The sequence below is a fragment of the Aliterella sp. E5.1 genome (assembly GCF_057473825.1).
On the sequence record NZ_JBYCCV010000007.1, the window covers coordinates 1 to 104,664 of the forward strand.

Below are 104,664 nucleotides of genomic sequence, written 5' to 3' on the forward strand. Positions count from 1 at the left end.
CAGCAAGGGGAACAATGATTTTTTTGGTTAGGCTGGTGGGAAACATGACTATAAATAGTATTGCCAACTTCATTAGCTGGGACATAGTTTCCATTCCCGAACAGCCTGGGTATACTTCAATTGCTCCGGTGGGTAGAATAATATTTACTCCTTGGCGCAGAACGGGAAAGCCCAAATATGATAAAAAAGCAAAAGAAAATTTTGCTGTAATTATTGATATGTCTAAGCGGCTGGCAATATACCCCACAGGTATATTAAAAGCAAAAATAATTAGTAATTCTAACCAATACTGACGCAGTCCTTTAATACCTGAAGCCAGGAGGGCTACACCTAGAAAGGCTACAAAGGGTGTAAGTTCCACAAAAGAATCAATAGCGTCAACATAATTACTTCTGACTAGGACAAAAGCAATTAACAAAATACCTAGCAAACTTGAAAAAAGATCGCTTTCGAGTATCAATTTTTCACGCTTCTCGGCTAGTAAAGAAAACACTGCCCCCAAGCCTAGCAAACTGATCGTTACTTGGCTTAAGTCACCATCAAGCTTTGTATACAAACTGACGTAGACAGCAGTTAAGCTTGCAGAAATCGCTAATAACCAAAACAGAGTATTTTCTAGAGGTTTTATTGCCGCAAGGGAATTGTTTTTCATAGTTTTAATGGCTTAGACTAATTTTCTTTTGGCAAAAAGCTACCTAGTTATTAAAAACGTTAGTTTTTATACTTAGCCCCACAGGCGACGGCGGGGGGAGCCGTTGAGCTTTTGGTGAGCATCAGCTAACAGGGCAGGAATATCTAGTTGTTCTGGACACCGAGGCAGGCAGTCACTGCAAGTTGTGCAACGACTCCCATTGGTTCCGGGAAACCAATGACCAGCATTTTCTAACATTGTGTAACGATAATTTCCATAGTCAATCATATCGTAGGCAACCGCAAGATTACGTAGACGTAAAATTTCGGGAATGTTAATATTTTCTGGGCAAGGCAAGCAGGCGTAGCATTGACTGCATTTTTGCGGTTCTATTTGATTTAATTGCTCCTCTAAGCGTTGGCAAGCAGCAATTTCAATAGGTGTCAAAGGCTCGTCGCGATCGCTTTGTTGGAGCGGTGCGATCAATTCTTCCGCCGTAGCTGCTCCTACACTGAGGGTAGAAATCTTGGGATCGCTAAGCAAAAAACGGTAATTTAATTCTAAGGGTGTGAGGGGATAACACAAATCAATCAGCTTTTGAGGCGGGGTATAAAGCTTGCCGCCTTTATCTGCAGGAGAGATAATAAATATCCCCAAATCTTTTGTTTTGGCTAATTCTAGGGCGGCGGCATTGCGTTGAAAAAAGTAGTAGTAATGCAAGCTGACAAATTCAAATAAGTTGGAATTAATCGCCGCGCTGATTAAGTCTAAAGAGCCGTGACTTGAAAACCCAACGTGCTTGACTCGTCCATCGTCTACGGCGGCTTGTACCGCTTGCATACAGCCCTCATTGTGCTGTACCAACTGGAGATGTTCCCAAGTGTTGATCCCGTGAATTGCCAGACAATCTATGTAATCTAGCTGCAAGCGCTGCAAAGATTCGTCAATATGCCGACGCATAGAATCAGCATCTATCGTTGGGGTGATTTTAGTAGTGATATAGATTTGACTCCGTTCTGCGGGCAAGCTTTGAGCTAACGTCGCTCCCAAATACTCCTCACTTTTGCCGTAACCTCTAGCAGTTTCAAAATGATTGATGCCTAAAGCCAGCGCTTTTTCTACTGTCTTTTGCGCATTTTCTGGGGATGCCAAGTAGCGCATCGTTCCTAAAGAGAAGACGGACAAATAAAGATTGGTTTTACCAAAACGTCGATAACGCATAAAAGATCGCTCAAGATTCTCCCAAACCAAAGCCTTTGCCTTGAATCAAATCTTCTGGGCGGAGATTGGATAGAAATTCTTTAAAAGCTTGCTGTTCAGCTTCATCTGCATCTCGATCGACAGGAATAGAGGCATCGGCAATTACTTCTTCCATCACCCAGATAGGGCTATTGGTACGCAGAGCGATCGCAATAGCGTCGCTTGGACGCGCATCAATGTCTTTTTTGACTTCGCCAAAGCGGAGGCTCAAGACAGCGTAAAATGTACCATCTTGGATGGAGTGAATCACCACGCGATCTAAAGTCATACCCCAGACTTCTAGCATATTTGCCATCAAATCATGAGTTAGCGGGCGGGGCGGTTTTTGGTTTTCTAAGGCGCTGATAATTGCCTTAGCTTGGTCTTGATTTATATAAATTGGTAGCGCTCGGCGCTCGGTTCCATCTTTTAGCAATACAATCGGGCTGCGGTTTACAGCATCTATAGCAATGCCAGCAACTCTCATTTCAATCATTGACGTAGCCTCTAAAATCCTTTGTATTTATAGCGATTGTGGCAAGGGGGTACACTAGAGCTAGATGTAAGGTGGTAGGGAAGTTATACATATTTATAGTGATAATTGAATCAATTTAACTCCAATCTAGGAGGAATATTTAATTTTTTGCGGTGTTGAACAAACCTTCATTACCCAAGTATGACCCGTCTTGATCGGATTTATGTAAAGCAGATTAGAAGAAATTAAGATGATTTTTATTTAGACAGATTTTTTGCCAGAGTCGAGGTTTCATGTTTACAGGATTAGTTCAAGCATTAGGACAAGTTCGCTCTCTAGGAAGCGATCGCCTAAGTGTCAATTGCAATGATGATAATGCTAGTTTAATTTTGACCGATCTTGCCCTTGGTGATAGCGTGGCGGTAGATGGTATTTGTCTTACTGTTGTGGAAGTTTTGCCCCAAGGATTTATCGCTGCGGTTTCTCCAGAAACGCTTGGGCGTACTACTCTTGCTCAAAGGCAACAAGATGATAATTTTGTCAACTTAGAAACTTCTTTGCGCGTGGGGAGTAAGTTGGGGGGGCATTTTGTGATGGGACACATAGACGGAGTTGGTTACTTGGATGCTAAGGAGCAAACGGCGACTTCTTGGGAGATGAGTTTTACAACGACTAAGGCGATCGCGCGTTACATTGTCCCCAAGGGTAGCATTGCTATCAATGGGATAAGTTTAACTATTGCCGATTATGATGATGCTCGTTGTTGGTTCAAAGTAGCGGTTATTCCCCTAACTTACGCCGAAACAAACCTAGCTCATTTGCAACTAGGAGATGCGGTAAATTTGGAAGCAGATATTTTGGGTAAGTATATGGAGAAATTAATCCCTAATTCTCGGCAAGATGTCGATAGTGATTTAACTCCAGCCTTTTTAGCAGAAAATGGCTACTTGTAAGTAATCTAATTCAACCCTGATTAGTTTCGCTATTGCGATCGCAATTTGAGTAGCTTTTTCGTCATCAGAAATCGCTACTTTAAGCTGGCGTAAATTTTAGCTTGATAACACTACCTTGCCGTAAAGATTTTATCTGTTGCCTAATTCTCCTGTATCATCTACTTTGATATAATAGTCCGGTATCCCGACCGATTAACCGGGGATTAATAGGAGAAATTAAGTATGAGTTGGTGGCGTATAACCAAAAACAAGTTAAAAAACTTTGTAGCGTTATTTTTGGTAGGAGTAGTATTATCAAGTGCGATCGCTGCTTGTTCGGCGGGAGGAAACAGCACTAATAATCCTACGGGCGACAAAGAATTAACTCTTGTCTCCTACGCTGTTACCCGCGCTGCCTACGAAAAAATCATTCCTCAATTTACCGCTAAGTGGAAGCAAGAAAAAAATCAAAACGTCACCTTTAACCAAAGCTACGGCGGTAGTGGCTCTCAAACCCGTGCGGTGATTGATGGATTAGACGCTGATATAGTAGCTTTAGCTTTGGCATTAGATATAAAAAAAATTGAGCAAGCCGGACTAATTGCGCCGGGATGGGAAAAAGAAGCACCTAATAATGCGATCGCGCATAAGTCTGTAGCGGTTTTAGTTACTCGCGAAGGCAATCCCAAAGGCATTAAAACTTGGGCAGACTTAGCTAAACCGGGAGTAGGCGTAATTACTGCCAATCCCAAAACTTCCGGTGGTGCTAGATGGAACTTCTTAGGTTTGTGGGGTTCGGTAACAAGAACCGGAGGCGATGAAGCGCAAGCGCTGGAATATACAACTAAAGTGATTAAAAATGCCCCGGTTTTGCCCAGAGATGCCCGCGAGTCAAGCGATGTGTTTTTTAAGCAAGGACAGGGAGATGTACTAATTAACTACGAAAATGAAGTAATTTTAGCGGGTTTAAATGACGAAAAATTGCCTTACGTAGTTCCTGACGTGAATATCTCCATTGACAATCCTGTCGCCGTAGTAGATACCAACGTTGACAAACACGGGACAAGAGAAATCGCCCAAGCCTTTGTGGAATATCTTTATACCCCAGAAGCACAACGGGAATTTGCTAAAGTAGGCTTTCGACCTGTCGATCCTACGGTAGCTGCCGAAGTCACAAAGCAGTACGTGCCGATCAAAACTTTATTTACTGCCCAAGATATGGGGGGATGGGATGAAGTTCAGAAAAAGTTTTTTGAAGACGGAGCAATTTTTGACAAGATCCAAGCTAATTAGGCATAGCTGACAAATTACCAACCTCTTGAGTACAAAACTATAAATGGTATCTTCTTACTCCAAGCAAAAAAAACCGGGATGGGAACCCCTAAACAAACTATTAGGGCTGTCTTTGCCTTGGCGAATTACTTTAGGTTATCTGACAATTATCTTGTTGTTGCCAGTATCCGCGTTGATATTAAAAGCAGCTACAGAAAAACCGATTGACTTTTGGAAAATTGCCACAAGTCCAGTAGCTTTGGCAACTTATGATGTTACCTTCGTTACCGCCTTTGTTGCTGCTCTGATTAACGGAGTTTTGGGACTGTTGATTGCTTGGGTGTTGGTTCGGTACGATTTCCCCCTCAAACGGCTAGTAGATGCGGCTATCGATTTACCTTTTGCGTTGCCTACTTCCGTTGCCGGTTTGACTTTAGCAACAGTTTATAGCGATAACGGTTGGCTTGGTTCCTTGGTAGCACCCTACGGAATTAAAATCGCCTTTACGCGCTTGGGTGTGGGGGTGGCGATGTTATTTATTTCCTTGCCCTTTGTCGTACGGGCTTTGCAGCCTGTACTGCAAGAAATGGAAAAAGAGATCGAAGAAGCAGCATGGTCTTTGGGGGCTTCTAGATGGCAGACTTTTTGGCGGGTAATATTACCGCCTTTGATGCCAGCGATGCTGACGGGTATAGCTTTAGCTTTTTCTCGTGCGGTGGGAGAATACGGTTCAGTGGTTATTGTCGCCTCTAATATTCCCTTTCAAGACCTAATTGCCTCGGTGCTAATTATTCAACGGTTGGAACAGTACGACTATTCGGGCGCAACGGTGATTGGTACGGTTTTGCTGTTTATTTCTCTATTGGTTCTTTTAGCAATCAACCTATTACAAGCTTGGGGACGACGCTATGAACTCTAATATTGCTGGTAAGTCTTTTAATCCAGGTTTAGCAAAGAAAAAATCAGCGTCAAGCGATCGCTCTTGGGTAAAATTTGTTTTAATTGGAATTGCGATTTCTTATCTTTGCTTAATTCTATTTATTCCGGCAGCAAATGTCTTTGCTCAAGCCTTTAAGTCAGGTTTTGGGCCTTTTTTCCAAAACTTAACAACCCCTGTTTTTCTCCATGCAGTCAAACTCACAGTCATAATTGCCTTAATTGTTGTCCCGATTAATACAGTTTTTGGACTATGTGCGGCGTGGGTACTTGCCCGCAACCAGTTTCGCGGTCGCGCGTTGCTAATTAGTATTTTAGACATACCTTTTGCTGTTTCTCCGGTGGTAGCGGGACTAATGCTCGTGCTGCTTTACGGTCGTAATGGCTGGTTTAGTCCAATTTTAGAGGCGACAAATATTAAAATTATTTTTGCTCTGCCAGCAATGGTAATTGCTAGTGCTTTTATTACCATGCCTTTTGTGGCGCGTGAGGTGATTCCAGTTTTGGAAGAATCTGGTTTTGACCAAGAAGAAGCAGGAAAAACTTTAGGTGCAAGCGATTGGCAAATATTTTGGCGCGTTACTCTCCCAAATATTCGCTGGGGCTTGCTCTATGGCGTGATTTTGACCAATGCTAGAGTTATGGGAGAATTTGGCGCAGTGTCGGTTGTATCGGGAAATATTGGTGGTAAAACTCAAACTTTGCCCCTATTTGTTGAGGAAGCTTACAAACAATATCAAACCGAGTCTGCCTTTGCGGCGGCGGTATTGCTGGCAGGTTTAGCTTTAGTAACATTGGTATTGAAAGAAATTCTCGAACGTAAAACTCAAATCAAAGATATTGAATAGGAGAGTGCGTTATAACTGCTCAAAATAATCGCAATTTTTCATCTCATTTACCTTTGCAGACATCAAGACAAACTCAAACGCGGATCAAAATTCACATTCCCAAAGACTTGCACGAAGAACCAATAATTTCGCGTTTAGTTTCCCACTACGGCATCGCTGTAAATATTGTCGCCGCTTTACTCGGTGCAAATACGCGAGATGATGGCTGGTTTGAATTGGAATTACGAGGTAAACCAGAACAAATTCAAAGTGCCTTGACTTACCTCAATGAGTTGGATTTAGAAATCTGGGGTCAATCAACAGCCGAGGAAGATGGCTGGTAATAAGGGAGCGGGAGAAATATGTAATATATAATACTTCTCCTAAACCTCGAATCAATCTTGCCGCTTATTATTTATTGCTTAACTAGCGTCCACTCCAATAATTTAATCGGCGCATTTTGCAGTGCTGTAGTAAGTTCGGCGCTATCAGTAAACTGTACTTGCTCTAAATAACTTGCTTCAACAGCAACGGTAAACTTTTCTTGCTCAAAAGGCCAAGGTTCGATGCAGACATTCCCGTCGCTTGTTTCCATCACATCATAGCGCTTGCCGTCGGGTCCTTTACTAATTTCTAAAGCTCGTTCTCCGGCGGGTAACTCGCGATTGCAAAGAATTAACGAAAAGCGATCGCACCATTGAAAAAAAGCATAAGCTTTTTCAGCTTCTTCTTTACTAACTTTTAATTCTTTGCGCCATTTTGCTTGATTTGCCAGTTGTTCGGCCAAAAAGCTATCAAGTTCCGGCGATTCTCCTCGTTTCCCTTCATTGAGAAAGCTGGTGTGCATAGAAATTAACATTGCCACCCATCGCCCCCGGTAGCGAGAATTAAGCGTATGTTCTTTGAGCTTTTTTAAGTCAGTTTCTTTATCTAGGGTGAAATCTAAGGGAGTACCTGCGGGGGTCAGGTTTTTTTCTGACCATTCGCGCTCCAAATCGTCGTGATGAGAAATAGCTGCTACAGTCTCAATTATTCGTTTTGGTCTATCTTTAGCGTGCCAGTGTCCTGCTATTTCCGCCGCTAGTAAGGCATGGGCGCGATGGTATATGATTTCCCATCCTTTTTCGTGTTGGTTTGCAATCATCTACTTTTGCTGTTATTTTTATTTTGCCATCATCCCCTGAATTTGCTGAATTCTGCCTCTCTCAGAATACGGATTGACAACCGCAGCTTGAGAAAAATTCATCGTTACTTTTTGGACTCAGTACAAATAAAGCCTCAGAGGATATTCTGAGGCTTTACGAAAATTTGAATATTTACGAGCAGTAGAAAATTTGCTATTTACTTTGTGTTTTCTACTTGCAAGACGAGATAACTCAATTTTTGCCATTATGACAAAGCACGTTAGGCTTTACTCTCTGTAGCCTGGGGTTGTGTTGATGGGGTCAGGATCGCGGTAACGTGTAGGTTCTTCATGCTTGCGAGACAAACCTGCTAAACCAGCAAGACCAATTAATCCCAACCAGCCCCAATCAAAATCGCGATCGCCAGTGTTAACATTATTAATACCTTGCACTGGCTCAGTAGTTGTAGTGTTAGGAGCCGTTGTTGTTCCGGGAGCCGTATCTGTTTGAGCGGAAACTGGTAAAGACAAAGGTAGAATTGCTAGGCTTAGACCAATAGCACTAGCACCAAATAGAACTGATAAATTAGAACGTTTCATAGTATGGTTTTCCTGAATTTATTTGCGAGTCCCTATTAAGTTATCGGTTTTGTCCGCAATTAAAATCAATCTTCCGCTATAAATTTGCAGCGTTTTGTAGTCTTACTAAAGAGATACAACGCTGTAACTAATCTCTTGGATTAATAATTTTTCATTGCTCTTTCAATATCGCGCCGATCTTGACGGCGTTTCAAATCTTCCCGTTTGTCGTGCAATTTTTTACCTTTACAAAGCCCAATAGTAACTTTGACTAAGCCTTTTTTTAGGTACATCTTCAATGCTACTAATGTTAAGCCCTGCTGTTCAACCTTGCCAATCAACTTGCGAATTTCTTGACGATGGAGGAGTAATTTGCGGTTGCGGCGGGGTTCGTGATTGAAATATCTACCACTCCCTGTATAAGGAGAAATATGGACGTTGATTAGCCATGCTTCGCCTTCACGAATTAAGGCATAGCCATCAGTGAGGTTTGCTTTACCTTCACGAATAGATTTTACTTCTGTTCCTACTAGCTGAAGTCCGGCTTCGTAAGTTTCGAGAATTTCATATTGGTAACGGGCTTGACGATTATCGCTAACTACTTTGTAACTTTCGCTCTTTTCGCTCATGTAGACTTATTACAGCTTCAATTTTTGATCTGGAGATAGGAAGCGTTTATCCATATTAATCAAAAAAATTAACTAATTGTCTATTTAAAGGTATAAGTACAGATTTGAGCGATCGCTTATTTTTATATTAAGTAGCCTAATAATGAGGTAAAAGTATTTATACTTAGTCCGCGTTAATTTCTTAATTTGTTTGCTTATAACCGTTTATTTGTTAGAGGTTGCAATAATTTAGTCAACTATATAGACATTGCGTTTGTTGATTGTTTTAGCTCCAGTTGTATTATGTTAGTTTTTGATCATGCCTTTGACGATCCTAATTGCTGATGATGATTCAGGGACTCGTCTAGCAATCGGCGATTACCTAGAAATGTATGGTTATACCGTTGTCATGGCTGTTGACGGTCAATCTGCGTTGGAGATGGTAGAAGCTTATCATCCCCATTTGATGGTGACAGATATTGTGATGCCCCGGCTAAATGGTTACGAACTGGTAAAACAAGTGCGCCAGCATCCAGTATTTCGCTTGTTACCAGTGATATTTCTGAGTGGTAGAAATAAAACGGAAGAACGAATCCAAGGGTATAAGTCAGGTTGCGATATCTATTTACCCAAACCTTTTGACTTAAAGGAACTAGGTGCAGCAATCCATAACCTTTTAGAGCGGAGTCAAATGTTGCACTCTGAATATCTCGCGTCGTTTATAGGGGAAGTTAGCGCTCAATTACAGCCTTCTAAGGCGACTCCTACCCAAAGCAATGGGTTACTCCTACATCTAACTTTGCGCGAACAGCAGGTAGTGTTATTACTCACTCACGGGCTTTCTAATGCAGAGATCGGCACCCGCTTACATTTGAGTCCCCGCACCGTTGAAAAATACGTTAGTAGTTTATTGAGAAAAACCACTACTAGCAACCGGGCAGAGTTAGTTGGTTTCGCGATGAAAAATCGGTTAGTAGAGTAGATTAGAGATTATTTTTTTACCGCTTGCAACAACCCCGTACAGGCATCCAAGAGTAAATCAATAACGCGATCAAAGCCTTCTGTACCGCCGTAATAAGGATCGGGGACTTCTTGAGTGGAATATTTGGAGCAATAATCGCACATCAAATGAATTTTATCGCTGTACTCTCCTGTGGAGTCAAGCGCCAAAATATCTTGGTAATTGGCTTTATCCATCGCTAAGATTAAGTCAAAATCTTTCAAATCCGATGCTTGCAACTGCCTTGCTTGACCCACTAGCTCAATACCTAGCTTATTTGCGGCAGCGAAACTCATACGGCGATCGGGAGGATTGCCCACATGGTAGCCTGCCGTACCTGCCGAATCGCAGACAATACTACTTCCCAAATTTGCCTGCTCGATCAAATGATTCATAATATTTTCTGCCGTAGGCGACCTACAGATATTGCCCAAACAGACAAATAAAAGTTTGCACGTCATAAGTTTGCTCGGAGTGCTGGCACTACTATTAAACTAGCGCCGCACTCGCGCGTATTTACATCCCTGGTAACTCTAAACCACTGGTTAGTTCTTCCATCCGTTCGCGCATTACCGCCGTAGACTTGTTGTAAGCATCTTTCATTGCCGCAGTTACGAGGTCAGAAAGTACCTCCGCTCCCTCGGATACAGCGTCGGGGGAAATTTCTACCCGCCTCGGTTCTTGATTGCCGCTCAAGACTACTTTAACTAACCCACCACCAGCTTCGCCGGGTATTTCCATTTGCTCCAATTCTAATTGGAGGGTTTTAGCATTTTCTTGAACTTGCTGGGCTTTTTTAAAAGCATCAGCTAATTCTTTCATCTTGCCTAACCCAAACCCAAACCCTTGTCCTTTTGTCATGATATTAATCGCTTAATAATGCTATTAAAGTTCCATTAAATTATAGATGCGCTGCGGAAGTTCCTAGAGTTATTTGCCAGCGCGATTAACCAATTGGTTGAAATTCTCCCAACATTCTTACTTCTGGATGCAGCCAAATCGACCAATTTTGCTGTACTTGTTGCTGGACGTGGTTAATGAGGCTAAAAATATCGTTTGCTTTAGCACCGCCGCAATTGAGAATAAAATTGGCATGGCGTTGCGCTACTTGGGCAGCACCCACTTGGTAGCCTTTGAGTCCGCTTTGCTCAATTAGCCAACCTGCCGTGTAAGGTAGAGGATTGCGAAATACGCTGCCACAACTGGGTAAATGGTAAGGTTGACTTGTTTTTCGTTGCTCTAGATGTTGGCTAGTCGTTGCCATCACTTGGCTTGGATCGAAGCCTGGTTGGAGTTGCAAAGTAGCTTGAGTAACTAAGCGATCGCTTCCTTGCAATGAAGAAGTACGGTAGGTATAACCTAATTCCTCTAAAGTTAGATTTTCTATTTCTCCAGACGGTAAAAGCACTTGGGCATTAATCAACATATCTGCCATGCAGCTTTTATGAGCGCCAGCATTCATCACTACCGCACCCCCAATACTCCCTGGTATTCCTACCGCCCATTCCAAGCCTTGCCAGCCTCTTTCGGCGGCTTGCCATGCAAGTCTCGGCAATGGCTCCCCGGCGGCGACGGTAAGTTGACCTGTTTGGGGATCAAATTGGCTGTGGCGCAGGTGACGAGTGCTAATTACCAATCCAGGAATACCGCGATCGCTAATTAGTAAATTAGACCCCGCTCCCAGCATGGTAATTTTTAATTCCCGCCTTTGAGCGTATTCAAAACTAGCTCTTAATTCCTCTAAGTTACGCGGTGCGGCGTACCATTGGGCAGGGCCTCCTACTCGAAACGAGGTTAAGGTGGCAAGAGAGACTTGGGCTTTAATTTGACCTTCGGCGGCAGGGAGGTTCATAGGGCTAGTAGGAGTTAGGCAGATAGTTGAGCAATGGCAGAAATCGCGCTGGGGATAATTTGATTGAGGTTTCCCGCTCCTAAAAATAAAGCAATGTCTCCAGGGCGGAGGTTTTCGAGCAGAAACTGAGAAACATCGTTTAGGCTAGGTTGGTATGTTACTTCTGTTTGTTGTTTGGCAATTAACTCTACCAATTTTTGGCTGCTAACTAAGCCCACATCTTGCTCTCCGGCGCTGTAAATATCTGTAACTACTACTAAATCGGCATCTGGGAAAGATCCGGCAAACTCTGTTAAAAATGTCAACGTCCGGCTGTAGCGGTGGGGTTGAAAAATTGCTACTACTCTCGCTCCCGGTTTTGCTTGCAAACGCGCTGATTCTAGGGTGGCGCGGATTTCGCTGGGATGGTGGGCGTAATCGTCAATAAAAGTAATTCCACCCGCTTCGCCCCGTACTTCAAAACGACGACTTGCGCCGACAAAGGTAGCAAGGCTTTGGGCAATAGTAGCAAAATCTAGCTTGAGCAACCTACCTACAGCTACTGATGCGATCGCATTACTAAGATTGTGCTTGCCCAATAAGCGTAAATTCAATGTCCCTAGAGCTTGTCCCTGCTCCCACACAGTGGCGGTTGTGCCATCGGCGCGGTACTCAATATCGCTGACAGTATAATCTGCGCCCGTAGGCTCCAAACTATAGCTAACTTGGGGTTTGAGGCGATTTTTTACTGTTTGGCAATCAACGCAGCCTATCAAAGTATCGCAGCGATTAGCAAAAGTAAGAAAGGTTGTTACTACTTGTTCCAAGTCTACATAATGGTCGGGGTGATCTAGTTCAATATTTGTGACTACACCAATCGCCGCAGATAACTTAACCAACGAGCCATCAGATTCATCGGCTTCGGCGACCAAATACTTACTTTGCCCAAGTCTGGCGTTACCTTCCCAAGCCAATACTTCCCCGCCTACAACGATTGTGGGGTCTAGACCTGCTTGCAGTAGCATATAAGCAATTGCACTACTTGTGGTAGTTTTGCCGTGAGTTCCGGCAACAGCAATCGTAGAATATTCCTCAATTAAAGCGGCGAGTAAGTCGGAGCGGTGAATCAATAGGCAACCTAAATCTAGCGCTGCTTTATATTCTAAATTTGCTGCATTTATAGCTGTAGAGTAGATTACTTGGGGTAAGTGGGAGTTGCCAATTGCTGACTTATCAATGGTAGTTGTGATCGCGCGATCGCAACTTACTTCTGTTTCAACGGCAGCTTGACGGGTACTTTTTGCTAAGAAAAATTCTAAATTGCTGGCAGCTTGGCGATTAAAAATCTGCGCTCCAATTGCTTGTAGCTTTTGCGTAATATTGCTAGAACGAGTGTCTGAGCCAGATACAGGCAGTTGGCGTTTAGCCAAAATATAAGCCAAGGCAGACATTCCAATTCCACCAATACCGATAAAATGAAATGGTTTGCCGCTAAAGTCAACAGAATTTGGCATTTTTGCTCCTTACACCCCACCGCACCACCCGATTGGGGATGAATGTCACGCGCTATCATATCAAGAATTAGATCTTGTAGGTAGTACAATCAATGTTTTTTTCTATGTACATTTTGATAGATTTTTTACGCCAATGCGGTCAAACTGAGCAATTGCAGTGCAAACAGCCATTTTTAATGGTTAAAAATATTTAGATTATCTTAGTTTTGACCGCTCTCAAATGTTTAATGAATAAAATTATTTAATTTACTTGCAAACTACTCACCCAAGGCTGGGATTGTATTACTTGGGCTAGATCTAAAGGAAACTTGGATATTTTCAGCAAGCTCCCCAACAGCAAGTTATAATGAACCACCCTTTGCGATATGATGTGGTTCAATACCAAAAGTTTATTCAACACACCAGAGGGCAAGACGCTGTGATTAGAGTCGCGATCAACGGGTTTGGACGCATCGGGCGCAACTTTACAAGGTGCTGGCTTGGTCGAGAAAATAGTAATATCGATCTTGTCGCCATCAATGACACTTCCGATCCAAAAACCAACGCTCACCTGCTGAAGTATGACACGATGCTAGGAACGTTGAACGGTGCAGATATTAGCGCCGATGACAACTCAATAATAGTTAACGGCAAGACTATTAAGTGTACAAGCGATCGCAACCCGGAAAACTTGCCTTGGAAAGATTGGGAAATTGACCTAATCATTGAATCTACAGGGGTTTTTGTCAGCAAAGAAGGGGCATCTAAGCACATAAAAGCTGGTGCTAAAAAAGTATTAATTACGGCTCCCGGAAAAAATGATGATGGTACGTTTGTAATGGGGGTCAACGACCACGATTACAACCACGAACAGCACGTTGTCATTAGTAATGCTAGTTGTACGACTAATTGTCTAGCGCCCATTGCTAAAGTTTTGCACGAAAAGTTCGGCATTATCAAAGGCACAATGACGACTACCCACAGTTATACGGGAGATCAACGTTTATTAGATGCTAGTCACCGCGATGTCAGACGGGCAAGAGCGGCAGCCATGAATATTGTTCCAACTTCAACGGGTGCAGCTAAAGCTGTGGCTTTGGTATTGCCAGCCCTAAAAGGTAAGCTCAACGGTGTAGCTTTGCGCGTACCTACTCCCAACGTTTCGATGGTAGACTTGGTAATCCAAGTTGAGAAACATACCTTCGCAGAAGAAGTAAATCAAGTTTTGCAAGAAGCGGCAGAAAGTTCTCTCAAAGGCATTTTGGCATACAGCGATTTACCCCTAGTTTCGTCAGACTATAAAGGTCATGACGCATCTTCAATTGTGGATGCTAGTCTAACGATGGTTATGGGTAATGACATGGTTAAAGTTATGGCTTGGTACGATAACGAGTGGGGTTATAGTCAACGAGTAGTTGATTTGGCTGAATTAATGGCTCAAAAGTGGGTTTAAAGTATTACTTCTTAAGTCAATTTGCTGCCCTTTGTGAATAATCCGCAAAGTCAAAAGTGTTGAAAGCCCCGGTTGAGGTAAAGAACTTCGTCGGGGTTTTCGTTTAGGCAAATTTTTGATGAATTGTCCGTTAAAACGGAATAAAGAGAAGTATTTGTTAGGAGGAAACAATGACGGCTATTGAGTATGACTTGAAAGAGATCCTAACTAGGCTAGAAAACAAAGTTGACAAAATTGGGGAAGATGTTTCGGAGTTAAAGGTAAAAGTTGAGGTATTGGCAAAAAAAGTTGATGGCATCACTAAACGATTGGATACCCAGGAGTTTATCCTGCGAGGGGTAATTATTGGTCTGATTCTAGCGGTTTTGGGAGGATTTGCTAAGGTTTTTGGATTAACAAATTAAAGTATCAAAAATGTTGAAAGCCTTGTTCAAAAGTAAGTAGTTGGTCAGGATTTTGATTGGACTCGTCCCATAACCTTACTTGTTTATTCGCTGTTATTGTGCCAATAATCGCCGCACTGTTGAGTTTTTGGACTATTTTTTGAGCTTCAACTACGGGCATACATAACACTAATTCAAAATCTTCACCGCCGTATAAAGCGTAATCTAAAGCTTGCTGTGAGGTAAGCCAGTTACCAAAAGTTCTAGGCATTGGGATATTTCGATGCTCAATAATTGCACCTACAGAACTTGCTTGACAAAGCTGCAATACCGCATCTGCCAATCCATCACTGCTATCCATCCCGGCAATTGGTAGTGCAATTTGCTTCAGTAAAGGCAATACATCTAGTCTAGGTTGGGGGCGTTGATGGGCTGTAATTAATGAAAAGCGATCACTATTACTCAAATTTTGCCCTAATTCTGGATGCAGCAATAACTCTAAACCAGCGCGGGATGCACCATGAACGCCTGTTACAACGATCGCATCTCCGACTTTAGCCCCGTCGCGACGGATAATATCGCGGGGTTCCACTTGTCCAAAAGCTGTAATTGCGATCGTAATTACCGATGACTTGCACAGATCGCCGCCAATAATCGCTGTATTGTAAGTTTGCAAGCATTGATTCATCCCCTGATATAGCCGCTCTACCCAATCAACAGCCACATCCCCCGGAAGCGCCAAACCGACGGTAATACCTAATGGAGTTGCGCCCATTGCTGCCAAATCGGACAAATTTGCAGCCACCGCGCGCCATCCAGCATCTTCCGGGGAAGTAGTGCGATCGCTAAAATGCACTTTATCTACCAGTACATCGGTTGTCACAACTAGAGAATGTCCTGGCTTTGTTGGCATTACTGCCCCATCATCGCCAATAACTTCGGCAAGGCAAAACTTCTGCAACCGCTCTAAAAGACCTTTTTCGCCAATATCTCGAATTAGTTGCAATGTGGTTTGCTCATTCGTCGCGTTTTTCGTCGCGTTTCCTGTCGTCTCTCAAGTCGCCTGGTTCGTCGTACATCTGCGGTACAACCGCCGGGTTGCTGAGTCGTTCTTCGGGGCTTAAGTCCATCATCGCATCAGCCATTGACGGAGGGTGCTTGATGCGATCGAGAACTTCTGCTTTTACTTCAACTTCCTCGTTTTCGGTACTTTTTTCTGCTTGGCTGGGAGTTGTTTCGCTATTCATAAGTAATTTTTGCAACTGGACGCTTTAGCTTAATTTTTTTTCCTTACAGCTACCCACTATCTGAAGACAGAAAACCTTACAACTTAAAGCCTTGCCAATACCAACTACTACCCCCAAAATGTGCTAGAATTGTAACAGAAATTGACGTAAATATAGCAGCTATTTAGAAGAAATTGGCGCTTTATTGAGTTTATCTACTAAAATCTCAGATTTTTGGAGCTTTTTGAGCTATGACGACCTCTCAGGAGAGGATTATCCCCACCGATTTGCGTAATGAAATGTCCCGGTCTTACCTAGAATACGCGATGAGCGTAATTGTAGGTCGGGCGCTTCCAGATGCCAGGGATGGTCTGAAACCTGTGCATCGCCGCATTCTTTACGCAATGCACGAACTAGGACTAACAGCAGATCGTCCATTTCGTAAGTGCGCCCGTGTCGTCGGGGAAGTATTGGGTAAGTATCACCCCCACGGAGATACGGCGGTATACGATGCCTTAGTGCGGATGGCGCAAGACTTTTCCATGCGATCGCCTCTGATCAACGGGCATGGTAATTTTGGCTCGATAGACAACGATCCACCCGCCGCCATGCGATACACCGAATGTCGCTTGCAGTCATTGACGGGAGACTCGCTATTACGGGATATAGAAGCAGAAACGGTAGATTTTACCGATAACTTTGATGGTTCGCAGCAAGAACCCACCGTACTACCTGCTCGAATTCCTCAGTTGTTGCTTAATGGTTCTTCGGGAATTGCTGTTGGGATGGCAACAAATATTCCTCCCCACAACTTGAGCGAATTGATTGAAGGGTTAGTTGCGCTAATTCGCAATCCAGAAATTACCGATTTGGAGTTGATGCAGTACATTCCTGGTCCTGACTTCCCCACGGGAGGGCAGATCCTAGGTACGGCAGCAATTAAAGAAGCTTATACTACTGGGCGCGGCTCAATTTGTATGCGCGGGGTTGCAGCAATTGAAACCGTCGAACAAAGAGGTCGTCCAGACCGAGAAGCGATTATTATCACCGAATTGCCCTACCAGACAAATAAGGCAGCGCTGATCGAAAAAATCGCCGAAATGGTGAACGAAAAGCGCCTCGAAGGAATTGCCGATATTCGGGATGAAAGCGATCGCGATGGGATGCGAATAGTTATAGAACTAAAGCGCGATGCCTATCCCCGCGTAGTGCTAAACAACCTGTACAAGCAAACACCTTTGCAGGCAAACTTTGGCGCAAATATGTTGGCGCTGGTCAATAACGATCCTCAATTGCTAACAATTAAGAAGTTTTTAGAGGTATTTTTAGACTTTCGGATTGAGGCAATTACCCGCCGCACTCGTTACGAATTGCGCAAAGCGGAAGAACGAGATCATCTGCTGCAAGGCTTGCTAATTGCTCTAGCTAATTTAGATGCAATTATTGTTACAATTCGTCAAGCCGCCGATTCACCGACAGCTAAAGTACAGCTAATTGACTCTTACTCGCTTAGCGAGCAACAAGCCGACGCAATTTTGCAGATGCAACTGCGCCGTTTGACAGCATTGGAAGCTGATAAAATCCGCCACGAACACGATGATTTGCAAACGCAAATTACCGACTTGCAAGATATATTGGCAAGACGCGAACGGATTTTAGAAATCGTTGAAACCGAAGTCGAGCAAATCAAAGCTACCCACTCTACCCCCAGACGGACAGTAATTGAGCCAGACTTGGGGGAACTCGGAGACATTGACTTAATCGCCAATGAAAAAGCTTTAATTTTGCTCACGGAGCAAGGTTACATCAAACGGATGCCTGTAAGCACTTTTGAGGCGCAAAGTAGAGCAACGCGCGGTAAAGCTGGAGCAAAAATTAAAGAAGATGACGGGATCGAGCATTTTCTGACTTGCTGCGATCATGACAGCGTACTATTTTTTAGCGATCGCGGTGTAGTGTATTCCCTCAAGGCTTATCAAATTCCTGCTGCATCGCGCACTAGCCGAGGTGCGCCAATTGTCCAGATGTTGCCCATCCCCAGAAATGAAAAAATTACCTCCATCGTTCCAGTCAGCGAATTTACTAGCGATGAATACTTGGTAATGTTGACTCGCAACGGTTACATCAAAAAAACTGAACTAGCAGCTTTTAGTAACATTCGGGCGAATGGATTAATTGCTATTTCTCTAGAAGATGGCGATCAATTGCGGTGGGTAAGGCGAGCAAGAAATGAAGACAGTATCATTATCGGCTCTCGCTCTGGGATGGCAATTCACTTTAGAACTAATAAAGAACAACTGCGCCCTCTAGGGAGAGCAACTCGCGGCGTAAGAGCGATGAAGCTCAAAGCTGGAGACGAGCTAATTGGGATGGATATATTGCCCAGTGCAGTTCTTGCTACTTTGCCCGTATTAGATACCGAGGCGGAAGAAGTAGAAATTGAAGAAGTAGACATTACGGAAACTGAAGTAGACGTTATAGAAACTGAATTAGAAATTGCTGAAGGTGAAGAAGTAACGGTTACTGAGGGTACGGGACCTTGGGTGTTAATTATTACTATGGGCGGCTATGGAAAGCGCGTACCTGTAGCGCAGTTCAAACTGTACAACCGGGCAACTAAGGGGAAAATTGCCACCAAATTTAAACCCCGCAAAATACAAGACAAACTTGCCGCCCTCCGGGTTGTCAACGCTGATGATGAACTCATGATGGTAACAAGTCGCGGGATTATTATCCGTCAAACCGTCAACGCCATTCCTACGCAGTCGAGAACAGCAACTGGGGTAAGAGTGCAACGATTGGATGAAGATGATGCGATCGCAGATGTTGCTTTAGTACCGCCTAATGTCATTGATGATGAAGTTGAGGCAGAGTAAGCAAATAAAATTGGGGGGTTTTCTCCCCCTATTTATTGCTCTAGGCGCTGGGGTGTTAATGGGTTTAACTGTTGCACCTGTTGGTGCATGGTTTCTAGCGTGGATTGCTTTAGCACCGTTATGGGTAATTATTGTCGAAGCGACAGCTAATACTTTCCTTTGTGGCTTGCTGTGGGGAATTGGCTATCACAGTGTAGCAATTTGGTGGATTACAGGTATTCATCCTATGACATGGATGGGAGTACCCTGGCTTGCTAGTTTAGCGATCGCAGCTTTTTGTTGGATATTCCTCACACTATGGGGAGCAGCTTTAGTTGCGATTTGGGCAACTTGCATGACTTTTTTGGGGAAAAGTTTAACTTTTCCCCTCCGCATTTTAATTGGTACAACCCTATGGTGCGGTTTAGAAAGCCTTTGGAGCAAGGGCGCGTTGTGGTGGACTACATTAGCCTATACCCAAAGCCCCCACAACTTAGCAATTTTACATTTAGGTCAAATATCGGGAACTACAGCGATAACCGCCGCCTTAGCCACGGTTAACTTATTGATTGCCGAAGCTTGGCTTCACCGTCATAGAGGCTATTTAAGTTATGCCATTGCTTTATTAATCGGATTGCATTTAATTGGGTGGGGATTAGCCAGTCAGCCACTAATTCAACCGCCAGAAACTGCATTAAAAGTTGGGATTATTCAAGGTAATATTCCTAACGAAATTAAGCTTTATGCAGGTGGTTTACGTCGCGCGCTTGAAGGTTATACTACGGGCTATAAAACTCTTGCTGACCAAGGAGTTGAGGCAGTTTTAACCCCTGAAGGAGCCTTACCTTTGTTTTGGCGAGATATACTGGGTAGTTCTTTCTACCAGGCGGTGCAAGAAAAAGGCGTTGTTGCTTGGCTGGGAGGCTTTGGAGAACAAGGGAGCAGCTATACAAATAGTTTGTTTACGCTTACAGGTACAGGGGAAGTTTACAGCCGCTACAACAAAGTAAAGTTAGTACCTTTGGGCGAGTATATTCCGTTTGCTGAAGTTTTAGGAACATTAATCGATCGCCTTTCTCCTTTAGAAGCTCATCAAGTTGCAGGCGCAGACAACCAAGTATTTGATACACCCTTTGGACGCGCGATCGCAAGTATTTGTTATGAATCAGCCTTTTCTGAGCATTTACGCCGCCAAACAGCACTGGGTGGTCAATTGATCCTCAGTGCTGCCAATAACGCCCACTACAGCCCCGCAATGCCCGCTCAGCACCACGCTCAAGACGTAATGCGGGCAATTGAAAGCGATCGCTGGGCAGTACGAGCAACAAATACTGGTTATTCTGGAATTGTCGATCCTCACGGCAAAACGGAGTGGATATCTAAGCTCAATACTTACCAATTACACGCTGCAACTATTTATCGCCGAGAAACAAAAACATTGTACGTGCGTGCTGGAGATTGGTTAATGTTGTTACTATTAACGCTGAGCTTGATAGGTTTGGCGATCGCCTTTAATAGTAGTAGAGATTCAACAAGTAAAAAGTAGAGACAGTATAAGCTATGGTTGTTCAAGCCTTATCTACGCTAATAACGCTTACAGAGTTCCTAGAGTGGAAGCCAGAAGGTGGACGTTACGAACTGCACAAGGGAGCAATTGTTGAGATGCAGCCTACGGGAAAGCACGAGCAAATTACTGGCTTTTTAGCTACAGAACTAACTTTAGAATTTAGACGCTTGCAGCTTCCCTACTTTATCCCTAAGCAAGTAATGATCAAAGCACCAGAAAATGACACCAGTTACTCACCAGATGTAATTTTAGTAGATAGTTCTTCTCTAGCAGAAGAACCGCTATGGGAAAAATTCTCTACTATTACTAAAGGCGCATCGCTCCCTCTAGTTACTGAAGTTGTCAGCACTAATTGGCGCACTGACTACGCACACAAGCTTGTAGATTACGAAACTTTGGGTATTCCTGAATACTGGATTGTAGACTACTTAGGTTTGGGCGGTAAACGGTATATAGGCAACCCCAAACAGCCAACAATTTCAGTTTATAGTTTAGTTGAGGACGAGTATCAAGTTAGTCAATTTCGAGGTAGCGAAGTTATTGAGTCACCGACTTTAAAAGACTTAAATTTGACCGCCGCGCAAGTTTTTAATGCCGGAATGCTTACTTAAAATTGAGCAACTGATTTGCTACAACTTGCGATCGCTCTAAATGGGGAACATGACCGCAATCAAGCCATTTTAACTGAGAATGTGGAATCGCTTTATTAAACTTCTCTGCGTCTATTTTAGGCAATGTCTCATCCAATTCGCCCCATAAGATTAATGTCTGCGTGTTAATTTGGGCAATTTTTTCTACTAAGTCACTATAACCGCCACTTTTAGTAAAACTCATCATTGCTGTTTGCCAATTAGACATTTCTAAGTGCAATACCGCGCATCTAATCGCTTCAATTTCCCCAGGCTTTAGATTACCAAAGTTACTACCTAAAAATAATGCTTGGAGTTTGCGCTGTCGCCAATACTCAATTGCTAAGTAATCTAGCGGCGGAAATAACAATTTGCCTAAAGAAAAATCTCCACTAAAACCGACACTATTTATCAATACCAGTTTTTCAACAGCATGGGGATAAGTAACAGTAAAATCTATAGCCGTTGCACCGCCCATAGAAGTACCAACTAGCATTACTGGGCGGTTAATTAGCGTTTTCCAAAAGGAATATAGATGAGTTTTGATGGTACTGGGATTGTAATCAATTTCTAGTAACCTTTCGGTAAACCCAAAACCTAATAAATCGACCGCCCACGTTTGGTTGTAGGCAGCAAGTAGAGGGAAAAGGGCGCGAAACTCTAATACAGAACTATCAAAACCATGTAGTAGGAGTATTGGCGTTCCTGTACCTTGGCAAACGTAAGCAGTTGAGATCGCATTTTGGCTTAGGGGAGTCCTAATTTGCTCTCGCTTGATACTTTTTGCTAAAGCTATGGAGGTGTTTTCTTGCAGTAGATTAACTGCGTAAGGCAAAAAACGAGGAAACATATTTTATTAATAATCGTAATGTTGTTTCTCTAGTTTCTTGGAATACTACGCGCCGCCGCCAATTGTATTTGCGGACTGGTTGAATAATAACTGCCGTGACTTTTCAATATCGAGGGGTTGATCCTTAAACGCTTCTGCTTTTTCATAAGCGCGAATAGTTGCTGGACGCGCCTTAATTGCTTCAAACCACCGCTTGAGGTGAGGGAAATTATCTAAATTTTGACCTTGCATCTCGTAGCCTGCAATCCAAGGATAAGACGCAATATCTGCAATAGAGTAAGTGCCAGCAACAAATTCTTTTGCCTCTAACTGCTTATTTAGCACGGCATACAAGCGTCCGGTTTCATTAACGTAGCGATCGATCGCATAAGGGATTTTTTCTGGTGCGTAACGGTTGAAATGGTGATTTTGCCCAGCCATAGGTCCTAAGCCGCCCATTTGCCAGAATAACCATTCTAAAGCTGCTACGCGATCGCGCAAATCCGTAGGAATGAGTTTGCCAATTTTTTCTGCTAAATACAGTAAGATTGCTCCCGATTCAAATACAGATATAGGTTCGCCGCCATCTGCGGGTTTGCGGTCAACGATCGCCGGAATCCGATTATTAGGAGCGATTTTTAGAAATTCTGGCTTAAATTGGTCGCCAGCGCCGATATTGATGGGAATGATGTTGTAAGGTAATTCCACTTCCTCTAGAAACATCGTAATTTTGTGACCGTTTGGTGTTGTCCAGTAGTAAAGATCGATCATGAGTTATTTTCCTTAAATTGTCTTACTTCCAATACATCGCGCATCTGCTTAAAAACGTTCTACCCAAGGACGTAGTTCAACTTCCCACGTCCAAGCGCTCCGGGGTTGGCGGAGAATATGGAGATAGGTTTGAGCGATCGCATCGGGGTCGAGCATACTATCAGCAGAATTATCTGTTGCTGGAGGTGCGATCGCGCCATCGATGACAAAATGAGCAACATGGATATTTTGCGGCGCTAGTTCGCGGGCGATACTTTGCGCCAAACCGCGCAGGGCAAATTTTCCCATCGCAAAAGGAGCAGACTTAGCATAGCCCTTGACGCTGGCTGAAGCGCCAGTAAATAAAATTGCTCCATTTCCTTGCTGCAACATCCGTTTTGCAGCTTCCTGCGCAACCAAAAATCAACCAAAAGCAGTGATTTCTATAGCTTTGGCAACATCCTTTGGATTTAGGTTTATAAAAGGGGCATTTATCCGCCAACTGGGGTTATAAACTACAACGTTTGGCGACTCTAATTGACTTTCGACATCAATAAATAACTGCTGTACATCCTCTATTTTCGAGGCATCGCAGGCAAAACTGACAGCACCAATTTCCTTACACAACTGACTGAGTTTATCAGTCTGACGAGCAGCTAAAGCAATGCTCATGCCTTCAGATGCAAACAAATGGGCTAAAGAAGCGCTCAATCCATTACCTGCACCGACAATTAAAGCTGTGGTCATAATTCCTCCAGATTTAGGCAAATGGTGAGGGAGCGGGTACTGTAACGCCTTTGGCAACGGCGGGCCTAGCAGCAATGCGATCGTACCAAGCAGTAAGATGAGGAAAATGCTCTAAGTTATCAAGCCTTTAATTTGCCATGTACAACCAGCCAAAATGAGCAATATCAGCAATCGAGTATTGATCGCAAATAAATTCCTTCTCTGTTAGCCGTTGCTCTAAGATGTTGTAATTTTCTGAGCGCTTAATTTTTCTTAAAATAAAAGATAGTTACATATCTAAACATTATGCTCTCGTCGAAAACACAGTCTCAAGAATCAATAGCTACACAACCCTGGCGAATTAAGCTCCTCTACGATGGGGAGTGTCCTTTGTGCTTGCGAGAAGTCAACTTTTTGCAAAAACGGGATGCTGGGAGAGGATTGGTAGCTTTTGTAGATATTGCAGACGACTTCTATAACCCTGAAGATAATGGCGGTGTTGACTTTGAAACCGCAATGGGCAGAATCCATGCTGTACTACCAGACGGTACGATTGTTAAAAATGTAGAGGTGTTTCGCCGCGTCTACGAGGCTTTGGGGATGGGGTGGATTTACGCTATAACCAAGCTACCAATAATTGGCTTTGTGGCTGATAGTTTATATGGTATTTGGGCTGATTGGCGGCTCAAACTCACCGGAAGATCGGACTTAGAAACAATTATTGCCAATCGCCAAAAACGCATTGAATGTAACCTAGAAGGGCGCTGTAAAACTGGTGAATAATTCTGACGCTAGACAATACGCGCCTGCCACTGAGCGCAACCGGGAGGCAATTTTAGAAATACTTTTGGAAGTATTGCCCCCTACTGGCACAGTTTTGGAAGTTTCTAGCGGTACGGGAGAACACGCGGTATTTTTTGCCCCCCGTTTGCAACCCCGCAAATGGCTACCTTCCGATCCCAATCCTTTAGCCCTAGCTAGTATTAACGCCTGGAGAAGCTACACTAATGTCGAAAACTTGTACCCGCCAATTGCTTTAGATGCTTGTCAGCCAAATTGGAAATTGGGTAACGTAGAACCCATTAGAGCGATCGCCAATATCAATATGATTCATATTGCCCCTTGGGAAGCTTGCTTAGGCTTGATGGCAGGCGCGGGGCAGATTTTGCCTCCGGGCGGTATTTTGTATCTTTACGGTCCTTTTACTCGCGGCGGAAAGCATACAGCGCCCAGTAATGCAGCCTTTGACGAAAGCCTGCGTGTCCAAAACCCTCATTGGGGGGTAAGAGATTTAGATGAAGTAGTAGCTGTGGCGAAATCCAAGCAACTTACTTTAGTTAAAACCGTTGCTATGCCTGCAAACAACCTTTCTGTTATCTTTCAACTAGAGACATTGATAGAGTAAGAATTGTTTATCTTAAAATTAAGAGGATGTTTTGAAAATCTTTTGATTGGTATCCAATAGTTGCACTCTTGCTTAAAAAGGGCGGATACGAGATATTTTCCTCCCTTTTTAAGGGGGGTTAGGGGGGATCTCAAGTGCTTGGGCAACGTTACCACCTCCTCCAAGATCGGCGATTTCTCAATCTGGCTCATAGGCAAGGGAGGCTCTTAATGAAGCGCAAACTTACACATTATTCAATACCGCGTAACAGTATTACTTTCCTGTTGTCTTTGGGCGTACTTTCTATGGGGGTTTCCCCAGTTTTGGCGCAACAAAACCCGCCTCAAGCGGAAAACTCGCTAGTGCAAGCCCAAGATAGTAGAGAATTTAATCGCACCGTTACTCTCTTTAATATTTTGCTGGGCGTTTTAGTATTGCTATTGGTAATTGCGATCGCTACTTTATTTGTAATCCGGCGCAAGGTAGTCAGACAATTAGCTGAAGTTGTTAAAACTAATCTGTACGAACTTAAAGAATTAGAAAAAAAACTTGCTGAAGCTAGTATCGCGGTTGAAAATACAATAGTTTCTGCCCAAGATACCGCCGACGAGCTAAATAGTGATGCTGACGACTTATATCAAGAAATAGCTGCCCAAAAAGAGCAGCTATCTAAGCATCAAGTAGAGTTTTCACGCTCTAAACAGCAACTATTAGCAAACTTAGAAACTCAAATTAATAGAGCAAAATATACTTTAGAGCAATCAGAATCAGGCTTTGTAGAACGCTTGCAAGAATTGCAGAATGAAGCGCAAAAGCAACACTTTTTAATCCTCAAAGATTTAACTCAGTTAAAAGCAGAACTTCCCCAAGAATTGACTAAGCTTCAGCAGCAAAAAGATGAAGTAGTAGCAAGTCTTCAACAATCAGAATCAAAATTCATTAAAGCTTTGAATCAATTGCAAGTTAAAACCGAGGAAAGGCAACAATCAATAATTCAAAACTTAGAAAAACTAGGGGAAGATTTCCCCAATCGCCTGCAAGCAGATTTGCAATGGCAAAAAGAGCAAATTAGTCAAAATCTCCAACAATTAGAAGCAGAATTTGCAGATAAGCTCAAGAAGTTGCAAATAGAAATAGATACTAGACATAATTTGTTAACGCAAAACCTCAGACAGTTAAATACAGAGTTTGCTCCGCAAATTAGAACGGCTTTGCAAGAGCAAAAAGATCTAGCCGTGCACAATATAGAACAGTCGGAAGCAGACTTTATTGAGCAATTAAGTAATCTCCAAATAGAAGCAGAAACTAGACAAAAGTTGCTAATTCAAAACTTAGAACAGTCAAGAGCCAAGCTTGCTCCTCAGCTACAGACAGAGTTGCAAAAACAAAAAGATATTGTTCTGCAAAGTTTTCAACGCGCAGAATCAGAGTTTACAGAGCGTCTTAGCCAATTGCAAATAGCAACTGCAAGTAGTCAAAGTTCTTTAGTCCAAAATATAGAGAATTTAGGACGAGAGCTTGCTCCACAATTTAAATCAGAATTAGAGCAAGAAAAAAATAAAATATTACAAAGCTTTCAACAAACTCAAACAGATTTAAACAAGCAGTTAGCTAATATTCAAGGAGAAACCCAAGAACGAAAAAATGTAGCTTTAGCCAACCTAAAAAAAATCGAAAACGAAGTTGCTCAAGAAATATCGCAGCTAAAACTAGAAGCGCAAAAGCAGCAGGATGTAATTAAGCAAAATTTAAGCAATCTAGATTCAGAACTAGCACCACAGTTAGCAGAAATTCAAGCTCAAGCAAAGCAGCAAGTTCAAAACCAACAAGACGTAAGCTTAAAACAGTTAGAGCAATTGCACTTTGACATTATTGCTCAAGTTGCTCAGTACCAAATAAAAATGCAAGCGCAGTTGGAAGCAGACTTGCAAAACTTAAAAGCTCTAGAAACCAATTTTGCAAGTCAAGTAGAAAAGTCGCAAACAACAATCCACTTGCAGGAAAATCAAGCAGCAGAAAGTGTAAAAAAATTAGAAACAGATCTTGCTACCCAACTTACGGCTTTACAGATAGAAATTCAAAACCGCAAGGATATAACTGTAAATAAATTAAATACCCTAGAAGATAAACTAGCAGCAGAATTAGAGCAGGTCCAGCTAGATGCTCAAGCTCAAAAAGAGCAGATATTGCAGCAATTAGCAAGTAATATTCCTGAATCGATGGTAGAAGTAGCCTTTGAGAAAGTAACTCAAACAATTCAACCGCTAACAGAGCAAATAGAAAAGCTTAAATCTAATCATCCGCAATTATTTCTCGATCCAGAAGACTATATAAATGAAGGGAAGGCGCAGCTACAAGCAGAAAATTACTCAGACGCGATCGCATTATTCGATCTGGCTTTAGCAATCAACCGCGATCGCCCAGAAGTATGGCATGATCGCAGTATGGCATTTTGGCACCTAAAACAGTACGAAGATGCGATCGCATCCTTTGACAATGAACTCGAACTTGACCCTATTAATCCTGATAGCTGGTACTATCGGGGGCTAAGTTGCAAAGAATTAAAAAGGTACGAGGATGCGGTTTCTTCTTTTGACAATGTAGTAAAAACTCAAACTGATAATCATTTGGCTTGGTTTCATCGCGGAATCGTGTTAGCAAGAATGAAAAAGTACGATCAGGCGATCGCATCTTACGACAACGCCATCAAATACTTGCCTAATTATCATCAAGCTTGGGTAGATAAAGGCGTAGCTTTGGGCAAACTCCAACGCCACCAAGAAGCTTATGAAGCTTTCGATCGCGCCGTCCAAATTCAGCCAAAGGATGCGGTAGCTTGGTTAAATCGGGGTATGGCTTTAGAAGTGCTAGAAAGATACGAAGATGCGATCGCATCCTTTGATAAAACTATCGAACTCAACCCCAATTCCTACAAAGCTTGGAACTCTAAGGGTTATTTACTCGTGCAATTAGAGCGTGATGAAGAAGCCTTAACAAGCTTTGACAAAGCTTTGGCGATTAACGCCACCTACGCCCCTGCCTACTACAACAAGGCGCTCTCTTACGCTCTCCAAGGACAATTGAAGTTAACTGTTGAGAATTTGCAAAAGGCAATTGAACTAAATCCTCAATACAAAGAAGACGCAAAAACCGAACCAGACTTTGCAGAAATTGCCAATTCTCCCCGCTTTCAAAAATTGGTTGCTTAGCGGTGTTCGCGGTAAAGACGCAGTGCATACTTCCCGGCTTTTGTTTGACGCAATTCTAAAACTACTTCTGCCATTTGCGGATCTATTTCCTTCCGTAGAAATTGTGTAGTGTAATGATTTTTTGGTCGTAAAATCGGAGCCGCCAAAGCTGCAAAAGTCAAGTCAGCCGCACTAAAACTATTGCCAACTAAGTACCCGCGCTTATCATCGGCTAAACGCTCCCCCACTAGCGCAAAAATTTGCTTAATTTCTTGCAAAGAACTAGCAGCATTAGCGGCGGAAACATCATAAACACGGCGAACTACACGACTCATTAGCGGAAAAGCAATCTCAAATCCAATTTGTTCGAGCTTAGGCGTACCTCCAAACCACATTTCCCGCATGGCTTCGCGGCTATCTACTCCTCGATAATGATATCCCCAACGACGAATATGTACGCCTAACTTATTGTCAAATAATTCCTCAAGTTGTTCTACTTCTTGACGTAGCTGGGGATCGGTAGGATATAAATGCTGCGGCGGTTGAGAAGTCGCATCAAGATGATGCAAAATATCCGTTGAGTCTTTAAAAACACCTGTTGGGGTGATTAAAACCGGAACGCTTTTACCCCCATACCTCCGGGTAGTCAAACGATGAAAAATTGGTACGTGGCTTTCTTCTACATAAGGAATCTTCAACCAATCCAGCGCCCATCGTGCTTTTTCACAATAATGGCTAACAGCAATAGTTATTAGGCGATTGGTTGCTAACTGATTCATTATTTAAAACTTCCTTGCTTACTGATTGCGGATTTTTTTGTCTCAGCCTTTCTCCGCTTGATTCCTAGCGCATATATAGCCAAAGATGCGATCGCGCCTACCACTAAAAATACTATCCCATCGTTGGGTTTAGTAAAGGTTTCCTTGGCAAGGAGAAAACCAATTGCAGCCATTCCCGCTAAAATCACAAGTCTTAGGAAGTCTGAAAACAAGAGATGATTATTAGTTTTACCTATTAATCTGGCAAAAGAAGTCGCATCTACAATCAAAAACGAACCAATACTTGAAAATATTACCAATCCTACAAAATATTTGATCGCGTCCATAAATACACTGCTTCTATTTCGTGGCAACAATGCGCCATATTATAAAAACTGTAAACCCCACATAACCAAATACGGTTAACCAATCAAGCCAACGATCAAAGGTATTTTCCATAAAAATTAAAATCTAATCCTTCCTTGAGTTATCAACTGAAACCCGCTAGCTAAAGCAGAAAAGGCAATAACAAAGTTCCACAAGCTAGTTGGTTTTAAAATTACCCCTCCACTCAAAAATACCAAAATCGCCCCCGATCCTAATAAAATCCAGCCTAAGTTCCCCGTTTGTCTAGGAAAAAATAGCAAGCTGATAATTCCGCTCATAATTGCTAAAACTGAAGCATCCGCCGGAATATCTCGCCAAAAATAAGGAGAATACTGATACTAAGTTGCGCTCCGACATAGCAGCAGGGTTCCTGGGGTATAGCCACTTTTCCTGAATTAAGGATGATTTTTTAGAACGCAACTTGGTATGAGTAGCAAAGATGATATTCTGTCCTAGAAAGTAGAGTCCTAATAGAAGTAAGGCTATGCCTAGAGGTCTGCTCATGATTTTTTAGCTATAAAGTGTTCTCAATAGCTATCATTCCCAAATACTTCCTTGCTATATCGCCACCGCAAATTTTTCTAGAGCTAACACTACAACTTATTTTCCCTTGAATAACTCTATTTTTTCTCATATTTCTTTAACAGCTACAAAATCTCACTATGGTTTCGCTGCAAAGATTTTAACTGATGTTACCTCTAGTAGCTTTCTGAGAAGCTTGTATCTAAGCGTTACAATTTACAATTTTCGTTAATAAATATTGCGGTTGCTTGCTTTTATTGTTAGCTTATGCGTAGTAAGACAACTTACTGCACATCTTTACAAACAGGAGGCTTTATGCTTCTATCTTTCATAGCCTTTGCTACCATGATGTTGTTTGGTAGTTGGATGCTTGGGGCGATCGCACCCAAAGTCAGGGATAGAAAAACTTTATCCCCCCATCCCACCTTATCAAACAAAAAGATTTCTCTCTACTCGCTGATCTTCTTACTATTTTTCTACCAACTACCATCAACAGAACCATCGTCAGAGTCCTTCATTAAGTTCTAGTTGCTAGATATTGTTATTTTTTGACACTCTCATCCTTATGCAAATCTTCAAGGAGTGGGGGTGTCAATGGTAATATATATTTTAATTTTGGTAAATTAGTTCAGATGCAATAGCCTTACTATTGCGCGCAGCATAGATAGACACAATGACGTTAACAACTCCGCCGCTAGTTTCTGTAATTATTCCAGCTTTTAATAGTGAAAAAACTATTCAAGAAACCATTGAATCAGTTTTAAATCAAACTTGGAAAAACTTAGAAATAATTGTAGTTAATGATGGTTCCCAAGACTCAACTTTGGATATTGTTACCAGTATCAAAGATCCGCGTTTAGAAGTATTTTCTTATCCCAATGCTGGGGTAGCAGATAGTCGCAATCGCGGAATTTCTCAAGCTAGGGGCGAGTTTATCAGCTTTTTAGATGCAGACGATCTTTGGACTACTGACAAGTTAGAAACTCAATTAAAAGCCTTGCAAGAGAATCCTCAAGCAGGAGTGGCGTATAGTTGGACTGACCATATTGATGAAAATAGTCAATTTTTAAGAGGAGGATTTCATAGCACTGCAAACGGAGATGTGTATGCAGAACTATTGAAAAGTAATTTTTTAGCTAATGGTTCTAGTGTATTGATTCGCGCCCAAGCTTTAAGCGAAGTAGGTGGCTTCGATAAGTCATTTACCCCTGCGGAGGATTGGGATATGTACTTAAGGTTAGCAGCCCTTTATCATTTCGTCGTTGTCCCATCTCCTCAAATTTTATACCGCATAACTTCTACTTCCGCATCAAGCAACGTTTTTAAGATGGAAGCTGTAAGTCTGCGAATTATCAACCAATATTACAGCCAAGCCCCTCAAGACATACAGTATCAAAAAAAGGAAAGCTTAGCTTCTCTTTACCAGTATCTAATCAATAAAGTATTTGAAGAACCTGCTAGACGACAAAAAGGTATAAAAGCGGGCAAGTTACTTTGGAGATACATCAAAAATGACACTTCTAAGCACCGACGAGTTCGTCTCAAGTTTTCTTTGTTGTCTAAAGTTATAGCCGTGATTGTAACACCGACCTATCAGCCAGAACTAAATTAACAAAATATTCCGATATTTGCGATCGCATACGCTACAAATAAATTGCAAAAATCCCAGTCAATTATTAAATATCGCACCGCAACTTAATAATTCTTGGCGCTGGTTATTTGTAATACCAATACCTGTCCCAAAGTTGCAGTTTTTTACTAATGCGTTATGCCACATAGTTTCATTTAGAGTTGCGCCTTGCAAATTAGCATTACTCAAATTTGCTTTAGTAAAATTGGCAAATATTAAATCTGCATCAACTAAGCTACTACCACTCAAGTTTGCGCCAGATAAATCACCGCGAATAAAGTTCGCGCCATCCAAAACCAAACCAGATAAATCCGCACCTTGCAAATTGGGAAACTTAGCTTTACTAGGATTGCTAAAAAGCGCAATATACAGACTATATTAGCTTCTGTAAGCGGCATGATAGTTAAAAAATCTGCATAACGAGCTAATCCAATTTCCTTGAGAATTAGCAGGCGTTTTTGTGGCGGTTGTTCTAAAAAATCTCTACTTATTTGAGCGAGATTTTGAGTTAGGATTTATCTAATATTCAACTGGCTGCTAATAAACTAAATTCCGCTTCTGCCGTTGCTAGATGCTCGATTAGCTTAGATTTTGGTAGAGCTATTTGCAAGTGTTCCCAAGGTAATATTTGCTCTTTCGACCAAGTTTTGTAAACATAAAACTCCATGTCTGGAATTTGCCCCCGCAACTGCTTAAAAGCACGGCGATAACTACCCAAAGAATCGCCATAATGCCGCGTTAATTCTAGCAAATAAGACAAACGGCGATCGCCTCTAGATAATAGTGCCTGAATAACCGACCAATTGTAGCTTTCTGGGCGAAAATCTATACCTTGGGGTTTCAACTGTTTTTGTAATAACTGCAAGCGTTTCTCAGCTTGAGGATTGACACCAAACCACTGAAAAGGCGTATGGGCTTTCGGTACAAATGTGCTGCATCCTAGCGTTAAGCGCAAACCGGGAGCAGCCTTTTTAATCGACCTCATCATCGCTACAGTTTGCTCGACATCTGCTAATTCTTCCCCAGGTACGCCTACCATTCCGTATAGCTTCAAAGCCTTTAATCCGCCTGCTTTAGCATTGATTGCAGCAGTGATAATTTCATCGTTATTTAGTTTTTTATTGATAATTTGGCGAATACGAGGAGATCCACTTTCTACGGCAATTGTAAGCGATCGCGTATCTCGTTTTGCTAGAGTTTCTGCTAGTTTTTGGGTAACTGTATTTGTACGCACCGAGGCAATGCTTAAACGCACATGATCGTACTGAGGTTTACTTAAATAATCAAGCAAAGTTGCAAATTCTGGATGCTGAGTAACCGACGCACCAAGCAACCCTAATCGATTAGTTACAGCCAATCCGCGTTCAATTGCCGGAATTAAAGAAGACTCCAAACTTGCGGTGCGAAACGGTAATGTTAAATAACTTGCCAGACAAAAACGGCACATTTCAGGACAACTACGCACCACTTCCACCATGTAGATATTTTCCCAGGCGGCTTTTTCGGTGACTACAGTTGAAGCTGATAAAACATTACCTCGATAAGTTTGCTTATCTACATAGTTAGGGATTTTATTTGTCACAGGTTGAATTGACTCTATAGCGCCTGTTCCATCTTGATAACTTACTTCATACAAGCTCGGAATATACACTCCTGGTATTTGTGCGAGATGAATTAATTGCGTCTTTTTATCGGCATTTCTAACTTGCTTGTATGCGTCTAAAAAGTTATCTAACAAATTTTCGCCATCACCTAACAAAATAATGTCAAAAAAATCGGCAAAAGGTTCGGGATTAGCACTAAATACCGTACCCCCACCAAAAACTAAAGGATGATTTTCGTCTCGATGGGCGGCTCGAATCGGGATTTGGAGAGATTCAAGCAAATTGAGAATATTAACGTAATCTAGCTCCCAAGAACAAGAAAACCCAACTAATTCAGGCGAACGAGGTAACTGTTCGTGGATATCAGTAAATAAGCGACTAACAGCTACATCCGAGCGCATTGCCAAAGTAGCCCACACTACTTGATAGCCTAAGCTAGTAATGCCTACCGTGTATTCGTTGGGGAAGGCAAAAATAGTATCGATAGCGTCGGTGTCGGGAGTAGCTGGAGTAAATAGCAGTCTTTCAGCAGCAAAGGCAGTCACAATATTTTTAAAACTAGATATCACTTATATTTAATTTTAAGCCATACAATTATCATGTTGAAAATCAAAGTAAATAAATTAGCTAGAATAATTGGCAAAGCATTGAGATAAATCCCATAAATCAGCCAGAGGAAAATACCTAAATTAAAAATAATTAGGGTATTAAAAGATATATCTTTAGCAGATTTAGTTTGCCATATTTTAATTAATTGAGGTAAGAAAGCGAAAGTTGTGAGCGTACCTGCAACTAATCCTAAAATTGTAATCAAATCCATTTAAACAGTTGCAACTAAGCTTTAATAATAAGATGTAAAAACTAGGCACAATACCTGTCTTATAATTAATTTTAGGGTAATATTTTACACTGCCCTTGATGCCTCAACAGATGATCGCACAATACCAAAGCTACCATCGCTTCTACCATCGGAACGGCTCTAGGAAGCACGCAAGGATCGTGTCTACCTTTACCTTTTAACAGCATTTCTTCGCCTTCTTTATTGACAGTGCGTTGCTCTTTACGAATTGTCGCTGTCGGCTTAAAAGCTACCCGCAAAATAATATTTTCACCGTTAGAAATACCACCTTGAACGCCACCAGAACGATTAGTTACTGTGCGAATTTCTCCATTTTCATCAGTATAAAATTCATCATTGTGTTCGCTGCCATTTAGCAAAGTTCCCACAAACCCCGAACCAATTTCAAACCCTTTAGTTGCAGGCAAAGACATTACACCTTTGGCAATATCCGCCTCTATTCTGTCGAATACTGGCGAACCCAAACCCTTTGGTACATGACGAGCGACACATTCAACCACACCGCCAATCGAATCGCCTTGTCGTCCCACTTGTTCGATAAGTTCGATCATCCGCTCGGCAGATTCCGCATCAGGACAGCGTACAATGTTACTTTCAACTTGCTCAAAAGTAACCGTTTTTGGATCGATTACCGCCTCTAAATCTCTAATGCGCTTGACGTAGGCAACAATTTCTACATTAGCAACTGTCGCCAGAATTTTTTTAGCAATCGCACCTGCTGCTACTCGTCCAATAGTTTCCCGTGCTGACGAACGTCCGCCACCTTGCCAATTGCGAATTCCATACTTAGCATCGTAAGTAGCATCGGCGTGAGAAGGGCGATAGCTTTGCGCCATCTCATCATAATCTTGCGGGCGAGTGTCCTTGTTTCGCACTAAAATAGCGATCGGCGTACCTAAAGTTTTGCCCTCAAATATCCCCGAAAGAATCTCACAAGTATCAGCTTCTTTGCGCGGTGTAGTAATTTTACTTTGCCCCGGTCGCCTGCGGTCTAATTCCTTTTGAATTTCCTCGGCGGTAATCTCCAAGCGTGGCGGACAACCATCAATTGTTACCCCAACGCCACCGCCATGAGACTCACCAAAAGTAGTGACTCGAAACAAATGCCCAAAAGTATTACCCATGATGCGTCTTTATAAGATAGCCTGATGTTTTCTAGCATAAACAAGTTGCCAGCCAAAAGTTAAAAGTCAGAAATTTTGGTCTAAAAATCCACCTTTAATTGCGTAATCTTTAGGTTTCTTAGCTAAAAATTAAGGAACAGTAATCGCTTAAACTATGCAAGTCACCCAGTGTTTCCATACCGCCTTACTCGTAACTGACTTACAAACAGCCGAGGATTTTTATAGCAATGTCCTCGGATTAACCAAAATTGACCGCACTCTCAATTATCCCGGTATATGGTATCAAATCGGCAACTTTCAACTCCACCTCATAGTTGATTTATCGATCTCCACCGACTTACACAACAAACAAAAATGGGGACGCAACCCACACCTCGCCTTTACCGTTGCCGATTTAGAAGCCGCTAAAACTCAACTAATTGCCAATAATTGCCCTATCCAACTCAGCGCTTCCGGTAGAGCCGCCTTATTTACCAAAGATCCAGACAACAATATTGTAGAACTCACCCAAATTTGAAAAATTTTTTCTAGTGCGGTTCGTCAATGAAAATTATCGCCTACACTTACACAAACCCGTTGCTCGAAGCCCCACCAGAACCGGATCTATGGGGATGGGAACTAGATAAACTATATCAAGACTTAGGAGCGCGATCGCAATTGCAACGATTACTGCGTGACGCAAAAACCGAACCCGCCGACTACCTCCTAATTCGCCGCATCGAAGAACTCGGCGACTCTATCTTAGAAATCAATAACCGCATCGAAGAACTTGTCGCGCTCAATATCAAGCTAATTACTACCGAACAAGCTACTGGTAACCTGCAAGCTGACTTGCTGCAACTGCAACAAATTCAGTACGAACAGCGCAGCCGCAGTATCCGCCAAGGACACGCCCGCAACCGCCTCAACGCCCTCACCCCACCCGGTAAAGTTCCCTACGGCTACCGAAGAATCAAAGATCGTTATGCCATAGATCGTACTACATCCCCCGTAGTCAAAGACTTTTTTGATCGCTTTCTTCTCTACGGCTCTTTGCGTGGTGCGGTGCGTTACCTAGCCCAAAAATACGGTAAAAAAATCTCTGTCACTACTGGAAAGCGTTGGCTAACTAATCCCGTTTATCGAGGCGATACTGCTTATCAAAACGGACAAATTTTGTCCGATACTCATACATCAATTATTTCTAGAGAAGAAGCCGCCCAAATCGATCGCTTATTGCGTCGCAACCGTCGCCTACCATCGCGTACAGCCAGCGCCAACCGTTCTTTAGCAGGATTGGTTACTTGCGCCCTATGCTCGTCTCCCATGACTGTTGTTAGCGTCACTAAGCCCCGCAAAACCAACGAATATCTTTACTTGCGCCCTACTGCTTGCCCCCATCGCCCCAAGTGTCGCTCCTTAGCTTATGAGGAAGTATTGCAGCAGACAATTCAAACTATTTGCCGCGATTTGCCTCTAGCTGTAACTGGAATCAATTTTTCTCAATTAAATGGAGTAAAAAATTCTTGGTTAGCAGACATTGCAACTAAGCAAGAAATCCTCACCCAACTACCAGTTTTGCTTGATAATGGCATTCTAGATGTAGAAACAGCAACTTTACGCACTTACAACCTCCGCACCGAAATTTCAGCCCTACAGGGTAAACTAGCAACTTTGCCCCCAGTAAATTTGCGATCGGTGGCTCAATTGGTTTCTATTCCTCAGTTTTGGCTCGATTTATCAGAATCAGAGCGGCGATTTTATTTTAGAGAGTTTATTCAGCAAATTGAAATAATACGCCAAGATAAAACTTGGGAACTACAAATTATCTTTATTTTTTAGAAGTTGCTTCAAAACTTGCATGGCTCGTTTGCATTATAAAAATTTTACCCATAGGCTCATCCTGCAAGATTGGTTGTGGCTTTTTGGGTTATTAGTCGCCGCACTAATCTTATTTACGCTCAATTTGGGCGGGTTGCCCTTGCGTGATTGGGATGAGGGTACAGTAGCTCAAGTTGCCCGCGAAATTTCCCTTCAGCCCATTGGTTCCTCCGCTTGGCTTTATCCTACTTTGGGGGGGGAACCTTATCTAAATAAACCACCCCTTATCCATTGGCTGATTGCGTTGGCTTATCGCAGTGGTGGCGTAAATGAATGGACTTCGCGGCTACCTGGGGCAATTTTAACGGCGTTGTCTGTACCGCTACTTTACAGTATTGGTCGAGAAATATTCCCGCAACGAATAACTGCTATTTTTGCAAGCTTAGTCTACTTGACAATGCTGCCCATGGTACGTCATGGACGACTAGCAATGTTGGATGGCGCAGTCGTAAGTTTTTTTGTATTTACAGTTTGGTGCGTGTTGCGGAGTCGGCGTAATTTGCGCTACTGCTTGGGTGTAGGTATTGGTTTAGGATTAATTTGCTTTACCAAGGGGTTTTTAGGATTATTGCTAGGTGCGATCGCTTTATTATTTCTGTGTTGGGATACACCTCGCCTACTGACAAGTTGGTATTTGTGGTTTGGAATTGCGATTGGCACGACTCCGGTAGTTAGTTGGTATATTGCCCAATGGTTGCATTACGGTAACTCTTTTACCCAGACTGCCATAGTCAATCAGTCTTTTCGTCGGATTTGGCAAGAAGTCGAAAATCACGCCCAGCCACCCTGGTATTACCTGTTAGAAATTGTTAAATATTCCTTTCCCTGGCTGCTATTTTTACCCCAAGGATTTCGTTTTACTTGGATTAATAGCAATATTAGCTACTCCAAGCTAATTGTTGTTTGGCTGGGGGTTTACTTACTAGCAATTTCGGCCATGACAACCAAATTGCCTTGGTACGTTTTACCAATTTACCCAGCTTTTGCAATGGCTGTGGGAGTTCAAATTACCCAAATTTGGCATAAATCGCGCTCAAGTTACTCTCGCAGTGCGATCGCTCTATTAGCTTTGGTAGCTTTATTAACCTGGGGTGGTAGCTTGTATTTTAGCCCCCTAAGTCCCGCTCAAGACTCGCAGTTACAGTTGATCTCAACTTGCGTAGCGCTAACAATGACCATTGCAGCAATTTTAGCCTCCGATCGCGATCGCCAATTTATCGTAATTTTGTTTTGGGGTTGTTATTTTTCCCTGGCTTTATTTGTGACTTCTCGTCATTGGGTTTGGGAATTAGCCGAAGCGTACCCAGTAAAACCTGTGGCAGCTATGATTCAAAGCAATACGCCTATAAAGCAAAAAATTTATACTTCTTTCCCCTATCATCGTCCTTCATTGGACTTTTATAGCGATCGCCAAGTCGTCCCTGCTAGTAATAACGAGCTAAAACTATATTGGCAACAGCAAGCACAACCCTACTTGCTCGTCAATACAGCTACACTCAAAAGTCTTAGCTTAAAGTCAGTTCAACAACTGGGGACAAGAGAAGGCTGGACGTTAATTAAGCGAGAAAATAGCAGCCCGTAGTTACAAATTTCTGTGTTGCCTACATTTTTATAACTTTGGTGGGTTATTAATCTTGTTAATTTCTTCTACTACTTGATTTGAGGAATTCTGCTGGCGGTTGACATTTTCTACCGTAAAAACACTAGCACCCACAATTAACGCCCCGATAGCCACATACATAAAAGGACGCTTGATTGCAGCTAAGTCACGAATAATTCTTGCCCAAGGAGTGCTTTGACGGCGTAGCAGTTGAGCCACTAATACTTGTTTGCCACTAAAGGGATCGCGGACATAATGACCGCTCCAAGTAACTACTAATTTTTCTTGGCATGAATTACAAGTAAATAATCCATTGCACATTTTGACCAGCTTGAGGTTACTGCTTCTTTGACAAATTGGGCAAGTAGTATAATGATTACCGAATGTGTGAGTGTTCATACGTCAGCCTAGTTTACGTGAGTCCCGTTACTCCAAAGGAATTTATTGAGCGTCCTAACTTAAAGTATTGCCCGTTTTTTTGTAATAGATCGCTATTTGAATTAAATTTCAAAACAATTGCGCTTCAACCGCTATAGTAGATTTTAGCTTCCTTTACATAGTAAAATCCTATTTACTAAGACCAGCAGTACGCCAGTTTTTTATTTATAGCTACTATTTGGATGAGTTGCTGCGCCAAAACAAACCCTCATTCCCAGTTTAATCACTCCGGGTCGGCAATATCGAGGAGTTTTTAACTTTCTTCACCAGCAGTCCCACGTTAAAGCTGTGCTTCAATTGTTTTGGGGGGTTTGCGTTGTCACGCCTTGCCTCCCAAGCCCCCTAAAAGCATACTCTTTATACACATAAGAAGGCTTGTCGCTGCTAGCAATCGGCAACAAAAATTAAAAATTCTGGCAGTTTGAGGAATATATAAAGCTTAGATAAAGTAGCCTTGTTGCAGTAAAATTACTATCGACGAGGAATCTTAATAACCTCGTCGCGGACAATCTTTTGAGAAGACGAGATAAAAGTCTTGCGTCAGTAGCTAATGATTTAGAATCGTTATTCCCCTCATAATAAGGGTATTTTTAAGGAGATTAGGGGATATTCGAGTATTACAAGCACCAAATGCGTTTTAAAAATTATAAAAACACGCCTCAGCAGTTTGAGACATACCTGCAATTATTTGCTCTAGTTATGTGTAAATTGCACTAATTCTATACGATGACTGCATATTTTTAATCACAATTAGTTAAAAATATCAATTTGTAGTTTTTTATTAGTAAAAGTAGTTTGATTTACCCCGATAGATAGATGAGAGATTGCTAAATTCGCCTATGAGCCTGAAATAGGAAAGATGTTTTTGAGCAAGATAAAATTTTTTATTACATAGATAGTTTTGCAGCAACAAATAATGTTTTCCGTCATTACCTATTGCTACTTTACCAGTGAGATTTTTCCCTTTAGGGCTTGATGCCAGCAGATTTTTGATTGTACTGAGGAGTTGAGATTAAGTTTGTTAAACTCCTTGCTCCTCTTTTTTATTCCATTAGGCTGTAGCTTCGGTATCGTCCTCTCTATCTACCTGCTGAAGACGAATATGCTTGCGCCCTAGAGTTATTTTGAACTCATCTCCCGGCTCCAAGCCCATTTGTTTTGTGTACGCTGATCCTATTAACAAATTTTGATTTCTCTGGACGCTAATTTTATAGCTGGCACTACGTCCTCCCCGCCCATCGGAATTGCTATGACTATCTAATTCAATACCTTCCGCATCAATCAGAGCATTGAGAAACTTCATCATGTTGACCCGCTCAACACCATTTTTGGTAACTGTGTAGTATCCACACTCTTTGGCTTTTTCTTCTTTGCTAATACTCTCTAACTCTTTAACTTTATCAAGAAGTTCTTGCCCAGTTAATGGCTCTACTTTTTTCTTTTTATTCATCGACTTAAGTAAGTAAACTAATGGGGTTTAATTGTTCGGCTAAGTTCTATTTTAGCTAACAATAGCTTTAAAGCAACAGATTTTGCGGCTTAAGTCAGTAAAAACAAGCAAAATACGGGGATCAAATAGAGCAAACTTTGAATTTTATTTCTACTTTGACTTTTGCCTAGACCTTGACGAAAGTTAGTTCTGCCAAGGGTGTGATATTACTTAGCTGTGGGTTAGCTTAGCAAATCATAGTACACCAATTTTGATTGCAAAATGATAACTTTACTAAGACTTTAAAAAGACAAATTAACTCTAAATAGTGAAATTAATTGCCAGCCCTATCAATAACTTAATCATATTAGATATATCTTCTGAAAGCTGGCGATCGCCCAATATTAATATATTGGGTTGTCTAGGCAAAGCGAATAAAAACATAGCCTAAAAAAATAAAGTTGCCTGGTGGCACTAGGAAAAACAGCAAAAATTCCGAGATATACACAAAAAAGCGCAGAATAAAGCAGAAAAACAAAAATAAGCTGAAAATTATGAACGGATAAAAATATTTTAAGTAGCAGGCACAAACCTACAATTTATTAAGTAGACGCGAAGCAAGCCATAATACGATTAGCTACGTCTATCTACTGGCTAAAATTTTAGTTTGATCTCAAGAGCAAATGCGATAAATTCATTCGTATTAGATAGCGATCGCATATTTAATAATTAGCTATTAGATGAAATTAACAACTCGCGGACACTATAGCGTTAAAGCATTGCTCGATTTGAGCTTACAGCCACGCGCGGAGCCAATCGCCGTGAAAATAATCGCCCAGCGTCAAAATATTCCCGCACCTTATTTAGAAAAATTACTAATAGAGATGCGCCGTGCGGGATTAGTAGAGTCAGTTCGTGGTGCTGCTGGGGGTTACAAATTAACCAAATCGCCAGAAAAAATTTCGTTGGGGCAAATTCTCGCGGCGGTGGGAGAAACAATTGAACCTTTACCCCATCACAAGCCTACCGCAGCCCAAGCGGAGGATTGGGTGACATTTACTTTATGGCAAAGATTGCACCAAAAACTCTCCGAAGCATTGTATGCTATAACTCTTGCCGATCTGTATTACGATGCCCGGAGTTGGCAAGCATCTCAAGGAGAAGCAATCAGTTTTGTCGTTTAGACCGGGAAAAACAAGAAGAAGATTTTTCCTAGTCATCAATGATTATTTTGCTTGTTGCGGCGGTTTTAGACTATTTAATTGGCGACCCTTGGAAGTGGCTGCATCCAGTGCAGGTGATGGGTTGGGCAATAAATCGATTTATTCAACTATTTGGATTCAAGCCAGAACTTCGCCCTTTACGGCAACGCTGCCAAGGGATATTTTTGGGACTGACGTTAATAGTTGGCAGTGGTGTATTTGGTTGGGCAATTTCTTATGGCTCATCCTTGATTCACCCCTGGTTTGGCATTGCCACCCAAAGCATTATCTTAGCTAGTTGTTTTGCCCTAAAGAGTTTAAGACAGGCAGCAGATAGGGTTTTACAAGTAATTGCCCTAGGTAACTTAGAGCAAGCTCGAAAGAGCTTAAGCCAATACGTTGGTAGAGATACCGAAAACCTGACAGAACCAGAAATTTTACGCGCGGTAATGGAAACCGTAACAGAAAATGCCACCGATGGGGTAATGGCTCCCTTATTTTATGCAATTTTTGGAGCATTTACACCCCTTGGCAGCGTGCCTTTAGCCCTAGCCTACAAAGCTGCTAGTACGCTAGATTCAACCATTGGCTACCGGGAAGCACCCTATACTTATTTAGGCTGGTTTAGCGCTAGGTTGGAAGACTATCTAACTTGGATTCCTTGTCGCTTAACAGTGTTAACTTTGGCATTATTGTCTGGTAAGCCTAGGCAAGTTTGGCAAATTTGTTTTCGAGATGCTGTTAAAGACGCAAGTCCCAATTCTGGCTGGAGCGAGTGCGCCTATGCGGCGATATTAGGCGTACAAGTAGGGGGGATAAATTGGTATCGTGGAGTAGCTAAACCCAAACCGCTCCTTGGAAACTTGATTTATCCAATTACCGCAGAAAGGATTTACCAAGCTTTGCAACTAACTCGCTATTGTTTTTTGACTTGGCTATCAATTGCGATCGCGATGCTATTGATAAATACTTAAATTATTCTACTTACCAAGCAAATAGGGATTGATAACTATGGCGGCAAAAGTCGTTGAAATTTTATCCTCTGAAGAAATCCGGCGGACGATGACGCGCCTTGCTTCCCAAGTTATTGAAAGATCCCGCGATTTGTCCAACTTAGCAATCTTAGGTATCTATACAAAAGGAGTAGTTTTAGCGGAAAATTTGGCTAGACAAATTGAGGTATTAGAAGGTATAGCGGTTCCAGTTGGGGCGCTAGATATTACATTTTACCGGGATGATTTAGATCAAATGGGGGTGAGGACTCCAGCTAAAACGGATATTCCCTTTGACTTGACTGGGAAAACAGTTTTGCTAGTAGATGACGTTATTTATAAAGGTCGGACAATTCGCGCAGCTTTAAACGCTGTAAATGAATATGGTAGACCAACGACTATTTGGTTAGCGGTACTTGTAGATAGAGGTCATAGGGAGCTACCAATTCACCCAGATTTTACAGGCAAAAAGCTGCCCACTTCTAAAGATGAAAAAGTTAAAGTTTACTTGCAAGGCTGTGACGAACGAGACGGGGTGGAATTGATTAGCAGTTAGGTTTAATCTAATTAAACCCAAAGTGTGGCAGTAGTTTCATTTCTCGCGTCAAACTAGATAAAACCAGTATCAATATTTTAGGTATGCAAACTCTCGAAAAGACTCATCCCAAACTGCAAGCATTAAAAACTCGCTTGGCGGAAGTGAACGACATTGAATCTGCCGCTTCCTTGCTTTACTGGGATCAGGCTACTTATATGCCTCCAGGTGGTGCGGCGGCGCGGGGGCGACAAATAGCGACCTTGAGACACATCGCCCATACCAAATTTACCAACCCAGAAATCGGACAACTACTAGAAGACTTACGCGACTATGAAACCGATTGCGACTATAACTCTGATGAAGCGAGTTTAATTCGGATTGCCCGCCACGACTACAATCGCTCTGTAAAAATTCCTCCAGATTTTACAGCTAAATTTTCTCAACATAGCGCCGAATGTTATGAAGCTTGGGCAAAAGCCCGACCAGAAAATAACTTCAATGCGATCGCACCTTTTTTAGAAAAAACTTTGGAATTTAGCCGGGAAATGGCGAACTATTTTCCTGGCTACCAGCATATTGCCGATCCTTTAATTGGTGAGTCCGATTATGGGATGAATGCTCAATCGGTGCGCGCCCTGTTTGCTCAACTTCGAGTGCAATTAGTACCCATTGTTGCTGCTATTTCTTCCCAACCTCTCGCCGATGCGTCTTGTTTGCATCAATATTTCCCCGAATCCGAGCAATTAGCTTTTAGCCTCAAAGCTATTCAACAACTAGGCTATGACTTTCATAGAGGCAGGCAAGATAAGACTTTGCACCCCTTTATGACTAAGTTTTCGACTGGGGATGTACGAATTACAACGCGCATTAGAGAAAATGACTTAAACGAAGGATTATTTAGCACTATTCACGAAACGGGTCATGCTTTATACGAACAAGGTATTGCCCGGAGATTTGAAGCAACTCCTCTTGCTTCTGGTACATCTTCAGGCGTTCACGAAAGTCAATCTCGCCTGTGGGAGAATTTAGTCGGACGCAGCCGTAATTTCTGGCAGTTTTTCTATCCTCAACTACAAGCTGCTTTTCCTAGTCAGTTTCAGCAAATCTCTTTAGACACTTTCTACCGCGCCATCAATAAAGTCGAGCGCAGTTTGATTCGTACTGACGCGGATGAAGTAACCTACAATTTGCACGTTATGATTCGCTTTGACTTGGAGTTAGATTTGCTCGAAGACAAGTTAGCTATCAAAGATCTACCCGCCGCTTGGAACGAGCGCTATCGTTCGGACTTAGGAATTGTACCCCCAAGCGATACGGACGGCGTATTGCAAGATGTGCATTGGTACGGTGGAATGGTAGGTGGAATGTTTCAAGGCTATACCCTAGGCAACTTGATGAGCGCTCAGTTTTTTGAGGCGGCGCTTGACGCTAACGTGGAAATTCCTAGCCAAATTAAGCAAGGAAATTTTGATTCCCTCCACAACTGGCTCAAACAAAATATCTACCAGCATGGGCGGAAGTACACGGCGGCGGAACTAATTGAGCAAGCCACAGGTAGACCTTTGAGTATTGACCCTTTTATTGGTTACATTAAGCAAAAATTTGGTGAATTATACGACCTTTAATTAAGTTGGGAGTTAGAGAGATTTCTCGAACTCCCAACTATTAACTTGCCCCCCCTAGAGGGAAGCACAAGTAATTAAAATTTTGCAAATTAATCATTTGATAGTCATTAATTTATTATAGGAGATGTTATGTCAGCAGAATTGATCCAAACTATAATCGCTAGTGAAGAAAAAAATGACTTACGCTCTTTTATTAGCGAATTGCGCCATCAAGAAAAACTCTATTTGTTACGCAATGAAATTTTAAACGCCTATAAAGATTATTGTACCAAATACCAAAAGCCTGAAGAATTTCATAATTCTTCTAATTTAGGCAAGCTTATTTACTATACTCAAGAGATCATCCGCGAAAATGGCAGTATTTGCCTAATTTTACGCTCAAAAATTGCTAGTCAAGAAGTATACAGACTAACAGAAGAATTAAATATTGAGCGATTAAATGTCCAAGAGTTGCTAGATGTACGCGATCGCTTTGTCGATCGCTACCATCCCAACGAAGGCGATATGTTGGAACTAGATTTCCAACCTTTTTACGACTATACCCCCACAATCCGCGACCCTAAAAATATTGGCAAAGGCGTACAATTTCTTAATCGCTATTTATCTAGCAAACTTTTTCAAGATCCCAAGCAATGGCTAGAAAGCCTATTTGATTTCTTGCGCTTGCACAAATACGATAGCACTCCATTATTGATTAATGGCAGAATTCAATCTCAACAGCAACTATCAGAAAAAATCAAAAAAGCTTTAACCTTTGTAGCCGATTTAGATATTGATGAACCTTACGAAAAGTTCCGCTTTGTTCTGCAATTGATGGGCTTAGAAGCTGGCTGGGGTAATACAGCAGGGCGCGTTAGAGAAACTTTAGAAATTTTGGATGAATTAATTGATTCTCCCGATCACCAAACCCTAGAAGCCTTTATTTCCCGCATTCCAATGGTGTTTAGAATCGTGCTTGTGTCTCCTCACGGCTGGTTTGGTCAAGAGGGAGTTTTGGGACGACCAGATACGGGCGGTCAGGTGGTTTACGTTCTCGACCAAGCAAAAAGTCTAGAAAAACAACTGCAAGAAGATGTAACTTTGGCGGGCTTGGATGTACTTGGAGTTCAACCCAAAGTAATTATTTTAACGCGGCTAATTCCTAATAGTGATGGTACGCTTTGCAATCAACGTTTAGAAAAAGTCCACGATACAGATAATGCTTGGATTTTGCGTGTACCGTTGCGGGACTTCAACCCTAACATGACGCAAAACTGGATTTCTCGCTTTGAGTTTTGGCCGTACTTAGAAACTTATGCAATAGACGCTGAAAGAGAATTATTAGCAGAATTTAAAGGTGCGCCAGACTTAATTGTTGGTAACTATTCGGATGGAAACTTAGTAGCGTTTCTCTTGTCTCGCCGTTTGAAAGTAACTCAGTGTAATATTGCTCATGCTTTAGAGAAATCTAAATACTTGTTTAGCAATCTTTACTGGCAAGAACTCGATGATAAGTATCATTTTTCTTTGCAGTTTACTGCCGATTTAATTGCTATGAATGCTGCTAATTTTATTATTAGTAGCACCTACCAAGAAATTGTTGGTACGCCCGATAGTATAGGACAATACGAATCGTACCAGTGTTTTACAATGCCAGAGTTGTATCACGTAGTTAGTGGCGTTGAACTATTTAGTCCTAAGTTTAATGTCGTACCGCCAGGCGTAAATGAAAAAGCTTATTTTCCTTACTCGCGGACAGAAGATCGAGTAATTAGCGATCGCAATCAGTTGGAGGATTTACTATTTACCCTTGAAGACTCCGCGCGAATTTTTGGCAAGCTTGACGATCCAAATAAACGCCCAATCTTTTCTATGGCGAGGCTTGACCGAATTAAAAACATGACGGGATTAGCTGAATGTTTTGGAAAAAGCCCACAATTGCAAGAACATTGCAATTTAATCTTAGTTGCGGGTAAGTTGCGCTTAGAAGAATCTGGGGATAATGAAGAACGAGACGAAATAGAAAAGCTATACCAGATTATTGAACAATATAATTTGTATGGCAAAATTCGCTGGTTGGGGGTGCGCCTTTCAAAGTCTGAGTCGGGAGAAATTTATCGGGTAATTGCCGATCGTCAGGGTGTATTTGTTCAACCAGCGTTATTTGAAGCCTTTGGATTGACAGTTTTGGAAGCAATGATTTCAGGATTGCCAACTTTTGCTACTCAATTTGGCGGACCCCTGGAGATTATTCAAAATAAAGTTAATGGCTTTTACATTAACCCCACAAATTTAGAAGAAACCGCCGAAAAAATTATTGATTTTGTTACTAAATGCGAACAAAATCCCAATTACTGGTATGAAATTTCGACAAGGGGTATTGACCGAGTTTGTAGTACCTATACTTGGAAAATTCATACTACAAAGCTGCTAACGCTGGCGCGAATTTATGGCTTTTGGAACTTTACTTCTAAAGAAAACCGCGAAGACTTATTGCGTTACATTGAGGCATTGTTTTACTTAATCTATAAGCCAAGAGCGCAGGCACTTTTAGCTCAACATAGTCATCGTTGAGGCTTTGGATGGGGGACGCAGATAACTATTTTTTTGAGTTGTTCCCCTCTGGTCCTCTGCTTTCCGGTACAACCTCTCTTAGACTTAGAATTAGCAGCTATTCTACTAACTGGAGTTGGTAAAATAGCTGTTTTGAGCGCACAAAAGCTAATCGCCTTTATGGACTAAATAATTTTTGTATGACTTCTGAAGACCAAAAATCAATAGAAGCGCCTGTATGGTTGCGGGTTTGGCGCTCCCAGCAAGAGAATTTTCAGCTAATTTTTATTGCTTTATGTTTAGCGCTGCTCATCCGCGCCTTTGTTGCAGAACCGCGCTATATTCCCTCAGATTCTATGTTACCGACTTTGCATACAGGCGATCGCTTAGTAGTCGAAAAACTCTCCTATCGTTTTCACCCGCCAGCTACGGGAGATATTGTTGTTTTCCATACTCCCCAGCAGTTACAAACTGCCTACGATAAAGAGCAAGCCTTCATCAAGCGCGTGATTGCGACTCCCCAAGAAACGGTAGGCGTTAGCAATGGCAAAGTATATCTAAACAATCATCCCCTCCAAGAAAACTATATTGCTGAGCCTCCGGCTTATCGCTTGTTACCTCAGCAAGTACCCGAACATAGTTTGTTTGTTATGGGTGACAACCGCAATGACAGTAACGACTCTCACGTTTGGGGGTTTTTACCTGAAGAAAATATTATTGGTCGGGCGAGGTTTCGTTTTTGGCCCCTTAGTCGCATTGGTTTTGTCTAAAACTGTAAGTAATACATCAATTGGCTAATTAAAGCCCCTGGTAGCGATAGCCGTTGTTGAAAATCTACTAAGTTGCGATACGCACCTTGCAATTCGCGATTTTGGACTATAACTTGAGCTAACGCTAAATCTATAGCGGGAAGTTCTGTTAGTTGCTCTATCGTGGCAGTATTTGGACTAAAAAGCGCAACGGTTACAACTTCATCGTAGTAATAAAACTTAAGTACAGGTACTAATGGTTGCAAGTGCTGGACAGAAATACCCAAAGCTGTGGCAATGTCTTCTATACAGCAAAATTGCACCCCAGCTTGGCATAGTTGCACTAAGCTCCGCGCTTGATGAATAGACAATCCAGGTAGCCGCAACCAATCGTCTACCTTGGCTTTATTGACATCAATTGCGATGCCCAAATCTGCCGCAATGGCAATTTCTGCCGTCGATTGCAGTCGATAATAAGGATCGTTTAGTAGCTTAGTGCGGATTGATTGAATTGAATTGAGCCATTGCATGAGTAGGTGAATTATAGATAATGCTCAAGCAATTTTATCTAACATTTGGCGGCGTTTCTGCTCAAACTCGTACTCAGAAATTAGCCCATCGGCGCGCAAACCGTCTAGCTGACGCAAGGCTTCAGAAATTGCCATAACATTATTTGGCGCTGTTAGTGCTTTAGACGGGTAATTTTGCCAGTCGCCATTTTGGTTGAAGTTTTCGTCAAATTCTGCTTCATTTTGTAACAAGTACCATAGGCTCTCAATGGCACTAGCCGCGCGTGGAATAGGTGTCCAAGATAACAGCAAGTATACTAACCCCCATACAGGCTGACCTAAATAAAACTTATGCCAGCCAGCGATGGGGCTGAAAGTTCCTGCTAAAGCTAAAACTGCGGCAACTTTTCGACTTTTTGACTGATCGCTCATTTTCCGGCAACTCTAAACTGTATATAGCAAGATAACTTATATACACAAAGTTACCAATTAGTCAAGGGCAGAAATCTCACCGATTTAGGTATTTAAGCTAAACCTTTAGTCTAGACTAGAATGATATTAAACGCCAAAGTATCTTTACTTTGGGCGATCGCAACTTTGTTATCCAAAAGAGCTATGGGATTTTTTGACTCTGAGATAGTTCAACAAGAAGCCAAACAACTATTTGAAGAATACCAAGCTTTGGTAAAGCTGGGTAATAGTTACGGCAAATTTGACCGCGACGGCAAAAAGTTATTTATTGAGCAAATGGAATCAATGATGGAGCGCTATCGAATTTTTATGAAGCGCTTTGAACTATCAGAAGATTTTATGGCTCAGATGACTGTAGAACAGCTTAAAACTCAGCTAAATCAATTTGGTGTTACCCCGCAGCAAATGTTCGACCAGATGAACTTTACTTTAGAGCGGATGAAAGCTGAGTTAGAAAAGCAGCCTTGAGTTTTAAGCTAATTTAAAACTCAAAAACTTTGCTATTTAGGGCGATCGAAGTCTGACGGCGGACGAAAGTTTTGCACTGGCGAATCTTTCAAAGCTTTGGTCATAAAGTCGCGCCAAATAGGTGCTACAAAAGTACCACCTGTAGAACCCTTCCCTAGCGGGCGATAGTTGTCATTTCCAACCCACACAGCCGTTGCTAATTGTGGCACATAGCCCACAAACCAAATATCCCGCTCGGAAGATGTTGTTCCTGTCTTTCCGGCGGCGGGGCGACCGATTTGGGCAGCTTTTCCCGTGCCGTTATTAATTACCCCTTGCATGACACTTGTTAGCGAAGCTGCTGCCCAAGGTTCCAATACTAATTGCGGCTTGGGAGTATTGTCTAACAACACATTTCCACTGCTATCAGTAACGCGGACAATTACCGTAGGCTCTGATTGCCAACCATAATTAGCAAACGTGGCATAAGCATTAGCCATTTCTAGCGGCGTTACGCCAATTGCGCCTAGGGGTAAAGAGGTTACAGGTTCCATCGGGCTATTGATACCCAAAGTGCGGACAGTTTCGATCACTTTATTCATTCCTACCGCCCGCCCAATTTTGATTGCCGGAATATTGCGCGATACTTCTAAAGCTTTACGAATGGACATCGATCCGCCAAAAGAGCCATCATAATTTTTGGGATAGTAATAACCACTAGCCTCTCGATACCTAACGGGAGTATCGGAGACGACTGAATTGGGAGTATACTTGCCTGTTGCAAAAGCTGTGTAGTAAACAAACGGTTTAAAAGCAGAACCGGGTTGACGTATAGCTTGAGTTGCACGGTTAAATTCACTCTTTTTGGGATTTACACCACCTACAACCGCCTTAATAAAATGAGTGCGCGGATCGATCGCCACTAGCGCCATTTGATCGCCACGGACACCTTGATTGCGTATTTGCCGATGCCATTTGACTACCGTTTCTTCTGCCATGGCTTGCGTTTTGGCATCAACGGTGGTTTGTACCCGCATTCCACCTTTTAATACTGCATCACGTCCAAAGCGTTGGATTAACTCGCGGGAAGCAGCATTAGTTACATAGGGGCTTGCACTACCTTGAAACGACCTAATCGTGCCTAGCTTGATTTTTTGGGCGCGGGCGTTGATTTCCTCTTGGGGTGTAATCCATCCTAAGTCGCGCATCCGCCTCAATACAATATGCTGTTGCTCGGTTGCCTTTTGCATATTTACAAACGGACTGTATTCTTGGGGTGCTTTGATTAAACCCGCCATCATCGCGGATTCAGCCAAGGTTAAAGTTCCTACCGATTTGTTGAAATAGCTGCGGGCAGCAGTTTGAGCGCCATAGTTATTGTGACCCCAATAAATTTGATTGAGGTACATTTCCAAAATTTGGTCTTTGGTCAAAATTTGTTCGATGCGGATTGCCAGCACTCCCTCAGCTAGTTTGCGGCTAAAGGTACGCTGGCGCGAGAGAAAGACATTTTTCATCAACTGCATCGTCAATGTAGAACTACCTTCTCTAACCGCACCCTTTTGATAGTTGACTATTAGCGCCCGTCCCACACTAATCGGGTTGATACCTTTGTGGTAGTAAAAATTGCTATCTTCAATCGCAATTACGGCTCTTTTCAATTCGGGAGAAATTTTATCAAGGGGTGTCACTTCGCGGTTGGCTTCACCGTGCAGGCTAGAGAAAAGCTTGCCTTTGATGTCGTAAATGTAGCTAGTTTCCGCCGGAATGTAGGTGCGTAGCACTCTGACATCGGGCAAGTTACGGAAACTAATTGCTAGACCTACTAATCCCCCCGCCGCGATCGCACTCCCCAACATCGTAATCGCGAGGAGTGTTCCCCCCGTTACTTTGGTAATATCTTTAACAAATGTAAAACTAGGATTAGAGCTTTTATCTTTTTTGTGAACAATACTAGATGACACAGTTATTTAACTTCCTCACTTAAATAATATTAATTTCAGGGGTTTTAATGGTAGTAACAGAAAATTTTGAATACTTGGGGAAAGAAATTCTCTCCAGATTTCCACAGACAAGAGAGTTAATTTTTGCAATTATAGTAGTTTGACGAGCCAAAAAATAAAAGTAAATTGCTAGTGAATGTAATTAATTTAACTAAAAAAGCAGCTAATAGTGACTTGGAGTTAAGAAAAAAGTTTACTTCTAAGTTGAAAAAAGCATCCAGCAATGGGATGCAAACCCCAGAAACCAGTAGCATCAACTCCCAACTTGGCAAAACGAGTAATAATTGGCTGCGTCGGGGAGTAAGTGAAATTTTCCCCGATCGCACCAGTAGCGATAATCCTCAAGAAAGCCTGGAAAAGCTGCTTAAAACGACAGATAGACCTTTGCGGATAAAATTGGGCATCGATCCAACAGGAACAGATATTCACCTCGGTCATAGTATTCCAGTGCGGAAGCTGCGAGCGTTTCAAGACGCTGGACATACAGCAGTTTTAATTATTGGTGATTTTACTGCCAGAATTGGCGATCCTACAGGCAAATCAGAGGTACGTCCTCAGCTAACTGGGGAAATGGTAGCGCAAAATGCCCAGAATTATCTAGAGCAAGTCCGACCGATTTTAGACTTTGATACGCCAGGAAGATTGGAAGTACGTTACAACTCTCAGTGGTTGGCAAAGCTAGATTTGGCAGAAGTTTTAGGATTGCTCTCGACTATGACTGTAGGGCAAATGTTGGCAAAAGAAGGATTTAGCGATCGCTTCGTCCAAGAAAATCCCATCTATCTGCATGAATTTCTGTACCCGTTGATGCAAGGTTACGATTCGGTTGCTATTGATGCGGATGTAGAATTGGGCGGTACAGACCAAAAATTTAACATTGCCGTCGGGCGAGACTTACAAAAACATTTTGGCAAAACACCGCAGTTTGGGCTATTAATGCCAATTTTGTTAGGGACAGATGGCGTACAAAAAATGTCTAAGTCGCTGCAAAATTATGTGGGATTATCAGAAGATCCGTTAACGATGTACTCAAAACTAGAAAAAACCCCCGATAGCTTGCTAGAGCAGTATTTTGAGTTGTTGACAGATTTATCATTAGCACAACTACCAGCAAATCCACGCGATCGCCAAAAACTCCTAGCTTTGGATATTGTGACTCAATACCACGGCAAGGAAGCGGGATTGCAAGCCCAACAAGCAGCTTTATCTATAGTCAGTGGTACTACGACTCAATCGGCTTCTGTACCGGAGTTTTCTCTTTCCTCAATTGCGTTTCCCACAAAGTTAGCAAATATTCTTAGTGCCAGCAGCTTGTGTAAAAGTAATGGAGACGCGAGGAGGCAAATTCAAGGCGGCGCTATCCGCTTAGATGGAGAAAAAATTGAGCAAGCCGATTTGGGATTTGATCATCCTAATCCTTTGTATGACAAAGTTTTACAGTTTGGCAAAACCAAATTTATCCGCCTAGTACCGTAATAATTTAGTATGTCCCCATCGCAAATCATCGTTCCATTAGACGTATCTACTGAAGCTGAAGCTATAGCGCTAATTGACAAGTTGCCAGAAGTTACTTTTTGGAAAGTAGGGTTAGAACTATTTGTCAGCACTGGCGCTAATGTTGTAAAAATCCTCAAAGAGCGGCAAAAAAAGGTATTTTTAGACCTGAAACTGCACGATATCCCTAATACCGTCGCTGGAGCAAGTCGAGCGGCGGCGCGGTACGGTGTAGATTTACTCACTATTCATAGCACCTGCGGTAGAGAAGCTCTAAATTTGGCTCATGGCGCAATTCAACAAGGCGCTCAAGAAGCGGGGGTTGTGCCAACTAAATTGATTGCAATTACCGTGCTAACTAGCCTCTCATCGCGGCAGCTTGCCTTCGATCTAAAAATTCCTTTAGAATTGCCAGACTATGCCCTGCAAATGGCTTTAATGGCTCAAGAATCGGGGCTAGAAGGGGCAGTTTGTTCGCCCCAAGAAGTACAGCAACTAAAACATAGTTGTGGCAAGAATTTTTTGCTAGTTTGTCCTGGTGTACGTCCAACTTGGGCAGAATTAGGAGATCAAAAACGTAGTCTGGCCCCAGCACAAGCGATCGCATCTGGCGCAGATTATTTAGTTATTGGTCGTCCAATTACGGCGGCGGCTGACCCTAAAATAGCTTGGCAGCGCATTTGTGACGAAATAGCAGCATGAGCTTAAAAATGGGGATTGCAGCTTGCATATTATGGCTTACAGCCTCCAATGCTTGCGCCCAAACACCTTTATCTAACTGCCAAAAGCAAGATGTAGAGACGCTAACAAATCAATTAGTCAAAGACTTACCCAACTACACTAATCGCGTCAACCAAAAGTCTCGCCGTTTAAATAGAAGCGTGGATATTTATAGTTATGTGCTATTGGCTGGAAAACCAGAATTTGCGCCCTTATCTCTTGGTCCTGGAGAGTATACTCCAACAACACCTAATACTGAGCAGCCGCAGCAAGTATTTATAACTACTTTGGAGCGACAATACAGCACGGGAAAGTTAGTTCAATTGCAACAGTATCATTGGCTATTTTTGACGCGGACAACTAGCGGTTGGCGGTTGGCTTTCATGTTTTCTAGTACCGGAACTTACCCTAATAAACAACCACCAACGCCACCAAGAGAAAGTAGTAATGGCGCGATCGCTCAAGCTGTAAATACTTGGCTGCGAGACTGCCAAGCTGGAACGTTGCGATAATTGGTCTGGCGGAAAAAATAGGGTGTGGCTTTGCCTCCCCTATTGTTTTCTAAGAAAAGCCATGCTTGTTAAACTTAAAGCAGCAATCTGTACCTAAAATAGTTATGTCTGTTGCCAAAGAATTAGAAATTCTCGAAAGTTTGCCCGAAGATGTTATCGTTCCTTCAGGAGAATTTTACAGCGATGAGCCACCTTTGGAAACCGACTTGCATTTGCGGCAAATTATCCTACTATTACAGTGCCTTGACTGGCAGTGGCAAGACAGAAACGATTTTTATGCCGCAGGTAATTTAACTATTTACTATAGCGAACGGCGGCGCAAATCAGAGGATTTTCGGGGTCCAGACTTCTTTGTAGTTTTGGGGACAGAGCGCAAACCTCGTAGAAGTTGGGTAGTGTGGCAAGAAGACGGCTTGTACCCGAATATAATTATCGAATTATTGTCTACATCTACGGCGGCGGTAGATCGAGGCTTAAAAAAACAGATTTATCAAGATACTTTCCGCACTCCAGACTATTTTTGGTTCGATCCAGAAACTTTAGAATTTGCGGGATTTTGTCTAATTAGCGGCACATATCAGCCAATAGAACCAAACGAGCGGGGTTGGATGTGGAGTCAGCAGTTAGAACTATATTTAGGTATCTACAATCGAAAATTACGCTTTTTTACTGCTGTTGGGTTGTTAGTTCCAACACCAGAGGAATTTGCTCAACAACAAACTCAACTCGCTCAACAACAAACTCAGCGAGCAGAAACGTTAGCCGCCAAGCTGCGAGAATTAGGTGTAGATCCAGATACGATTTAAAAAAAGCGATCGCTTTAGATAGAATGCGATCGCACTATTTCAATTATTCTTCAGGATAAACCCACTTTGGCGGCTCCGTCATTTTTTTCCTTAGCCTTTCTTCCGCAATTTCTAGCATCCGATCTAAAGAAGTTTCTTGAATAAATTTTGCTGACTCTTGCTTGTACTCTAAGTTGGGGCATTTGTCGCCTAAAACACAGCCATTAACGCAGGCGGTGGCACAGTCAATCGTATTTTCTGGCATATAAAAGTACGGAAAATAAAGAAAAATTGTTGTATTGGGAACTTTTTATAATTATAAAACTTCGTTTTAGGGGATCGCATTCCCGTTACTTGTAGCTAGGATAGCGATACGAATAGAGATTCTAAATGCTGGCAACAAATGAAACTATAGCTGCGATCGCTACGGCGGTTGTGCCTCAACAAGGTAGTGTGGGAATTGTGCGCTTATCGGGCGCTACGGCGTTAGAAATTGCTCGACACATTTTTCATCCTCCCGGTACGCAAGTATGGGAATCTCACCGCATTCTTTACGGCTACATTCGCCATCCCCAGACGCAAAAACTAATTGACGAATCTCTACTACTAATTATGCGTTCTCCTCGCTCCTATACCCGCGAGGATGTAGTTGAGTTTCATTGTCATGGGGGAATTATGGCTGTACAGCAAGTTTTGCAGCTATGTTTAGAAGCTGGTGCAAGGTTGGCGCAACCTGGAGAATTTACCCTCAGAGCATTTTTAAACGGGCGACTAGATTTAACTCAAGCTGAAAGTATTAATGACTTAGTAGGGGCAAAATCGCCTCAAGCAGCGCAGGCGGCTTTAATGGGATTGGAAGGCAAATTGCGATCGCCTATTGGTCAATTACGAGCCATTTGCTTGGATATTTTGGCAGAAATTGAGGCGCGAATTGATTTTGAAGAAGATTTACCACCCCTCGATATAGAAGAAATTACTAACAAAATTGGGCAATTATTAGCGCAAGTAAGTGAAATTCTCACGACTGCTGACCGAGGCGAACTCTTACGCAGTGGATTGAAAGTTGCTATAGTTGGTAGACCAAATGTAGGTAAATCTAGCTTACTCAATGCGTGGAGCAAATGCGATCGCGCGATCGTTACTGATTTGCCCGGAACTACCCGCGATGTCGTAGAGTCGCAGCTAGTTGTCGGCGGTATTCCCGTGCAAGTATTAGATACGGCAGGAATCCGCGAGACAAGCGATAAAGTTGAAAAAATTGGCGTAGAAAGAAGTCTTGTTAGCGCTCAAGGTGCAGATTTAGTATTACTAACCATAGATGCTGCCGCCGGATGGACAGAAGCGGACGCAGACATCTACACTTCTGTACAACATCGCCCGGTGATTTTAGTAATCAATAAAATTGACTTAGTAGCAACTCAACCACCAATACCAGAGAACATTACCCAAATTGTACCAACGGCGGCGGCTCAAAATAAAGGTATTGAGGCATTAGAGCAAGCAATTTTGACTACTGTACAAGCAGGAGTTGTAAAATCTGCCGATATGGATTTGGCAATTAACCAAAGACAAGCGGCGGCGTTGACACGAGCAAAAATCTCACTTCAACAAGTAACTGATGCTGTAAGTAATGCTTTACCGCTAGATTTTTGGACAATAGACTTAAGAGGAGCAATTCAGGCTTTAGGGGAAATTACGGGGGAAGAAGTGACAGAATCAGTCCTAGAGCGAATTTTTAGCCGCTTTTGTATTGGAAAATAATTCCTAGGATGTAAGCTTATTTTTGGTTGCAGGAGAAAGGGGAATAAATTTACTTCTTTGGCTGCAATACAGAACTAACAACGTAAACAGGATAATTCCGACCAAATATTTAATTGCAGCATTGATATTGGGATTCGGTGAGAAAAAGCCCTCAATAGTACCAGCAATAACAAGCATTGGCACGATCGCAAATACTAACTGTGCTGCCTTAGAACCATAAAAGCGCAACGCATCTATTCGGCGGTACTTACCAGGAAACAAAATTGCTCTAGCGATTAATAATCCCGCGCCGCCAGCAAAAAATATCGCTGGCAATTCCAACGCACCATGAGGAAAAACAAACGCCCAGAATGGATAAGCTAAGTTATTTTGTCCAACTAAAGCCGCGATCGCCCCAATACTCAAGCCGTTATACGCCAATATATAAGCTGTATATAATCCGGCAGTTATTCCTCCAGCTATCGCCGCAAAGGATACAGAGAGGTTATTAATAGTAATACTGCTAGAAGCTAAAGGCTCAACTCCAACAATCGAACCCATCCATAGCTCGTGTTTGTCTCGAACTTTGGTAATTAGTTCTTGTGGCACTATCGAAGGCAAAAATGCTGGATCTCGCCAAGCATACCACCAGGCGATCGCTGCTCCGAATAAAAATATCCCCGTTGCCAGGGCAATATATCCCGATGTCTGCTGCACTAATAATGGTATTCCCGTGCGATAAAACTCTTTTACCGCTTGCCATTCTTGTCGCCGCGAACCTTGATAAATTTGGTTGTAACCGCGAGTTGTTAATGATTGTAAATTTTGAGTAATTAAATTTCCTACTTGTTGGGTACGAGCGCGGGCAAAATCTGCGGCTACCGAGCGATACAAGCTTGCTAAGGTGGCGATTTCTTCAGCGTTTAATGATTTAATCCCTTGTTTCTCTACCTGCCCTAACAAGGCATCTAGGCGCTTCCAGTCTGGTTCTCGTCTGGCAATCCAACGTTGAATGTTCATTAAATTTGTGGTCAATTAGCAAACGCTAACTTAAGATAGCGCTATTCCCATAGATAGATATATAAAGTGACTGGAGAATTATTGTGGCTCAAAGCTCATCGCAGCCTCTAAGTATTGGTAATGTTGTTACTACTGCCTTTCAACTCTATAAAAATCGTTTTCAGCCTTACTTTCTGTTGGCGCTTAAGGCTTACTTCTGGTTGCTAATTCCAATTTATGGTTGGGCGAAGTTTAGTGCTATTTCGGCGCTAATTTCTCGTTTAGTTTATAAAGAATTAGTAAATCAACCAGAGACGATTAAAGATGGGACTAGGTATGTCAATTCTAAGCTATGGCAGTTTTTCCTTGCAGGCATACTCTTAGGATTGATTGCTTTAGGTGTCTACATTGCTTTTGCGATCGCCGTTGGTATTGCAGCAGTATTTGGCGGATTAGTTATAGGTTCGCAAGGAGGTAATTTTGCCCTAACTGCGATCGCAGTTACCCTTTCGGTGATCGCAGTTATTGCTTTTATTGTTGGGTTCTTTATTGTCTTCATCCGCTTTTTTGTATTTGAATTGCCCTTAGCACTTGAAGATAATATTGATGCTAGTACAACTATTAGTCGTAGTTGGAGGTTAACTAAAGGCTTTGCAGGGTGGATTTTACTAATCTCTTTTGTAGCTTTTTTAATTACTTTTCCTTTGGTAGTTTTACTACAATTTGTTAGCACAATACTCCAACTTTCATTAGCAGCCTTAGTCGATCAAAACACAGTTTTTAACCTGCTACTTTTTATCTTAACTTTGTGCTTAAGCTTTGCATCAGGTGCTTTACAATTACCATTTTTGCAGGCAATTAAGGCAGTAGTTTACTACGACTTGCTTACTCGTAAAGAAGGTTTGGGTTTAAATTTACGCGATCGCAATATTTAATATATGCACATTTTTAATCGTGTCACTTACCAAACTCCCGAAAGTGTTGAACTAGAATTTACTCTAGCAGGAATTGGTAGTCGGGCTTGGGCGTTGGTAATTGATTATCATGTTTTGGGAGCAATTTTAGTAGGCTTTTTAGCTATTATCTGGGCAATTTTTAGTGTATTGATTGAAGCTTGGGGTAGAGTTTTTGGGACTCGAAATATAGAATTATGGTTAAGTGCGATCGCAACTATAAGTATATTTGCAATTTACACTAGCTATTTTGTCTTTTTTGAGACTTTGTGGCAAGGGCAAACGCCAGGGAAACAATTAGCTAAAATTCGTGTCATCCGAGATGATGGCAGACTAATCGGGCTGCAACAAGCAATTTTAAGAGCTTTAATCAGAAGTGTTGATGACACCTTTTTTATTGGGGCATTACTAATTATGCTCACAAATAAAGAAAAGCGTTTGGGAGATTTGTTAGCGGGAACTATTGTGATTCAAACAGAAGCTGCAACGACTTCTGCAAGTTTTTCTGTATCTAACAAGGCGCAGGAAATAGCAACTCAATTACAACAAAGTTCGGCTGATTTTAGTCAACTATTACCTGATGAATTTGCAACTATCCGCGACTATCTCCAACGCCGGGAGAAAATGATTCCAAAAGCGAGAGAGAAAGTAAGTTTACAACTTGCCAAGCAGACTAAAGCAATTATTGGCTTGGATAAACTACCCATGCCCTTAGAACCTGATGTATTTTTAGAGGCTGTTTATTTGGCGTATCAACAATAATAAACTTCCTGCAAAAGCTAAAGATGCTTAATGAATTGATTAAAAAATTATCCCAGCCCGCCTAGGGTTAAAACCCCAGGCTAATAGTGAAAGTCAGCTTAAGCTGAGTAATAAATCTTTCGGTCGTCGAGCTAGTAAACCTTGTGCGTTACTAAAGAGAGGTTTATTACACAAGGTCTAATTTGCAAATCTACGATCTCTTTTTGTAGTAGTAAGGCGAATTTATTTACTACTACTACCCACCCATACCAGGAATTAAACTGCCACTAAGACGCTTGAGAGCGCGCCCAGCTACATCGCTGTAACCCATCTCGCCACAGAGAATTTTACCCATCCGTTGGGTAGCAGTGGGACGTTTGACCCCAACTCTATAACCAATCCCAGGTACTCGATAAAATACCGCAGCCAAACGTTGCGCCCAAATCATCTCCGAACCCCATTCTTCAGTAATAACTTGGGTGTATTTTTCCAAGGCATCCAAATCGCCCCCAATAGCGCGATCAATGGATTCTGCTGCCTTCAAGCCGCTAAAAATTGAGGGGCGAATCCCCTCGGCGGTCATGGGATCGACGATGCAAGCAGCTTCCCCAGCTAAAACTGCATTTTGAGTATGCAATCGCTGATTTCCATCCCACAAACACAAGGGATGCCCGTATTGTTTGGTAGTTTTCATATCAATCCCAAACAAGCTACTGTATTCGCCTAAAATTTTCTTAAAATCTTGCCCTTCCCCGCCTCGGAAAGTACCAATTCCGATAGAGTAACCATCAGCTTTGGGGAAGTTCCAAATATAGCCATTTTTGACCATGCCAAATTCAAAATGGGCAGTATTACTATCTTCTACCTTGGCGATCGCTTCTGCTTCCAAAGCTCCTCCCAAACGGCGCTGACGCTCTTTAAAGCCTAGTAGCTTTGCCATTGGTCCTTTAGCCCCATCGGCAGCAATCAAAAACCGTCCGTTAAATACGCCATTGCTAGTATTGACTTGCCAAGAGTCGTTTTGAAACTCAATGCCCTTAACTTCCGTACTATCTTTCAGTTCTGCCCCTTGTTTTTGGGCTTGCTGGATCAAAAAGTGGTCGAAAATATCGCGTCTTACCATCCACATTGGTTCGGGTGTATTTAACTCTGCTTGCACCGGATCGCCCATTTTCCAGGTATAGCGAATAGTATTGACTTTAACTGAAATTGCTGGCGAAAAGTCAAAATCAAACCACTTGGCGATCGCCGGAGATACTCCACCACCACAAGGCTTGTATCTGGGAAGTGATTCTTTTTCTAACACTAAAACGGAACGCCCTTTTTTGGCTAAATGATAAGCAGCCGTGCCACCTGCGGGACCTGCTCCGACAATAATACAATCGTACATATTACTAAATTTAGCTCCGATTTATACTGATACTGTTATATAGCCTGACAAGACTTTAACTAATTTTGCGCCGTTCTTCACAGATCCAGGGGTAGCAAATAAGCATTTTACGGAAACAATATAATTGGCAATACAGCAACAAATGCGTCTAAATTACTCCTAGGTCTTAGATCTGCCAAGGGCTGAGAAAATATTAATTATCCTGCTTCGAGTTATATCAATTGTGAAATTTCCTATAAGTTCCCCTGCCCAAACCCAAACTCGCAAAGCCGATCACCTGCGAATCTGTCTAGATGAGGATGTGCAGTTTCACGCCAATACTAACGGATTAGAACGCTATCGCTTTACTCATTGCTGCTTGCCAGAAATAAACCGCAGTGAAATCGATTTAACCACCACATTTTTGGGGAAACAGCTATCAGCACCATTATTAATTTCTTCGATGACGGGCGGTACAGAGCAAGCAGGCACGATTAATCAGCGTCTAGCTGAAGTTGCCCAGCATTATAAAATAGCTATGGGTGTGGGTTCCCAGCGAATAGCTGTAGAGAAACCCCAAGTTGCTTCAACTTTTGCTGTGCGATCGCACGCCCCAGATATTCTTTTATTTGCTAACTTGGGCGCGGTTCAACTCAACTACAACTACGGTTTAGAGCAATGTCTGCGTATCGTAGATTTGCTTGAAGCTGATGCCCTGATTTTGCACCTCAATCCTCTGCAAGAGTGCGTTCAAACTACCGGAGATACTAATTTTCGCGGTTTGCTTGACAAAATAAGCGTGTTGTGTGAAAGCTTGCCTGTGCCAGTTATTGCCAAAGAAGTCGGTAATGGCATCTCCGCAGCAATGGCAACTAAGCTGCTAGAAGCGGGAGTAAAAGCAATCGATGTAGCGGGAACAGGTGGTACATCTTGGGCAAAAGTAGAAAGCGAAAGAGCCGAAACATCTTTGCAAAGGCGCTTGGGAATGACCTTCGCCGATTGGGGTTTACCTACAGCCGAGTGCATCACTAGCATTCGCGCTGTCGCGCCAGAAGTACCGCTAATTGCTTCTGGAGGTTTGCGTCATGGGTTAGATGCCGCCAAAGCGCTGGCGCTGGGCGCAGATATTGCGGGGATGGCAATGCCATTTTTACAGGCGGCGGCAGAATCGCAAGCGGCTGTTTACAGCTTAGTTGAGGTATTAATTGCCGAAATGACTACAGTGCTATTTTGTACGGGAAATGCCACCATAGAGCAGCTAAAGTCATCGTCAGCTTTACAAACACTAACAAGTGCGATCGCGCCAACAACGAATTTTTAAGATTTTAAGTTAGATTAGCGATCTATCTTGCTTGGAGCAAGGCTGCTAATCCAAGCGTAAAAATAAAGTTAGCGAACAGCTAACCTCAAGGAATATACAAAAAATGAGTAATTTTATTAAGCAAACCTTTGCAAGCGCCATTGGTAGCGTGCTAGGGCTATTTATTTTCTTTGGAATAGGGACGGCGGGGCTGATATTACTGTTAATTGCGATAGGCTCTCAAGACAATAGCCCGCAAGTAAAAAATAAATCGGTATTGGTCTTAGATTTGGCGCTAAATATTACAGACTCTAAGCCCAACTCTAGCACCAGCGCCGCCTTGCAAGAAGCACTATCGGGAGAAGATAGAAATAGAGTTACGCTGCGTACGGTTCTAGATACTTTGGAAAAAGCTAGGCGCGATCCGCGCATTGTTGGTATCTATTTGGATGGTAGTAGAAGTTCTGAAGAAAGTACAACGGGTTTTGCAACCCTTAAGGAAGTAAGAACAGCTTTAGAAAAATTCCGCGCCGCCGGAAAGACTATCGTTACTTATAACGTGGAATGGAACGAACGAGATTATTACCTTAGCTCAGTAGCAAACAAGATTGTGATCAATCCGTTGGGAGCAATGGAACTCAATGGCTTGAGTTCTCAGCCGATATTTTTAGCAGGAGCTTTAGAAAAATATGGCATCGGCATTCAAATTATCCGAGTTGGTAAATTTAAGGCAGCCGTTGAACCATTTATTTTAACTAAGCTAAGTCCAGAAAACCGCCAGCAAACAGAGAGATTGTTGGGCGATGTCTGGGGCGAGTGGCAAAGCGCTGTTAGCAAAAGCCGCAATGTCAGCCCGACCAAGATCCAAGCAATTGCAGATAATCAAGGCTTATTAGAAGCAGATTCTGCCCGTAAAAGTGGTTTCGTTGATAAAGTAGGGTATTTTGACGAAGTTTTGGCTGAACTTAAGCAATTAACTGGTAGTAAGGCAGAAGATAGAACCTTTGAGCAAATTAGTTTAACAGACTACTCCGAAGTTTCTGGGAAGTCGTTGGGTGTAGAGCGCAAATCCAAAAATCATGTTGCCGTTGTTTATGCCGAAGGTAATATTGTCGATGGACAAGGAGGTGTAGGACAAGTAGGAGGCGATCGCTTTGCCCGGATATTCCGCCGATTGCAGCAAGATAAAGCTGTAAAAGCGATCGTTTTGCGTGTCAATAGTCCGGGGGGTAGCGCAACTGCTTCGGAGATAATTCAGCGCGAAATTCGACTTACAGGTAAAACTAAACCTGTAATTGTTTCTATGGGCGATGTGGCGGCTTCAGGTGGTTACTGGATTGCTACCGACGCTAACCGCATTTTTGCTGAGCCAAATACAATTACTGGCTCTATTGGCGTGTTTGGAGTATTACCAAACTTCCAAAAAATTGCAAATAATAATGGCATTACTTGGGATGTAGTCAAAACAGCTAAACTTGCTGACAGTCAAACCGTTGCTCGTCCTAAGTCTCCTCAAGAGTTGGCAATTTATCAAAATTCTGTTAACCGACTTTATGGTTTATTTCTGAGTAAAGTTGCCCAGGGGCGCAACCTTCCAGAGCAAAAAGTAGCAGAAATTGCCCAAGGTCGAGTATGGTCAGGGGTAGCAGCCAAAGAAATTGGCTTAGTTGATGAAATTGGTGGTGTTGATGCAGCTATTAGTTATGCAGCCAAACAGGCAAAGTTGGGCAACGATTGGCAAGTAACCGAGTATCCCGAAGTCCGCAGCTTTGAACAACGTCTACTCGGACAATTAGGAAACGAAGCGCGGGTAAGAATGGGCGGTGAAGCTACAAGCAAGTCAACAGATTTGCTCACCAAGGAGTTTGTGAAACTACAACAAGAACTAGAGGTATTGCAGTCAATGAACGATCCATTAGGAGTTTATGCTCGTTTGCCTTTCAGCTTAAAAATTGAATAAATAGCTATCTGCCCAAAACAGGGTAATAAGTAAAATCACGGTTGTATTTTGAACGTATACCTATAGAATTAGGGGGAGTTGAAGTACAAATGAGATTCTACACATCTACCTATGGATATAAAAACTAAGCGTCTTGCACTTTTAGTAATTTCCTGTAGTGCGACTGGGGTAATTTTGGGCGGTAGTGCTAGTTGGGCAGATAGCAATCAATGTTGGCAAGCTAAAGAAGTGACAGAAGATTGTCTAACTCAAGAGCCGTTAGTTAAGACTATGCAAGGTATGAGTACGGGGCTAATTGCTGGATTTACTGCTGCCGTGGTGGCGGCTTGGCAAATCAAACAGGACAAATAGTTATTTTACTAGCTTTTCAAGGGTTAAAAATTGCCAAATCTTTTGCCATAGAGAAATAAATCTAGAGATTTGGCGCTCAATCTAACCTCTGACGCTAAGGATTCCGGCGATCGCTGCTGCTGCCGCCGAGGTAAAAGCCGAACCAAATAACCACCATGCGGCGGTTTCTGCTACCTTTTGGGTAGCTTTTGCTTGCTCACTGGTATGTCGCCCTTGGGTTTGCTCGATTAGTTGCTCTAATTCTTGACTAAGTTGAATTGATTTATCCTCAGAATGGGTAGGTTGAAGTACGGCAAGGACAGTTTCAGGAGCGGTTTTTTGCGCCTGTTGACCCCAAAGCTGCTGCCAAAAGCTTTCAAGCTTTTCTATAGCTCGATCGACATCATTTTTTGAAAAGTCTGTCTGGCTGCTAACTAAGTCTACAAAAGTTTGCCGCCCGATATTTTGAATCTGATGCTCGCGGGCGACTGACTGCATTTCTGGTTCTACAATCAATTTTTCAAATTCCGCCTGGAGTTGCTGGCGATCTTCTTCGGGGATTCTTAGCTGTTTTAGGTAACTTGCGATCGCCTCTCGGCTGCGATCGTAATCTATCGCCGTACTAAGTTCGCGGCGCACCGTAGTAGCGGCAGCTTCTGCTGTAGAGACAACGCGATCGCTTACTTGTTTTGCGCCCAGGGCGACAGCCGCCGTACCAATAATTCCTTGCAATCCAGATGTTGCTGAATTTACTACCGTACCAATTACCGAACCTACAGTAGTTAAGCTCACCCATACAAGTAAGGTAAAGTATGTTGCCCAAATCGTCAGCCCAAAAATTGCCCCCAAAACTGCATCGTTGACTAAGCTAAGTTTTACCGCCAAAAAACAAGCCGCAAATAAGGTAATACTGAAGGTTCCTAGCGTCCGTAAACCTACTATCGTGCCGATTTTGTCAATTGTATCGTCCAAAGTTTCTGCCTTGTCCGATTGCTCGTCTGATTCTGGGTAGGAAATACCCAAAGCAATAAAAAAGTTAGCTAATAATAGCTGAAAAGCAAAGGCTAAAACTAACCCCGCAACTAAGACTAAAAAACCCTGAGAACCTGAAAAAACGTCATTAGTAACGCTGGCGACAGGTAAGTAGGCGATCGCACCTAGCATACTGCTGTCCCAGACTATTCCCACCCACTGCAACATATATGTTTGTTAATTTTGCTTCTATAAACTGATAATACTTTTGCCTCCCTTAGTGTCTCTCTCTAATGAGCGAAAAATAGTTTTTGACTCCAAAGACTAGACTTTTAGCCTATCAAAAACGGTAGTTGCGCTTATCAACCCAAAAGCTCACAGGTACGCCATTACCTTGCTTATCTACCTTAATTTCCACTACTAGCGAATTCTGTTGTCCTCTTTGCGCTTGATTAATAGCTTGATTGATTTCTTGTTGCTGAGATTCGGGGAAGTAATAGGTCTCCAATCCGTAGCGAATCGAACTACCTTCTCCTCTGCCCTTTAAAGCTATCTGGTTAGCTGGTAAAGAGGTCGGGCGACTTCCACTTATCCTTACAGGTTTCCAAGCTACAGGCGGCTGTTTTGCCCCTTCTGGTGGTGATTCTAAGACTACATACAACTGCGTTCCGGCATCTAAATAGTTTGTATTTGCACTTTTTTGCTGCTTCCTTATCTCTTGCCAACCTGGAAGCTTTTGTAAGTTTTCTGGGCGTGAAATGTCATAACTTAGGGTTTGCGAATAACCCCGCAACGGATCGTAAGGATCTACAGGAAGCGTCTGCAATATTACAGTTTTGCCTGTAACGTGCGTATAAATTGATTGGGCAGGTAAAGCCAAAACTAGACCGACTTGCAATAGTAAAGGCACGGCAAACCGCCATAGAGGAAGCGATCGCATTTCTTCGTTATATTGTTGTGTCATAAAAACCTGTTAAATTTTAATTTGCTGGATGATCGAAAGTTCTGACATACTTCTCAAACCACAGCCCGATCGCAATTACGCCAACACCACACAAAACAAAGACTAATGACTTGAAAAACAATCCCGTGTTAGCTAAGAAAAACCAATTTAAAATTCTCAAAACTAATAGTAATAATCCAAACCAAAAAGCGCGTCTTTGTCCATGAGTTAAGCCTTCTCGCATCAAGCCAATAGACAAAATAAACAACAGCGCGTTAAAGGCAAAGGTAGCAAATTCAGGAATTTGGGCAACGTAAGTATGCCAGATAGAAATTGAAACAGAAACACCTATCAATAAACCGATAACAATTGTTGTCAAGTCTTGAGATTGCATTGGGCGGTGTCTGGTCATTCTTTTCCCTAAACGTACCCCTTGCCAAATACCAATTACTATTAAAAGCAAAAGGCTTATTAAAGGAAACAAGTTTACGTCTGATAAATCTCTTTCTAATGGTTCGCGCGACCAATTAGCCCACAAACTATAGAAGGAAGACGAGTAAAATGCACCTGCTAGGTAAATAAGCGCAAGATTTTGAGAAATCGATTTAAAAGACTTTGATATTGCGCGATTTTCTCTAAGGTCGTCGTAACCCCATAATAGAATTGGTGGTAATGCGAAAAAAAGCGCGATCGCCAAACCGCCTATTTGGAGGGTCGATAAATTAAATAACCTACCTATTCCGTAGCTGTAGAAGTATAGATTGCCTATCAAAGCAGAGACAATTGCGATCGCACCAAAAGCAAATACCCAGCGCGATTTACATAAATAGGCTAGAGGTATAAACATTATGCAGGCAAGTATTGGCATATGTTCCCCTAGCAAAGATGACCAAGTAGTTGTTTGATACAGCCAAGAACTGTCAAACGTACTCTTGATAGCAAATCCCCATTGACCAATCCAAATTAGCAGAATAGTTAGTAAACTTAATGATGTTAAACGCAAGCTGTAAGCCATTGCTAATACACCAATTCCCCAAGCAAGCATTAATTCGTAGAATGGATTATTAACTTGATAAATTTGCCCCATCAGTGCCATGTTTGCGCCTACTATTAACGCGCCTAATATCAATAACCCACTTCCGAGGCGTTGGCTAGAATCTCTTGGTTTTCTCCAAATATAAAAACCCGCAGTATTGACACTTACAAATAAACTCAGTAGCAAGAATACCTTGGCATTTTTTGATAAATCTTGCCAATTAGCTGCTACAAAAGTAATTACTCCTAAACCGATTAAAATACTTCCTAGTCCAATCAAAACCATGACAAATTGGTTTCGAGAAGATGTATCGAGGGTATTAAATTGATAGCGTTGGGATAGTTGTTCGTGTTGAGAATCGTTAATTAGTCCTTCTCTACGCCATGATTCTGCTTCTTGGCGTAATTGGCTGCGAAACTTGTTTGTAGTCAAAATAAGTGTCTCCTTTTTTATCAACCAAGTCTCAATACTTGTTAACAAATTAAAAGTTGTATTAATCTGAGAGCTATATTAGTTTTATTGTCAAACTATAACTAGCAAACCACTTATCTAGGTGTGACAGTTTGAATGTTGGTATATTTAGTTAAATTATTTAAGCGAAATATTATTGAATTGGTAAAACCTCCAATTCTTTATATCCTGTTTGGGCATCTATAGTTCTAATAAAAGTTAAATCTTCACTTACTCCAATAACAATTTCTGCTGTTGTGTAGATAGTGCAACCAGTTTCTAGATGTCCGCCAATAGTTTTACCTTGGCAATCGGCTATTGATATATGTAAATGAATACCATTTGTAGCTAACGTGCCATTTAGAGAAAGTATTTCAAATTTAGCTTGTAAAACTGTTGCTTTATTTTGATTAGCAAAGCGAATGTTTGCCTGTTTTAAGCTACCTATTGCTGTTAATATAAATCCTGCTTTTATAGCTTTTTGTTGAGTAAACGTTTCTAAAGCTTGGCGTAAATCTTGTTCAGGTTTGAGTCTTAGAGCAAAAGTTTCCATAGCGGCAACAAGAGTATATATACGAGTAAAATTTAAACCAATTATAAATATATCCGTATTTTCACTATAACTCGTACCTAAAGGCGCTTCATAGAATAGGTAAAATTAGCTATTTTTTATTTTTAGGATAAAGGGAATGACTGCACCACTAGCACAGTGCCTAAATCTGCAAGCGCAGGTAGAAAGCATACTTCAGTTATCGCACCAAGAAGCTTCTTTGCGATCGCAAAATACAACATCAGTACAATCTAGTTTAAGAAAAGCCGTTTCTCCTACCTTTGAAATTGTCTTTGCTGGTGCTTTTAGTGCTGGTAAATCGATGCTAATCAACGCCTTACTAGAAAGAGAACTATTGTACAGCGCAGAAGGACACGCTACAGGTACAGAATGCTATATTTTCTACGCAGAAGCTGAACAAGAAAAAGTTATTCTGACTTTCTTAAGCGAAGTAGAAATTAGAGAGCAAGCAGTAGCGTTGTGTCAGAAACTGGGGTTGACTGCACCAAGCAATATTAACGATAACGAGATGGTGGGTTTGTTGCGCCAAGCTGGTGCAGCAATTATTCAAAAAGAAGGTGGTGAAAGTAAATCAGAACGCGCCAAGCAAGCTAAAGCTTTGATACTTTTATTGGAAGGATTTGAGGCAAATCGCGATCGCATTCATTCGCTAAATAATGCTACTTATTCGATGGAACAGTTTAACTTTTCCAATCTTAAAGAAGCAGCAGGTTACGCGCGTCGTGGTAGTAATAGCGCTGTTTTGAAGCGGATTGACTACTATTGCAACCATCCATTGTTAGCAGATGGCAACGTAATTATTGATACCCCAGGAATTGATGCCCCTGTACAAAAAGATGCCGAGCTTACCTATCGTAAAATAGAAAATCCCGATACATCCGCCGTTGTCTGCGTACTCAAGCCTGCATCTGCGGGAGATATGACGAAGGAGGAGACAGAATTAATCGAAAAAATGCGTTCTAATCCAGGAATACGTGATCGCGTTTTTTATGTCTTCAACCGGATTGATGAAACTTGGTACAATACCCAGCTAAGACAGCGCCTAGACGATTTGATTGTTGCTCAGTTTCGAGATACTACCAGAGTGTACAAAACTAGCGGTTTATTAGGATTTTACGGTAGTCAAATCAAACATACAAGCGGACGCGATCGCTTTGGTTTAGATTCGGTATTTGAGGAGAGTGTAAAAAGTTTAAACGGAGTTGAAGAAACACCACAGTTTGTTAATGAATTGAATCGCTATTGTGCAAATTCTGGTAAGTTGTCTCCTGGTACATTTCGGATTTCGGTTAATAGCTTTGAAACTCCAAATCAAAACTATGTACGCATATTAGCTGAACAAGGAACGAATTTAATTACCCAATTGATTCAAGATAGTGGGATTGAGGAATTTCGCTCGGCTATTACTCGTTATTTAACCGAAGAAAAGCGTCCTTAATTGTTTGCAAATTTAGCTGACGATTTACAACCAGTATGTATTAGTTTGCGAAATAACTATCTTACCAAGCATCGGGAGTTAGACAGTCAACCCCGCGAAATTGAAGCGATGAAAGCGCGTGAGTTGGAATTACTAAGCCAGGAATTACAAGAGTTGGGAGAGCAATTTTCTCAGCATATTCAATTAGAAATCAATCAATTAGTAACAAATAAATGTGATAGCTTTGAGCGAGATTTTCTTTTGTTGCAAACTCGAATGATTGGTAAATTGGATGAACTATTGAATACTTTTTCTGTTGCTGATGCTTATAGCCGCGCTACTCTCAACCATCGACGCAATGCTACAGCGCCATTGATTGCTATTTTGGTAGAGGCTCTTTATTATCTATCTAATCAATTAGAAGATATTTTAGTAAAATCTTGCCAAGAAGTTATTAGCAGCTTTTTTCAACGCTTAATTAAGCGAGTTCAGAAAGCAGAATATTACAGTCATTTGTACAGATTATTAGGCAATGATGCCGGAATTGAGCAACAAATAAAAGCCCTGGAAGGTTTGGTACAACAGGCTTTAATGAGTGCAGCACAGGTAGAATGCGATCGCTTTGTTAGAGAAAGCCCAAGATTTTACGATGAAGGTACATTTTCTATCTATCAATTTCGTCAAACTCTATTACAAACGTCTCAAGGTTACGATTGCGAAAGCATGGTACAAGCAGAACCAGCAATTAGGCAATTATTGAAGTTAGATTTTGAACCAAAAGTATCCGAAACTATCCGCAAAAACTTCCGTCAAACTATCAACCAAATCCTGAAAAGTCAATTATTACCACTTGCAGAGAAGCAAGGTAATGAAATTTTGCAGCAGTACAATAATGCTCGTACTTTTCTAGAGCAAACATTGGAAAAAGAAGCAGAAGAAAAAATTGCGGGCAATATGCGATCGCAAAAGGAAGTAGAAAGTAATATCGCTGCTTATAATCAGGCTGTATACGGTATTAATGATTGCTTGCAAGCGATGCAATTGCACACTCATTTGTTACCTGTAATTAACGATTCCGATTTTAGATCGGTTATTGTTGATGCAGAAGTTTTGAAGGAAGCCTTAGCAGTTTAAATTACAGATAAAAAGATAAAACCCACCTATACCGATTCTATAAGTTACTTAATTTATATAGGTGGTTTTTATGTCTAGGTACTAATTGAAAAAACGCAAACACTTTTAAGGAAATATATCGAGATGGAAGACAAATTTTATCAACCAAATTATAGTGACGATGATGTTATAGCATTCAATTCATCTGAAATGTGTAAGTTTGGTAGGTTTAAACAAGTATTACAATCAGCCTTGCAAAGCAAATTAGCCGATACATTAGTCGAGTTTTTAGAGGCACAGGGAATAAAAGGAACAGCTATCTATGGATCTCATCTTGGTTCAGCTAAATTACATAAGCATAATTGGAAGTGGTTTAGTGATGGAAAAAATTGTGAAATTTTAAGTATTGGTGCAGGAGGCTGGCAAAAAGGCAAATTGAGGATTAAGTTTACTTTAGAATTTTGTCCTGACGAACCTGAAGTTGAACAATCAACACAAAGCAACGAGTTAGAAAATAATCAACTCAAATCACCACTTGATGATATTCGTCAACTGATGAATAAAGAGAATTAGAAACGGCGAATAGAATTTGCATCTACATATTCAAAACCAATCCACGCGAATTAATAAATTTTACCTATTTGGAGATAGTAATGAATAACAATTTTGAGAACTTGAAAAGTGAAGATGTCGTATCAGTTTATGCTGGACAAATTTTAGTTACTAACCGTACTTTCACAGTTAATGAACTTATTGCTGCTTTGATGCCAATAATTAAAGAAAAATCAGGCAATACATGGACAGAAGAAAAAGAACAGTGGTTTCGTGATGGACTAGATTGTAAAATGCTCAAACCTGGCGCTAAAAGCTGGGAAAGAGGAAAAGTCAGACTTACCTTAGAATTTGCGCCTGAAGTCCTCGAAGGTGAAACTGTTGAAAATCACGAATCAGAAAACGGTAAAGCAAACTCACCCCTTGACGATATTCGTCAAATGATGAGCAAAGATACTCATCAAAATAATTCATGAGCAAAACGCCACGTATTCCCATTCCGCCAGAAGTGAGGAAATATGTTTTTGAGCGTGACTTATACCATTGCCAAAGTTGCGGTAAAACTAGCACAGAAGCCAACCTAAATGTCGATCATATTATTCCTTTAGCGCGTGGCGGCAAAAACGATCTTAGCAATCTACAAACCTTGTGTTTTGCTTGCAACCAGCGCAAACGCGATCGCCTAGATCCTCGGTTTGGACGTTATTTTGACAGATGAGTTAGTATTGAGTCTCGCTTTTACTGAGTCTATGTCTAAAAATTATAGTAACCGATCGAACACTAACGCTAATTACTCTATAAAAGATGCAGCACTTTCTGCGCGAAAGCCCTACTCTAAAGTATTATTCCGCTTGGTATTAGCGATAGCTCTTTTAATAACTGCTTTTCCGCTACTGTATGAAATCAAATCGAGAATTGGAATCGATATAGTAAGCGGAGTACACGCTGGAACCTTTTTTGAAAAATACTCCGGCGGACTTATCAAGTGTCAGTGGTTATATCCTTATCATTGTCCTAGCGATCGCATGACTTAAAGTTATTCTAACAACAGGACAGGTATTGTAACCTGTCTTATAACACTTTTAAGGTAATTGTTCCAACAAATTACCCACTCCTATACCTAACTTTTGTCCCAAATTTAGCAGTTGTCGCAACTGACTAACATCGCCAATTTCCTCACCTTGGCTGGCAACAGCTTGACGACACAGCAAGACTATGTTTGGCAACTGGCTAAAATATAGCTCCTGAGACTTACCCAAACACAAACCAAGATTCAATTGATTTCCTACATTAATCAATCGCTCTACTTGTTGAATTGCCTCTACAGTAGCCAAATTAGTATCGTGCAATAACTGCCAAAGCGATCGCAAAATCAATTGCTCCATTGTCTGCTTACCTCCAGGTATATACAATTGACAGTGCAAATGTTTGGCTTCTGTCGCCGTTGCTTCCAATTCTGCCAAATGGTGCATTGCTTGGGGTTCAGCGATTTCTTCCCATAGCAGCTTTAAAACATTGACGCAACGGTGCTTTAAAGCAATCTCCGCCGCTACCTGCAATTCTTGGGGTACATTTAGCTCGTCGCGATGGAATGCCATCAATACGCCGTAATTATCGCGGTAAACTTGAGTGTAAAGCTGATCGAGCCTGGTCAAAGTTTCATGACTCAGTAACTCCATAATCCGATGTCTTTCTTCAGCAAACAGATTTTGCAAGCTAAAAGTTTGAACCCCAAATACTTGATTGATTGCCAAAATAGTCTGAGCCGCACTAGCTTGTTCTAAAGAGCCAAATACTTTCTCTTTTAACTGACTATAAGTTCTTCGTCCCGTAAAAGGTTGGATGCAACAATGGAAATCCCAACCGCCTAAATGCAGTACCGCAAATACTAAATGTTGGCTCTCCCAAGTAATATCGGAAACTAGCCGCAACTGTCCTATGGCTAAAGTTAGCGATCCCATACGTTGCACTTGGTAATCTACTTGGTGGGCGTTGTAGCAATAAATGCGCTGTACCGAACGATTAGAGGATCTGTCGCCAAACAACGAACTAATGGCATATTGGGCGGCTACTTGTCTAAACCCAATTTGAGCCGTTACTACCAATTGCCGATAAATTTCCGCGCCGTGCTTGAATACTTCAACATTGCTCGGTGCTTGGGTTAAGCGCTTAATAAAAGCTTTTTCTAACTGTACTCCAGACACATCCCCAGCCAATTCTAAAGCACGGGCAGCATAACGCAAAATCTGTGTACCTTCAGGGCGAGAAATTTCTTCAAAAAACCAGCCGCAACTTGTATACATCAACAAAGCGTGACGCTGCATCTCTAGTAAACGTAAAGCGTCTACTTGCTCTAAAGCCGTGAGTTTGTGGGATTGGTGGCGGCTAAGAAAACGGCTGACATTGGCAATCGAGCGATCGCGCATTACCTGTATATATTCATCTCTTGCCAGCCAGGGATCGCGGAAAAATAGCTTTCCTGTCTCCTCGTACACCTTAACTAACTGATCCCGCAGCCAATCTAGGGACTCGCGCAACGGCTTCCGCCATTTTTGATGCCACACGCCGCCTTCACCGCCGCAACCGCAATCATCTTGCCAGCGATCTACGCCATGAGCGCAACTCCAAGCGGTGACGGGCTTTAACTCCACTTCCCAAGTAGGCGGATTGATACTCAAATAGTGGGCATAGTTGGTTACAGTCCAATTGCGGTGGGGAAACTCATTTAAAAAGGCATAAGCTAAAGTCTTTTCTGTACCTCTTTTGTGATGCCCGAAAGTTTCGCCATCGGTAGCCACAGAAATTAACTGCGCAGGGCGATGATCCCCGCGTACTGCTTGCCCAATTCTGCCACTCAAGCGATCGGCACTATACAAGTCATCGTTGAAACCCATATCGCGAGAAATTGGACCATCATAAAAGAAAATATCTATATAATCGCGATTGGGATCGCCGCCGGGTAAGAAACATCGGTAAGGGCGAGTAGCATCAATTTGACTGCCACCCACTTCATACCATTCACCCATACCTTGCTCTGGATTAGGTAGCATTCGACAGCGTTGGGCTTGGGAAGGTGCGAGGACAATAAACCGAATCTTCTCGTCAATCAATGCTGCGATAGTTGCATAGTCTACCGCCGCTTCTGCCAGCCACATTCCTTCAGGAGCGCGCTTAAAGCGGGAGCGGAAATCTTCTTTACCCCAACGAATCTGCGTATGCTTGTCGCGCTCGTTAGCCAAGGGCATGATGATGTGATTGTATACTTGGGCGATCGCATTTCCATGTCCGTTTAAGACTTCGCAGCTTTTGCGATCGGCTTCCAAAATTCGCTGGTATACTTCGACATCGTAACGTTCTAACCACGACATCAGCGTTGCACCGATATTAAAGCTCAAATATTCGTAGTTATTAACGATCCCCACCACATCGCCCCTCTCATCTAGCACTCTTGCAAAGGCATTTGGGCGGTAGCATTCGTGATGTATGCGTTCGTTCCAGTCGTGAAACGGAGCCGCCCCCGCTTGCCGCTCAACAGCGTCTAAGTAAGGGTTTTCGCGGGGTGGCTGGTAAAAATGACCGTGGACTGTAACGTAAACACCTGTAGCTGTTTGCAGGGGATCGGTAGCTGTAGCTTCATTACCTTGATGTTGCGTAGCAGCACTAACGGGGAGGGGGAGATCGGCAGCAGAAGTCATGTAGTATTAATCCAAATTAAAGTTGTCAATAAAGCTGTGCAGAACCCAAGTATTAACAACACAAACTAACAATAGGTCTGGGACTGCGAGTAGTTATGGAAAGATCGGAATTTCTAAAGCTTGCGTTGTTGATCTTGCGAGGCTTATTCTAGTAACTCATTGATTGAGATTGCCTCAGCCTTTAGTTGCAAACGCAACTTTTATTATTAAATCGTAAGTACAGCTTTCAGTTAAGTCAACTTAATATTTTGACAACACTTTGGGCAAATACTTTACAAATCTATACTTTGTATTTACAAGCTGTCAGCCTGTAGATATTTCTCCCAAGTCAAAGGTTAATCTATGGAAAACGAAAGTTAGTCAATCCAAGGAATTAGGGACAAAATTCGCAATGTCGTTCAAAAATGGTTTGTTTTTAGTTTTATTAGTATTTGTGCCAATTTCTGCGGCGGCTCACTTTTTACACTGGGGAGAGTTGGCGGTATTTATTACGGCGGCGTTAGCTATTTTGCCTTTGGCTGCTTGGATGGGGAGCGCTACGGAGGAAATAGCTGTAGTAGTGGGACCAACTTTAGGGGGATTTTTAAATGCTACTTTTGGTAATGCTACGGAGCTAATTATTGCTTTAATCGCCCTCAATGCTGGACTTGTCGATGTAGTCAAAGCTAGTATTACTGGCTCGATTATTAGCAACTTGCTTTTGGTTATGGGGTTTTCGATGCTGCTAGGCGGTTTGCGCTACAAAGAGCAAGAGTTTCCCTCTTTCGTGGCGCGGGTAAATGCGTCGTTGATGAACTTAGCTGTAATTGCTATTTTGATGCCTACCGCCGTAAATTTTACGTCATCGGGCATTCCTGAAGCTATCTTACAGAACTTATCTATTGCAGTCGCGATCGTTTTAATTTTGGTTTATGGCTTGACGCTGTTATTTTCAATGAAAACTCACTCTTATCTCTACGATGTGGGTTTGGCTGAAACCGAACAAGTAGAGTTAGCAGAAGCCAATTTGATCGGTGGCGAAACTGGTGTCAATTTATGGTTGTGGGTTGGGGTATTACTAGGAGCGACAATGCTTGTGGCAGTAGAATCGGAGTTATTAGTTGAATCGCTAGAAGTCGCCACAGCGCAACTTGGTTTAACGTCTCTTTTTACCGGAGTTATTCTCGTACCGATTATTGGTAATGCTGCCGAACACACTACGGCGGTTTCAGTAGCAAAGAAAAAAAAAAAGGATTTATCCGTCTCTGTAGCAGTGGGATCGAGCTTGCAGATTGCCTTATTCGTTGCTCCGGTATTAGTTATAGCTGGTTGGTTTATGGGCAAACCAATGGATTTGAATTTTAATGCTTTTGAATTAGTCGCTGTGGCGGTATCAGTATTGATTGCCAATTCTATTAGCTCCGATGGGCGCTCTAACTGGCTAGAAGGCACAATGTTATTGGCGGCTTACTTAGTTTTTGGCTTGGCTTTCTATTACCATCCAGTGATTGTGGGTATCGGTTAATTTTTTCTAAACTTGGGAGGGGCTTTGAAAATTGGCTCTCCCTCACAATAGAAGTAACCTTTATATTCAATTTCTTATGAATTCTGGAGTTCCAGCGTCTTTAACTTATCCCATCGCTACAAAAGCTGAAGATAATTTTGCGATATTTTTTGCGCCTTTATCCTTGAACGAAGTTTACGACTTAGCCGACGATCCCGGCAATGGTGCGGTAATAGTCATGAGTGGGATGGTTCGCAATCAAACTGGGGGTAGAGCGGTAGTTGCCTTAGAGTACCAGGCTTACGAACCAATGGCGATTCAAGTATTTCGACAAATTGCCGCCGAAATTCGCCACAAATGGAACGATGTCAACCGAGTAGTTATCCACCACCGCACTGGACGCTTGCAAGTTGGCGAAATCAGCGTTTTGGTTGCCGTGGGTAGTCCTCACCGCCTAGAGGCGTTTGAAGCTTGTCGCTATGCTATCGACACTCTCAAAGATAATGCCCCGATTTGGAAAAAAGAATGGTACGAAGATGGCGAGTGGAGTTGGACGAAGTGCTGTTGAGTTATTGCCTCAAAGCTTGGTGCTTATTACCCTTTAGAGTCAAAACTGTCAAATAAGTATAAGTAATCAGGATTAAATACCTAAATTCCATTACTAATTGCTTTCAATAGCACAGTTGAAATCGGTAATTTTTCTCGTAGTATCTAAGATGAAGCAAAATAAATTAAGGATTTGTTTTGATTAGCGAATCGTTATTTTGCTTTAGAAAAACTTATTAATGCCGTGGGAAAGAGAGGAAATACGCAATGGCAACTTACAAAGTCACTTTAATCAGCGAAGCCGAAGGCTTAAATCAAACGATTGAAGTTGATGACGATACATACATTTTGGACGCTGCGGAAGAAGCTGGGCTTGACTTACCTTACTCCTGCCGTGCAGGTGCTTGCTCCACTTGCGCTGGTAAAATCAAGTCAGGTACTGTTGACCAATCCGATCAGTCCTTCTTGGATGACGATCAAATTGAAGCTGGCTATGTCTTGACTTGCGTAGCTTACCCAAGTTCTGACTGCACGATCGAAACTCATAAAGAAGAAGAACTTTACTAATTGATGCGATCGCCTTAATTTAGTAATCAAAGTTTTCGAGCAGGAACGTACTAATATATAGTTCCTGCTTTTTGTTGTGGGGATCAGGGCTTGACTTTCGCTTCCACTACCCGAATTTGTGTCCCCGGATAATAAAAGTTTAAAATCCGTTTGCTCGTCCAACCTAACGCCGCTAAACGATAAGATCCGGTTTGACTCAAACCTACTCCATGACCGAAACCACCGCCGACAAAGGCATAACCCCATAAAGGATTATTATCTTTTTTGACGGGTTCCAAATAAAATAAGGTGCTTCTCGGTGCTGAAAAGGCGCTGCGAACTTCGTCTTTAAGCAAATTAAATGTGCCAATATCCGTTTGCACTGATAGCTTCAAAATTCGACCCCCTGGCGATCGCTCCTTCACTTGCAAGCCTTGCAGTTTTTGGAAGCTAGCAAAGGGACTTCTATTTACTTCTAAATACTTCTGCAAATCTTTTGTCAATTGCTCTATACTGCTTTCTCTGCGCCAGCGAAAGGTTTTCCACCCGACTTCGTTAAAGCCGCGATTGATATTGATAAACTGCTGAAAGTTTTGCTCGTCTGCTAAGCTTTGACGCGCTAAGTTCCAGATACTCCCCGCCGCATCTACTACAGGCTTTAGATAGGGGCGATCTTCTCCATTCCAAACATCGCTAAACTTGGCAGTTACGCCTCCGGTAGTCGAGGAATACAAAGCGTCCACTAATTGATTTTGATAGGTAAGGACTTGTCCCTTGGTTGCCGAAATCGCGCGATCGCTATTTGGACTTGCGCCGCTTAGTCCCTTATAAACTTGACAGTGAATATCCGCCGATAGTTCGTAACCATCGATGGCAAAGCGGCGCAAATTTCGCAGCGCATAAGTCCGGGCAATAATTGTTTGCGCTTCTACGGCGTTGTAAGGTGCTTTAGCGCCGATTTCGTTGGGTACTACGCCGCGCAAATAACTTTCGAGCTTGACATCATTAATTAGCGTATAACTGCCGTAAGCGTTCGCTTGCAAGCGCAAGCGCCCAGGATAGGCGATCGCATCTGATTTGTTTTTGGCACTGCTAACTTGAATTAAGTTTTTACTTGCAGAAATATTTAACTTTTCTGGGCTGTAGCGCTTGCCATTGACAATCGCGCTAACTTTGGGCAACTGCTGCAAAACCATACTATCTAAATAGGCGGTTTTGCTACCTCTTGCTTGCAAGCTACCCACCAACAACCGCCGCAATAACGGCGTATTGTAAACATCTCTTTTTGCCCACACTTCCCATCGCTCTGGTTGCGCGACTTCTACCTCTATACCTGCTGCTTTCCACCTTTGGGCGCTTTCTTCTGCCGTTTCAAAGCTGCGAAATACTCCCAAAACTACCCGCTCTGCTAATTCTGGCTTGGGTAATGGTTGCATAGCAATTTCTAGCTTGATGCTATTTGTTTGCAGTGGTGTCGTCCCTGCGCCCAAATTTAAAGTTAAGCGATCGCCTGGCATGGATTCTAGCAGCAGTTGCTCTGTTGCTTGGTCGCCAAAACGCTGCACTATACCTACTTTTAGCTCTTGCTCAGGCAATGGTGCGATCGCGCCCTTGCCCGATGGTGCTGTCAACCCCAGTACGCAAAATGCTGTTATGGCGCTAAATACCAAATTCCGTTGCTGAAGATTCATATAAGTATTTTTTAAAGCGGATATATTTTTTTCCATCGATTAATTTCCTAACTATCTTAAGTTTTTCGACTAAATCTTGCCCAAAAGGTTGCAACTTAAAGTCATAATGAGTACGATATAGAAGGAGATAAAAAGTAGCATCACTATGATAAAGGTACAAGAGATTCTGCTACAGCAGATTTATAGACCTCTACCACGAGCCAACGACCAAACCAAAGTTGCTGCCTTAATGGAGTCAATTGCCGAAGTTGGGCAACTTGAACCAATCGATGTATTAGAAGTAGATGGACAATACTACGGCTTTTCTGGTTGTCATCGCTACGAAGCTTGTCAGAGGTTGGGTAAAGAAACAATTTTAGCTAGAGTTCGTAAAGCCCCCCGCGCCGTTCTAAAAATGCACTTAGCATAGTGAAGTAATCCTCGCTCGACTAAGTAATTTACAATCAGCTTGTTTTAGGCAATCATTATAGGCATAAAACAGCGAACTACGTTTATTTTTAACCTAAATTGGGATAATTTATGCAAGCACAAGGTTTTACTTTTCCAGTCAATATCGGTATAGATGACGAAAACCGTAAGCTCATTGCTGAAGGGTTGTCGCGAATGCTTGCTGATACTTATTCGCTGTACCTCAAAACTCATAACTTTCATTGGAATGTTACGGGACCCATGTTTCAAACCTTGCATTTGATGTTTGAAACTCAATACACAGAACTAGCTTTAGCTGTAGACTTAATTGCGGAAAGAATCAGAGCGCTCGGCTATCCAGCGCCAGGAACTTACAGCGATTATGCCAAACTAAGTTCTATAGCCGAAACTCCTGGAGTTCCCAAAGCCAAAGAAATGATCCGCTTGTTGGTAGAAGGTCAAGAAGCTGTAGTTAGAACAGCTAGGTCTATATTTCCTGTAGTAGAGCAGGTAAACGACGAACCTACCGCCGACTTATTGACTCAACGGATGCAGGTTCATGAAAAAAATGCTTGGATGCTGAGAAGCTTGTTAGAAGCAGAATAATTGCTAGGCGATAGTAATGTCTCAGTCATCAGAGCCAAGTTATACCCACTCGTTGCAAGTATTAATGCAACGAGTGGGTATTGTCAGCTTTAAAGCTTTAGCTAGTAGGGCGGGAGTTTCCCAAAGGCAAATAATGCGGTTGCGACGTGGAGAATTAGCGCAAATGCGCTTAGATACCGTACTCAAACTTGCTCAAATATTGCAAATACCTGTAGATACCGCGATCGCAACCTTTTCCAGCCTTGGAACAGCGCCACCACAGCCAGAACAGAAAACTATTGAGACTTTAAAGCAAGAGTACCAAAGGCTGCAAAGCCAATTGCAAGAACAGAGACAAACGTTGCTTCAAGAGTTTCAACTATCAAGCTTGCAAGTTTTGGAATCTTGTTTACTCCAATTGCCTACCTTCGCACGCAAAGCCCAAGAAAACCCCGAAATCAGCGCCACAAAACTACTACCGTTAATGCGCCCGTTACAGCAGTTATTGCAACAATGGGGAGTAGAACAAATCGCCCCAGTTGGGGAAACACTACCTTATAACCCGCAACTGCACCAGCTTTTAGAAGGAAATGCTCAAATAGGAGACTTAGTTATCATTCGCTATGTTGGTTATATCCAAGGCGACAAATTGCTATACCGCGCCAAAGTCAGCCTCACTAAATGATACGATCAGCCCTTTGGCTGATGTTCTTTTATGTATAGATTTGTTCCACTAAGTATTGAAGCAAAATGTAAAACAAATCATGCGTAAAATTAACATCGGTTTATCTGAAGAACAAAGATCTGGTGTAAGCGAATTATTAAATAGCGACTTAGCCAACGCTTATTTAGTATTAATTAAAACTAAAAAATTCCATTGGGATGTAGTCGGTCCTCAATTCCGTTCTTTGCACCAACTGTGGGAAGAACACTACCAAGCCCTAACAGTCAATATAGATGCTCTAGCTGAGCGCGTCCGTACTTTAGGCTTTTTCCCTGTAGGAACAGCCCAAGGATTTCTTGAGTACGCCTCGATCAAAGAGCAATCAGACAATATTCCTCTAGCTACAGAGATGGTATCGCAGCTAGTAGACGACCACGAAGAAATTATCCGCAACCTCCGCGAACACGTGGAGCAATCTTCCGAAAAATTTGGCGATGAAGGTACAGCAGACTTCCTCACTGGTTTGATGGAACAACATGAAGAAATGGCTTGGATGCTACGTTCGTTCATTGAAGGCGAGAGTCTAGCATCTGATGGTAGCAAGCCTAATGCAAACAAAATTCCTGTAGAAGCACACTCTAACTAGAGGGCGACATATAGATTGGCTTGCCCAATAATTTGTGGACTATGCTTTTGCCTCAGTACGTAATAAAGCATGAGTAAAAGCATTACCAAAATTTCTTACGTAAGCTGACAAATAAAAAAGGAGGAGAACAAAATTCTTCTCCTTTTTTTTTGTAAAAATAAACTTGATTTGTTACACGGGTATGTCAGAAGCTGAGGCTTGACCCTGGCTCATTTCTCACTAACTGATAGACAGTTTAAAGTATAAATTATATATCCTGTGTGAATAACAAATTAGGTAGTCAAATTGTTAGAGACTCCTACCAAAAATTGATTCATGCAAGAGGTTTATCCTGAGAGCGAAAATAATATATACATATGATATTTTGTGCCAAAACAATGTATATACTTTGACCTAGTTTCCCAATTAGTAAATTAGGTTTCGTTATATGACCAATATGCCGGAGTATTACAGAACCTCAGACTCTTATGCAGAGATGCTGCGGAGCCAAAATGTAAATGTCTTTCTACCGTATATCAATTTATTTAAACAGTTTGCCAACCCTGATAGTCCTGTAATTGATATCGGCTGTGGAGTTGGTACTAGCACGCTGTTGTTAAGACAGGCTGGATTCGATGCGATGGGAACTGATGTTTCTGAGAAATTCTTACCTGCTACAAAAGATAAATTTTGCGTTGTAGATTTTCAAAATGCTGTAGATATTCCTAGCGATACCTACTCTGCTGTTGGGACAATGAATGTGATTGAACACGTAGAAAACCCGCGCAACTTTCTCTCTGAAATAGTCCGTGTTGTCAAGCCGGGAGGAACTATTATCTTGATGGCTCCTAATCTAACTTCGCCGCTCGTGCCAGTAGGAATTATCAGAGATTTGCTGAAAAAACGTACTCCCTATTTGGGCATTACCAGTTTTGCCGAAGCATCCGCTTTGGTAGGAATTAATATCTGGCGATCTTTACGTGCAGAACTGGGTGGAAACGCTTTTGAAATGCGTCAGCCTATTTTACGTGGAATTGTTGGCTACGATGCAGACGCAGTTTACTGGACAAATGCTAAGGAAATTCGCCGCTTTTTAGAGTCCAAAAACTGTAAAATTCTTGTGTTTCAAAAGCAAGGAAACTCTGTTGCATCTAGGTTGATAGCAAACCTACTGCCTGGGTTTGCTGGGAAAGTATGTATTGTGGCACAAAAAAACTAGCTTACAACTTGTGTAATAAATAAAAAAATTGCTCTTTTAAACCAAATAAGCAATCAACAAATATTATAATTAGGATAAAAATAAAGCCTGAATAGCAAGCAGAGTCATGTTCCTATTCACAGCTAAATTAGATTTTCTTTTTACTTCAAAAGCTTGTCGTTAAAGATGGTTGATAACGACAAGCTTTTTTAGTTTGGTATTTCAGATAAATTTTTGTTGCTGACATCTAGCAGCCTACTAATAGGCTAAGTCTAATTTAGGGCTGTACCAGGGCGATCGCTATTGTTGCGGTTAGAATAATTGCGATCATCAATAGAGTTTTCAAGACCATCAAGACCTACTTCGGCGGCGGTGCGATTGAGCATTGATTGCTGACGATTCTTAACAATGTGGTGGTGACGCATCATCAAAGCACGAGCTTGTTCTTGAGTAGACATAATTGGGTTCCTTTGTTCTAGGGAAGTTTTTTAACTTTTTGCTTATCTATTTACTATAACAAATAAATTCTGTAGCATAAACTACAAAACGTAAAATTTAATAAAACTTTACAATAAGCTGAGAATCCTGGAGAAGCCAGCAATTAGATAAACAAAGGATTTAACCTTATATATAGCGGGCAAAAGTTTGGTGTCCGCCGAATACCTATTAATAAAAGTATTAGACGAACCATGTTTGATGCACTAGCTGACCGTTTAGAATCTGCTTGGAAAAAGTTACGAGGTCAAGACAAAATTACCTCCGCAAATATTCAAGAGGCGCTGAAGGAAGTTCGCCGCGCTCTCTTGGAAGCAGACGTTAATTTGCAAGTAGTAAAAGATTTTATTGCTGGGGTAGAAACCAAAGCCCAGGGAGCAGAAGTTGTATCGGGGGTTAGACCCGATCAGCAGTTTATTAAAATTGTCTACGACGAACTGCTGGAAGTAATGGGAGAAACCAACGTTCCATTAGCACAAGCCGATACAGCTCAAACAATTGTATTAATGGCTGGGTTGCAAGGAACAGGAAAAACTACCGCTACCGCAAAGTTGGCGCTCCACCTAAAAAAAATTAATCGTAGCTGTTTATTAGTAGCAACAGATATCTACCGCCCCGCCGCTATCGACCAATTGGTAACTTTGGGTAAGCAAATTCAAATACCTGTTTTTGAGATGGGTAGCGACGCTGACCCCGTAGAAATTGCCAAACGCGGTGTAGAAGCAGCCTTAGCTCAAGGGGTTGACACCGTAATCATCGATACGGCGGGGCGCTTGCAAATTGACGTAGATATGATGGGAGAATTAGCGCGGATTAAAGCAGCCGTGCAACCCCAAGAAACGTTGCTGGTCGTCGATGCGATGACGGGACAAGAAGCGGCAAATCTGACGCGCACCTTTCACGAGCAAATCGGGATTACTGGGGCAATTTTAACCAAATTAGACGGCGATAGTCGAGGTGGGGCGGCGCTTTCGGTGCGGCAAATCTCCGGTCAGCCGATTAAATTTGTGGGGGTAGGGGAGAAAGTAGAAGCGCTGCAACCATTTTATCCCGATCGCATGGCTTCGCGAATTTTGGGCATGGGAGATGTGCTAACCCTGGTAGAAAAAGCCCAGGAAGAAATCGATCTTGCTGATGCGGAGCAAATGCAGGAGAAAATTTTAGCGGCAAAGTTCGACTTTACCGACTTTCTCAAGCAAATGCGGTTGTTGAAAAATATGGGTTCGCTGGGGGGCATTATGAAAATGATTCCCGGTATGAATAAGCTTAATTCCGACCAGTTAAAGCAGGGCGAAACCCAGCTAAAACGCTGCGAAGCCATGATTAAATCAATGACAAACAAGGAGCGCAAAGACCCGGATATCTTGGCTAGTTCACCTAGTCGGCGGCGGCGAATTGCTGGCGGGTCAGGTTACAAAGAAAGCGATGTAGCTAAATTGGTCAGCGATTTTCAAAAAATGCGGGCAATGATGCAGCAAATGACTCAAGGCGGCTTTCCTGGAATGCCAGGAATGTTTGGCGGAATGGGAAACCCCGCCGCAGTGGGCAATCGTCCGGCGCAACAAGGTTGGCGCGGCTACAACGATCCTGGTGGCAAAAAGAAGAAGAAGGAAAAGAAGAAAAAAGGCTTCGGTACTTTGTAGGGTAGGATTGGGCGATCGCTCTTTGTAATGCGATCGCCCCGCTAAAATAAACTTACACTCACTATCTGAGGATGCGAATCGTGACAGGAATCATCCAACCGCCAATTACTTTACCTGACCATACGCAACTACCAGAATCTGACGGTACATTTGTGAAGAACTTTCAAGAACATCCTCAAAGTGTATTGCTGACAGATTCGATTGAGCCAATATTGCAACAAATTCATCCTGACAATCAATATTGTATCGGTCAAGATAGCGGGATCTATTGGCGCTTGACTGAACCATTAGAAAGAGGTGCAGAAGCCCCAGACTGGTTTTATGTACCTCATGTACCCCCAACGCTTAACGGTAAATTGCGGCGTTCTTATGTATTGTGGCAGGAGTATGTTGCACCATTGATTGTTTTAGAGTTTGTCAGTGGTAATGGTGCAGCAGAACGCGATCACACGCCAGTAACTGGCAAGTTTTGGGTATACGAGCAAGGAATTAGAGTGCCATTTTATGGCATTTATGAAGCCGAAAAAGCTGCGGTAGAAGTTTATCATTTAGTAGAAAATTCCTACCAACCCTTAGCAGCAAACGATCGCGGACATTACTTTATCCCGCAGCTAGGAGTAGAATTAGGTATCTGGCAAGGGCGTTATTACAACACCGAATTACCTTGGCTGCGGTGGTGGGATGCTCAAGGCAATTTATTATTAACTGGTGGAGAACGGGCAGAAATAGAGACAGAACGGGCAAATGCTGAAGCACAAAGAGCAAATGCTGAATCTCAAAAAGCGGAAAAACTAGCCGCGCAATTAAGAGCTTTGGGAATCGAACCAGAAGTATAAATAATTAGTCTTGTTGACTTGCAAACTGACGTGCGCCTAAAACCGAAAGCGCGATCGCACTTACTAGCAAGATAGGGATGCTATACCAGGGAAACTGAGACACGGGTAAGTAAGCCGCCGCCCGCAGTCCAATTGCTGTATAAGTTAGCGGCAATAAATACACTATGGCTTTTAAAGCCACAGGTAGAGTTGCCGGATCGAAAAATGTTGCCCCCAAAAACGACATCGGGACAATCACAAAGTTGTTGTACAAACCCACACTTTCAAGGGATTGCACGTTCAACCCCACTATTACCCCTAAAGCTGAAAATACTGCGCAATTTAGCACCAATATCAGTAAAAATAACGGGTTAACAAAGCTCCAGACTTTGCCTGTAAATAGTACCGCCACTAAAATTACGGAACCCGATGTCATTAAGCCTCTCACAATTCCTGCCAGCATTTTGCCTACTTGCAAAGCTAGTGGATGAATGGGGACTAAAAGCAATTCTTCAAAACTTTTAGTAAATAAGCGATCGCCACAAATCGAGAATGTTGTCCCGCCAAAACTAATTGTCATCGAAGACAACGCCACCATTCCCGGCAAAATAAATTCTAAATAGCTATCCCCCACCGCAGGTTTGGGCAAAGAACTACCCAAACCCAAACCAAAAGCCAAAATGTAGATCAGGGGAGAAATTAACCCTGAAGCTGCAACTTGAGTAATTCGGACGCGCAAGTCTAACCAATCGCCCCAAAATATAGTCAGACTATCAGCAAGCAGCGTTCGCCATTGGGAAGAATTGGTAGTTTTGTTTGGAGAAGGCGATCGCATTTATTTTAGGGAATAGTTTACTTGACTACATAATAGCCATTGCTGCCACTACATCACGTAATAATAAAGTCATACTAAAAAAGGAGAGTCCTTAAACCTTCTCCATAAAACTAGATGAAATTGATTAAGTAAAGATGAGACGTAAATCTGGTAAGGCTACGGTGACAGACAAAAAACCTTTCGCATTTCTACCTGCAAACTTTAACTACACCACTATTGCAATTTTGGCTGCGGTATTAATTTTGGGAATCGGCATTGGTACAGTTTTTACCTCTGATACTGGAGCCACACCAAATAATGTTAGTTCTAGTATCCAGATCGATCAAGCGGCTCCCAACCCTGAGGTATGTATCAATTACGGTGCTAGTGCGATGGTGATGGATGCGCGTTTCTTTGTCACCCTAAAACCTTTTAAAGTTTATGTGTCCCAACCGACTATGCGCCCCGGTTGCGTACTGCGCCAAGCTAACTGGGCAGTTTTAGAGCGACGTAACTTGGTAACGGGAGATCAGATGCGCGATTGTCGGCAAAAGTTAAATACTTTTGGTTATACGGGGGATTTGGGTAGTTCTCCCGCCATTAGCTGTATTTATCAAAGCGAAGACGCGCAGAACTTCTTTATCAATCAACCAGGAGCAGTTAACGCGCCCACCAATACCGAACAATTCTAGTGGCTAGGCGACGATGATTTGGCTGGGTTTGGTGATGCTTCTTTTTGAGTAGTAAAGGGGGTTTTTGCCGATTCACCATTAACCGCAATTTCCCCTGCTAAATTTTCGCCATCAATTCGACTGGTAATTGCGATCGCACTTTCTCCTGATTCTTGGGGAAATCCGCACAAAACAGATTTAGCAACTTTACCCGTTAGAGTTAGCTGTTGCTCTTTGAATAAACCTGTCAGCGTTGGTTTTTCTGCGGCGGATATTGAATTTTGCACGTTTTTTGCTGCTGGCTTTAATACTGCTGCATTTATATAAGTACCCGACTGGTCTAGTTGCAAGATTAGAGGCGCTATTTGAGGACAACCAGGCAATTTATTGGTCAAGGAGAGCCGATAGCTACCGCCAATCGTTTTTGATGCTTTGAGGTTGTTTTCTCCATAAGTTGTAACGACATTGAATAATAGCAGTACCGAACCAATCGCTACAGCGTAGAAGGTCAAAGATTTAATATTAAAGTGATTACCCATCATCAAACTCCCGATTTATCTTTACCACTGCTGGGCGCAACTACTGAAGCTAGATGAGATGTAACTTGGCTGTAACGACGAGTTATAAGTAACGAAGATTTGCATTGAATCGCTAATTCGTCGGTATATCGCCCCAAGGTTTGCCGTTCAATTCCCCAAGCGCGGCTAGTTCCGGCAATGGTCAAATCGACGTGGGCAGAGGCTTCCACGGCTATTTGGATAGGTTCGGCAGCTTGTTGGACTTGAATATCAATGCGATCGCGTACTTTACGAGTCAAGTTCTGCATTACAGCGCTCAATTCGTAGCTCAATTCGCTATTAGTTTGCCCTGACTGCACTACCCGCAAAATTGATAATGTCCGGTTTTCGGAACTAACGAGCATTCGCAGCGCAAGTTCTAGCGCCAAATCGTCGTGAATATTGCCTGAATAAGCTACCAATAATTTTTCTGTAGCTTCTTGTCCGCGATCGATATAAACGCCCACATCCACCGGAACCATGCTCAGAATTTGACCAACACGTCCGCCTAAACGATTGGTACTAAAAGCTGGACGATGCCAACCTACTAGCATCAAATCCATTTTATGTTGATTAGCAATTTCTGCGGTGGAGCGGGCGACATCATTAGTAACGCGGACTATGGGCTGCACAAGAAATCGTATAGATTCTGGTTCTAAAGTTGCTACCAGTTGGTCTAGCTGCTGACGGCGTATAGTCATCAACCTGTCTGCTTCGGCGGGCATACTTTGAAAAGCATAATCTTCTTCAAGTTCCACTAGGCTCAGGGGATGAACTACAGCGCTTTGGGAACTATTGAGTGCGATCGCTGTGGCTAATTGAATTAGGCGTTTTTGGGTATCTACATTAGCTACAGGGACGAGAACGCGATAAGCAACTTCTACTTGTAGCCCTTCTCCTACTTCAGTTTCTGGCTCGATTGTATCTAATTTAATTAGTCGTTTGGGATAAGTCCACTCTAATAAAGGCGAGGTCATAAATGTAGTAACTAGCGCCATAATTACCAACATCGTAAATAAAATCGGCGATATCACACCCAAGCTCAAGCCAATATTTAGGACGATAAGTTCGGTCAACCCGCGTGTATTCATCAACCACCCAAGGGCTGAAGCTTCGCGCTTGTCAATTCCGCTTACTCGCGCCGAGATATAAGTACCAAAATACTTGCCACTAATTGCGACAGCTACTACTGCCGCGCAAAGCAGCCACAACTGGGGACGATTGAGCAAACCGATTTGCGTCCGCAAACCACTATAGGCAAAAAATATCGGCAACAGAAAAATTAATACAAAGTCTTCAGTTTTTTCCGCTATTTCTCTTACTAAGCCTTCATCTTTAGGCATAACTGCGCCTAACAAAAATGCTCCAAAGATAAAGTGAATGCCAATTAGATCGGTAATTAGCGCACTCGCAACTACGCCTGCATAAATCCCTGCTAAAAGTAACTGATTAAGCTGACCCACACGCTGGTAATACCTAGCAACGCGCTTTAAAAACCAACGCCCTGCCGTGACCATCAAGCCAATATAAATCAACGAATAGATGATTGTGGGGATGGCTCCATTAATTGTCCCCGTCCGCGCTACAGCGATTGCTAAGGCGAGTACGCACCACGCAGTTACATCATCTACTGCCGCGCAAGTCAATGCCAAAGTTCCTAGGCGCGTACCTTGTAAGTTGTTTTCGGTAATAATCCTTGCCAGTACCGGAAAAGCCGTAATTGACATCGCCGCCCCCAAAAACAAGGCAAAGACAGTAAACGATACACTGCCATTAGAAAGCTGAGGATACAGTAATACCGCCAGCAAAGTTCCGAGGGAAAAAGGGGCTAAAATACTGACGTGGGATACTAAAATTGCTATTTCAAGCTGACCGCTTAGGTATTTGGGATTTAGCTCCAGCCCAATCAGAAACATAAAAAATATTAGCCCAATTTGAGATAGGACAAATAGATAAGGAATTGCTTCTGAAGGAAATAAAGTTGTAGCTAAATTAGGAGCAACTAAGCCCAATAAAGAGGGACCTAGCATAATCCCCGCAATAATTTCACCAATTACTAACGGCTGCTTGATTGCTCGACATCCTAGCCCCACTAGCCGCGAAAGTCCTATTACAATCAGCACCTCAACTAGAACAATAGCAACTGCGTTCATAGCTTCCTCAAATGGAGAATCGGATGTGTCCTCTGATGATTCTGCAAATAGCTTCAATCTGTCAAGGTAGTTGCGGGTTTTGGGGAGAAAAACTTAGTAATTTAAACCTAAATGTCCTAATTTTTAGGTTTAAACCTTTCACATCAACCATTAACAAGCTCTCAGCCTTGGAGACAATCAAAATATGCAAATAACGTTATATATCTAATTCTTCAAATCATTGCCGAGCAATTCCAGACATAGCTCTAACTGCCCCATCTCAAGCGACGCTGACATGAGAAGTCCTTTGATAGCTAAGTTTTGCAACTTAGCTATCAAGTGGAAAATTATTTATTTGCTATCGGCGTGCTTGGCTTGTTAGGCAAGAAGAAACTACTAGAAACCGCTCGCTAGACGGAGATAGTTGTTGTAGATATAACAGAAAGCCCGATTGAACGTTCCCAAACAAGAAGCCAGGGGTCAACTTTAGCTTAATTGGACGAGCGGTTGAATCGAGAACGATTTGCCAATTGCGTTTCATCAACCCTTACTACCAACTAACAACCAGATTAATCTCAGGCACTTTTAATTTGGGAGAGAGCAATACTGGATTTCGTTAAAGCTGGTACAATTTGTTCGCCCGCCATCCTTGCCCCTGATAAGTTTCGTGCTACGGGTCCTACCTGTAATCCAGCTAAGCCACCCATCACAAACAACTCGCAACCCCGCCAGCGCAAATACGCATCTAATACTGGTAAACCATTTACTACCGATAGGGGATAGGCATCTAAAATTTCTTTGAGTAAAGGTTGTTCCATGATATTCAACCTTGTGCCAGTGGCTAGCCAAATGCGATCGCACTCATACTCAGTTCCATCATTGCAGTAAACCCGCCAACTATTGGCTTGCCAAATAGCCTTAACTACTTGACACTGTTGATAAATATTCAGTTGGTTACTCTGCATCAAACGGCGCAATTGAGTCATCATTGCTGGGGTCATAGAACCTCCATCGCGGGCTTGTTGAATTAACTCCCACCTTTTCTCCCAGTCACTTTGCGCCCAAAAGCCTTTGAGATACTTCGGACCTAGCCAACCAGGTTCGGCATCAAACAGTTTTTCTTGCAGTTGTCTTCTGACTATCAACTGAACTTTAGCTCCACAATTGGTCGCACCTACCACTAAATGTCCGCTAGTTAGACCACCTCCAACGATCAATACTCGTTCTCCAGCTAAATGCAAACCTCGTAAGTCAACTTGCTGGGAATGCAGAAGTCGCTCTTGGGGATAATTACACTCGATTTGACTCACCCAATCAGGTAGTTGAGGGATGCTACTACCACCAGCAAAAACAACTCGTCGGGCAATTACTGACTGCCCTGATAGTAACCAAAGGCGAAAACGGCGACGGAATTTATCAAATAATGGCTCAATCCGAACCACCTTTGCTTTGACAACTCGCTCCTGCAATTCAAAACGGCGAATCACATCATTGCAAAACTCTTGAAATAGCCCAGTTCCAGGTAGATCGTAAGGCGGGAATAACTCATTGGGACGCAACTCGGCAAATTTTCTCAAGGCGTAGGGGTTTGGATCGGGATGGTGAACTGCGGGCGATCGCAAATGGGGAATCTCTAACGCCGCAAATTGGTGCTGCCATTGATGCAGCCAAGTACCACTTTCTTCAAATACTAGGAGATTCGCCGAGGAGCGCTTCTTTAACAGGTGCGTTACTAAAGTCAGAGCATGGGGTCCCGCGCCAATAATTGCAATGTCAGTTTGATTGGGGATGGATACTGATAGGACTGACATACTAAGTTATACTATCTTAAAAATGATTATCATTATCATAATATGACTCGCTCAGTTATCACTGTTGTAGCTGGTCCTCCAGGAGTAGGAAAAACTACCTGGATTCGACAGCAAATAGCGCAGTCCCCCAAGCTGGGGCTGTATTTTAGTCCAGCAACGAATATACCCATTGACCAAACACGCTTGGCAATTGAAGTACCAGAAGTCAAAATCCTTTTTGATAGTCACCAGTTTCAACTGTTGGCACTCAACGATGAAATACCTGCCTATATTGAACTAGGTTTTCACCTAGATTTAGTAGCGATAGGAGAACTGTTAGATCCTCTTTCCTATCATTGTGTGGCAATCGTACCACCAGTTCCTAAAGATTCACAGTGGCATCAATGGGCAGATCAGTTGGTGGTAGGAGTACCGAGTTTTGTGGCATTCACTGCACCTGTGATGTGGCGATCGCAGTTGACGGGTCAAGTTATTGATACTGATAGCCTGGAGGTTTTTTGGTACGAACTGACGCAAGGTGCTTATGGTGCTGTAAAAAGAGCCAAGGGAATTTTTGATGTTGCCGATGGGCGACTTCTCTACGCAGATTTTGTAGATGGATTAGCACAAAGCAATTTTGAACAATTAAACGTGTCTCGCCATTTAGAAGGACAACCCCAGCGCTTTAGTGGCGTTGAAGTTGTGGGTGAAAACTTAGATGAAAGTGCGATCGCTCAGACTTTGAAAGATTGCTGCTTATCTGAAGCGGCAATCCGACACTATCAACAACAAATTAAACAAGAATTAGAAGAAGCCAATCTATGAAAATCGCTGTAATCTCTTGCATTCATGGCAACTCTGAAGCAATGGAAGCTGTATTACTAGATATCGACCAACAAAAAGCTGAAAATATCTTTTGTTTAGGTGATTTAGTCGGTTATGGTCCTGATCCAAATGCCGTTGTAAAACAAATTCGCTCCCTAGACATTCCCACCTGTCAAGGATGTTGGGATGAAGATATAGTCGAAGGAGTTAACGCCTGTGAATGCCATCATCCCTCGCTATTAGCCGAAAGGCGCAGCGAAGTTGCTCATAAATGGACAAATGAGCAAGTTAACCCAGAAACACGAGCATATCTTGCGCAACTTCCTTTGATCTTACGCCAAGATAACTTGTGTTTTGTTCACGGTAGTCCTGACAGTAATCACGAGTATTTGCTGCCAGAAATCAACGCCTTCACCGCATTAGAACGAGTAATTAGCAGCAATGCAGATGTGTTATTTTGCGGACATACTCATGTTCCTTACGTCCGCACCCTAGATAGTACCAAGATTCAAGTTAAAGTAAGCAGTACCGATTGCAGCGTATCTGAAAAAACTTTCACCTCACCTCTCAAACGAATTGTCAACGTTGGGAGTGTAGGAGAACCACGCCACGGTAGACCAAATGCTACTTACGTCATTTACAACACCGATACTGGGCAAGTCACCCTGCGAGAAGTACCCTACGACTATCAAAAAACTTGCGCCGCCATTATTGAAAAAGCATTGCCGCCAATATTTGCGTGGCGTTTAGCCAAAGGATTAGAATACGCCGAACGCGCTGAAGATCCTACTCACGTTTGCGCCCGCTGATTTTAGCTTTCAGAAATGTAATGGTTTTATGGAAGCAATAGTAGGATCGCGTCTCTACCTTCTAATATTCTCTGAATGTGCAACACCTTAAACAATTGAAATTTTTATGACTTGGGCAATTTTAAGTGGAATTCAAGGCAATCTGACAGCTTATGAAGTTGTGCTTGCAGATATCAAACGCCAGCGAAATTTGGTAGAAGAAATCTACATCCTCGGCGATGTGGTGGGGCTAACCCCAGACAGCGAAAAATTAGTGCAAAGACTGCGATCCCCACGCCGAAACGAAATCAAACCAATGATTTGTAAAGGTTGGTGGGAAGAACAATGTTTGATTTTGCATAGCTTAGGTGCAACTAGCGAACCTGTTGATTTGATTAGGAAATATGGAGCGAATGCCGTTAAGTTACTCTGGGATTCTGTTTCTAGAACTACAGTGGAGTGGATTAGGAACTTGGATTTTGGTTTTTTTGAATTCGATTCTCTGCTAATTCATGGCAGTACGGTAGCAGTTGATGAAGAGTTGACACCTGAGACACCACCCTTGGTAATGTGCGATCGCACTCAACGAATACAGGCAAACAATTTATTTTGTGGGCGATCGGGTCAAACTTTTCTTTACCAAATTACCGCTCTGGAAGTCACTGAGCAAGTAACAACCCTTGATAGTCAATCCCTACCGCAAACAGCAACTACTACACCTTTGCAAATTATTGGCGTGGGTAACGTTGGGCGATCGCCACTTGTGGCTACCTATACTCTCTACAATCCCTTTACAAATCAAGTTGACTTTAGAACTGTTCGTTACGGCACAGGCAAGGGATTTCAACCACAATCCCAGTCAGCTTCATCGTCTTGGACTAATAAATAAGACTTGATTTCACACTTCAGACTGATGCTGGCATGAAGAACACAAACCAAAAAATTCCAGAGTATGATAATAAATTTCAAACCGCCCAGAGAAATGTAGCTGTGCCTCTAGTTCATGAATTGGACATTCCTCAAGCGGTGCCGACTGACCGCATTGTAAACAATTTAGGTAGTGCTTGTCTTGCTCGATTAGGCTGTAAAGATATTCGCCACTTCTTAAACTGCGCGATCTAATCCTCCCCTGAAGTTTCAGAGTTTTCAAAATGCGGTAAATCGTTGCCAACCCTAAGCTTTGCTTTTGATTTCGTAACTCAATATAAATCCCTTGGGCAGAGACAGCATGATTTAGCTGCTTTAGTAGCATCAATATCTGTTCTTGACTGCTTTTGAGTTGAGTTTTCATGGAATTATTTCTAAGCTCTGCTGATGAATTGATTTAGTTGTATAGTAATGATTATCATTATCACAAAATACGGGACGATTGTCACCGCGTTACTATGACATCGGCAAAATCCACATCTCGCACACTCGTACTGCATCGCGCCCGTCGCCTACGTCGAGCAGTTTCCCTGGGAATGAAAGCTATAACCTCGAAGGATTGCTACAGCAGTACTAACGGTTAAAATCACAAAAAAAACAAGAATATGAATTTGTTTGCAAGCAGAACTTCTAAAGCAGATATAGAACGAATTAGGCAAATTAAAAATTGGCTTTATGAAACTCTGTTAATTGATAAGGAAGTTTATATTTCTCTGAGTCAATTAAGTTGTACTGAGCCAGAGTGTCCACCAGTTGAGACAGTGATTGCTGTAATGCTCAATCCGGCTCAACAGTACAAAATTCACAAGCCAATTACCGAGATTGAATATATAGATATCTATAACCTTACCCAATCTGAATAAAGGTTGCTCATCAAATATAATCCAGCATAACTAATGCGATCGCTAGGACTAAACACACTTTATTAGTCTGCAAATCCTGCTCTTTTTCACCAACTTAACGAACAAAACTAACTGAATGTTTGGCGACTTACCACCACTTAAAAGTGCAGCCGTAGTCATTAGACTTGGAGAACAATATTACAGCAATAATAATGACTCAAATACTTGATTTATTACCTTCTAAATACAACCACCGCATAATTTGTGGTTATATTAATACCACTAAATTTATTCAGATTGTCCGGATTACAAATATTGCCAATTGGTATTTTGAGCGTGTTGTTTTTCCCCAACAACGTCTTTTGTTTGAAGCCCTGCCAAATGCTCAGTTGGAAATTCATACAAGCGAGACAGCTACTGCAATTTTGAGTGATAAAATCAAGTGTGAATTTTTGCAGATTCACGAAGCAATAGCAACTTTCTAGACACAATCAAGCTTTAAATAAATAAAGAGCCATGAATAGTCTCACAGCATTGAAACCAAACTTGATCTTAGATATTCCCAAACAGGGAATGCCCGTCACAATCATTACAGGCTTTTTGGGTAGCGGTAAAACTACGTTGCTCAACTATATTCTACAAAACTGCCAGGATTTAAAAGTTGCTGTCTTAGTAAATGAGTTTGGTGATATCAATATCGATAGTCAGCTATTGGTGTCTGTTGATGAAAATATGATGGAACTGACGAATGGCTGTATCTGTTGCACAATTAACGACGGTTTATTGGATGCAGTATATAGTGTGCTGGAACGTAACGATCGCATTGACTATTTAATTGTAGAAACCACAGGCATCGCCGATCCATTACCGATTGCTTTGACATTTCTTGGTGCAGAATTGCAGGATCTAACCAGACTTGATGCAATCTTGACTTTGGTAGATGCTGAAACCTTTACTGAAGATCACTTTCAAAGTGATGCAGCCCTTAACCAGATTTCTTATGGGGACATTATCTTACTGAATAAAACTGATTTAGTTCCAGAAAAGAGAGTTAACGAACTAGAGGATTTTATTCGTGATGTTAAAGCCGGGGCAAGAATACTACGCTCTCAGTATGGCAAAGTACCTCTGCCGCTTATACTCGATGTTGGGTTCTCGCAGCCAGAATTATTTGCATCTGCTAAAGAATCGAGCCACCATCACGATCATGATGAACATCATCATCATTCCGATCACCTAGCTAATGATGGTTTTATGTCGGTTTCTTTCCAGAGCGATCACCCTTTTAGTTTAGTCAAGTTCCAAAAATTTTTGGAAGACCTAGATGAAAATATTTTTCGGGCTAAGGGCATTATCTGGTTCAAAGAAAGTAGCTTACGCCATATCTTTCAACTCAGTGGTAAACGAATTGAGTTACAAACAGATCAATGGCAACAACAACGCAGCAATCAATTAGTATTTATTGGGCGCAACTTGAATGCTGCTCAAATTCAAGAGCAACTAACCAACTGCCTAATTTAAGTTGAAAATAGGAATATAGTCTTATGTCAGCCTCTGTAATTTCTGCTTCTACTACTGCTGGAATTGGTGGCACAATTGCGGAATATCACTGATTTGGGCAGGACAGCAGTTAAAAATTGTTTACGAAACCTTGGGCGCAGGAGCGCCAGTATTACTCTTACCAGCCTTTAGCACCGTTTCTACACGCTCTGAAATGCGAGGATTGGCGGAGTTATTAGCCCAAAAATTTCAAGTTGTTGCCGTTGACTGGCCAGGATTTGGTCAGTCATCCCGTCTAAAACTAGACTATAAACCTGCACTATATCAGCAATTTCTGCAAGATTTTGTCAAAACGGTCTTTTATGCCCCGGTTGTCGCGATCGCTGCTGGTCATGCGGCGGGTTATGTGATGCGCTTAGCAGGGCAACAGCCTCCTATTTGGTCGCGGGTAGTTTTAGCGGCTCCTACCTGGTGCGGTCCCTTGGTGGCGGCGATGGGCGAACATAGAGAATGGTATGGACTTCTCAAACAAGTCGTACGATCGCCCATTCTCGGTCAAAGCTTGTACAAACTGAACACTACACCATCTTTTTTGGGTTTGATGTACCGTCGCCATGTCTATGGCAATCCGGCAAAAGTTACGCCCGAATTTGTTGATAGCAAGCGGCAAATTACGCAACAACCAGGTGCAAGGTTTGCTCCCGCAGCTTTTGTCACGGGTTCCCTCGATCCTGTTCAAAATCGAGATAATTTTCTTGCTTTGTTTCAGCCTCTGTCTGTACCAGTGCTGGTTGTAATTGGCGCGCAAACCCCGCCCAAATCACGAGCCGAAATGGATGCCTTAACCACCTTGCCAGGTGTACAGGCGCAGATACTTCCTGGCTCTTTGGGACTGCATGAAGAGTATTCAGCCGCTCTAGCAGAGGCGATTTTACCCTTTTTACAACCTTAGCGAAACTCAAAAGCTGTTTTGATTGGGCGCGATCGCATTCTCACTCAGCTAAGGCTTGACAGCTATAGAATGATAATGATAATCATTATTGAAGCAAGCAACAATTTACTTGTTTAGGCTCGAATAAATTTTTGCTTGCCATAAAACTTATAAATCTGCTGGTTTAAGTAGCCAATGGAGACTAAATAATGCGTTTACCAATTTCTCCGAATGCCAGTTTGATGCTGATTGCACCAATAGCTCTAATTGCTTCTATTGCTTCTAACCAAGTTGCTATAGCTCAGAGCCAACCTACTCACACCCATGACCACGACCACGACTACGAACACTTTTACATTGGGATAGATGGTTTTGATGTGCTGCAAAGTGGTGACTATGCAGGGTTAGAGAACCCCAACTACGATCGTCTGACTTTCCTGTACTCGCACGTTGAGGAAGATCCGACAACCAACCATTTTCATGGCATTGGTGCTTACAGCTACTCCGGTGCGGTGGATAATCCCACGATTAATTCGACAAATATTAATAACCGAATTCCAGAAACTTACACAGGATTACCACCTCTTACTCTCCAGCTAGGCACAGGAATCTACGCTGACAAGTTTGTCAGCACATCGACAGAAGAAGAATACAGCAATTTGACGATAGAAGCTGTTTCGTCTCTCCAAACCAACGAAGATCCCGGAGCGCAGTACTTGTTCAATAGCTCAAATGGTCGCTGGAGCAATTCGCTAGCAAATGCTACGCCTGCTCTTGAATTGGTGTCAATTACAGATGGACTAAACATTGCTGACGAGCAAGGTTTGAACATCTTGACACAAGTCGGCGAGACTTACACTATAGGCAGTGGCGATGATATATCATTCACACCCACTTTTTGGACAGAGACTTCTGCACCTGCTGGAACTTACTGGGCAACTTTCCGGCTTCTGAATCTTGGTAATACTAACGAAAGTAGTTTTCGTGATTCTGGCACTTTCAATCTAGATTTTCAAGTAACCCCAGTGCCGGAACCGTCAGCTTTTCTTGGAGTTGGCGCGTTTACTCTAATAGCATTTTTACGGAAAAATAAGCTAAAGAAAGCCGTGAAGTTTTAATTAGAAAGCAATTAGCAGAAATACTTAGCTTTTTTAACCACAAAGACACCAAAAGATGATACTTTTTGGTGTTTTTAGTTCAGATGTGGCTAAAGTTTTCTATGATAGTTTGAGAGTGATTATCATTCTATAAATAAAGAGGTATTCGTAGTATGGTTGCTAACGAGAAAATGGATGTAGTGCCTGTAACCGTTCTTACTGGCTATCTGGGAGCAGGGAAAACAACCTTACTCAATCGCATCTTGACTCACGAACATGGCTTAAAGGTAGCTGTGATTGTCAATGAGTTTGGAGAAGTGGGGATCGATAACCAACTGGTTATTGATGCAGACGAAGAAATATTTGAGATGAATAATGGCTGCATTTGCTGCACAGTCCGGGGTGATTTGATTCGGATTATTGGCAATTTGATGCGGCGGCGGGATAAATTTGACCATTTGGTAATTGAAACAACAGGACTTGCTGACCCCGCACCAGTAATTCAAACTTTCTTTGTGGATGAAGATATGCAGGGTCAATTGGCTCTAGATGCAGTGGTGACGGTAGTTGATGCTAAACACATTTGGTCGCATTGGGAAAGTAGTGAAGCGCAGGAGCAAATTGCATTTGCAGATGTAATTTTGCTCAATAAAACTGACCTGGTAACAGATGATGTGCTACAAGAACTAGAAAAGCGGATTAAAGGGATGAACGCTCTAGCCAAAATCTACCGTACCCGCAATGCCGAGCTAGAAATGGGCGCACTACTAGGGGTAGGAGCATTCGATCTCAACCGCGCCTTAGAAATCGATCCAGAATTCTTGAATGAAACTGCACACGAGCATGATGAAAGCGTTGCTTCTGTGGCTTTGGTAGCATCTGGTGCATTGGATATGCAAAAGTTGAACGATTGGATTAGCTATTTGTTACAAACCCAAGGAACAGATATATTCCGCATGAAAGGCATTGTCAATATTGCCGGGGAAGACAATCGGTTTGTATTTCAAGGAGTGCATATGCTGTTTGATGGTACACGCGATCGCGCCTGGAAGCCAAATGAAACCCGTAAAAATGAAATGGTGTTCATCGGTCGCAACTTGAACGAGGCTCAACTGAAAAAGGACTTTCAGGCGTGTCTGGTTTAAAACACTAGAAGCAGTTTAAATTCGCGCAGCACTTGTAAAGAACGCTGTCAGATTAGGTGACAATTGCCTAGTCGCCCAATAGCAGAACTTTGACCGCCAGTTGTGCTATTGGGCTAAGTTTGGTTTAGCTCAAAAATTAAATTATCCGCTATGGTGTTGCTTCTTCTAAATGCTCGATGATTGCTCGGTAAAAGTCAAAAACGTGATGATCTTGCAGATAGTAGAACACGTGCCGTCCTTGTTTGCGAAAACTAACCAAACGAATAGCTCGGAGTGTTCTCAACTGATGCGACACGGCTGATTCGTTCATTCCCAAGGCAGTTGCTAAATCGCCGACGCACATTTCTTGAGTTGCCAGAATCGAGAGAATTCGCAACCGATTTGTATCGGCTAGAAAGCCAAGAAACTCTGACATACGCTGCGCTTTCTCAACCGTCAGGATTTCGATTTGAGCAGGGTTGGCAGCGTCAGCGCGATCGCTATGGGGAAGATCGCAACAGATATCTTCTCCATCTTCAAAATGCTTGGTAATAACTTCTTCAGCCGGATCGTTTGGCATAGATAAACCGTATTGGAAAATTAAGCGTCGCAGGTACAGCCCGTATGACCACAGCCTTGACCCGCAGGATGATTGTTCGCACAGGCATCTCCGCAGTAAGCCTTGTCATCTTTCATTACAGCATCCGATAGCGAAACCACACATAGACAAGTTTCGCAGGCACATTTCATTTGGGTAACAGTAGCCATGAATCAACTCCTTTTAATTCTACAAACACCATAGCATATATGAATACATATTCAGGTAAAATAAAAGAAAGTTTTTATGATCTCCAGAAATGGCTCCCTTGATGCACTCTCAGCATATAAGTTGGAGGGGTTGAATCTTCGGATTAATGCGCCGTGAGGCAAAGATAGTCGGCATCTGGTTGTTTTAATTGTCCTAATTAGTTCTTTAACGAGAGTATCCGTCGGTACTTCCTTCGTGCTGCTACGCTATTCGCTCCGTTTGAATAGACCTAAGCGACGCATAGTTGCTGTACTTCCACTTGGGTTAGGTCGAGTCAAAATTCCCTGAGACGGACCCAGTAGCAACGCTAACAAAAACAAACTAGATGAAACTAGCACGATCGCTGGACCCGAAGGCAAGTTCCAATAATAGCTGAGGTAGACACCAGAAATACTAGCGATCGCTCCTAAAATAGCTCCCACAATCATTATCTGATGCAGTTCTTTTACTAACAAATAGGCAGTCAAAGCAGGACCAACAAGTAGAGAGATCACCAGAATCACTCCCACGGCTTGCATACTAGCGATAATGGTTAGAGTAATGGCTGCCATGAAGCCAAAGTAAATAGTGTTAATAGGTAAACCGATCGCCTGAGCGCCAGTTTTGTCAAAGGTGTAAAACAATAATTCCTTGTAGAACAGTTTGACCACCAGCAGAATCAAAATGGCGATCGCTAATGTTCGCCCAATGTCATGAGGTGTCACTCCCAGGATATCGCCGAACAAAAAACTATCGAGATCGAGTTTGTTTTTCAGTACACTAATCAGCGTCACTCCTAGGGCGAAAAAAGTAGAAAATGTTAGTGCCATCGCTGCATCAACCTTGACTCGTGTTTGAGAACGAATCCAGGCAATGAGCAACGCGCCCAAAATGCCAGAGCCAAACGCCCCTAGCAGAATATCAACACCCAAAAAGAAAGAAATTGATAACCCTGGTAGAACGCAGTGGGCAATGACATCTCCTAGCATTGCCATGCGCTGCACAATTAGATAACTGCCGACCACCGGACAAAGAATCCCAACTAACACGCCAATGGCGATCGCGTTGCGCATGAATTCGTAATTAAGGGGTTCTAGGAAAAAATTGAACACAGGGAGTAAGGAAATAAATGAGTAGATGGAATGAAAAAAGTTAATAACTAGCAGAAAAATGACGTTTCTATATCTTTCTGTAAGGGATTTCCCAAATGGCTTCCGTAAGCTTGACGCAAATTTTCAGGAGTCATTACTTGTTGTGGCGAACCCTCTGCAATCAAAGATTGATTGAGCAACAGCAATCGATCGAGTTGACTGAGCGATTGTCCCCATTCATGGGTACTAAGAAGCAAAATCTTGCCTTGCGATCGCAATTCCTCAAATACTTCCAGCATGATGGCTTCGGTTTTCTTGTCCACACCCGTAAAAGGTTCATCAAACAAAAACAGATCCGCTTGTTGTGCCAAAGCCCGTGCTAGAAACACCCGTTGCTGCTGTCCGCCAGAAAGTTCACCAATGCGGCGATGGCGAAGATTTAGCATCTCTACTCGTTTTAAGGCTGCCTTAACAGTTTCTTTTGCCGCTCGATCGGGATTGCGGAACCATCCTAGCTGACGAGTCCGCGCCATCATCACGACGTTCCATACGGTGATCGGGTAATCCCAATCAATTTGCGACTTCTGCGGGATATACGCCACTCTCGCTAACTGCTGGCATAACGGACAGGTGCAATAGTAAACAACACCGCCCGCAGGGACTAAGCCTAACAATGCCTTTAGCAGTGTACTTTTGCCTGCTCCATTTGGTCCAATGATACCCACAAGCTGACCCGGATCTACTCGGAAACTTACTGGATCGAGTCCACGTACGCCCCGATAATTGACAGCAAGCTGCCGAACCTCTAACATGAAAACCTAGAATGAGAATGATTATTATTATAGTCTGAGGACGTAATTCATAAATTAAAATATCATGCCTATTCACCGCCATCGAACTTGGAATAGCACGCTGCTGGCGATCGCTGTCAGTGTACTCAGTGCCTGCACCCAATCATTGCCAACCAACCAAACTAGCACCGCCAATTCTACCAATACCGCCGCTACCAGCACGAAGTTGAAAGTCGTTGCAACCAGCAGCGTGCTATGTGACTTAACGAAGACCATTGCCGCCAACACAATCGACCTAACTTGCTTGGTAAAAGCAGGAACTGATCCCCACGTTTATGAGCCAACACCAGAAGACCGCAAGGCGATCGAAGATGCCCAGCTTGTTCTCTACTCTGGCTACGACTTTGAACCCAGTTTGATCAAACTAATTAAAGCATCCTCTAATCCCGCTACCAAAGTTGCGGTGGGTGAAGCGGCGGTTCCCAAGCCTCTGATGGGCGAACATGAAGATGAACACGGTGAGGAACATACCGACGGGGAAACCCATGCTGAAGGGGAAGAACCCGACCCGCATATCTGGCACGATGCCAAAAATGGAATTCAGATGGTGAGAGTGATTCAAGATAACCTAGCGAAAGCTGCACCGGAAAACACTGAAGTCTATACCAAAAATGCTCAAGCTCTGTCAGCAGAACTGACTCAGGTTGATAGCTGGATTAAGTCTCAAATTGCCACCATTCCACCAACCTCACGCAAACTGGTGACAACTCACGATGCTTTGGGGTATTACTCTGCGGCTTATAGCATTCCGGTTGAAGGGGCTTTGCAGGGCATTAGTACGGAAGAAAAGCCTACTGCCGCACGGGTAAGAGAATTGACTGAGGAGATTAAAGCCGATCGAGTACCGACCATTTTTGCGGAAGTGTCAGCCAATCCCAAACTGATTGAAACAGTGGCAAAAGAGGCGAATGTAAAGCTGTCAGAGCGAGAACTGTTTGCCGACGGACTAGGAGAGGCAGGTACTGAGGGCGATACCTACCCCAAAATGCTGATTGCGAACACAAAGGCGATCGTCGAAGGATTGGGCGGTCAATACTCTGCGTTTGCGCCGAAGTAATTTCATAAAACCTTTCTAGCGTAAGTGAGAAGCAATGAAATCCTCAACTACAAACTCCCAACAATTCGACTTGCATTGGCGTGGGACACTTTCAGATTATGTCACAGCGATCGCCTGGTCACCTCAAGGTAAGGTTTTAGCCGTAAGTTCCGCCGCCGGAGAAGTAATGCTCTGGCGGGATCTTGCTAGTACAGGAGAGAGCAACTGGCCTTTGCTACCTTTACAAATAGCTGAGGGTCAATCACTAGACTGCCTTGCTTTTTCTCAAGATGGGCAGAAACTCGCTGCTGGTGGTCAAGCTGGGCAAGTAAAAATTTGGTATTTGCATGATGATACTAGAACCTACCGATGTAAACCCTTACACACGATAGAAAATGCACCCGCCTGGGTGGACAAGTTGGCTTGGAATCCTAGTAGCAATCAACTGGCTTTCAGCTTAGGGCGCTATGTCCAGGTGTGGGATGCTGATACAGGCGGGGTAATCGCTACGCTCAATTTTGATAATTCCTCTGTACTGGCTTTAGATTGGAGTCCTGATGGACAGAAACTCGCGATCGCAGGTTATCAGGGAGCGAAGATTTGGAACGCTCACGATTGGCATGACGATCCTCATGTATTGGTAGTGCCTTCGGCAAGTTTGGCGATCGCTTGGTCCCCGGATGGCAAGTATCTTGCTTGTGGAAATATGGATCGAACTATCACCGTCATAGACTGGAACAAATCAATTGCGCCAAAAGGTGATAGCACAAGCCAAGATTTTTTTCCTTGGGTAATGCGTGGTTTTCCAGGCAAAATTCGCCATCTTGCCTGGTCACAAGCTCAAACTCAGCTAGATGCGCCTCTATTGGCTTCTTCTAGCGTTGAGGGTATTGTGGTGTGGGAGGCTAATGAGTCTCTGGGCTGGGAAAGCAGATTATTGCAACAGCACAGTGGAGTTGTACAAGAAATTGCCTTTCAACCCAATAGCTTCTTACTAGCTTCAGCGTCGGAGGATGGTTGGGTTTGTTTGTGGCAAAAAGCTAAGAAATTAGCCCAAATTCTCCCCGGCGCACCTAATGGATTTTCTTGTCTAGCTTGGCATCCCCAAGGGCAACAACTTGCGGCTGGGGGTCAACGCGGTGAATTGCTGATTTGGTCAAAAGGTATGCGCGGTCAAGGATTTGGTAGCCGTTAGCAACTATTACTTCATACTAAGTTGCGGTCAGAGGTAGTATTTGAAGATGAGGGAAGAAAGTCATTGAACGCAGGCGCTCACTATTAGAAGAAAGTTCAAGTAAGCCTTGGCAAAGTACATCTTCTACCTGTTCAAGGGAT

At 42.4% G+C, this 104,664-nt stretch carries 105 protein-coding genes and 4 pseudogenes; 63 read left to right on the forward strand and 46 right to left on the reverse strand.

Going from position 1 to position 104,664, the window contains the following annotated elements:
* The 3 genes from crtA to AC2VE5_RS04310 all read right to left on the reverse strand — a co-directional run.
* Positions 1-652 (reverse strand): cyanoexosortase A (gene crtA / locus AC2VE5_RS04300; RefSeq protein WP_486886547.1); only part of this gene is annotated, 652 nt, incomplete at its 3' end.
* 72 nt (positions 653-724) lie between these two features.
* Complete coding sequence (locus tag AC2VE5_RS04305) at positions 725-1,852, reverse strand: aldo/keto reductase (RefSeq protein WP_486886548.1); 1,128 nt, start codon at positions 1,850-1,852, stop codon at positions 725-727.
* A 10-nt stretch (positions 1,853-1,862) separates the two neighbouring features.
* A complete protein-coding gene (locus AC2VE5_RS04310; RefSeq protein WP_486886549.1) occupies positions 1,863-2,366 on the reverse strand; it encodes a bifunctional nuclease family protein in 504 nt (167 codons plus the stop codon).
* A 272-nt stretch (positions 2,367-2,638) separates the two neighbouring features.
* On the opposite strand from AC2VE5_RS04310, the gene AC2VE5_RS04315 reads away from it, so the two are divergent.
* The 5 genes from AC2VE5_RS04315 (at position 2,639) to AC2VE5_RS04335 (ending at position 6,656) form a co-directional block, all read left to right on the forward strand.
* Positions 2,639-3,298: a riboflavin synthase gene (locus tag AC2VE5_RS04315; RefSeq protein ID WP_486886550.1), complete on the forward strand. Its 660-nt coding sequence runs from the start codon at positions 2,639-2,641 to the stop codon at positions 3,296-3,298.
* A gap of 222 nt (positions 3,299-3,520) precedes the next feature.
* Entirely contained in the window at positions 3,521-4,570 is a 1,050-nt protein-coding gene (locus tag AC2VE5_RS04320) for a sulfate ABC transporter substrate-binding protein (protein WP_486886551.1), read from the forward strand.
* A gap of 43 nt (positions 4,571-4,613) precedes the next feature.
* Positions 4,614-5,468 (forward strand): sulfate ABC transporter permease subunit CysT, encoded by an 855-nt coding sequence (gene cysT, locus AC2VE5_RS04325; protein WP_486886552.1) that lies wholly within the window; start codon positions 4,614-4,616, stop codon positions 5,466-5,468.
* Positions 5,458-6,333, forward strand: coding sequence for a sulfate ABC transporter permease subunit CysW (cysW, locus tag AC2VE5_RS04330; RefSeq protein WP_486886553.1), 876 nt, complete (start codon positions 5,458-5,460; stop codon positions 6,331-6,333). The genes cysT and cysW overlap by 11 nt, the downstream gene beginning before the upstream one ends.
* A gap of 53 nt (positions 6,334-6,386) precedes the next feature.
* On the forward strand, positions 6,387-6,656 hold the full coding sequence (locus AC2VE5_RS04335) for an NIL domain-containing protein (RefSeq protein WP_486886554.1): 270 nt from the start codon (positions 6,387-6,389) through the stop codon (positions 6,654-6,656).
* Positions 6,657-6,727: 71 nt separating this feature from the next.
* On the opposite strand, the gene AC2VE5_RS04340 is transcribed toward AC2VE5_RS04335, so the two are convergent.
* From AC2VE5_RS04340 to smpB, 3 genes are all read right to left on the reverse strand, one after another.
* Positions 6,728-7,456, reverse strand: coding sequence for a DUF3891 family protein (locus AC2VE5_RS04340; RefSeq protein WP_486886555.1), 729 nt, complete (start codon positions 7,454-7,456; stop codon positions 6,728-6,730).
* 267 nt (positions 7,457-7,723) lie between these two features.
* The gene (locus AC2VE5_RS04345) at positions 7,724-8,035 is read right to left on the reverse strand and encodes a WGxxGxxG family protein (protein WP_486886556.1); all 312 of its coding nucleotides are present in this window, start codon (positions 8,033-8,035) and stop codon (positions 7,724-7,726) included.
* 140 nt (positions 8,036-8,175) lie between these two features.
* Complete coding sequence (smpB, locus tag AC2VE5_RS04350) at positions 8,176-8,643, reverse strand: SsrA-binding protein SmpB (RefSeq protein ID WP_486886557.1); 468 nt, start codon at positions 8,641-8,643, stop codon at positions 8,176-8,178.
* 298 nt (positions 8,644-8,941) lie between these two features.
* Between smpB and AC2VE5_RS04355 the strand changes: the two genes are divergently transcribed.
* The gene (locus tag AC2VE5_RS04355; protein WP_486886558.1) at positions 8,942-9,604 is read left to right on the forward strand and encodes a response regulator transcription factor; all 663 of its coding nucleotides are present in this window, start codon (positions 8,942-8,944) and stop codon (positions 9,602-9,604) included.
* Between the two features lie 8 nt (positions 9,605-9,612).
* Here the strand turns inward: AC2VE5_RS04355 and AC2VE5_RS04360 are convergent, their stop codons facing one another.
* From AC2VE5_RS04360 to murC, 4 genes are all read right to left on the reverse strand, one after another.
* Positions 9,613-10,083, reverse strand: coding sequence for a low molecular weight protein-tyrosine-phosphatase (locus AC2VE5_RS04360; protein WP_486886559.1), 471 nt, complete (start codon positions 10,081-10,083; stop codon positions 9,613-9,615).
* Between the two features lie 55 nt (positions 10,084-10,138).
* Positions 10,139-10,483 (reverse strand): YbaB/EbfC family nucleoid-associated protein, encoded by a 345-nt coding sequence (locus AC2VE5_RS04365; RefSeq protein WP_486886560.1) that lies wholly within the window; start codon positions 10,481-10,483, stop codon positions 10,139-10,141.
* An 85-nt stretch (positions 10,484-10,568) separates the two neighbouring features.
* Entirely contained in the window at positions 10,569-11,474 is a 906-nt protein-coding gene (gene murB / locus AC2VE5_RS04370) for a UDP-N-acetylmuramate dehydrogenase (protein WP_486886561.1), read from the reverse strand.
* Between the two features lie 14 nt (positions 11,475-11,488).
* A complete protein-coding gene (murC, locus tag AC2VE5_RS04375) occupies positions 11,489-12,967 on the reverse strand; it encodes a UDP-N-acetylmuramate--L-alanine ligase (protein ID WP_486886562.1) in 1,479 nt (492 codons plus the stop codon).
* Between the two features lie 418 nt (positions 12,968-13,385).
* Here murC and AC2VE5_RS04380 point away from each other — a divergent pair, with 418 nt between their 5' ends.
* Both AC2VE5_RS04380 and AC2VE5_RS04385 read left to right on the forward strand, forming a co-directional pair.
* Positions 13,386-14,399: a type I glyceraldehyde-3-phosphate dehydrogenase gene (locus AC2VE5_RS04380; protein WP_486886646.1), complete on the forward strand. Its 1,014-nt coding sequence runs from the start codon at positions 13,386-13,388 to the stop codon at positions 14,397-14,399.
* Between the two features lie 170 nt (positions 14,400-14,569).
* Complete coding sequence (locus AC2VE5_RS04385) at positions 14,570-14,803, forward strand: hypothetical protein (protein ID WP_486886563.1); 234 nt, start codon at positions 14,570-14,572, stop codon at positions 14,801-14,803.
* A gap of 4 nt (positions 14,804-14,807) precedes the next feature.
* Here AC2VE5_RS04385 and thiL read toward each other — a convergent pair whose 3' ends face one another.
* A complete protein-coding gene (gene thiL / locus AC2VE5_RS04390; RefSeq protein WP_486886564.1) occupies positions 14,808-15,788 on the reverse strand; it encodes a thiamine-phosphate kinase in 981 nt (326 codons plus the stop codon).
* A 10-nt stretch (positions 15,789-15,798) separates the two neighbouring features.
* On the reverse strand, positions 15,799-16,029 hold the full coding sequence (locus tag AC2VE5_RS04395) for a hypothetical protein (RefSeq protein ID WP_486886565.1): 231 nt from the start codon (positions 16,027-16,029) through the stop codon (positions 15,799-15,801).
* A gap of 230 nt (positions 16,030-16,259) precedes the next feature.
* Between AC2VE5_RS04395 and gyrA the strand changes: the two genes are divergently transcribed.
* The 3 genes from gyrA to AC2VE5_RS04410 are packed head-to-tail and all read left to right on the forward strand — an operon-like array spanning position 16,260 to position 21,041.
* On the forward strand, positions 16,260-18,884 hold the full coding sequence (gyrA, locus tag AC2VE5_RS04400) for a DNA topoisomerase (ATP-hydrolyzing) subunit A (protein WP_486886566.1): 2,625 nt from the start codon (positions 16,260-16,262) through the stop codon (positions 18,882-18,884).
* Positions 18,862-20,409, forward strand: coding sequence for an apolipoprotein N-acyltransferase (gene lnt / locus AC2VE5_RS04405; RefSeq protein WP_486886567.1), 1,548 nt, complete (start codon positions 18,862-18,864; stop codon positions 20,407-20,409). The genes gyrA and lnt overlap by 23 nt, the downstream gene beginning before the upstream one ends.
* A 14-nt stretch (positions 20,410-20,423) precedes the next feature.
* The gene (locus AC2VE5_RS04410) at positions 20,424-21,041 is read left to right on the forward strand and encodes a Uma2 family endonuclease (RefSeq protein ID WP_486886568.1); all 618 of its coding nucleotides are present in this window, start codon (positions 20,424-20,426) and stop codon (positions 21,039-21,041) included.
* Here AC2VE5_RS04410 and AC2VE5_RS04415 read toward each other — a convergent pair.
* The 3 genes and pseudogenes from AC2VE5_RS04415 to AC2VE5_RS04425 all read right to left on the reverse strand — a co-directional run bounded on the left by AC2VE5_RS04415 (position 21,034) and on the right by AC2VE5_RS04425 (position 23,385).
* Positions 21,034-21,909, reverse strand: coding sequence for an alpha/beta fold hydrolase (locus AC2VE5_RS04415; protein ID WP_486886569.1), 876 nt, complete (start codon positions 21,907-21,909; stop codon positions 21,034-21,036). The genes AC2VE5_RS04410 and AC2VE5_RS04415 overlap by 8 nt on opposite strands.
* A 45-nt stretch (positions 21,910-21,954) precedes the next feature.
* Positions 21,955-22,659, reverse strand: coding sequence for a glutathione binding-like protein (locus AC2VE5_RS04420; protein WP_486886570.1), 705 nt, complete (start codon positions 22,657-22,659; stop codon positions 21,955-21,957).
* Positions 22,660-22,707: 48 nt separating this feature from the next.
* Positions 22,708-23,385, reverse strand: a pseudogene (locus AC2VE5_RS04425) (SDR family NAD(P)-dependent oxidoreductase).
* A gap of 285 nt (positions 23,386-23,670) precedes the next feature.
* Between AC2VE5_RS04425 and AC2VE5_RS04430 the strand changes: the two are divergent.
* The 3 genes from AC2VE5_RS04430 to AC2VE5_RS04440 all read left to right on the forward strand — a co-directional run bounded on the left by AC2VE5_RS04430 (position 23,671) and on the right by AC2VE5_RS04440 (position 27,957).
* A complete protein-coding gene (locus AC2VE5_RS04430) occupies positions 23,671-24,147 on the forward strand; it encodes a thiol-disulfide oxidoreductase DCC family protein (protein WP_486886571.1) in 477 nt (158 codons plus the stop codon).
* Positions 24,137-24,769, forward strand: a complete 633-nt coding sequence (locus AC2VE5_RS04435; protein WP_486886647.1) for a DUF938 domain-containing protein — start codon at positions 24,137-24,139, stop codon at positions 24,767-24,769. The genes AC2VE5_RS04430 and AC2VE5_RS04435 overlap by 11 nt, the downstream gene beginning before the upstream one ends.
* A gap of 209 nt (positions 24,770-24,978) precedes the next feature.
* Positions 24,979-27,957 carry a tetratricopeptide repeat protein gene (locus tag AC2VE5_RS04440; protein WP_486886572.1) on the forward strand — a complete coding sequence of 993 codons (2,979 nt, stop codon included), beginning with the start codon at positions 24,979-24,981 and terminating at the stop codon, positions 27,955-27,957.
* Here the strand turns inward: AC2VE5_RS04440 and AC2VE5_RS04445 are convergent.
* From AC2VE5_RS04445 to AC2VE5_RS04455, 3 genes and pseudogenes are all read right to left on the reverse strand, one after another.
* Complete coding sequence (locus AC2VE5_RS04445; RefSeq protein ID WP_486886573.1) at positions 27,954-28,715, reverse strand: glutathione S-transferase family protein; 762 nt, start codon at positions 28,713-28,715, stop codon at positions 27,954-27,956. The two genes, AC2VE5_RS04440 and AC2VE5_RS04445, sit on opposite strands and share 4 nt — an antisense overlap.
* Positions 28,715-29,041, reverse strand: coding sequence for a hypothetical protein (locus tag AC2VE5_RS04450; RefSeq protein ID WP_486886574.1), 327 nt, complete (start codon positions 29,039-29,041; stop codon positions 28,715-28,717). The genes AC2VE5_RS04445 and AC2VE5_RS04450 overlap by 1 nt, the downstream gene beginning before the upstream one ends.
* A 117-nt stretch (positions 29,042-29,158) precedes the next feature.
* Positions 29,159-29,585: pseudogene (locus AC2VE5_RS04455) on the reverse strand (hypothetical protein).
* Positions 29,586-29,918: 333 nt separating this feature from the next.
* On the opposite strand from AC2VE5_RS04455, the gene AC2VE5_RS04460 reads away from it, so the two are divergent.
* Both AC2VE5_RS04460 and AC2VE5_RS04465 read left to right on the forward strand, forming a co-directional pair.
* Entirely contained in the window at positions 29,919-30,131 is a 213-nt protein-coding gene (locus tag AC2VE5_RS04460; protein WP_486886575.1) for a hypothetical protein, read from the forward strand.
* Positions 30,132-30,276: 145 nt separating this feature from the next.
* Positions 30,277-31,215 (forward strand): glycosyltransferase, encoded by a 939-nt coding sequence (locus AC2VE5_RS04465; protein ID WP_486886576.1) that lies wholly within the window; start codon positions 30,277-30,279, stop codon positions 31,213-31,215.
* A gap of 57 nt (positions 31,216-31,272) precedes the next feature.
* On the opposite strand, the pseudogene AC2VE5_RS04470 reads toward AC2VE5_RS04465, so the two are convergent.
* The 4 genes and pseudogenes from AC2VE5_RS04470 to aroC form a co-directional block, all read right to left on the reverse strand.
* A pseudogene (locus AC2VE5_RS04470) lies at positions 31,273-31,748 on the reverse strand (pentapeptide repeat-containing protein).
* Positions 31,749-31,759: 11 nt separating this feature from the next.
* Positions 31,760-33,406 carry a B12-binding domain-containing radical SAM protein gene (locus AC2VE5_RS04475; protein WP_486886577.1) on the reverse strand — a complete coding sequence of 549 codons (1,647 nt, stop codon included), beginning with the start codon at positions 33,404-33,406 and terminating at the stop codon, positions 31,760-31,762.
* Positions 33,403-33,657, reverse strand: coding sequence for a SemiSWEET transporter (locus tag AC2VE5_RS04480; RefSeq protein WP_486886578.1), 255 nt, complete (start codon positions 33,655-33,657; stop codon positions 33,403-33,405). The genes AC2VE5_RS04475 and AC2VE5_RS04480 overlap by 4 nt, the downstream gene beginning before the upstream one ends.
* A gap of 71 nt (positions 33,658-33,728) precedes the next feature.
* Positions 33,729-34,820 (reverse strand): chorismate synthase, encoded by a 1,092-nt coding sequence (gene aroC, locus AC2VE5_RS04485; RefSeq protein WP_486886579.1) that lies wholly within the window; start codon positions 34,818-34,820, stop codon positions 33,729-33,731.
* A gap of 154 nt (positions 34,821-34,974) precedes the next feature.
* Between aroC and AC2VE5_RS04490 the strand changes: the two genes are divergently transcribed.
* From AC2VE5_RS04490 to AC2VE5_RS04500, 3 genes are read left to right on the forward strand one after another with little or no spacing between them, the layout of a single operon-like run.
* The gene (locus AC2VE5_RS04490) at positions 34,975-35,337 is read left to right on the forward strand and encodes a VOC family protein (RefSeq protein WP_486886580.1); all 363 of its coding nucleotides are present in this window, start codon (positions 34,975-34,977) and stop codon (positions 35,335-35,337) included.
* A 26-nt stretch (positions 35,338-35,363) separates the two neighbouring features.
* Complete coding sequence (locus AC2VE5_RS04495; RefSeq protein ID WP_486886581.1) at positions 35,364-36,641, forward strand: recombinase family protein; 1,278 nt, start codon at positions 35,364-35,366, stop codon at positions 36,639-36,641.
* A gap of 19 nt (positions 36,642-36,660) precedes the next feature.
* Positions 36,661-38,262 (forward strand): ArnT family glycosyltransferase, encoded by a 1,602-nt coding sequence (locus AC2VE5_RS04500; RefSeq protein WP_486886582.1) that lies wholly within the window; start codon positions 36,661-36,663, stop codon positions 38,260-38,262.
* A 27-nt stretch (positions 38,263-38,289) separates the two neighbouring features.
* Here AC2VE5_RS04500 and AC2VE5_RS04505 read toward each other — a convergent pair whose 3' ends face one another.
* Together AC2VE5_RS04505 and AC2VE5_RS04510 are read right to left on the reverse strand one after the other, a co-directional pair.
* Positions 38,290-38,679 carry a hypothetical protein gene (locus AC2VE5_RS04505; protein ID WP_486886583.1) on the reverse strand — a complete coding sequence of 130 codons (390 nt, stop codon included), beginning with the start codon at positions 38,677-38,679 and terminating at the stop codon, positions 38,290-38,292.
* Between the two features lie 1,090 nt (positions 38,680-39,769).
* Complete coding sequence (locus AC2VE5_RS04510; protein WP_486886584.1) at positions 39,770-40,168, reverse strand: AbrB family transcriptional regulator; 399 nt, start codon at positions 40,166-40,168, stop codon at positions 39,770-39,772.
* Positions 40,169-40,887: 719 nt separating this feature from the next.
* Between AC2VE5_RS04510 and AC2VE5_RS04515 the strand changes: the two genes are divergently transcribed.
* The 6 genes from AC2VE5_RS04515 to lepB all read left to right on the forward strand — a co-directional run bounded on the left by AC2VE5_RS04515 (position 40,888) and on the right by lepB (position 47,806).
* Positions 40,888-41,331, forward strand: coding sequence for an Rrf2 family transcriptional regulator (locus AC2VE5_RS04515; RefSeq protein WP_486886585.1), 444 nt, complete (start codon positions 40,888-40,890; stop codon positions 41,329-41,331).
* A gap of 38 nt (positions 41,332-41,369) precedes the next feature.
* Positions 41,370-42,323 carry an adenosylcobinamide-phosphate synthase CbiB gene (gene cbiB / locus AC2VE5_RS04520; protein ID WP_486886586.1) on the forward strand — a complete coding sequence of 318 codons (954 nt, stop codon included), beginning with the start codon at positions 41,370-41,372 and terminating at the stop codon, positions 42,321-42,323.
* A gap of 37 nt (positions 42,324-42,360) precedes the next feature.
* A complete protein-coding gene (gene pyrR / locus AC2VE5_RS04525) occupies positions 42,361-42,897 on the forward strand; it encodes a bifunctional pyr operon transcriptional regulator/uracil phosphoribosyltransferase PyrR (protein ID WP_486886587.1) in 537 nt (178 codons plus the stop codon).
* Between the two features lie 83 nt (positions 42,898-42,980).
* Positions 42,981-44,504 carry a carboxypeptidase M32 gene (locus AC2VE5_RS04530; protein WP_486886588.1) on the forward strand — a complete coding sequence of 508 codons (1,524 nt, stop codon included), beginning with the start codon at positions 42,981-42,983 and terminating at the stop codon, positions 44,502-44,504.
* A 129-nt stretch (positions 44,505-44,633) separates the two neighbouring features.
* Complete coding sequence (locus tag AC2VE5_RS04535) at positions 44,634-47,057, forward strand: sucrose synthase (RefSeq protein WP_486886589.1); 2,424 nt, start codon at positions 44,634-44,636, stop codon at positions 47,055-47,057.
* Positions 47,058-47,236: 179 nt separating this feature from the next.
* Complete coding sequence (gene lepB, locus AC2VE5_RS04540) at positions 47,237-47,806, forward strand: signal peptidase I (RefSeq protein WP_486886590.1); 570 nt, start codon at positions 47,237-47,239, stop codon at positions 47,804-47,806.
* On the opposite strand, the gene AC2VE5_RS04545 is transcribed toward lepB, so the two are convergent.
* Positions 47,803-48,315 (reverse strand): ComEA family DNA-binding protein, encoded by a 513-nt coding sequence (locus AC2VE5_RS04545; RefSeq protein ID WP_486886591.1) that lies wholly within the window; start codon positions 48,313-48,315, stop codon positions 47,803-47,805. The two genes, lepB and AC2VE5_RS04545, sit on opposite strands and share 4 nt — an antisense overlap.
* Before the next feature lie 24 nt (positions 48,316-48,339).
* A complete protein-coding gene (locus tag AC2VE5_RS04550; protein WP_486886592.1) occupies positions 48,340-48,726 on the reverse strand; it encodes an NINE protein in 387 nt (128 codons plus the stop codon).
* 183 nt (positions 48,727-48,909) lie between these two features.
* Between AC2VE5_RS04550 and AC2VE5_RS04555 the strand changes: the two genes are divergently transcribed.
* Complete coding sequence (locus AC2VE5_RS04555; RefSeq protein WP_486886648.1) at positions 48,910-49,233, forward strand: DUF1825 family protein; 324 nt, start codon at positions 48,910-48,912, stop codon at positions 49,231-49,233.
* Positions 49,234-49,265: 32 nt separating this feature from the next.
* Here AC2VE5_RS04555 and AC2VE5_RS04560 read toward each other — a convergent pair whose 3' ends face one another.
* Positions 49,266-51,176, reverse strand: a complete 1,911-nt coding sequence (locus tag AC2VE5_RS04560) for a transglycosylase domain-containing protein (protein WP_486886593.1) — start codon at positions 51,174-51,176, stop codon at positions 49,266-49,268.
* Positions 51,177-51,443: 267 nt separating this feature from the next.
* On the opposite strand from AC2VE5_RS04560, the gene tyrS reads away from it, so the two are divergent.
* From tyrS to AC2VE5_RS04580, 4 genes are all read left to right on the forward strand, one after another.
* Positions 51,444-52,691: a tyrosine--tRNA ligase gene (tyrS, locus tag AC2VE5_RS04565; RefSeq protein ID WP_486886649.1), complete on the forward strand. Its 1,248-nt coding sequence runs from the start codon at positions 51,444-51,446 to the stop codon at positions 52,689-52,691.
* A 9-nt stretch (positions 52,692-52,700) separates the two neighbouring features.
* Positions 52,701-53,411, forward strand: coding sequence for an orotidine-5'-phosphate decarboxylase (pyrF, locus tag AC2VE5_RS04570; protein WP_486886594.1), 711 nt, complete (start codon positions 52,701-52,703; stop codon positions 53,409-53,411).
* Positions 53,408-53,941, forward strand: a complete 534-nt coding sequence (locus AC2VE5_RS04575) for a hypothetical protein (RefSeq protein WP_486886595.1) — start codon at positions 53,408-53,410, stop codon at positions 53,939-53,941. Before pyrF ends, AC2VE5_RS04575 begins: the two co-directional genes overlap by 4 nt.
* A gap of 104 nt (positions 53,942-54,045) precedes the next feature.
* Positions 54,046-54,747: a Uma2 family endonuclease gene (locus AC2VE5_RS04580; protein ID WP_486886596.1), complete on the forward strand. Its 702-nt coding sequence runs from the start codon at positions 54,046-54,048 to the stop codon at positions 54,745-54,747.
* A gap of 43 nt (positions 54,748-54,790) precedes the next feature.
* Here the strand turns inward: AC2VE5_RS04580 and AC2VE5_RS04585 are convergent, their stop codons facing one another.
* On the reverse strand, positions 54,791-54,991 hold the full coding sequence (locus tag AC2VE5_RS04585) for a hypothetical protein (RefSeq protein WP_486886597.1): 201 nt from the start codon (positions 54,989-54,991) through the stop codon (positions 54,791-54,793).
* 125 nt (positions 54,992-55,116) lie between these two features.
* On the opposite strand from AC2VE5_RS04585, the gene mnmE reads away from it, so the two are divergent.
* Positions 55,117-56,487, forward strand: a complete 1,371-nt coding sequence (gene mnmE / locus AC2VE5_RS04590; protein WP_486886598.1) for a tRNA uridine-5-carboxymethylaminomethyl(34) synthesis GTPase MnmE — start codon at positions 55,117-55,119, stop codon at positions 56,485-56,487.
* A gap of 3 nt (positions 56,488-56,490) precedes the next feature.
* Here the strand turns inward: mnmE and AC2VE5_RS04595 are convergent, their stop codons facing one another.
* The gene (locus tag AC2VE5_RS04595) at positions 56,491-57,486 is read right to left on the reverse strand and encodes a stage II sporulation protein M (RefSeq protein ID WP_486886599.1); all 996 of its coding nucleotides are present in this window, start codon (positions 57,484-57,486) and stop codon (positions 56,491-56,493) included.
* Positions 57,487-57,569: 83 nt separating this feature from the next.
* Between AC2VE5_RS04595 and AC2VE5_RS04600 the strand changes: the two genes are divergently transcribed.
* On the forward strand, positions 57,570-58,400 hold the full coding sequence (locus tag AC2VE5_RS04600; protein ID WP_486886600.1) for a DUF975 domain-containing protein: 831 nt from the start codon (positions 57,570-57,572) through the stop codon (positions 58,398-58,400).
* A 3-nt stretch (positions 58,401-58,403) separates the two neighbouring features.
* On the forward strand, positions 58,404-59,180 hold the full coding sequence (locus AC2VE5_RS04605) for an RDD family protein (RefSeq protein ID WP_486886601.1): 777 nt from the start codon (positions 58,404-58,406) through the stop codon (positions 59,178-59,180).
* 235 nt (positions 59,181-59,415) lie between these two features.
* Here the strand turns inward: AC2VE5_RS04605 and AC2VE5_RS04610 are convergent, their stop codons facing one another.
* Positions 59,416-60,549, reverse strand: coding sequence for a geranylgeranyl reductase family protein (locus AC2VE5_RS04610; protein WP_486886602.1), 1,134 nt, complete (start codon positions 60,547-60,549; stop codon positions 59,416-59,418).
* A 223-nt stretch (positions 60,550-60,772) separates the two neighbouring features.
* Between AC2VE5_RS04610 and fni the strand changes: the two genes are divergently transcribed.
* From fni to AC2VE5_RS04625, 3 genes are all read left to right on the forward strand, one after another.
* Positions 60,773-61,849 (forward strand): type 2 isopentenyl-diphosphate Delta-isomerase, encoded by a 1,077-nt coding sequence (fni, locus tag AC2VE5_RS04615; RefSeq protein WP_486886603.1) that lies wholly within the window; start codon positions 60,773-60,775, stop codon positions 61,847-61,849.
* Positions 61,850-61,952: 103 nt separating this feature from the next.
* On the forward strand, positions 61,953-63,788 hold the full coding sequence (gene sppA / locus AC2VE5_RS04620) for a signal peptide peptidase SppA (protein ID WP_486886604.1): 1,836 nt from the start codon (positions 61,953-61,955) through the stop codon (positions 63,786-63,788).
* A gap of 111 nt (positions 63,789-63,899) precedes the next feature.
* Positions 63,900-64,139: a hypothetical protein gene (locus AC2VE5_RS04625; RefSeq protein WP_486886605.1), complete on the forward strand. Its 240-nt coding sequence runs from the start codon at positions 63,900-63,902 to the stop codon at positions 64,137-64,139.
* An 81-nt stretch (positions 64,140-64,220) separates the two neighbouring features.
* Here the strand turns inward: AC2VE5_RS04625 and AC2VE5_RS04630 are convergent, their stop codons facing one another.
* The 4 genes from AC2VE5_RS04630 to AC2VE5_RS04645 all read right to left on the reverse strand — a co-directional run bounded on the left by AC2VE5_RS04630 (position 64,221) and on the right by AC2VE5_RS04645 (position 68,072).
* Positions 64,221-65,318: a hypothetical protein gene (locus tag AC2VE5_RS04630; RefSeq protein WP_486886606.1), complete on the reverse strand. Its 1,098-nt coding sequence runs from the start codon at positions 65,316-65,318 to the stop codon at positions 64,221-64,223.
* Positions 65,319-65,430: 112 nt separating this feature from the next.
* On the reverse strand, positions 65,431-66,054 hold the full coding sequence (locus AC2VE5_RS04635) for a GDYXXLXY domain-containing protein (protein ID WP_486886607.1): 624 nt from the start codon (positions 66,052-66,054) through the stop codon (positions 65,431-65,433).
* 16 nt (positions 66,055-66,070) lie between these two features.
* Complete coding sequence (locus tag AC2VE5_RS04640) at positions 66,071-67,501, reverse strand: DUF2157 domain-containing protein (protein ID WP_486886608.1); 1,431 nt, start codon at positions 67,499-67,501, stop codon at positions 66,071-66,073.
* Positions 67,502-67,673: 172 nt separating this feature from the next.
* The gene (locus tag AC2VE5_RS04645) at positions 67,674-68,072 is read right to left on the reverse strand and encodes a PPC domain-containing DNA-binding protein (protein ID WP_486886609.1); all 399 of its coding nucleotides are present in this window, start codon (positions 68,070-68,072) and stop codon (positions 67,674-67,676) included.
* A gap of 136 nt (positions 68,073-68,208) precedes the next feature.
* On the opposite strand from AC2VE5_RS04645, the pseudogene AC2VE5_RS04650 reads away from it, so the two are divergent.
* The 5 genes and pseudogenes from AC2VE5_RS04650 to AC2VE5_RS04670 all read left to right on the forward strand — a co-directional run bounded on the left by AC2VE5_RS04650 (position 68,209) and on the right by AC2VE5_RS04670 (position 72,206).
* A pseudogene (locus tag AC2VE5_RS04650) lies at positions 68,209-70,641 on the forward strand (dynamin family protein).
* A 123-nt stretch (positions 70,642-70,764) separates the two neighbouring features.
* Positions 70,765-71,193 (forward strand): KGK domain-containing protein, encoded by a 429-nt coding sequence (locus AC2VE5_RS04655; protein WP_486886610.1) that lies wholly within the window; start codon positions 70,765-70,767, stop codon positions 71,191-71,193.
* Positions 71,194-71,273: 80 nt separating this feature from the next.
* The gene (locus AC2VE5_RS04660) at positions 71,274-71,648 is read left to right on the forward strand and encodes a KGK domain-containing protein (protein ID WP_486886611.1); all 375 of its coding nucleotides are present in this window, start codon (positions 71,274-71,276) and stop codon (positions 71,646-71,648) included.
* The gene (locus tag AC2VE5_RS04665) at positions 71,645-71,890 is read left to right on the forward strand and encodes an HNH endonuclease (RefSeq protein WP_486886612.1); all 246 of its coding nucleotides are present in this window, start codon (positions 71,645-71,647) and stop codon (positions 71,888-71,890) included. The genes AC2VE5_RS04660 and AC2VE5_RS04665 overlap by 4 nt, the downstream gene beginning before the upstream one ends.
* On the forward strand, positions 71,880-72,206 hold the full coding sequence (locus AC2VE5_RS04670; protein ID WP_486886613.1) for a hypothetical protein: 327 nt from the start codon (positions 71,880-71,882) through the stop codon (positions 72,204-72,206). Before AC2VE5_RS04665 ends, AC2VE5_RS04670 begins: the two co-directional genes overlap by 11 nt.
* Before the next feature lie 48 nt (positions 72,207-72,254).
* Here the strand turns inward: AC2VE5_RS04670 and AC2VE5_RS04675 are convergent, their stop codons facing one another.
* Complete coding sequence (locus AC2VE5_RS04675) at positions 72,255-74,867, reverse strand: DUF3536 domain-containing protein (protein ID WP_486886614.1); 2,613 nt, start codon at positions 74,865-74,867, stop codon at positions 72,255-72,257.
* Between the two features lie 391 nt (positions 74,868-75,258).
* Between AC2VE5_RS04675 and cax the strand changes: the two genes are divergently transcribed.
* The 3 genes from cax to AC2VE5_RS04690 all read left to right on the forward strand — a co-directional run bounded on the left by cax (position 75,259) and on the right by AC2VE5_RS04690 (position 77,463).
* Entirely contained in the window at positions 75,259-76,371 is a 1,113-nt protein-coding gene (gene cax / locus AC2VE5_RS04680; RefSeq protein ID WP_486886615.1) for a calcium/proton exchanger, read from the forward strand.
* A gap of 76 nt (positions 76,372-76,447) precedes the next feature.
* The gene (locus AC2VE5_RS04685) at positions 76,448-76,918 is read left to right on the forward strand and encodes a molybdenum cofactor biosynthesis protein MoaE (protein ID WP_486886616.1); all 471 of its coding nucleotides are present in this window, start codon (positions 76,448-76,450) and stop codon (positions 76,916-76,918) included.
* A gap of 245 nt (positions 76,919-77,163) precedes the next feature.
* A complete protein-coding gene (locus AC2VE5_RS04690; protein ID WP_009633314.1) occupies positions 77,164-77,463 on the forward strand; it encodes a ferredoxin in 300 nt (99 codons plus the stop codon).
* Positions 77,464-77,546: 83 nt separating this feature from the next.
* Here the strand turns inward: AC2VE5_RS04690 and AC2VE5_RS04695 are convergent, their stop codons facing one another.
* Complete coding sequence (locus AC2VE5_RS04695) at positions 77,547-79,133, reverse strand: SpoIID/LytB domain-containing protein (RefSeq protein WP_486886650.1); 1,587 nt, start codon at positions 79,131-79,133, stop codon at positions 77,547-77,549.
* Positions 79,134-79,278: 145 nt separating this feature from the next.
* Here AC2VE5_RS04695 and AC2VE5_RS04700 point away from each other — a divergent pair, with 145 nt between their 5' ends.
* The 5 genes from AC2VE5_RS04700 to AC2VE5_RS04720 all read left to right on the forward strand — a co-directional run bounded on the left by AC2VE5_RS04700 (position 79,279) and on the right by AC2VE5_RS04720 (position 82,634).
* Positions 79,279-79,542 carry a ParB N-terminal domain-containing protein gene (locus tag AC2VE5_RS04700; RefSeq protein ID WP_486886617.1) on the forward strand — a complete coding sequence of 88 codons (264 nt, stop codon included), beginning with the start codon at positions 79,279-79,281 and terminating at the stop codon, positions 79,540-79,542.
* 110 nt (positions 79,543-79,652) lie between these two features.
* Positions 79,653-80,147 carry a Dps family protein gene (locus tag AC2VE5_RS04705; protein WP_486886618.1) on the forward strand — a complete coding sequence of 165 codons (495 nt, stop codon included), beginning with the start codon at positions 79,653-79,655 and terminating at the stop codon, positions 80,145-80,147.
* Between the two features lie 16 nt (positions 80,148-80,163).
* Positions 80,164-80,811, forward strand: a complete 648-nt coding sequence (locus AC2VE5_RS04710) for a helix-turn-helix domain-containing protein (protein ID WP_486886619.1) — start codon at positions 80,164-80,166, stop codon at positions 80,809-80,811.
* Positions 80,812-80,890: 79 nt separating this feature from the next.
* The gene (locus tag AC2VE5_RS04715; protein WP_486886620.1) at positions 80,891-81,436 is read left to right on the forward strand and encodes a Dps family protein; all 546 of its coding nucleotides are present in this window, start codon (positions 80,891-80,893) and stop codon (positions 81,434-81,436) included.
* A 427-nt stretch (positions 81,437-81,863) separates the two neighbouring features.
* Positions 81,864-82,634, forward strand: coding sequence for a class I SAM-dependent methyltransferase (locus AC2VE5_RS04720; protein ID WP_486886621.1), 771 nt, complete (start codon positions 81,864-81,866; stop codon positions 82,632-82,634).
* A gap of 251 nt (positions 82,635-82,885) precedes the next feature.
* Here AC2VE5_RS04720 and gifA read toward each other — a convergent pair whose 3' ends face one another.
* Positions 82,886-83,071 (reverse strand): glutamine synthetase inactivation factor IF7A, encoded by a 186-nt coding sequence (gene gifA, locus AC2VE5_RS04725; RefSeq protein ID WP_486886622.1) that lies wholly within the window; start codon positions 83,069-83,071, stop codon positions 82,886-82,888.
* A 231-nt stretch (positions 83,072-83,302) separates the two neighbouring features.
* Here gifA and ffh point away from each other — a divergent pair, with 231 nt between their 5' ends.
* Together ffh and AC2VE5_RS04735 are read left to right on the forward strand one after the other, a co-directional pair.
* Positions 83,303-84,751 carry a signal recognition particle protein gene (gene ffh / locus AC2VE5_RS04730; RefSeq protein ID WP_486886623.1) on the forward strand — a complete coding sequence of 483 codons (1,449 nt, stop codon included), beginning with the start codon at positions 83,303-83,305 and terminating at the stop codon, positions 84,749-84,751.
* A gap of 71 nt (positions 84,752-84,822) precedes the next feature.
* Entirely contained in the window at positions 84,823-85,587 is a 765-nt protein-coding gene (locus tag AC2VE5_RS04735; RefSeq protein ID WP_486886624.1) for a Uma2 family endonuclease, read from the forward strand.
* Between the two features lie 4 nt (positions 85,588-85,591).
* Here the strand turns inward: AC2VE5_RS04735 and AC2VE5_RS04740 are convergent, their stop codons facing one another.
* Entirely contained in the window at positions 85,592-86,401 is an 810-nt protein-coding gene (locus tag AC2VE5_RS04740; RefSeq protein ID WP_486886625.1) for an ABC transporter permease, read from the reverse strand.
* 134 nt (positions 86,402-86,535) lie between these two features.
* On the opposite strand from AC2VE5_RS04740, the gene AC2VE5_RS04745 reads away from it, so the two are divergent.
* Entirely contained in the window at positions 86,536-87,072 is a 537-nt protein-coding gene (locus AC2VE5_RS04745; RefSeq protein WP_486886626.1) for a DUF3172 domain-containing protein, read from the forward strand.
* Here the strand turns inward: AC2VE5_RS04745 and AC2VE5_RS04750 are convergent.
* The 3 genes from AC2VE5_RS04750 to AC2VE5_RS04760 all read right to left on the reverse strand — a co-directional run bounded on the left by AC2VE5_RS04750 (position 87,069) and on the right by AC2VE5_RS04760 (position 91,551).
* Positions 87,069-87,593, reverse strand: coding sequence for a hypothetical protein (locus tag AC2VE5_RS04750; RefSeq protein ID WP_486886627.1), 525 nt, complete (start codon positions 87,591-87,593; stop codon positions 87,069-87,071). The genes AC2VE5_RS04745 and AC2VE5_RS04750 overlap by 4 nt on opposite strands.
* The gene (locus AC2VE5_RS04755; RefSeq protein WP_486886628.1) at positions 87,593-89,761 is read right to left on the reverse strand and encodes a cation:proton antiporter; all 2,169 of its coding nucleotides are present in this window, start codon (positions 89,759-89,761) and stop codon (positions 87,593-87,595) included. The genes AC2VE5_RS04750 and AC2VE5_RS04755 overlap by 1 nt, the downstream gene beginning before the upstream one ends.
* Before the next feature lie 554 nt (positions 89,762-90,315).
* A complete protein-coding gene (locus AC2VE5_RS04760) occupies positions 90,316-91,551 on the reverse strand; it encodes an FAD-dependent oxidoreductase (protein WP_486886629.1) in 1,236 nt (411 codons plus the stop codon).
* A gap of 42 nt (positions 91,552-91,593) precedes the next feature.
* On the opposite strand from AC2VE5_RS04760, the gene AC2VE5_RS04765 reads away from it, so the two are divergent.
* The 3 genes from AC2VE5_RS04765 to AC2VE5_RS04775 all read left to right on the forward strand — a co-directional run bounded on the left by AC2VE5_RS04765 (position 91,594) and on the right by AC2VE5_RS04775 (position 94,032).
* Positions 91,594-92,355: a CobW family GTP-binding protein gene (locus AC2VE5_RS04765; protein ID WP_486886630.1), complete on the forward strand. Its 762-nt coding sequence runs from the start codon at positions 91,594-91,596 to the stop codon at positions 92,353-92,355.
* Entirely contained in the window at positions 92,352-93,164 is an 813-nt protein-coding gene (locus AC2VE5_RS04770) for a metallophosphoesterase family protein (RefSeq protein WP_486886631.1), read from the forward strand. The genes AC2VE5_RS04765 and AC2VE5_RS04770 overlap by 4 nt, the downstream gene beginning before the upstream one ends.
* 106 nt (positions 93,165-93,270) lie before the next feature.
* Entirely contained in the window at positions 93,271-94,032 is a 762-nt protein-coding gene (locus AC2VE5_RS04775; protein ID WP_486886632.1) for a metallophosphoesterase family protein, read from the forward strand.
* A gap of 9 nt (positions 94,033-94,041) precedes the next feature.
* Here the strand turns inward: AC2VE5_RS04775 and AC2VE5_RS04780 are convergent, their stop codons facing one another.
* On the reverse strand, positions 94,042-94,434 hold the full coding sequence (locus tag AC2VE5_RS04780; RefSeq protein WP_486886633.1) for a Fur family transcriptional regulator: 393 nt from the start codon (positions 94,432-94,434) through the stop codon (positions 94,042-94,044).
* A gap of 241 nt (positions 94,435-94,675) precedes the next feature.
* Here AC2VE5_RS04780 and AC2VE5_RS04785 point away from each other — a divergent pair, with 241 nt between their 5' ends.
* The 6 genes from AC2VE5_RS04785 to AC2VE5_RS04810 all read left to right on the forward strand — a co-directional run bounded on the left by AC2VE5_RS04785 (position 94,676) and on the right by AC2VE5_RS04810 (position 99,585).
* Positions 94,676-94,933, forward strand: a complete 258-nt coding sequence (locus AC2VE5_RS04785; RefSeq protein ID WP_486886634.1) for a hypothetical protein — start codon at positions 94,676-94,678, stop codon at positions 94,931-94,933.
* A 191-nt stretch (positions 94,934-95,124) separates the two neighbouring features.
* Entirely contained in the window at positions 95,125-95,397 is a 273-nt protein-coding gene (locus AC2VE5_RS04790; protein WP_486886635.1) for a DUF1830 domain-containing protein, read from the forward strand.
* 31 nt (positions 95,398-95,428) lie between these two features.
* Positions 95,429-96,433, forward strand: a complete 1,005-nt coding sequence (locus AC2VE5_RS04795; protein ID WP_486886636.1) for a CobW family GTP-binding protein — start codon at positions 95,429-95,431, stop codon at positions 96,431-96,433.
* Between the two features lie 130 nt (positions 96,434-96,563).
* On the forward strand, positions 96,564-97,364 hold the full coding sequence (locus AC2VE5_RS04800) for an alpha/beta fold hydrolase (RefSeq protein WP_486886637.1): 801 nt from the start codon (positions 96,564-96,566) through the stop codon (positions 97,362-97,364).
* A gap of 188 nt (positions 97,365-97,552) precedes the next feature.
* Positions 97,553-98,461 carry an all3515 family Zur-repressed PEP-CTERM protein gene (locus tag AC2VE5_RS04805; protein ID WP_486886638.1) on the forward strand — a complete coding sequence of 303 codons (909 nt, stop codon included), beginning with the start codon at positions 97,553-97,555 and terminating at the stop codon, positions 98,459-98,461.
* 152 nt (positions 98,462-98,613) lie between these two features.
* On the forward strand, positions 98,614-99,585 hold the full coding sequence (locus AC2VE5_RS04810; RefSeq protein WP_486886639.1) for a CobW family GTP-binding protein: 972 nt from the start codon (positions 98,614-98,616) through the stop codon (positions 99,583-99,585).
* Between the two features lie 148 nt (positions 99,586-99,733).
* Here the strand turns inward: AC2VE5_RS04810 and AC2VE5_RS04815 are convergent, their stop codons facing one another.
* The 4 genes from AC2VE5_RS04815 to AC2VE5_RS04830 all read right to left on the reverse strand — a co-directional run bounded on the left by AC2VE5_RS04815 (position 99,734) and on the right by AC2VE5_RS04830 (position 102,254).
* On the reverse strand, positions 99,734-100,144 hold the full coding sequence (locus AC2VE5_RS04815) for an ArsR/SmtB family transcription factor (protein ID WP_486886640.1): 411 nt from the start codon (positions 100,142-100,144) through the stop codon (positions 99,734-99,736).
* Between the two features lie 20 nt (positions 100,145-100,164).
* A complete protein-coding gene (locus AC2VE5_RS04820; RefSeq protein ID WP_486886641.1) occupies positions 100,165-100,332 on the reverse strand; it encodes a metallothionein in 168 nt (55 codons plus the stop codon).
* A 246-nt stretch (positions 100,333-100,578) separates the two neighbouring features.
* The gene (locus AC2VE5_RS04825) at positions 100,579-101,463 is read right to left on the reverse strand and encodes a metal ABC transporter permease (RefSeq protein WP_486886642.1); all 885 of its coding nucleotides are present in this window, start codon (positions 101,461-101,463) and stop codon (positions 100,579-100,581) included.
* Positions 101,464-101,510: 47 nt separating this feature from the next.
* Positions 101,511-102,254: a metal ABC transporter ATP-binding protein gene (locus AC2VE5_RS04830; RefSeq protein ID WP_486886643.1), complete on the reverse strand. Its 744-nt coding sequence runs from the start codon at positions 102,252-102,254 to the stop codon at positions 101,511-101,513.
* 64 nt (positions 102,255-102,318) lie between these two features.
* On the opposite strand from AC2VE5_RS04830, the gene AC2VE5_RS04835 reads away from it, so the two are divergent.
* Together AC2VE5_RS04835 and AC2VE5_RS04840 are read left to right on the forward strand one after the other, a co-directional pair.
* Positions 102,319-103,350 carry a metal ABC transporter solute-binding protein, Zn/Mn family gene (locus AC2VE5_RS04835; RefSeq protein ID WP_486886644.1) on the forward strand — a complete coding sequence of 344 codons (1,032 nt, stop codon included), beginning with the start codon at positions 102,319-102,321 and terminating at the stop codon, positions 103,348-103,350.
* Between the two features lie 34 nt (positions 103,351-103,384).
* The gene (locus tag AC2VE5_RS04840) at positions 103,385-104,524 is read left to right on the forward strand and encodes a WD40 repeat domain-containing protein (RefSeq protein ID WP_486886645.1); all 1,140 of its coding nucleotides are present in this window, start codon (positions 103,385-103,387) and stop codon (positions 104,522-104,524) included.
* The last annotated feature ends 140 nt before the right edge of the window (positions 104,525-104,664 follow it).

What these genes read in the sequence shown, in the direction of transcription:
- AC2VE5_RS04305 (WP_486886548.1), bottom strand. Translation starts at nt 1,852, where the DNA reads ATGCGTTATCGACGTTTTGGTAAAACCAATCTTTATTTGTCCGTCTTC.
- AC2VE5_RS04310 (WP_486886549.1), bottom strand. Translation starts at nt 2,366, where the DNA reads ATGATTGAAATGAGAGTTGCTGGCATTGCTATAGATGCTGTAAACCGC.
- AC2VE5_RS04315 (WP_486886550.1), top strand. Translation starts at nt 2,639, where the DNA reads ATGTTTACAGGATTAGTTCAAGCATTAGGACAAGTTCGCTCTCTAGGA.
- AC2VE5_RS04320 (WP_486886551.1), top strand. Translation starts at nt 3,521, where the DNA reads ATGAGTTGGTGGCGTATAACCAAAAACAAGTTAAAAAACTTTGTAGCG.
- cysT (WP_486886552.1), top strand. Translation starts at nt 4,614, where the DNA reads ATGGTATCTTCTTACTCCAAGCAAAAAAAACCGGGATGGGAACCCCTA.
- cysW (WP_486886553.1), top strand. Translation starts at nt 5,458, where the DNA reads ATGAACTCTAATATTGCTGGTAAGTCTTTTAATCCAGGTTTAGCAAAG.
- AC2VE5_RS04340 (WP_486886555.1), bottom strand. Translation starts at nt 7,456, where the DNA reads ATGATTGCAAACCAACACGAAAAAGGATGGGAAATCATATACCATCGC.
- AC2VE5_RS04345 (WP_486886556.1), bottom strand. Translation starts at nt 8,035, where the DNA reads ATGAAACGTTCTAATTTATCAGTTCTATTTGGTGCTAGTGCTATTGGT.
- smpB (WP_486886557.1), bottom strand. Translation starts at nt 8,643, where the DNA reads ATGAGCGAAAAGAGCGAAAGTTACAAAGTAGTTAGCGATAATCGTCAA.
- AC2VE5_RS04355 (WP_486886558.1), top strand. Translation starts at nt 8,942, where the DNA reads ATGCCTTTGACGATCCTAATTGCTGATGATGATTCAGGGACTCGTCTA.
- AC2VE5_RS04360 (WP_486886559.1), bottom strand. Translation starts at nt 10,083, where the DNA reads ATGACGTGCAAACTTTTATTTGTCTGTTTGGGCAATATCTGTAGGTCG.
- AC2VE5_RS04365 (WP_486886560.1), bottom strand. Translation starts at nt 10,483, where the DNA reads ATGACAAAAGGACAAGGGTTTGGGTTTGGGTTAGGCAAGATGAAAGAA.
- murB (WP_486886561.1), bottom strand. Translation starts at nt 11,474, where the DNA reads ATGAACCTCCCTGCCGCCGAAGGTCAAATTAAAGCCCAAGTCTCTCTT.
- murC (WP_486886562.1), bottom strand. Translation starts at nt 12,967, where the DNA reads ATGCCAAATTCTGTTGACTTTAGCGGCAAACCATTTCATTTTATCGGT.
- AC2VE5_RS04385 (WP_486886563.1), top strand. Translation starts at nt 14,570, where the DNA reads ATGACGGCTATTGAGTATGACTTGAAAGAGATCCTAACTAGGCTAGAA.
- AC2VE5_RS04395 (WP_486886565.1), bottom strand. Translation starts at nt 16,029, where the DNA reads ATGAATAGCGAAACAACTCCCAGCCAAGCAGAAAAAAGTACCGAAAAC.
- gyrA (WP_486886566.1), top strand. Translation starts at nt 16,260, where the DNA reads ATGACGACCTCTCAGGAGAGGATTATCCCCACCGATTTGCGTAATGAA.
- lnt (WP_486886567.1), top strand. Translation starts at nt 18,862, where the DNA reads ATGATGAAGTTGAGGCAGAGTAAGCAAATAAAATTGGGGGGTTTTCTC.
- AC2VE5_RS04410 (WP_486886568.1), top strand. Translation starts at nt 20,424, where the DNA reads ATGGTTGTTCAAGCCTTATCTACGCTAATAACGCTTACAGAGTTCCTA.
- AC2VE5_RS04415 (WP_486886569.1), bottom strand. Translation starts at nt 21,909, where the DNA reads ATGTTTCCTCGTTTTTTGCCTTACGCAGTTAATCTACTGCAAGAAAAC.
- AC2VE5_RS04420 (WP_486886570.1), bottom strand. Translation starts at nt 22,659, where the DNA reads ATGATCGATCTTTACTACTGGACAACACCAAACGGTCACAAAATTACG.
- AC2VE5_RS04430 (WP_486886571.1), top strand. Translation starts at nt 23,671, where the DNA reads ATGCTCTCGTCGAAAACACAGTCTCAAGAATCAATAGCTACACAACCC.
- AC2VE5_RS04440 (WP_486886572.1), top strand. Translation starts at nt 24,979, where the DNA reads ATGAAGCGCAAACTTACACATTATTCAATACCGCGTAACAGTATTACT.
- AC2VE5_RS04445 (WP_486886573.1), bottom strand. Translation starts at nt 28,715, where the DNA reads ATGAATCAGTTAGCAACCAATCGCCTAATAACTATTGCTGTTAGCCAT.
- AC2VE5_RS04450 (WP_486886574.1), bottom strand. Translation starts at nt 29,041, where the DNA reads ATGGACGCGATCAAATATTTTGTAGGATTGGTAATATTTTCAAGTATT.
- AC2VE5_RS04460 (WP_486886575.1), top strand. Translation starts at nt 29,919, where the DNA reads ATGCTTCTATCTTTCATAGCCTTTGCTACCATGATGTTGTTTGGTAGT.
- AC2VE5_RS04465 (WP_486886576.1), top strand. Translation starts at nt 30,277, where the DNA reads ATGACGTTAACAACTCCGCCGCTAGTTTCTGTAATTATTCCAGCTTTT.
- AC2VE5_RS04480 (WP_486886578.1), bottom strand. Translation starts at nt 33,657, where the DNA reads ATGGATTTGATTACAATTTTAGGATTAGTTGCAGGTACGCTCACAACT.
- aroC (WP_486886579.1), bottom strand. Translation starts at nt 34,820, where the DNA reads ATGGGTAATACTTTTGGGCATTTGTTTCGAGTCACTACTTTTGGTGAG.
- AC2VE5_RS04490 (WP_486886580.1), top strand. Translation starts at nt 34,975, where the DNA reads ATGCAAGTCACCCAGTGTTTCCATACCGCCTTACTCGTAACTGACTTA.
- AC2VE5_RS04495 (WP_486886581.1), top strand. Translation starts at nt 35,364, where the DNA reads ATGAAAATTATCGCCTACACTTACACAAACCCGTTGCTCGAAGCCCCA.
- AC2VE5_RS04500 (WP_486886582.1), top strand. Translation starts at nt 36,661, where the DNA reads ATGGCTCGTTTGCATTATAAAAATTTTACCCATAGGCTCATCCTGCAA.
- AC2VE5_RS04505 (WP_486886583.1), bottom strand. Translation starts at nt 38,679, where the DNA reads ATGAACACTCACACATTCGGTAATCATTATACTACTTGCCCAATTTGT.
- AC2VE5_RS04510 (WP_486886584.1), bottom strand. Translation starts at nt 40,168, where the DNA reads ATGAATAAAAAGAAAAAAGTAGAGCCATTAACTGGGCAAGAACTTCTT.
- AC2VE5_RS04515 (WP_486886585.1), top strand. Translation starts at nt 40,888, where the DNA reads ATGAAATTAACAACTCGCGGACACTATAGCGTTAAAGCATTGCTCGAT.
- cbiB (WP_486886586.1), top strand. Translation starts at nt 41,370, where the DNA reads ATGATTATTTTGCTTGTTGCGGCGGTTTTAGACTATTTAATTGGCGAC.
- pyrR (WP_486886587.1), top strand. Translation starts at nt 42,361, where the DNA reads ATGGCGGCAAAAGTCGTTGAAATTTTATCCTCTGAAGAAATCCGGCGG.
- AC2VE5_RS04530 (WP_486886588.1), top strand. Translation starts at nt 42,981, where the DNA reads ATGCAAACTCTCGAAAAGACTCATCCCAAACTGCAAGCATTAAAAACT.
- AC2VE5_RS04535 (WP_486886589.1), top strand. Translation starts at nt 44,634, where the DNA reads ATGTCAGCAGAATTGATCCAAACTATAATCGCTAGTGAAGAAAAAAAT.
- lepB (WP_486886590.1), top strand. Translation starts at nt 47,237, where the DNA reads ATGACTTCTGAAGACCAAAAATCAATAGAAGCGCCTGTATGGTTGCGG.
- AC2VE5_RS04545 (WP_486886591.1), bottom strand. Translation starts at nt 48,315, where the DNA reads ATGCAATGGCTCAATTCAATTCAATCAATCCGCACTAAGCTACTAAAC.
- AC2VE5_RS04550 (WP_486886592.1), bottom strand. Translation starts at nt 48,726, where the DNA reads ATGAGCGATCAGTCAAAAAGTCGAAAAGTTGCCGCAGTTTTAGCTTTA.
- AC2VE5_RS04555 (WP_486886648.1), top strand. Translation starts at nt 48,910, where the DNA reads ATGGGATTTTTTGACTCTGAGATAGTTCAACAAGAAGCCAAACAACTA.
- tyrS (WP_486886649.1), top strand. Translation starts at nt 51,444, where the DNA reads ATGCAAACCCCAGAAACCAGTAGCATCAACTCCCAACTTGGCAAAACG.
- pyrF (WP_486886594.1), top strand. Translation starts at nt 52,701, where the DNA reads ATGTCCCCATCGCAAATCATCGTTCCATTAGACGTATCTACTGAAGCT.
- AC2VE5_RS04575 (WP_486886595.1), top strand. Translation starts at nt 53,408, where the DNA reads ATGAGCTTAAAAATGGGGATTGCAGCTTGCATATTATGGCTTACAGCC.
- AC2VE5_RS04580 (WP_486886596.1), top strand. Translation starts at nt 54,046, where the DNA reads ATGTCTGTTGCCAAAGAATTAGAAATTCTCGAAAGTTTGCCCGAAGAT.
- AC2VE5_RS04585 (WP_486886597.1), bottom strand. Translation starts at nt 54,991, where the DNA reads ATGCCAGAAAATACGATTGACTGTGCCACCGCCTGCGTTAATGGCTGT.
- mnmE (WP_486886598.1), top strand. Translation starts at nt 55,117, where the DNA reads ATGCTGGCAACAAATGAAACTATAGCTGCGATCGCTACGGCGGTTGTG.
- AC2VE5_RS04595 (WP_486886599.1), bottom strand. Translation starts at nt 57,486, where the DNA reads ATGAACATTCAACGTTGGATTGCCAGACGAGAACCAGACTGGAAGCGC.
- AC2VE5_RS04605 (WP_486886601.1), top strand. Translation starts at nt 58,404, where the DNA reads ATGCACATTTTTAATCGTGTCACTTACCAAACTCCCGAAAGTGTTGAA.
- AC2VE5_RS04610 (WP_486886602.1), bottom strand. Translation starts at nt 60,549, where the DNA reads ATGTACGATTGTATTATTGTCGGAGCAGGTCCCGCAGGTGGCACGGCT.
- sppA (WP_486886604.1), top strand. Translation starts at nt 61,953, where the DNA reads ATGAGTAATTTTATTAAGCAAACCTTTGCAAGCGCCATTGGTAGCGTG.
- AC2VE5_RS04625 (WP_486886605.1), top strand. Translation starts at nt 63,900, where the DNA reads ATGGATATAAAAACTAAGCGTCTTGCACTTTTAGTAATTTCCTGTAGT.
- AC2VE5_RS04630 (WP_486886606.1), bottom strand. Translation starts at nt 65,318, where the DNA reads ATGTTGCAGTGGGTGGGAATAGTCTGGGACAGCAGTATGCTAGGTGCG.
- AC2VE5_RS04635 (WP_486886607.1), bottom strand. Translation starts at nt 66,054, where the DNA reads ATGACACAACAATATAACGAAGAAATGCGATCGCTTCCTCTATGGCGG.
- AC2VE5_RS04645 (WP_486886609.1), bottom strand. Translation starts at nt 68,072, where the DNA reads ATGGAAACTTTTGCTCTAAGACTCAAACCTGAACAAGATTTACGCCAA.
- AC2VE5_RS04655 (WP_486886610.1), top strand. Translation starts at nt 70,765, where the DNA reads ATGGAAGACAAATTTTATCAACCAAATTATAGTGACGATGATGTTATA.
- AC2VE5_RS04660 (WP_486886611.1), top strand. Translation starts at nt 71,274, where the DNA reads ATGAATAACAATTTTGAGAACTTGAAAAGTGAAGATGTCGTATCAGTT.
- AC2VE5_RS04665 (WP_486886612.1), top strand. Translation starts at nt 71,645, where the DNA reads ATGAGCAAAACGCCACGTATTCCCATTCCGCCAGAAGTGAGGAAATAT.
- AC2VE5_RS04675 (WP_486886614.1), bottom strand. Translation starts at nt 74,867, where the DNA reads ATGACTTCTGCTGCCGATCTCCCCCTCCCCGTTAGTGCTGCTACGCAA.
- cax (WP_486886615.1), top strand. Translation starts at nt 75,259, where the DNA reads ATGTCGTTCAAAAATGGTTTGTTTTTAGTTTTATTAGTATTTGTGCCA.
- AC2VE5_RS04685 (WP_486886616.1), top strand. Translation starts at nt 76,448, where the DNA reads ATGAATTCTGGAGTTCCAGCGTCTTTAACTTATCCCATCGCTACAAAA.
- AC2VE5_RS04690 (WP_009633314.1), top strand. Translation starts at nt 77,164, where the DNA reads ATGGCAACTTACAAAGTCACTTTAATCAGCGAAGCCGAAGGCTTAAAT.
- AC2VE5_RS04695 (WP_486886650.1), bottom strand. Translation starts at nt 79,133, where the DNA reads ATGAATCTTCAGCAACGGAATTTGGTATTTAGCGCCATAACAGCATTT.
- AC2VE5_RS04700 (WP_486886617.1), top strand. Translation starts at nt 79,279, where the DNA reads ATGATAAAGGTACAAGAGATTCTGCTACAGCAGATTTATAGACCTCTA.
- AC2VE5_RS04705 (WP_486886618.1), top strand. Translation starts at nt 79,653, where the DNA reads ATGCAAGCACAAGGTTTTACTTTTCCAGTCAATATCGGTATAGATGAC.
- AC2VE5_RS04710 (WP_486886619.1), top strand. Translation starts at nt 80,164, where the DNA reads ATGTCTCAGTCATCAGAGCCAAGTTATACCCACTCGTTGCAAGTATTA.
- AC2VE5_RS04715 (WP_486886620.1), top strand. Translation starts at nt 80,891, where the DNA reads ATGCGTAAAATTAACATCGGTTTATCTGAAGAACAAAGATCTGGTGTA.
- AC2VE5_RS04720 (WP_486886621.1), top strand. Translation starts at nt 81,864, where the DNA reads ATGACCAATATGCCGGAGTATTACAGAACCTCAGACTCTTATGCAGAG.
- gifA (WP_486886622.1), bottom strand. Translation starts at nt 83,071, where the DNA reads ATGTCTACTCAAGAACAAGCTCGTGCTTTGATGATGCGTCACCACCAC.
- ffh (WP_486886623.1), top strand. Translation starts at nt 83,303, where the DNA reads ATGTTTGATGCACTAGCTGACCGTTTAGAATCTGCTTGGAAAAAGTTA.
- AC2VE5_RS04735 (WP_486886624.1), top strand. Translation starts at nt 84,823, where the DNA reads ATGCGAATCGTGACAGGAATCATCCAACCGCCAATTACTTTACCTGAC.
- AC2VE5_RS04740 (WP_486886625.1), bottom strand. Translation starts at nt 86,401, where the DNA reads ATGCGATCGCCTTCTCCAAACAAAACTACCAATTCTTCCCAATGGCGA.
- AC2VE5_RS04745 (WP_486886626.1), top strand. Translation starts at nt 86,536, where the DNA reads ATGAGACGTAAATCTGGTAAGGCTACGGTGACAGACAAAAAACCTTTC.
- AC2VE5_RS04750 (WP_486886627.1), bottom strand. Translation starts at nt 87,593, where the DNA reads ATGATGGGTAATCACTTTAATATTAAATCTTTGACCTTCTACGCTGTA.
- AC2VE5_RS04755 (WP_486886628.1), bottom strand. Translation starts at nt 89,761, where the DNA reads ATGAACGCAGTTGCTATTGTTCTAGTTGAGGTGCTGATTGTAATAGGA.
- AC2VE5_RS04760 (WP_486886629.1), bottom strand. Translation starts at nt 91,551, where the DNA reads ATGTCAGTCCTATCAGTATCCATCCCCAATCAAACTGACATTGCAATT.
- AC2VE5_RS04765 (WP_486886630.1), top strand. Translation starts at nt 91,594, where the DNA reads ATGACTCGCTCAGTTATCACTGTTGTAGCTGGTCCTCCAGGAGTAGGA.
- AC2VE5_RS04770 (WP_486886631.1), top strand. Translation starts at nt 92,352, where the DNA reads ATGAAAATCGCTGTAATCTCTTGCATTCATGGCAACTCTGAAGCAATG.
- AC2VE5_RS04775 (WP_486886632.1), top strand. Translation starts at nt 93,271, where the DNA reads ATGACTTGGGCAATTTTAAGTGGAATTCAAGGCAATCTGACAGCTTAT.
- AC2VE5_RS04780 (WP_486886633.1), bottom strand. Translation starts at nt 94,434, where the DNA reads ATGAAAACTCAACTCAAAAGCAGTCAAGAACAGATATTGATGCTACTA.
- AC2VE5_RS04785 (WP_486886634.1), top strand. Translation starts at nt 94,676, where the DNA reads ATGAATTTGTTTGCAAGCAGAACTTCTAAAGCAGATATAGAACGAATT.
- AC2VE5_RS04790 (WP_486886635.1), top strand. Translation starts at nt 95,125, where the DNA reads ATGACTCAAATACTTGATTTATTACCTTCTAAATACAACCACCGCATA.
- AC2VE5_RS04795 (WP_486886636.1), top strand. Translation starts at nt 95,429, where the DNA reads ATGAATAGTCTCACAGCATTGAAACCAAACTTGATCTTAGATATTCCC.
- AC2VE5_RS04805 (WP_486886638.1), top strand. Translation starts at nt 97,553, where the DNA reads ATGCGTTTACCAATTTCTCCGAATGCCAGTTTGATGCTGATTGCACCA.
- AC2VE5_RS04810 (WP_486886639.1), top strand. Translation starts at nt 98,614, where the DNA reads ATGGTTGCTAACGAGAAAATGGATGTAGTGCCTGTAACCGTTCTTACT.
- AC2VE5_RS04815 (WP_486886640.1), bottom strand. Translation starts at nt 100,144, where the DNA reads ATGCCAAACGATCCGGCTGAAGAAGTTATTACCAAGCATTTTGAAGAT.
- AC2VE5_RS04820 (WP_486886641.1), bottom strand. Translation starts at nt 100,332, where the DNA reads ATGGCTACTGTTACCCAAATGAAATGTGCCTGCGAAACTTGTCTATGT.
- AC2VE5_RS04830 (WP_486886643.1), bottom strand. Translation starts at nt 102,254, where the DNA reads ATGTTAGAGGTTCGGCAGCTTGCTGTCAATTATCGGGGCGTACGTGGA.
- AC2VE5_RS04835 (WP_486886644.1), top strand. Translation starts at nt 102,319, where the DNA reads ATGCCTATTCACCGCCATCGAACTTGGAATAGCACGCTGCTGGCGATC.
- AC2VE5_RS04840 (WP_486886645.1), top strand. Translation starts at nt 103,385, where the DNA reads ATGAAATCCTCAACTACAAACTCCCAACAATTCGACTTGCATTGGCGT.